The organism is Eubacterium sp. OM08-24 (genome assembly GCF_003438075.1).
Lineage (GTDB): Bacteria > Bacillota > Clostridia > Oscillospirales > Acutalibacteraceae > Ruminococcoides.
The window spans coordinates 115,343-229,953 of the sequence record NZ_QSTA01000003.1; the positions used below are offsets into that span (position 1 = coordinate 115,343).

Consider the following 114,611-nt stretch of genomic DNA (forward strand, 5'->3'; position numbering starts at 1 on the left):
TTTCAGCAGTTTCTTCCTGTTCCTTGTCTGTTATATTCTCTTGTACTTCTGCGTTTTCTGTTTTCTGTTCCACAGGAACTTGCTCTGTCTTGTTTTCTTCTACAACGGCTTCCTGCACAACTTCTGTGTTTTCCTGTGCCATGACAGGAGTAGGAAGCCCTGTAAGTGCAGTTGTTGTTCCAATCATCAATGCGGAACTTACTGCAAGGACTTGTTTTTTCTTCATAGTTTGTTCACTCCTTATTTTTCATAAATTCTTTGCATAGAAAAACGCACAAACTCCCCCTTATAACTGGATAATCTGTGCGTTCTGTTTATTATTGATAGAATTGAAAAAAGGGCAGAATTTACTTGTCTGTCTGTCTGTCTGTCTGTCTGTCTGTCTGTCTGTCTGTCGCAAGCGTAACAATGTGTGAACATGACTGTCAACCCTTTCTTTCAAAAAAATTCAATCCTTGCTTCTATACAAAAAACATTATACTGGAAACAAACACCTCTTTCAATCTTTTTATGCGTGCAAGATAAAAAAATTGAGACATCACACTTTTCCTTTTTTCCTCTTGAGTACCCACAACAGAAAAGAAAAAGCCCTGTCAAGAGCTTGCCACCATTGGTGGTGCTTTGCACTCTTGATCGGGCTTTTTGTTTGCTGTATCTTCTCGCAAGAGGAAAAAGATTACTCGTCCTCATCATCAAAATGGTTATTCCTTAATACTTCCCGTAACAGTTCCATATCCTCTTTTGAGTTCGGATTTATCATTTTCACGACTTGATAAGGTGTCCTATATTTATGTCCCTCTATGCTTTCCCCAAACATATCCATACTGTATAAATCATCATAGCGGTCTAGTAATTTTTGAAACTTCAAATGCTGGATAAATTCTTTGATTGGGTAAAGGTCGGACGCTTCAATGCTTTTCCCGTTGATATAGTCTGTAATGTATTCCCGTAACTTTTCCAACTCATATTCCAGCCATTCTTCCTCGCTGTCAAAGAAGTTATCATAGTGTCCGTGTTTCAGTTCTGCATTTAGACGTTCTTCTGTTCTTAAAAACTGACAGACTTCTTTTTCAGACTGATTGACATACTTCCATTCTCCCGATAATAATTCATTCGGCGTTACGTCCAGCACTTCCATTATCTTTTCCAGCGTTTCATAAGCAGGATAGTTCAACCCTCTTTCAATCTTGGAAAGGCTCTGCATATTGATACCGATTTTGTCCGCAAGTTCCTGTTGTTTCATTCCCCTAAATTTTCTTATGGTCTGTATATTATTTCCTAAATGGCTTATTTTCATTGCACAACCCTCCATATCTCGTTATATCTTCACTGTTATAAGTCTATCATGCTTAATATGATTTGTAAAGACAAAAAAAGATATTGACAAATAAGCATATAAGAATTACTATGCTATTGTGAGTGAATAAGCACAATAGCATGAAATACAAAAACATTCAAAAAGAAATACCCATCTGATTAAACCCGTAGATATGAATATTGGTTGAAATGGAACTTGTTAGAAAAGGCAAAACAGGACTTGCTGACAAAGTATTTCTGACACGGTGGCGGAAGCCTCTCAGGCTTACCGCCATGACACCTTGTGTCAAGGGGAAGAAATGCTTTGTCGGCTGGCGAGCCTGCGAGCCTTGACTGTGCCCCCGTTATCTAACAGGGGGGCACTATTTCACAAAAGACAAGTCAAAAACCATACAACCCCAAACCTGTGAGTAGTAATGAGAAGTTTTAAGAAGATAGTAATTTCACATTCTTTTGAATAGTGGTTTACAGGTATTTCAAGGCTGTTGTGGGATTGGAGGAATACAATGAACAATTTAGAATTTGCACTTGAAATGAAGAACAAACGTCTTGCAAGCGGTCTTTCACAAGGAGAACTTGCAAGTCTTACCCATGTATCAAGATATAGTATCAACCGCTTTGAGAACGGAAAAGCCAACGCAAGTAAAGAAACACAGAACATTATCCTGCGTTGTCTGAATTACTATGTCTGTGATAAGCCTTTTTATCTGCTCGTTGATTATCTGTCTGTCCGTTTTCCAACGACTGACGCATTAGAAGTTATCCGAAAGGTGCTTGGCATGAAAGCGGACTATTTTATCCATTATGACTATGGGTATTATGGCTATAAGGAGCATTATGCCTACGGGGAAATCAAGGTCATGGCTTCTGATGATGAACACATGGGTGTATTTTTAGAATTAAAAGGGGCAGGCTCACGCAACATGGAATATGTCTTACAGGCACAGAACAGGGATTGGTATTCATTTTTAAACCGCTGTCTTGACTGTGGCGGTGTTATCCGACGTTTTGACTTGGCAATCAATGATATGTGCGGTCTGCTGGATATTCTCGTTTTGTCTGAAAAATACAAAAATGGCGGTGCGGATTGTCGCTGTAAAAACTATGAAAATGTACAAGGTGGAAAACTAAGCGGAAAAAACCGTAATTTAGCAAGTACCCTTTATATCGGCTCAAAGGCAAGCACAAAATATTTCTGCCTGTATGAAAAACAAAAGGAACAGGCAACCAAAAAGAAACATACGGATATTATCAACCGTTTTGAAATTCGTCTGCGTGATAAAAAGGCAGTACAGGCAGTTGAGGAATTGTTATTGACATATAACCCTCATGGGTTGGTGTTTTACCTTATTACTGATTTTGTGCAATTTCCCGATTATCCGCTGTGGGAGATATTCATTTCCCATGACAGTTTACCTTTTGAAATGAACCCCGTACCTGTCAATATGGAACGCACTCTGCAATGGCTGGAAAGACAGGTCATGCCGTCAATCGTGATGATAGAGGAAATCGACAGGCTGACAGGCTCAAACTACATGAAAATGATTGATGAATGTACCAACCTTTCCGAAAAACAGGAAATGCTTGTAGAACAGATGTGTACGGATATAGCAGATGTAATCGAAAGTGAGGGGGTGTTTTATGAGTAATGCACAGGATATTCCCGTATGGGAAAAATATACCCTTACCATTGAAGAAGCGTCAAAGTATTTCCGTATCGGAGAAAACAAGTTAAGACGCTTAGCAGAGGAAAACAAGGACGCTGGCTGGCTCATTATGAATGGCAACCGCATACAGATTAAACGCCGACAGTTTGAACAGGTTATTGACAAATTGGACGCAATCTAATGCAAATGAGCCTTGTATGTGTTATGATGAACACAAGTCATATCAAGGCTCTTTCCAACAAGGAAAGGAGCAGACACCATGAAAGAAAAAAGACGGGATAGTAAAGGACGTATCCTGCATACTGGAGAGAGCCAACGAACAGACGGGAAATACTTATATAAATATGTAGACGCATTTGGAAACACAAAATATGTGTATGCTTGGAGATTGACACCCACAGACCCGACACCAAAGGAAAAACGGGAAAAACCCTCACTTCGTGAACTGGAACAGCAGATAAGACGGGATATTGAGGACGGTATCGACAGCACAGGCAAGAAAATGACGCTTTGCCAACTCTATGCCAAACAGAACTTACAGAGGGCGAATGTGAAGAAAAGCACACAAAAACAACGGGAACAACTCATGCGGTTATTGAAAGAGGACAAGTTGGGTGCTAGGAGCATTGATGCGATAAAACCCTCTGACGCTAAGGAATGGGCGTTACGCATGAAAGATAAAGGCTTTTCCTATAACACCATTAACAACCATAAACGCTCGTTAAAAGCGTCATTCTATATCGCCATACAAGACGATTGTGTAAGGAAGAACCCTTTTGATTTTAAGTTAAGTGAAGTCCTAGAAAATGATACCAAAGAGAAAGTCGCATTGACAGAGGAACAGGAACAAGCCTTACTCTCATTTATCAAGACAGACAATGTGTATCACAAGCATTATGATGATGTGCTGATACTGTTAAAGACTGGACTTCGTATCTCGGAACTGTGCGGACTGACAGTAGCTGATATTGATTTCAAGAATGAAGTTGTAATTATCGACCACCAGTTACTAAAGAGCAAGGAACAGGGCTATTATATTGAAACGCCTAAGACGAAAAGCGGAATAAGACAAGTGCCATTAAGTAGAGAAACAATACAGGCATTTCAACGGGTTATGAAGAAACGCCCAAAGGCAGAACCATTTGTGATAGACGGACAGAGCAATTTCTTATTTGTCAATCATAAAGGCAAGCCCAAAGTTGCGATTGATTACAACGCCTTATTTGTCCGTATGGTAAAGAAATATAACAAGCACCACAAGGACAATCCCTTGCCACATATCACACCGCATACGCTACGCCATACATTCTGCACAAGACTGGCAAGCAAGAACATGAACCCAAAAGATTTACAGTATATCATGGGACATTCAAACATTAGTATCACAATGAACTGGTACGCTCATGCGTCCATAGATACCGCAAAATCAGAGGTTCAGCGTCTAATCGCATAGAAGTATTTACCACGATTTTAACCACGCTTGATAGCGAAAATATAAGAAGATAGACCTAGATATGTGAGGTTTACCACAAAAGCAAAATGCCCGTAGAGCCTATAAAATAAGGCTTTGCGGACATTTAAGGAGATATAAAAAGATAGTCAAAAAGACATATATAATTTATCAATAAATCTGTAAGCCGTAATATGTTAGTGCTTGTTAATCTTTATTATTTTTTTGCTTTCTGCAACCGGTAGAAATAATTAATGCACCCGTAATTGTCAACAATGCAAACCAAATATTACAGTTACCGTTATAACCTGTATTAGGCACATCATTTTGCACTTTTTTAACTGTATCAATTGTAGCTTGAGAAGTATTTTTTTTAACTACTTTGGTTGGTTCAACAGTTTCACTACTGTTTATAACCGAACTTTCCACTGTTTCTCCTTTATAACCACACACTGAACACTCCTGATGCTTTAGTCCGACTACATCACTTGTCGGCTGTCTATCTGTTATCCAATTAAGACTGTGATCTTCGGGAGATACTATATCACCGTCCTCACATTCTTTCCAATGCTTTTCTTCGTCATATTTCCAACTATCAACAACCTCGTGATTATCAAGAGTAGGAGATTGATTAAGGTTTTCCTTTGCAGATACTACCATAACAAGTCTGTTTTGATCTTCATCAGGCAAATGTCTGAAAATGTTTGTTTCAACATCGGCATAATATGACATAACGGTATAAATATCATTTACAAGATTTTTTCCCTGGTCATGCTGTGCACCTTTGTTCCAAGTATAATGCTTACCGTTATTTCCTTCAAATAATGAGCAACAAACATAATAATACCAATCTTTTCCGCCGCCAAACCAATACCTTTTACTTGACAATGTTTTTGTCCAAACGCTACTTGACACAAACAGTGGATTGCTACTAATGCCAGAAGGAGGCGTAAGGTTTCCGTTTTCTTTGCCAAAGAAAATATCATACATAGATACCTCGTTTTTTGAACCCTTTGGATTATAATCGTCATATATCATTTGATATTCCTGAGCATTCAACCCCACCTTGCCTTTTAGCGAACCTGACTGAACAGTATACATCGGTACCCAAAATTTATTAACTTTATTTTCAGCCTCACTTTTATAATTGTAAATGTAAGCTGTTTTTATCAGATTTGAAATATCTTGCTTAACAGTAGATGTATACATATAAACATCATGCCCAGGCTTCTGATAATGACGAATATTACTGTCAAGTCGCTTAACTGCAGTTTCATCAGCTAATTGAACAATCTTCTCCAATTGCTTTTCAAGAAGTGTCATAACACCTTCAAGGAAATTAGCACGACTGTTTGGTAAATACTTTTTATATTCCTCCATTCGAGCTATCAGAGAAGTTTTCATGAGACTTGCAGATGTTATATATAAATTCATTAGAGAGTTCCAATAATTTTCTCTCATCTCATATCCCTGATGTTCCCATTTATTTACTTGTAAATCATACTTATTCATAAGATCCAGAGATCTACGATCGTCACCATCGAGAAGCGTATTAATATCAAGCAGGCGATTTCCAAAAGTCAAAACCAAAGTGTCATAAGCAGCGTGTGCCGTATTCAGTTGTGAAGGATCTCCTCCTGGATCATCTCCCATATTCCATATAAGTACATCCTTACGACCCTGTTCCTCATAACCCGGTTCGATCACCTTAAGAGCTTCCATATATTCGCATGTCAAAGTAAACAATGAACCTGATGAATTTTTCATCATATCTGATATTTCATTAATAGTTGACTGCTTCTTAAGCATCTCTTTAATATCATCTAAATCTTTTAATATCTCGTCCTGTTTTTCATTAACCTCATCTATTGCCTGAAGTATTTTTTGCGTATCACTTTCCTCTGTACCGAAAATCAGACTAAAAAACTGTTGTGAAGCCCAATCTCCGATTTTCGTACCTGTTTTATTGGCAAGGGTTTTTATTGCGGTTTGAAATAGAGAAGTAATAGCATCACTGGCAAGAGCACTATTGGCTGTACCATTGCTGTAAGATGTATCCATATCAACATCATTTTCTTCCTTTGCCATTACCTGTGTTGGCAAAACAGTTATAAACATACTAAGAATAAGTATAAAACTCAAAAACCGTTTTTTCATAGTGTTTCCTCGCTTTCAATTTAAATATTAAATAAAATAAATTTTGCCTTTTTGGGGGTGCGCTAAATAGTACTTGATAATGCTATTTATTATTCATTTTTCTAATTTCAGGGAGAGTAAAGTCATAGTGCATTGAAAGTTCAGCGAATAATTTTTGAATAACACTATCTGCAATTTTGCGAATATCCTGTTGCAAAATTGCGTTAATAATGTTGTCTCTTATACTCTCGGTCACGCAAAAAATTGTAAGACTCATGGATAAAAATCTCTTTATTTTCCGTTCAAGCGTAAAATACATATCGCACTTTTTTATCATGAAACTACGCATCATTCCTGATGTTCCTATTTCAATTTCATAAAAATCTGCTTCCGTATAACCGGGCATAGTATTTTTGAAAATAACAGATAATTTTTCAGCAGTTTTTCGGTTAATGAAAGCCAGCGACTTGCTATAAGTATATGCTTCAATATAAATCTGTCTTATATTCTCATTCAATTCTGAAATAGCAAGCTGAATAGCTGTCTCAAGCGCATAAACCATAAGCAGATCTGTATTTTCACCGAGAAATATCTCAGCTATATTAAATTGATTTGTAAACATAAACTGTGTAAGATCTAAAAGTACGCCGTCTTTAGTACGAAATATGTTATGAAAAGAGCCTGCCGAAACTCCGGCAGTTGTGAGTATATCTACCATTGTCGTATTATTGTAGCCTTTCTCAATAAAAAGTTTGACGCAAGCAGAGAGTATCGCATTTTTGGTTGCCGCAATATCATATTTATTTGCCGTAATATCACCTCCTATTAATTAATATATATTTGGGTTGTATCCTAATTTACATCATTGTATCACATCATATCAGAAAAATCAATAAAAATTTTAATTTTCTTGCAATTTTTTATAGTATTTTTTAACTTATGCTATATTTTAAAAAAATTCCTACACATTTTAACTTTTATATGCTATAATTAAATTAATACTAAATGAAATTAGGTGAATATTTTGGCTTTTGATACATTTGACGAGGGTATTGTCCCGGGCGGAATGAGGAGCAAATACGAAATCCGTATTCTGATATGCTATCTTTTAAATTCAATTAAAGAACCCGTCAGCAAAGAAATTATTGTTGACTCAATATGTGAGGAAAGCCTTGCAAATTACTTTGAAACAAGCTCGTGCTTTGACGATCTTATTGAAAAGGGAAATATAATTGAAAAAGGTACTGACGGAGATGTTAAAACCTACACTGTCAGTGAAAACGGCGTTATGATTGCAAATCAGCTCGACACCATACTTGCCTACACTGTAAAAGAAAAGGCGTATGACTGCGCAATAAACCTGCTTGCGCAAAAGAAAAAAGAGCGTGAAAACAGCGTAGAAATCGTTAAAACTGATATGGGTTACAATGTAAACTGCAAAATTTCAGGCGGAAATCTCGATTTGCTCAGCTTTTCGATTTTTGCACCCGATATGCCGCAGGCTCAGATTATAAAAAAGAATTTTTACGATAATCCAACCAATTTTTATAAGGTAATTCTCGCTATGCTTACTCAGAATAAGGAAAGCGTGTGTGAGGCACTCGAAAGTCTTTTATGATTATAAAAGCAATTGATAAGATTAATATTAAGAAACAAGATACCGACTTGCAATTTTAATGCGAGTCGGTATTTTTATATATAGAATATATTTGTTTTTACAATTGATTTTTGCTTAAATAGCCTCATTCTGCTATTACTTTGTAAACCTTGTAACTTTCATTTTTTAATTGTTTGAACATACCCTTTCCGATTGGAGAAATATATTTATCTTCAATTGTATAAGCTACATTTCCGGATAAATCTAAAATTTCCGTTTTTACCTTTTCATCATTATTTTTTAAATTATAAACAACCTCAAATAAACCGTTCTGATCTACCGAATAAAATCTGCTTATTTCATAATTATCGGCAGAGTTTGTGTAAAAATTTTTTCCTTTGTTATCAATTAAATTATAAACTCCGTTATTATCCTTTGTAATACAATATCCGTTTACAAAACCAGACGGAAAAAGCTCTCCTCTTAACGCTGCATCTGTTATTATATTACCGTCAGTATCCGTAACAATTTCTCTATTTTTAATATATGTTTTATCATTATATTGTGCAACTACTCGTCCATCGCCTAAATTGTACTCTGATATTTCTAAATTTACATCAAAAACTTTCCCGTTTTTATCAATCAAAACAACTTTGTCGTTCTCATCTAACGCAACTGTATACTTGTTTATATTTTTTTCAAAATCAATTTGTCCCCAATATTTAAAATAATCATCACTTGCGTAACCGGCAAAATTAATAATTTTTTTGTAATTAAAATCTGTAACAGTTTTATTGTTATAATCAATAAGTCCATATTTTTCGCCTTTTTTTGCTATAATTAATTTTGGTGACGCAAGATAAAGTTCATCATATTCAGCAGGTATAATTTCATTTAAATCTAAATCTAATGCGCCATATTTATATAAATTTTCTTCATTTTTACCGAAAATAATTACACCGTTATCTATTTTAGGTGAACTGTATTCTGAATCTATGTACTTTAATTCTTTTGTTTTCAAATTGTATAAGGCAAATTTCTCCTCACTACGAATCGGAGTATCGAATTTAATTATAATACAATCACCGTATATTCCACATATTTGTCCGCTTTTTCCATATCCCTCATTAAGTGAGATATTAGAAAGATTGGCAACCATATTACCTTCCAAATCAAATATAACATTGTATGCACAAAAATTTGAGGTGGAATTATAATTTGAATACATAACATTCACAACCAAATATTCTCCATTCTCATATATCTCAGATATTCTAAAATTACTGTCCGACATTGAATATCCGCTTGAGGTTGCCGCCTCATCTAGCAAAATTTCTTCAAATTTATACTTTTGATTTTTCTGCGGAATCGGTGCAACATAGTTTGTATTCTCATAATTTGGTTCTGTTGCAGGTTGTGTTGTAATCTGTGTTGCCATAGCCTCTGTTGTCACGGTTTGTTGTGACGAATTCGCACTATTCTCTGACTGTGAAGTGTCTGATTGATTTTCACCGTTATTACAGGCACACAAGACCGAAGTCAGCATAGCCGCAATCAAAATGCCTGAAATAAATTTTTTCATAAAATATTCCTCCTCATAAAGCTCAAACTGTTTTCTAAAAGTAAACTTTAAATATTAAAAATTTTCGTTTTGCTAACAATTGTATTATACAGTTTTCGATTACAAAACGCAAGTGTTTTAAAATATTTTTATCAAAAACTTTTTGAGGTGAATTATATGTTTGACTTTGGTTTAAGAATAAGACAATTACGAGAATCAAGAAATATGTCACAAGAAGAGTTGGGCAGACGAGTCGGAAGAAGCAAGCCTGTCATAAGCAATTACGAAAACAACATCAAATTTCCTCCGCTCGAAGTTTTAATCTCAATTTCAAATGTGTTCAATGTTTCTCTCGACTACTTGGTTGGCATAGAAAAGAAAGATGCACTCTACATTAACAACCTAAACGAAACGCAGTCAAATATAATGAAACTGCTCTATGAAGAATTTAGCGACTGCAACCTTAAAGGCAAAGAATTGTCAAACAGACAGCAAAAAATACTAAGTATGCTTTTAGTCGAATTTTTAAATTCATAAGTCACCGCAACAGTGGCTTATTTTTATATATTGCAGAAAAAGCCTTGCTAATTGATTTTGCAAGGCTTTTGAAAGATAATAAAATAAACAGAAATTAATTTAAAAAAACAAATTCAGTCCAAGCATAAGTGTTACTCCCGGCACTCCGCCAAAGGCTGAAACGCACACCGACACAAGGCTTATCGGCAGGTACACGCCTGTAACCGAGCCGCTCAGATTTACCGCAACAAGCGTTAAAATTCCTACTGCCATTGAAAGCAAACTTCTTTTAAACGGGTGCTTGCTTTTGCTTATGTAATGGGCGAGTGCAAACAGCAAAAATGCACCGAAAAACATTAATCCTATTCCCCACAAAGGCATAATTCACAGCTCCTTTAGCATTAACAATACCTTAAAACAAAAATAGACCGCAGGACTAACCTACGGTCTATAATTATGTTTGAAATTTTGAAAATATTACAAGCTTAATCAGAAACTGCTTCCGACAAAATAAGCAAGTACATTAAGTGCAATTACAATAATTACGAAAACTGCAGCAAAAAACTTTGTAAAACGAGCAAGTTTTGCGTCAATTGAGCGAGCCTTATTTTTTGAGAAATAAGAGTCAGCCGCACCTGAAACAACGCCGATACCCTGCTGGTTACCCTGCTGAAGAATAATTACGATGATAATTGCGATGGCTGCTACGATAAGCACTGAACCAAGAACAATACCCCAAACGCCCATATTATACCGTTCCTTTCTATAATATAAAATGTATAATAAGTTCTAAATACAAAAACTAACTAATTTATATTAACATAAAATTATAGCTTTTGCAAGATTTTTTTGAAAATTTCTCAACTTTTTTAGTTTATTTCTAAATATGAAAAATACTATCAAATCAGCGTCAGCTGTTCATCTGTTGAATCCTCGTTTGCCGGCATAGCGCCGAGTGTCGGCAAGGTCTTTGTTCTGTACCTCTGCGGCTTTGCAAAAGTACCCTCAACATACTCTGAAATCTCAAAAAGTCTATGACCTTTTTTAAGTTTCATAACTGCCACACCCTGAGTTGAACGGGTTGTTTTCAGATTAATTGCACCCGAATGAATAAGCAACATTCTGCCTGATGACGCTTTCAACAAAAATTCTTTATCCTCTGTAAAGAATACCATTCCCGCAAGCGGTGATTTATCGGAATAAGCGCCCGTAAGTTTTTTGCGGTTTGTCTTTGTTTGATAAGCCTCAAGCGGAACTTTAGCGAGCTTGCCGTTTTCAAAAGCAAACATCAGCATTCCCTTGTAATCCTTTGTGGCTACCATATACACTGCGTTTTCGCCCTCGTCCATACCCAACTTTGCCGGTACATACTCGCCGAGAGCGCTTGCCTTTGTATCGGTGAAATCCGCCGCCTTTGCCTTATAAACCTGACATTTGTCGGTAAAGAACAGCAATTCACCGTTGTTTGAGAACTCACAATTCTGGACAATTTCATCTCCGTCTTTGAGCTTATGATTACTGCTCATCCTAAGCGACTGCGGAGTAATCTTCTTGAAATATCCCTCTTTTGTAAAGAAAATATTAACAGGATAATCGGGCACATCATCCTTTTCTTCTGTATAGCTTACGGTATCCTCGTAGATAATGATACTCTTTCGTGGCTGACCGTACTTTTCGGCAATCTCTTTAAGCTCTTTAACAATTATAGTCTTAATTCTTGTCTTGCTCTTGAGAATTTCGTCAAGGTCGGCAATTTCTTTTTCGAGTGCCTCAATTTCTGCCGTTCTCTTTAAAATGTATTCCCTGTTAAGATGACGAAGTTTGATTTCGGCTACATATTCAGCCTGCACCTCGTCAATGCCAAAGCCGATCATAAGGTTTGGTACAACCTCGGATTCCTCATCGGTTTCTCTTACAATTTTAACAGCCTTGTCAATATCAAGCAAAATTGCCGAAAGACCTTTTAAAAGGTGGAGCTTTTCGGCTTTTTTATTTCTGTCAAAATATGTTCTGCGCCTTACGCACTCAATTCTAAATGCAATCCACTCTTCGAGCAATGCCTTTACGCCGAGCACTCTCGGCACACCGCCGATAAGCACATTAAAGTTGCACGAGAATGAATCTTCAAGCGTTGTAAAGCGGTACAGCTTAGCCATCAGCTTGTCGGGATCTGCTCCACGCTTGAGATCAATGGTAATCTTGAGTCCGTCAATACCCGTTTCATCTCGAACATCGGCAATATCCTTGATTTTACCTGTTTTTACAAGGTCAATAATCTTTTCGATAATAACCTCACAGGTTGTGGTGCTCGGAATTGAAAGCACATCAATACAGTTTGCCGATTTATCGTATTCATACCTTGCCCTGAGCTTTATACCGCCCTTGCCTGTTTCATAAACCTGGCGCAATGCACTTTCGTCATATATAATCTGACAGCCGCCGATAAAATCGGGCGCAGGCAATGTCTGCATAACATCATGGTCCGGGTCACGAATAAGCGCCGCCGTTGTTTCGCAAATTTCCTTCAAATTGAAAGAACAGATATTTGATGCCATACCTACCGCAATACCCGTATTTGTGTTTACAAGTACGGACGGAAAAGCAACAGGCAACAGCGACGGCTCTTTCATTGTATTATCGTAGTTATCAACAAAGTCTACGGTATCTTTATCTATATCACGAAAAAGCTCGTTACAGATTTTGTCAAGTTTTGCCTCTGTATATCTTGATGCCGCCCATGCCATATCACGGCTGTAGAATTTACCGAAGTTACCCTTTGAATCCACATAAGGATGTAAAAGCGCTTCGTAGCCTCTCGAAAGTCGCACCATAGTGTCATAAATCGCCGAATCGCCGTGCGGATTAAGTTTCATAGTTGCACCGACAATATTGGCTGATTTTGTTCTTGCACCATTTAAAAGTCCCATTTTATACATTGTATAAAGCAGCTTTCTGTGCGATGGTTTAAATCCGTCAATCTCCGGAATAGCACGGGAAAGAATAACGCTCATTGCGTAAGGCATATAGTTTTCTCTGATTGTAGAGTCAATGTTCTGTTCTACAACTTCACCCGCACCGTTGATAACACCGTGTGTTTTTCCAGTTGCGGCAGGCTGTGTTCTTCTTCTTTTTGCCATAAATTCGCACCTCCCGTCAGCTTACATCAAGATTGTCAATGTACTCGTTACCATGAGCCACAATGTAATCTTTTCTGCCCTGAAGATTGTCACCGAGCAGAATATCAAAAATTTCCGCTGTTTTTTCAGCGTCTGTCGGCATAACCTTTATAAGTCTGCGAGTAGCAGGATTCATAGTTGTAAGGTTCATCATATCAGGCTCGTTTTCACCAAGACCTTTTGAACGCTGAATTGTGAATTTCTCTTTGCCGATTTCCGCAATAAACTTATCTTTCTCCGCCTCGTCATACGCAAAGTACACATCATTTTTAGCTGTAATCTCATAAAGCGGTGATTCCGCAATAAAGACTTTTCCCTCGTTTATTAGCGTAGGAGTAAGTCTGTACAGCATTGTCAAAAGCAATGTTCTGATCTGAAATCCGTCAACATCGGCATCGGTACAGAGAATAACTTTATTCCAACGCAGTGCGTTAAGGTCAAATTCGCTCAAGTTTTTATTGGCCTTTGACTTTACCTCAACACCGCAGCCGAGCACTCTAAGCAAATCTGTAATGATTTCGCTCTTAAAAATTTTGTCATAGTCAGCCTTTAGGCAGTTAAGTATTTTACCTCTGATAGGCATAATCGCCTGAAAATCAGGGTTTCTTGCCTGCTTACAAGCACCGAGAGCAGAGTCACCCTCTACTATAAATAGCTCTCTGTCATCTGCATTTTTACTTCGGCAGTCAACAAATTTTGCTACTCTGTTTGTCATATCAAGACTGCCCGAAAGCTTTTTCTTTATGTTAAGACGGGTTTTCTCGGCGTTCTCTCTACTGCGCTTGTTTACAAGCACCTGCTGTGCAATTTTGTCCGCCTCAAGCGGATTTTCAATAAAATACACCTCAAGACTTTGCTTTAAAAACGCAGTCATTGCGTCCTGAATACCCTTATTTGTAACTGACTTTTTAGTCTGGTTTTCATACGAAGATACGCTCGAAAACGAAGAAATTACGCACACAAGGCAGTCCTCAATATCGTCAAATTTTATTTTGCTCTCGGATTTATTATATTTATTGTTGGTCTTTAAGTAATTATCTATTTGATAAAGGAAAGCGGTTCTTACCGCCTTGTCGGGCGCACCGCCATGCTCAAGCCAGCTTGAGTTGTGGTAATACTCGGTAAGTCTTGTCTGATTTGAAAAAGCAACCGCAACATCAATCTTACACTTATACTCAGGCTTATCGTCACGATCCCTTGTTTTTACCTCGGTTGTCCAATGCTGAACAGAGGTAAAGCCGTTCTCGCCGATAACCTCAGCCACATGGTCTTCAATGCCGTTTACATAGCAATAGGTTGTGGTATCAAAGCCCTTGCCGTTCTGATTTCTGAATATAAATTCAACGCCTGCGTTGACAATAGCCTGTCTTTTCATTATGTCAAGGAAATATTCAGGCTGAATGTCAATGTCGGTAAATACCTCAAGGTCAGGTTTCCAACGGATTTTTGTACCTGTATCCTTTTTATTGTACGGCTCTTTTTTAAGTCCGCCTACATTTTCGCCCTTTTCAAAATGCAGAGTATAGCGAGTGCCGCCACGGCGAATATCAACATCCATATACTCTGAGCTGTACTGAGTTGAGCAAAGTCCAAGACCGTTCATACCGAGCGAAAACTCATAGCTTTCGCCCTCGTTGTTATTATACTTGCCGCCCGCATACATTTCGCAGAAAACAAGTTTCCAGTTAAACTCATTTTCTTTTTCGTTAAAGTCAACGGGAATACCTCTGCCGTGGTCTTCTACCTCGATAGAACCGTCGGAAAATCTCGTTACGGTAATTTTTTTTCCGTAGCCCTCTCTCGCCTCGTCAATAGAGTTAGAAAGAATTTCAAAAACTGAATGTTGACAGCCGTCAATACCGTCAGAGCCAAAAATAACCGCCGGTCTTTTTCGCACTCTGTCTGCACCTTTAAGGGCAGAAATACTTGAATCACCGTATTCAACTGCTTTGGTTTTAGCCATTTAATCAATCCTCATTTATCGCCACGCAGCTTTTTGATTTTGTCACGCAGATATGCGGCGTGTTCAAATTCAAGCAGCTTTGCGGCAGCTTTCATTTCCTTAGTAAGGCTCTCGATAAGCTGTTGCTTTTGAGCCTTGTTCAGCTTTTTAGCCGATTTAAATTCATCATCTGTATGTGTAGAAATTTCAAGAATTTCACTGACTTTTTTAACAATAGTGGTCGGCGTAATGCCGTGTTCCTTGTTGTATGCCTGCTGAATTTTTCTTCTGCGTTCGGTTTCGGTAATCGCCTTGCGCATAGAATCGGTTACACTGTCGGCATACATTATTACAGTGCCCTCGCTGTTTCGCGCGGCACGGCCGCAAATCTGAATGAGCGAGCGCTCACTACGCAAAAATCCCTCTTTGTCGGCGTCAAGCACTGCCACAAGCGACACTTCGGGAATATCCAAACCCTCTCGCAAGAGGTTAATTCCCACAAGCACATCAAATTCGCCGAGGCGCAAATCTCTGACAATTTCCATACGCTCTACTGTGTCAATATCGTGGTGCATATACCTTACCTTTATGCCCATTGTTTCAAGGTATGCTGTCAAATCCTCAGCCATTTTCTTGGTAAGAGTTGTAATAAGCACCCTCTGCTTTTTGCTCACCCTTATATTAATTTCAGAAACAAGATCATCAAGCTGTCCCTCGGTAGGTCTTACCGAAATTTCCGGGTCAAGAAGTCCTGTCGGTCTGATAATCTGTTCTGCAACCGTTTGTGATTTTTCAAGCTCCAAATCGCCCGGAGTTGCGCTGACAAATACCACCTGATTTATCCTGTCATAAAATTCATCAAAATTAAGCGGTCTGTTGTCAAAAGCAGACGGCAGACGAAAGCCGTAATCAATAAGATTTTTCTTTCGTGCGTGGTCGCCAGCGTACATTCCTCTTACCTGCGGCAAAGTAACATGCGACTCATCAACAAAGAGCAGGAAATCCTCGGGAAAATAGTCAAGCAAAGTAAACGGCGAAGAACCGGGTTTTCTGCCCGACAAAATTCTCGAATAGTTCTCAATGCCCGTACAAAAGCCAATCTCCTGCAGCATCTCCATATCATAGCGTGTGCGCTGTTCAATTCTCTGTGCCTCAAGCAATTTTCCGTTCTCACGAAAATACGCAAGTCTTTCCTCAAGTTCACGGTCAATTTCTTTGAGTGCGGTTGCCATTTTATCCTTAGATACAATGTAGTGTGACGCGGGGTAAATTGCCGCATGGCGCAAAACAGCCTTTAGTTCGCCCGTAAGCGGATTTATCTCTGAGATACGGTCGATTTCATCACCGAAAAATTCTACTCTTATAATAGAATCGTTAGATGCGGCAGGAAAAATTTCGACCACATCTCCCCTTACTCTGAACTTATTTCTTATAAAATTAACATCGTTGCGCTCATATTGCAGTTCAACGAGTTTTTTCACAAGGTCATCTCGGCTTTTTTCCATACCGGGGCGCAGGGATATTACCATATTTCGGTAATCAATCGGGTCGCCCAAGCTGTAAATGCACGAAACCGAGGCTACTATAATTACATCTCGCCTTTCGGAAAGCGCAAGAGTAGCGCTGTGCCTGAGCTTATCTATTTCATCATTTACAGCGCTGTCCTTTTCTATATAAGTATCTGTATTTGCAATGTAAGCCTCAGGCTGATAGTAATCGTAATAAGACACAAAGTATTCCACCGCATTGTCGGGGAAAAACTCCTTAAACTCACTGCAAAGCTGAGCCGCAAGGGTTTTGTTGTGAGCGAGCACAAGGGTTGGTCTTTGCGTTCTTTCTATTATATTAGCCATAGTAAAGGTTTTACCCGAACCCGTTACACCGAGCAAAGTCTGCTCCCTGTTGCCCGATTCAATGCTGTTTACAAGCTCGTCAATCGCAGCAGGTTGGTCACCCGTAGGCTTATATTTGGATTTCAGTTTAAATTCCATAAAATCAAACCTTATTACAATAAAAAAATACTTCCCGACATTTCACTTTCACGCAGGGAAACATAGTCAAACTCCGTCACAATATAATGGTCAACAAGGTTTACTCCTATGCTGTCAAGAGTTCGTCTTATAATTTTTGTAGAAGTCAGATCGCTTTGCGAGGGCAATGCCGAGCCGCTCGGATGATTGTGTCCTAAAAAAGCGGTCTTTGCGTTGTGCCTTAGCGCAAGGTCAACGATTTTTCTAAGCGGAACATCCGACGAACTTAGCGAACCTTTGGCAATAATGTCAAAGAAAATCATTCTGCCCTTTGCATCTCCGAGCATAAGCGCAACTGCCTCGTTTGTTCTGCCTATAAACTTATTTATAAACATTTCTCCGAGATGTTCAAGCTCGATGACATTATGATTTTCCGTTTTTGATTCTTTATACACTCTCGAAAACTCGGGCAGCATTTTCAGAAAAACCGCACAAGACTGCGAAAGTGAAAATTCACGCATAAGCTCGTCAACAGGTGCGTCGCACACACCCGCAACGGTTAAATACCTGTCGAGCAAACGGTGTGCAAGCGCATTTGTATCTTTTCTGGGAATGGCATAGAAAAGGCACATTTCAAGCACCTCGTGCGGTTCAAAGCCGTCAAAGCCGTTTTCAAGAAACTTTTTGCGAACACGGTCACGGTGTCCTGTATGCTCATTTGCCACGCCATTCACCTCCGATTAAATTTCTGTTAAGTAATTATTCTTTTACACCGTACTGCTCATAGTACGCGTCAATTGCAGCCTTGAGCTTGTCGTCAATAATAACTTTGCCCTTGTATTCCTTATTGTAAAGGTGCTCAACAACCTCTGCCATGGTAACGATTGCGGTTGTTTTTAAGCCGTATTTCTCTTCAATTTCAGAAAGCGCACTCTTTGTGCCCTTGCCTCTCTCCATTCTGTCAACAGATACAACAAGACCGATAGGGTCAACATTGCCCTGTGCCTTGATAATCGGGAGAGTTTCCTCAATAGAAGTACCGGCTGTAGTAACATCTTCGATAATAACTACCTTGTCGCCGTCATTTATAGGACTGCCGAGCAAAATGCCCTTGTCGCCATGGTCCTTAACCTCTTTACGGTTTGAGCAGTAGCGAATATCTGTATCGTACTTTTCGCTGATAGCAATAGTAGCGGCAACAGAAAGCGGAATACCCTTGTAGGCAGGTCCGAAGAGAACATCAAAGTCAAGACCGAATTTCTCTTTGATAGCCTCTGCATAGTAGCCGCCGAGCTTTCTAAGCTGTGCGCCTGTTCTGTAAAAGCCTGTGTTTACGAAAAACGGTGTCTTTCTGCCGCTTTTTGTTACGAAATCGCCAAATTTAAGCACCTGGCAATCAACCATAAATTCAATAAATTCCTTTTTATAAGCGTCCATAGTAAAATCCTCCGATAAAAATACATAATTTAACATTTAACATCATACCACATATGTTCGGTTTTGTAAATGATAAAACGAAAATTTAACCGTTATTTAACCGTTAAAAAAATCCCTATATAAATAGTATAGAGAATTTTTACGAAAATCCGTGTTTAATATATAATTAAATTAAACTGTCTTTTAAGCAATATATCAACAAAATTATTAAAAAAGTTTTACAATCGGTACTGTTTTTTAATAAATCAAGGGTATTATTATTTTCAACAAATTAATAAAAAAAACGGCATAAAAACTATAAAAATGCACTTGCATTATTTTTACTTTCAGTGTACAATATTTGTTGTAATAATATTTTGCAAAATATTATATTTTGAATGAGGGAGAAAAATGAAAGAAAAAAGAACACCAAATTCACGCATAAGTGTGCGATTTAAATCGTTAGTTCCTGCAAAAAAAATCAAAAGCAAAAAAGGCTTTACATTGGTAGAACTCGTAGTGGTAATTGCCATAATAGCTATTCTCGCAGCTATAGCTATACCGATAGTTGCATCTACTACTACGTCATCTGTTGTAAGCAAAGCAAAAACCAACGCAAACACCATAGAATATGCCTTTAAAGAGGCCGATGCGGCTGTTGCGGGTGCAGATAACACAATATATATCCATGCAAGCACAAATACTATACAAATTTCTGAAGTTGTAGCCGCTAATAAACTTGAGCGGATTATTAAGCCCGAACATCTTTTTGGCACACCGTATTATCCTGTTATCTGTAAAAGCAAGGTGTATTTTGCAGCCGATTCAAATAATGACAGCAAATTTGATGCAAACGACACAACCATTGACGGTACAAAATTACCCGATGAGGCTATTGCTCTTTACGACCAAACAAAAGGGTGTATAAAAGACGGAAATATTACAACTCTAAATCTTTCAAACAGAAAAAATTAACGGCACATTTAACAATTTAACGCAGTAAAGTTTGTGCAATGTTATAAAAATGCGTTTTTTAACTTTTTTTGGTAAAAATATATTGCAAGACTTGCAAAAATGTTATATAATAAACTTGTTTAAAGGGAACGGTAACGCAAAATCATATCAGCAACCGTCGTTGCAGTTTCCACAAAACGGCTCACAAATTATTATTAAAAAGAGAGGTAAAAACAATGAACGAAATTCAGGCAGTAAAAACTGCAAAAATCGAAGAAGTTAAGAAGAACAGCAAAAAGGGTTTTACACTCGTAGAACTCGTAGTAGTTATTGCAATCCTTGCAGTACTCGCAGCTATCGCTATTCCTGTAGTAGCATCAACAATCAAGTCATCACAGATCAGCTCAGCTCAGTCAAACGCTCAGACAATTGAAACAGCTATCAAAGAAGCTAAGGCTGCTACAGCTGCCGGCGATGATTCAATCTTCGTAAATTCAACTAACGGTCATAAGGCTTCTAAGAATGACCTTACTGTTGCTGATGTACTTGGGGCTAAGAAGATTACTTCTGCTGCTGCTCAGAAGTACACAATTGATGGTACTGATTACAACTGCGTATACGATGCTACTGATGAGAAAGTTTATTTTGCTGCAGCTGATAAAAAGTCAACAATCGGTAAAGACTCTAACGATATCAGCAGTCACTCTGTTATCGCACTTACTACAACAGCTCAAGATGGTAAAATTTCGGTTGTTACAACTGACCTTAAGAACTTAAAAGTAACACAGCAGGCTGGTGACTAATTTTAATACATTGTAATATCTCGGTTTTGCTGATGACCGACAACATACAAGCAAAAGGCTCGCCGAGTGCGAGCCTTTTGAAATGTATATAGGTTTTTCGGTGTATTAAACTCAATTTTTGTGTATTGTTAATAACTTTTAGGGGATATGCCCTGATTCACCCTGTTTGATTATAAAATTATTTTAATTTATTCTTTAAAGTAATTTTATAATCAAATCGGTTTAAAATTTTTTAACGGTTTTGATAAGCTTAAACAAGCATAAATTTTCAGGTGGTGTATTAAATATGAATTATGTACTGGTGCAGATTGCCAAAAGATACCTTTGCATAACAGCCTGCGAAACTGTAGGCGAGGCAGCTGCTAACGGCACTGCAAATAAAGGTAACAGTAAAAAACAGGCTGACCCTAACGAAAAGAAAGCCTACTCTTTCTCCTCCCCTCTTATTATTCCTGTTGACAAGGCTGTATTAAAAGACAAAAGCTCCGTATGGGAAGACCCTGCTTTACTCGCCCGTCTTGTAAAAGACGGACTAAGCACAATGAACCACAGTGAGGTTCGTGATGTTATTCTTATGGTAGAAAGCTACGACCTTACCTGTCAGGAGTATCAGCATATCAGAGGTGCCAAAAAAATCATTGAGGGACTTGCAATTGACAGAATCAGAGATTTTGTCGGCGAGGCGGTTTCCGACTTCTCGGTAATCTACAAAGATTACTCCGCATACAAAACAAAAGAAGTCAGCGAAGAAATCACATCTAAGGCTTTTGCAATGCCGAAAGCACTTGCGGATGACCTTGTTGCAGGATTTAAGTCTTTCTCTCTGAATCTTATCAAGATTATCCCGTCAGAGACGGCAATGATTTATGCTGCTCAAAAGACAATCTACAGCTTTAACAAAACCGTAGCTCTCATCAGTATGGACTATTCGGCAGTCAGAGTTTTTATCGCCAAAAACGGTGTGCCTCTCTACTGTCACGAATTTACATCCCCTGTAGATGAAATTTTACAGGTAATTGAAGAAGACAGAGATTTGAGCACGGCTGCCGCTATTGATTACCTGCGTACCGCCGGATACGGATTTAAAAATGAATGCAGAAATGCGTCTTCAAAAAGAAAGATTGACGATATTGCAGAAAACCTTATAGATGATATCGTCCGCAATGTTCGCCTTGTTACAATGTCGCTCAACATCAGCATTGACCAGTTGTTCTTAAGTGACTTCTTGGCTTACATTCCTCACATCCGCAACTATTTTGTAGGTTTTGGACTTGCAGGCGAGGTTATGCTTGTATCTGATACATTCAATACAGGCTCGGTAATTCCGGAACCGTCGCTTAAGGCAAGAGATGACTTCTACAAAAACGGTTCATACTTCCTTATGAACGAACTTATGAACTGCGGTACAGTATTTGAGAACAACCTTATTTACGGACTAAAGGCTCAACAGGCTAAAACACTTGATGACAGTGCAAAAGCTGCAAAAGCAGGCTGTGTCGGTCTTGGCCTACTCTGTGTTGCGGGACTTGCTTTCTTTGGTTTCTATTTTGGCAGAAGCGTTGTAGATAATATGATTTATAACGATACAAAGTACGACTATGCAAAAACTCTTATTCAACAAAGAGATGACATTACCCAGTCTTTGGCAAATCAGACACAGGATGCCGAGCTTTTACCGAGAACACAGCTTTATTGTGAAGATGTAATTAATGAGCTTGATGACCAGGTTGTAGATAAAATGGATACTTTTACAAACTACAGTATAACTCACGCAAACGACGGCAACGAAACCTACAGCATTCCGGTAAACGGACTTATTAAAGACTTCCCTACCTTTATTGATTTACAGAACAACATTAAAGACAACGGTTTCTTCTCTATGAGCGAAAACTTCTCGGTTTCTACAAATACAGAAACCAGTCAGTACAGTCTTACAGCTCAGCTTACAACAGACATAACTCAGTCACAATCAAGTAAAACTGCAAGTGATACTGAAAACAACAGCGAAAACTAAGGGAGGAAACAAAAATGAAAAAGACTAAAATACCGGTACCGATTATTGTGTTTGTTGCACTTCTCATAGTATTTGTAATTATTTTGCTTGCACTTGTAATGCCGACATTCACTAACCTTTCTAAGTATAATGATGACCATGCTACTATCACAGCAAAAATTGCCGACTGCGACGATGTACTTGCAAATCAGACAAGTGTCGAAACCAAAATTGACGAAATGACAAAGCAGTATAATGAAAATCAGGAAAACCTCTATATTGACGCTAAGTCATCCGTTAAGGATTTGCAGGATATTTTTGCCGACCTCGGTATTGATATGTCATCACTTACCCGTGGTGAAGGCGTGCAGGACGCACAGGGCAGAACATCTATGGGCGGCATTCCGCTTTACTACACAAACCTTACATTCAGCTATAACGGCACAAAGGATAAAACTTTACAGCTTATCCATTATCTTGAGCAGGAATCAAAAGGCTGCTACTTTATTGATTCGCTTTCAATGTCAGAAATTGAAGACAGCAAAGAATATGCTACTTCATTTAATGTAACACTTTACTACTTTGACACAACAAAGCAAGCTGTAAATAATACAGATTCTACCGATTCAACAGAACCAACTACATAATTATAAGGACTTTACTATGGCTAATTTACTTCCAATCGACTTTTCACAAATTTCAACCTATATAACTCTCGCAGTAATTTTAATGCTGTCAGTTGTACTCTGTATGCTCGCATACAGGCTTATGAATGTCGTGCCTGCAAAATGGCTGTGCGACTATGATGAAGAGCCGGACGAAAGTCTTTTTGGCACAAGGTATATTTTCAAACAAAGCGGAATTTACACTTCCGCTTTGTTTGCTATATTTAACTTAGGCATCTTTGCGTTTTTCGGCTATTCTTATTACACGATTTTCTTTTTATTAATTTCGATTACAATGCTCCTCATAGCTATGAGTGACTTTAAATATACAATTATTCCCGACCAATTCACAATTGCACTTGCAGTGCTTTGTGTTGCGCTTGCAATAACCGACCTTTTCACGCAGCAAATCTTTATTAAAGAATGGTGGAGTATTCCGCTTGGTGCTGTATGCGGCGGCGGTTCGCTTATGCTTATAAATTTATTTTCTATTGTAATTCTCAAAAAGAACGGAATGGGCTTCGGCGATGTAAAACTTATGCTTGCACTTGGTGCTTGCCTTGGTTTTCCTATGGTATTTTCAGGACTTTTAATCGCCGTATTTATAGCTTTCCTTTATATAATATTTTTGCTTATCAAAAAAATATTTTCAAAAAACGAAGTTTCAAGCTATTTCCCCTTTGGCCCATTTCTCTGCATCGGTTCACTTTGCAGTTTGTTCTTAGTCAATGTAATTAACTACGGTTTAGACCTTTACTTCGGTCTTTTCAGCCTTAGCTATTAATCTTGTCAATTCCCGTGAAAGGATGATCATATATGAAGAACTCTGTTTTTAACTTGAGTGACGATCTCGTTAAAAGCGGTATAGTAAGTTTAAAAACATTAAAGCGTATTGAAATGCTTTATATGGAAGACAATACTCTTACTCTTGAACGTGCGTTGATAAAAGAAGGCGTTGTCACAGAGGAGCAGATTTATGACATTATGGCAAAGAAAATGCATTTGCCGCTTGTTGACCTTACTTCCTACTACGTATCAGACGATGTAGCCCAGCTCATTCCGGAGCAGATGATGGAAGACCTCGGCGTTATGCCGCTTACCATTGAAGGCAATTATCTCTTGATTGCCATGACAAATCCGCTTGATTATAAAGCAATTTATACTCTCAACAACTATACAAAAAGAAAAATAAAAACCGCTATATGTACTCCTACACAACTTAAAATCAAACTTGACGAAATTTTCAGTGTGTCGGACAAAGAAGCGGTAATAGACGAGGCTCAGGAATTTGTACAGAGCCAGATGAAAAAATCCGAGGACACGGTATCTACCGAAGATCAGGAAGATGTTGAAGATCAGCCTATCATTAAATTTGTAAACAATATGATAGCCGAGGCTGTAAGACAGCGTGTATCCGATATTCACCTTGAGCCTCAGGAAAAGAAATTGGTAATTCGTTTCCGTATTGACGGTAAACTTATTAAATATATGGACTCAAGCAAGGAGCTTGCTCCCTCTGTAACGAGCCGTATTAAATTTATCAGCGGTATGAACATTGCGGAAAAAAGAATTCCGCAGGACGGTAGAATTCACTATAATATCAATAATCAAAAAATTGATATGCGTGTATCTTCTCTTCCTTGTGTTTATGGCGAAAAAATCGTAATCAGAATTACAACCGCACTCGGTATGAAGCTTGATAAAAAGAACATCGGTTTTCTCCCCGAAAACCTTGAGAAATTCGACCAGCTTTTGACATCAAGCCGTGGTATCATTCTTCTTTCGGGTGCAACAGGTTCAGGTAAGTCAACCACACTTTACGCTGCTCTTTCATCTCTTAACACCGAAGACAAAAACATTGTAACAGTTGAAAACCCTGTCGAAATGGTTTTGCCGGGTGCTACACAGGTTAATATCAATGAAAAAGCAGGACTTACATTTGCAAGCGTTCTTCGTTCTATCCTCCGTCAGGACCCTGATATTATTATGATCGGTGAGATTCGTGACCAGGAAACCGCAGATATCGCAGCAAGAGCCGCTATCACAGGTCACCTTGTACTTTCAACAATCCATACATATAACGCAGCCAGCTCGGTTGTCCGACTTATTGATATGGGTGTTGAACCTTATATGGTATCTTCTTCTATGCTCGGCGTTATTGCCCAAAAGCTTGTAAGAAGACTTTGCCCGGAGTGTAAGCAAGCATATGATGCAACAGATGACGAGCTTAGACTTCTCGGACTCCCTATCACCAAGCAACTCACACTTTACAAACCGGGTCAGTGCCCTGCTTGTAACAACATAGGTTATAAGGGAAGAATTGCCGTTCACGAGGTTATGCCTGTTTCAAGAGCAATTAAAAATGCCATTCATCTCGGTAAAACCACAGATGAAATTGACACAATAGCAAGAGAAGAGGGTATGATTTCACTTCGTGATAACCTTAAAAAGCTGTTGTATGACGGTATTATATCATTTGATACATTCATTGACACTGTATCAGAAATCTATCAGGAAGATTAAGGAGTAAGTTTTATGGAATTTGATGAGATGGTCAGATTTGCCGTTGAAAACGGTGCGTCTGATATTCACCTTGCAAGCAATAACTTGCCTTCTTACCGTAAAAACGGTAAAATTATGAGCTACAAAGGCACAGAGATTCTTGACGAGGACACAGTTATGAAGTATATTGACGAGGTTCTTGAGCCTGCCGATTACCTTAAGTTCTGCAACACAGGCGATATCGACTCGGCTTATCAGTTTGGAAACCTCGCACGATTCAGAGTTAATGCATTCAAGCAGCGCCACGGTGCGACGCTTGTAATGCGTGTAATCAAATTGAATCCTCCAAAACTCGGCGATTTAAATTTGCCGCAGTCTATTGCAAAAATTCTTAACCTGCAGGAAGGTCTTGTACTTGTAACAGGTCCTACCGGTAGCGGTAAGTCAACAACACTTGCAGCTCTTATCAATGAAATTAACCATCGAGAAGAACTGCACATTATCACAATTGAAGACCCTGTTGAGTATATGCACTCCCCTGCAAAATGTATTATTAACCAGAGAGAAGTCGGCCAAGACAGTGAAACTTACTCGTCAGCACTTAAATCGGCACTTCGTGAAGACCCTGATATTATCCTCATGGGTGAGATTCGTGACCTTGAGTCAATGTCAATCGCTCTTCGTGCAGCAGAAACAGGCCACCTTGTTTTTTCAACACTTCATACAGAGAGTGCCGCAAAAACAATCGACCGTCTTATAGATATGTTCCCTGTTGAAAGGCAGAAACAGGCACTCAACCAGCTTTCAACCACACTTAAGGCAGTAATTTCACAGCGTTTGCTTCCAAGATCAGACCGTCCGGGCCGTATCGGCGCATTTGAAATTATGTTTGTTAATACTGCTATCGCTAACCTTATCCGCGAAGATAAGATTCCGCAGATTGAACAGATGATTTCTTTGAACCAGCAGACAGGTATGATTACAAGAAAGTTAAGTATCGAAAACCTTCTCAAAAGAGGACTTATTTCAAAAGAAACTGCCGACAAGTACAGTTACGATGTGGCTGATAACGCAGCACTTACAGGCGGCAACAATTCTCCGCAGCCGGGCGTACCGGGAATACCACAGCAAACACCGCAGCAGTTGACAGCTCCAATGCCACAGTATTCTAATCTCCCGCAAAACAGCACAAACGCTTATCTTAACAGGAGGTAAAAATAATGGAATTTTCTTATGTAGCGGTAAACGAAAAAAACCGTAAATATCGTAACCGTATGACAGCAAACACCAAGGAAGAGGTTAAGCGAAAGCTTGAACAGCGTGGTCTTATCGCTATTTCCATTGATGAAGTAAAAAAAGGTTCGCAGGAAGATATTCCGATCTGGCAGCGTGATCTTGGCGGTTCAAAAGATGTGCATACATTAAAAATCAGTAACAAGCGACTTCTTACATTTATGCACCAGATGGCATTGATGATTCGTTCGGGTATTTCGCTTTCGGTTGCAATGGCCGTAATGTGTGACACTGAAAAAGATAAGAATATGTTGAGAATTTTACAGGAAATAACCGCAAACCTCTACAACGGTATTACTCTTTCGCAGTCGCTAAGCTCATTTAAAACTTTCCCGACTGTTTATGTAAACATTATTCAAACAGGTGAGGCAAACGGTCGACTTGATGAAGCATTTGATAAGTGCGTTAGTCTTCTCAAAAAGGAAATCACTCTTAAAAGTAAGATTAAGGGTGCAATGATTTACCCTATCTTCCTCCTCATTCTTACAATCGGACTTATCATAGTAATGAGTGTAGTTGTACTTCCGTCATTTAAAGAATTGTTTGAAAGTTTTGACTCCGAACTTCCGATAATGACGCAGATTACAATGGGTATTTCAGATGTACTTCTTCATTACGGCTGGCTCGTTGTTCTTATTATCGTTGCAATTGTAGTTACACTCAGAATTCTTTACAAAAAGAACTATTCATTCTGTATGTGGTGGTCAACATTCCAGCTTAAAATCCCAATTATCGGCGAAGTTTTAAGACTTAACCAGCTTACAAGATTTGCAAATATGATGGCAACACTTACTTCTTCCGGTGTAAACATTCTTTACTCACTTGAACTTTCAAGAGATGTAGTAGGCAACAAATTTATGTCCGACTGTCTTAACCAGGTAATTGAAGATGTAAGAATCGGTACACCGATAAATATTTCTCTTTCAAGATATCCAAAAGCTTTCGATCCGCTCTTTGTATCAATGATAAGAGTCGGTGAGGAAAGCGGTATGCTCAGTGATTCCCTTAACAAAATGGCAGATATGTACGACGAACAGGCAACCGACGCTACACAGCGTATGACAGATGCAATGACACCTGCAATGACAATCATTATCGCCGGTATCGTAGGTTTCGTTGTAATTTCTATCGTACAGGCAATGTTCGGTATGTATTCAGTTATCACAGCCTAACAGTGATAATTTATAGCAGACGAAAGGAGATCTTTATGAAGAAACTTCATACAAAGAAAAGAAGGATAAACAGTAAAAAAGGTATTTCCATGGTTCTTGCAATAGCTTTGGCTGCAGTTTTGTTTTTATCGACAACTACTTTCTTATCTATTGCAATGCTCCAGCAAAAAGAAACCGGTACTACAATGAACTCCCGTCAGGCATATGTATCTGCAAAAAGTGCGCTTGATATGGCAGAAGAACTGTTAAACGACGGTAAACTTCAATTACCTGATTCAGGATCACTTTACTATGTTTTTTACTATGTTGAAGGAGATCCTAAGGTTCATGTAGAAAAATTCAACAGCTCTGAACTTGCATTAGAATGGATTAACAATCCGGCTCATGCAAGTTATACTATAATAGGTAATGCTTATATTAAAATTACTAAAAATACAGACGGTAGTTACACTATGACTGCCGTTGGCAAAGAAAATAAATATGACTATTCAGGTGATGGAAATACAGGTGATCTTTCAACCAAATTTGATGTAAAATATAATTTAGTTGAAAAAGAAGAAACAGCTAACCTCACTATGAAGCAAAAAACAATTACTTCACCGACCGGCAATAAATTTTTAATGCTTGGTGATCAAACTTCATTTTCACTTCTTCGTTCTGTAAGAAAAACTTTAAACGAAGGAGATACCACATTTCGTACCTTACAGAGCTATGATACTGACAATGACAAAAAATCAATAATTTATATTCCTAAAAACGAAGCTGGCAATACACCACTCACAACTTGCTTTCCTCTTGTATTTGATAAAACAGTAAAAAGTACAAGTAATAGTAATAAGAGACTTAAATTTACAGCATATGATAACGGCATTTACTTTTTAGGCAATTACAGCGGACCAAAAGTAACAAGTGACTATAATTCCGAAGCGGTTGATATAAGTTTTTACACAGAGTCAGACGCTTACGGTGTAGCCTTAGAATGTAAATATCTTGTAATTGGCGGAAATATGGTATGTCGTCCGGCCACTGGCGAATCCGGCATTACACTTAAATACTCCGGCAGCTCTTATAATACCGATAAAGGTGTTGTAATATACTTTACTAAAGATTGTAAGCTTATGACTTATAATAATAGCAATCAAATAACTAAAACAGTAGAGTATAAAAAAGGATATTATTATATTAACTTAGGTGACAACAATACAGCCGTTGATTTATTTTCAGAAAGCACCAAAGCGAGTGCTAAAGAAATTACTACAAACAGTGAAGAATACAAAAGAGTTAACAGTATTGATATGTATAGTTCTATGGTTGATACAAAAGGCAAACTAAAGGACATACATTCAGCTTACGAAGGTGAATATGAAAAGGGCAAAGAAAGAGTTGATATTTTGAATGAATCTGGAACTTTCACTGCAGTTCCAAATTCAAACAGCTACTCCAATACAGTTCGAACAACATTTACTAAAGGATGGCAAGACTACTACATTTATTGTGCACCATCCGAAATGCCAACAGCTAGTGGATATTATGATATGTATTCAGGCAAAGAATTTAATTATCTTTGGTACAATATAAACCCAATGGAATTTAATGGAAATGTGGATATGTCAATTCATAGTAGTAATATTACATTATCAATTGGTCCCGATGAAAACGAAACGGTTTATTATAACAATCAAATTAAGAACAGCAACGGTAATCCATACTTTCCTTATTCTTTCAATCAAACTATTCTTCCTACAGACAAGTTTGCTACTGACAGTAATACTCAAAAATTCACAGCAGAAGGTTCAAATAAAATCACACAAAAAAACAGTTCAGCATCATTTAGTGTAAAACCTTATTGGAATGAAAAATCGTTTACTCTTAAAGTAGTAAATGATTTTATTGTAGAAATGTCAGATGGTACAACATATACCATAAAAGCCGATGATTACACAGATATTCCGGAGACAGGACTTAACTTATTTACAGACGAAGCAAAAAAATACTTTGAAAGTCATTCTACTTCACGAGTTGATTCTAACTCATCAAGTATTGAATGGGTGAAAAATAACACTATTAATACTTCAGTAGACAGCAGTAACCTCGACCAAAGCAGTTCAGTTATAAATTTTAAAGCAACAGCCGGCGGAACACTTAAAGACGGTACATATAAGGGCAAAGCTATTTACTGTGATTTTGGTAATGGTTCTTCGGGTAAAGATGCTATTGTAACATATGGAAACAATGCAACCTTAAAAGCAGATGTTGTTTCAATCGGAGCGGATTTACTTGAAATAAAAGACGGAAAAGGACTTAAAATTAATACTTATAGTGCACATAAGGAATCGACATGTGTTGTAGACGGTAATCCTATTGACGGTTCCATGCTTCAGATTACTCGTAAAACTACTCTCAAATTTAATGATGATAATGCTAATTCTATAACTTTAAGTCCGGGTTACTATTTCTTCCCGGGTATTACAGGTGATTTTGATATTTTAAGCAAAGCTTTTTGGGAAAATTGGAGTTCTTCAAAACCATATTACAAAGCAGAAAAATTAAACGACGGTACTGAAGCTTATAAAAAGGTAACTGTTACAACTAAAATTGATCCTGTTGACTTTGAAGGGAAGTATTTCTAATGAAGAAGAAGAACCTTAAATTTAAAAAATATTTAAAAAGTAAAAAAGGCTTTTCTCTTCTTGAGTTGGTATGTGCAATTATGATCATGGCAATAGCCGTTTCGGCTACTGCCACCGGTCTTAATATCAGTAATCAGTCCATTACCAAAAACAGTCTTATGGACAAAGCTTCTGCAAAAGCACAAATGTATTGTGATGTAATTATGACATATGTTGAAAAAACACCGTCAAATGATCCATATGACGGTTGGGATTCATTGACTGAAGCACAAAAGAATGCTAATAAACTTTTTGCAGATACACCTAATCAAACATATACTTTTACAAGCGATATTCAAAGCAATATTGATACAGATGTAAAAGCTCTTGACAATACTTTTTCAGCAAAACAATATGCTTCTGCAGATATTGACAACAGAGATTTTAACAAAAATGAAGTTGCTTATACAATTCAAAAAGAAGGTTCTTACATTAATTCTGATGGTATAAGTATGGTATCGTACAAAGTCACTGTTTATATTGATTACGGTACAAATGGTACAACTTCATGTACCGGTATTATCACTAAATCCAAATATGTTCAATAAGGAGGATGCAAATGATTAAAATATTAAATAAATTAAAAAAACATCTCTCCAAGCGCTCCGTAAAAAATAAAATCGGTGCAACGCTTATTGAACTTATAGCTGTTGTATGCATTCTTTCTATTGCCTCTACTGTAAGCATAAGCGGATTATTTGCTATGGCCAATGTTGCAAAAAGAGGTCAGGATCTTTCCCTTTGCGAACGCACAAGCGATATGATTTCTAAACAACTTTCAATTTACGGTAATACCTCAAACTATGTTCAATCATATGATTCAAAACCTACTCTCAAAGCATATGACGAAAGTGCAACACCAAGTGGTTTTATGGATGTAGATAATGGTATCGGTAATAAAAGTGATTACTTTTTATATGCAGATCCAAATACAAAATACAGATTAATTCTTGCTAAGTTTGATACTTCATCGGGTGATCCTACAGGACATAAGCTTACACCAATAGTCAGTATTGACAATGTAAAATCAATTAAATTCGACCTTAAACAACTTAATACTGATGAAAAAAAATATATTCTTCAATATACAGTAACAACAGTAGGAAGCAATGTATGGGATAAGGATACTGATAAACGAGTTGAGTACACTATTTCAAGCGGTGTGGTTTTGAATAATACAAATAATTCTGCTACTATACCTCCGCTGCAATATTCAACCATAACAACAAAAACTTCTTCAACTGAAGCAAATTCAACCTATATCAGAATACAAACCTCAAGCAGAAGTAATCTTGATATTTACTAAAAGTTAAAACCCTTAAACAAAAAGCTGTACCTGCTCGGTACAGCTTTTTTCTTGCCTATAACAAATGCCCTGCAAAGTTGCAGGGCAAAAATTATTTTATTAACTTAGTTTGTTGTAATAAAAGGACGGATAGCTGCCGCTACTGTAGAAATTGGGTGTGACTGTAAGAACACTCTGCCCGGGCCTGTAATAACTGTATTAAACAAACCCTCTCCTCCGAGTAACATATTCTTAACACCCTTAATACGCTGGATGTCCATTTGACAAGATGCATCCATTGCAGCAAGGTTGCCTGTATCAACAACAATCTGCTGACCGGGTGCAAGGTTATACTGCTTGCAGTAGCCGTCAATCTCAACAAAAGCAGTTCCGTAACCCGATAACTTTTGAAGTATGAAGCCTTCGCCTCCAAAAAAGCCTGCACCGGCTTTTTTATTAAAATGTACAGAGAGTTCAACAGTTGCAGAACTTGCAAGGAAACCCGATTTCTGAACGATTATAGGCATATTAGGCTGAATCTCAAAAGGAATGATTGAACCCGGGAAAGATGAAGCAAGAGTAATGAAGCCCGGACCGCCCATAGCTGTGTAGCGGTTCTGCATAATAGACTCTCCCGACACCATTTTGCTGAACATCTTGCCTACTCCGCCGCCTGAAGTTTCCATATTAAGGTTTGGCGACATCCATACCATTCCGCCGCCCTGTGTAATAATAGTTTCGCCGTTTTCAAGAGATACCTCCACTATTGGAAGTGAGCCTCCCTCAATTTTGTATTGCATAGATAAACCTCCATAAATGTTTATTATCAGCATTATATCATATATCAAATGCAATGTAAATAAAATTTTACATATATACATCAAAAGACTTCCATTTGCAGAAGTCTTTTTTACTTGTGTTTATTCACCTGTCAAATGTACAACTGTTGCCGTATGCCCTACCGCTTTTAAAAACTTATCAAAAACATCTGTTGTCTTTATTTTAAGGCTTGAGGTATTCACGCACGGGTGACAGCCTACATATTCACCTTTTAGAACATCTTCATCTACAAGCAAAGTGACTGCGTTTTCTTTGTCGTTCATAAGTCCCATAACGCTTACAGATCCCGGCAAAATATCAAGGTACTCTTCCATAGCCTCGGCAGACGCAAAAGAAAGTCTTGCCGAATTAATTTGACTTGAAAGTTCCTTCGTTTTAAAAGGCTTGTCCCCCGGCATCATAAGCAAATAAAACTTTGTTTTCTGTCTGTTGCATAAAAACAGGTTTTTGCAAATAAGCACATCAAGCACCTTGTCAATCTCATTGCAAGCCTCCATTGTGTCTGCGTGTGCGTGGTCTGTTCGCAAATACTCAATGCCCAAACTGTCGAGCAAATCATATACTCTTACCTCTCTGTCGAGCCTGCCCTCTGTACTCTGCGGTCTGCCCTTGTATAATTCCACAGCCGTCATCTCCTATCAATTTACTACTAATATAATAATAGATTACAGCGCCTTTGTCAAAGGAAAAGAGCGACTGCTAAAATGCAGTCGCTCTGTAATTTAATTATCTCTCATAATAAGCGACATCGCTGTCATTGCCGCTGCAAAACTCCGAGTTTTTGTTGAGTGTGCAGTCAGAATTTAGTATGCCGTATTTTTTGAGAATTTCAATGGTATTTGTATATGACTTCGGCACATAGTAATACTCCGAATCTGTTGCATACGAGCTTAAAATGTAATTTGCTCCCGTTGTATTAGATTTGCGATAGCATAAATCCAGCTTGCAAACATAGTCCTGAGAATACTTTTGACGGATATATTTTAAAGACTCAAAGCTGTAAACCGAATCCTCGTCATTAGAAGAATCATAATAAATATTATCATTGTAAAGAAGTGCAAACGGGTCATACAAAACACCATTAAGATACTTATCATCAGCCTTAAGGTCTTTTTTGAACGCTGCGTTAATCTCATTCATCATACTGTTTCTTACTGCATCAGCCTTGGGGTCTTTTTTCTCTTCATCAAGTTCATAACCGCTGTAATTATCAATAGTTGCCGAATTTGTGCTGTCATCCGAGAAATTAAACATTCCATGAACAGTAACGCTTTTTACATTATAATCAGCGTTAAGGTCTGCATTTGCCACACCCGAATACTTCATTATATATTGCTTTGATGAGAAAATTGACATTGCCTTAGTGTAAATTCCCGAAAAATCAGTTTCGCTGTAACTGTAACCATAGCTTTCATCATAAATATCATCTGTATAGTCATACGGCTCATAATCAAAGTCATTAGCCAAAGCAAGTAAACTCTGAGAATAATATCTTGTTACGGTTCTTCCGTTGTTGAGCTTATATGCAACAGTAATCGCCTCATCATATCTATAATCACCGATTGCATTATAAAGCATACTTCCCCATACGCAGCAAAACTTTGATTTTGCCGAAAGGTCAGGCTTTCTGATACTGAGAATAGAATTGTGTGCATTTATAATGGTTTCGATATCCTTTTTATCTGTAAAGTCCTCGGCGCTTTTCTTGCTTAAATCTGCAACATCATCGGCAACAGTGCCGTATGTTGAGCTAAGCATACCTGCGCTCTTTACATCTTCTGCCTTTGGCACAAAGCTGTTGTAGCCGAATATATCAAAGTTAATGAGCGCCACGCCTGCAATTACAACAACTGCAAGACCGCCGTAAATGGGAAGTGTGCGTACAATCTGCTTTACTCCCTTGTAGAAAATCATATGAACAATAAGGAATGTAGGCGCACTTGCAAGGATAAATCCGAATACAAAGCCTGCCAAGCCGTTGCCAAATACATTGAGCGAGCCGAATAATGTGCCGAGGAACATACCGGCAAGGAATGATACTATTACCTTGATAATATGGCAAGGTATATAATAAGCGAATGAGGTCTGCGCTCTTTCGGATCTTCTCTTCATAATAAGCAATGTGCCAAAAGCAACGCAAGCTATGCTGAAGATTATCCAATAAATTAAATTGTTGCCAAAGTAAGCAGAAATCGGATTGAGTGCATTTGTAATAAAGCTGTCTGAGAAGTTGCCTGTATATGAGCCTGCAAAGAAAGCGTCAATATAACTTCTTACAAATATCATAGACAGCGGATAGCAAATGCAAACGGCAATAAACATAATAATTGTGTTGAATGTAGTGCCGCAGCAAGCCGAAAGAAATCCGTAAGCGCTAATGCAGGCAAGCGTACCGATTACAAAGTTCAGGTACATATGAGTAACCTCAGGCCTCATTAATGTGCCCGTACAAATAGAAATAATAGCAATTATGCCCATAAACACGAGCATAGGCACAATAGAGAACAAATAAGCCGCACAATATTTAGCAAGGAAAAGTCTTGCTCTGCTGATTGGAAGTGAACCGTAAAAATCCACCTTGCGCTTGTTGTGCATATATGAAAAAATCTGCACCGTATAAATAATGGAAAAGATTAATGTAAGCAAGCCGATTATCGCAGATGTAATGGCCTGAAAAACCTGGATTTTTGTGCTTATAGGTATTTTTTCGGAGCTTGCGGTTGAAAACAGCGTTGTAAATGTTGTTTGATCTGCCGTAAGCACAAAAACAAGCGTAAAGATTATTACAGTTGCCACCGAGGCAAGTATTCCGTACACCATCAACGAGCCTTTACAGCCTTTTAAATCCCATAATATAACCGAAATGATCTGCTTGAGTTTATCTTTAAAGGATACTGTGGATGTCATATCCTGCCGCCCCCATTTCACTAATAAATATTTCCTCCAAAGTAAGAGGTATTGCGGAAACAAACGCAGGATTGAGTGCCTTTAATTTCGGCATAAACTCCTCCTCTGTTCCCTTTATTGTAAGATTAAATATATTGCCGTTGCGGGTTATATTAATTGCATTAATACCCTCAAAAATATTCGGTTTATACGGCAATTCCGAAAAGGCAACCTGCACCTTGCGCAAACCATGACGCAAATCGTCAATGCCACGCTCAAGCAGCATATGTCCCCTATGCATAAGGCAAAGTCTGTCGCACAAATCCTCAAGCTCTCTGAGGTTGTGAGAGGCAATTACAACGGTAGTGTTGTTGTCAGACACCTTTTCTGCAATAAGACCTTTGAGCATATGCCTTACAACAGGGTCAAGACCATCAAAAATCTCGTCAAGGAACAAATACTTAGGGCAGGTTGAAAGTGCAAGAATAAGCGCCGCCTGTCTTTGCATACCCTTTGACATATTAATAATAGGAGCTTTTATGTTAATTGGAAATACAGAGCAAAGTTTTTGATACTCCTCCTCGCTCCAGTTGGGATACAATCTTCTGTAAAGGAAAGCCGTACTTTCAACAGTGCTAGAATTATAAAAATACGGAAAATCAGGAATAAAAAAGCACTGTCCCTTTGTTGCGGGATTATCAAAATGCTGTATTCCATCTATTTTTACCATACCGCCGTCAGGTGCATATACCCCTGCGAGCATACGCAAAAGTGTTGATTTACCGCTGCCGTTACTGCCCACAAGTCCGAGAACCGCACCGTCGGGTATATTTACAGTCATATTATCAACAGCATTAATCTTACCAAATCTCTTGGTAAGTCCGCATATTTCAATCATTAATGCCACCTCCGTCATAAACATTATTAATAATTTCTATAAGCTCAGATTTTTTTATGCTAAGTAAATTTGCTCTGTTCACGCTCTGCCGAAAATCATCAAGAGCAATTTCCTTTTCTGCGCAATCCCCTGTGAGCTTATCAGATACATAACTTCCTCTGCCGACATTAGATATAATGTATCCCTCGCTTTCAAGCTGCCTGTACGCTTTGGCAACAGTATTAGGATTTATACCAAGCTGTGCCGCAAGACTTCTTACAGGTAAAATCTTATCGCCCGGCTTTAATACACCTGCTGATGCAAGACGAATTATGTTAGTATAAATCTGTTCATAAATCGGTACTCGTGATGTTAAATCTATCTGAAGCATTTTAATACCTCCGTTCCTGTAAATTGTATTAATTGAATTTATTGTATTAACCTAATTAGTACACTAATAATATAAATTATATTTTTCTTTTTGTCAATACTTTTTATATATTTGCAAAGAATTATTAAATTGTCAATTTTTGTCTTGGACTTATTTTTTATTATCCTGTAATTTCATATATCAAGCATAACGCAAAATAAAACAAAAAAAGAAAAAAGCAAGACAAAGTCTTGCTTTTTTCTATGCTCACAAAAAATAAAAGAAGGAAATAACTATAAACTTTTTTCAATACAATAAATCGAAAATTTGTTATAATTTATTTTATGGCTTTATTATAGCACAAAATTCGTCAAAATCAAGCATATTTTTTTAAATCAGTCAAAATCAGTTGATTAGATATATTGTATAAATGCACAATGTATATTTTGTGCAATTTGTACATTAAAAGAAACCTAATTCTTTTAAAAAGTATATCCAGCAAAACAGTGTAAAGCACGATAGCATTGTGGTAAAGACTACCGTACCTGCCGAAAGCTCGTAGTCGCTGTCCATTTGCCTTGCCATAGTGTAAGAAGATACCGCACAAGGAGAGGCAAAAATACCGATGAGAGATACAAGGTCAATTCCTCTGAATCCAAGCAAAATAGCACCCGAAAGGCTCAGCAACGGCACAATAATAAGTCGGGCAATAATAACCGCAATAAGATTTTTTCTGTATTGCTTTATACTTGAAAACCTGAAAGATGCACCAAGCACAATCAAGGCAAGCGGAGTTGCGGCAGATGCCATATCCGAAATTACACTTTCGGCAATATCGGGCAATTTTAAACCAAACACTGCGGCTAAAATACCTGCCAAAGAGCCTATAATAAGCGGATTTGTAGCAATTCCCTTTAATATTTTGGCAATCTTAATAGTTTTTCCTCTAAACACCTCAAGCGTAATTACAGCAAGAATATTATACATTGGTACAATTACTGTAACGAGCATAGATGTCATACCAAGTCTGCCGCTGCCAAAAATATTTCCGACTATCGGCAACCCCATAAGAACAAAATTACTTCTGTAAATAGCCTGTATCAGCGCTCCCCTGCTCTTATTTGATTTTTCAAAAATTAAAGCAAAACCAACCGACAAACCGTAAATAACCGCTACGGCAACAACCGCATACAAAAGAAGTGATGCATTAAAATCTGCCGACAAATCAAATGCATATATATTGTTAAACATCAAGAACGGAAAGAAAACATTAAAAACGATTTTGTTAAGCACAGGCAGATGAGCCTCTTCAATCACTTTCATTTTTCGCACAGTAAAACCGATAGCAAGCATTATAAACATAGGCAGTACCGCATACAGAGCCACAAAAAAATTAGGCATTCTACCATCTCCTCAAAGAAAGCATAGCATATATTTTTTATAAATACAATATAATGTTAATTACCTTTACAAATTTGTTAGGCGTTATAAACATCTTTCCCATCCCATTCACTTAAATATCATTGAAAAAAGCGGTGTAATGTGTTAGAATAGTTTATAATATAAGTGAAAGGTTCTGAAAACTTGAAAAAATGTGATTATTGTGCAAAAGAAATATCCTATTTTGACCAATATTGCAGTGAAGAATGTCACAGCAATGCAAATAAATATTACGAAACTACCGAAAAGTACGGTAAATTGTTCAGCATTATAAATATGATATGCTTTTTTGGCATTACTATCGGAATTTTTCTTTTTGCGTTTTTGCGAACTGCGGGAATGATAATTACAGTCGCAAGCTGCGATATTCTCGGCATAATGCTTATTTTACTTCCGTTTCCCACCGAAAATATGATTTCAAAGTACAAGCTGAAAAAAGCAACGAAAATTACCCGTATTATCGGACTTGCCGTAATCGGGCTAGGCATACTGTTCTTGATTTTTATGCTGCTGTTCCCTGTTATTTTCTCCGAATAAATCTGAATATTTATTTTAAAAGCGTCAATAATATTTTTACAATTATAATTAAGGAGGATTATTATGATTGATAAAATTGCCCTGACGCTTTTAATTATTGGCGGTATTAATTGGGGATGTGTAGGTATTTTTCAGTTTGACCTTGTAGCATGGATATGCGGTGGTCAAACGGGTATTATCAGCCGTATTGTTTACATTCTCGTTGCGCTTGCCGCAATTTGGTGTATATCGCTTTTATTCAGAGATACCGACACCGATACTGCGGTTACAAATGATTCCGTGTAACGCAAAAGGTGGCTGTCCGCTATGAACAGCCACCTTATTATATGTGTATTTAAAAATTAAAGAGCCTCTACAATTTCCTTTGTATCTCTTGCTATAACAAGCTCTTCGTTGGTAGCAATAAGCTCAACTCTGATTTTTGAATTTGGAGTTGAAAGTGTGCCTGTAACGCCGCACTTTGCTTTCTTGTTAAATTCCTTGTCCATCTCTACACCAAGGCAAGAAATGTAATCGCAAACAGTTTCACGAAGCTGTGGCTGATTTTCGCCAATACCTGCGGTGAATACGATTGCGTCACAACCGCCGAGTGCAACATAATAAGAACCGATTGTCTTTGCAATCTGATAATAAAGCATTTCGTGAGCAAGGTGTGCTCTGTGGTTGCCATGCTCCTCAGCTGCGCAAACATCACGATCATCTGAGGATATGCCGGATACACCCAAAAGACCCGATTCCTTGTTAAGAATCTTAAGCATTTCTTCGGCAGAAATGTTTTCTTTCTCTGCAATGAAAGTAATTACAGACGGATCAAGAGAACCTGAACGAGTACCCATCATAAAGCCGCCGAGCGGAGTAAGACCCATTGAAGTATCAATTACCTTGCCGCCCTTGATAGCTGTGATTGATGAACCGTTACCGATGTGACAAGTAATGATTTTTGTATCTTCAATATTCTTGCCCATAAGTTCAGCCATTTTCTGTGATACATAACGGTGAGAAGTACCGTGGAAGCCGTAACGGCGGATACCGTACTTTTCATAGTATTTATATGGAATAGCAAACATATAAGCCTTTTCCGGCATTGTCTGATGGAAAGCGGTATCAAATACTACAACCTGAGGAACATCTTTGCCGAATACCTTTGTACAAGCATTGATACCCTGAATGTGAGCGGGGTTGTGGAGAGGAGCAAGAGGAGCAAGCTCTTCAATCTTCTTGATAACATCGTCTGTTACGAGAACCGACTTATTAAAATAGCTACCGCCTTGCACTACTCTGTGACCGATTGCGCTAACCTCTGACAAATCCTTGATTGCACCATACTGCGGATCAAGAAGTGCGTCCTTAACAGCCTCAAAAGCCTGTGTATGATTAACCATCTCTGTTTTGCGTTCAATTTTTGTGCCGTCAGGAGCTTTAAAACCGATAAATGCACCCTCCTGACCGATTCTTTCACAGTTTCCTTTTGCAAGTACCTTTTCGCTGTCCATATCAATAAGCTGATATTTAAGTGATGAGCTGCCTGCGTTAATAACGAGAACCTTCATTATTATTCATCCTTTCAACTATATTAGTTGTCCTAAAGCGATTTTTGATATATAATATATCTGAGGACAATTAAAAGTCACTCTGTGAGTGTTACATTATAATGATAAAACTTTTTATAATAGTTTTCAAGTGATTTTTTTAATATCTGACAATAATTTTTTGCTTTTTCGAGGTAATGCTATGGCAATCGGCATAATTTGCGAATTTAACCCTTTTCATAACGGACATAAATATTTAATACAAAAGGCAAAAAGCCTTGTAAACGAGCCTGTTGCGGTTGTAATGAGCACAAGCTTTACACAGCGTGGCGAAATCGCAATTACAGACAAATTCACAAGGGCAAAGTCTGCCCTGCTCGGCGGCGCTGACCTTGTAATAGAACTCCCCATTGCCTATGCGGTTTCAAACGCAGAGGTTTTTGCAAAAAGCGGAGTTAAAATTCTATCTTCCTTTTCCGATATGAATTACCTCGCATTCGGTTGTGAAAACAATAACATAAATTTACTAAAGCAAGCGGCTCAGGCACATAGAAATACCGCCGTACAGGCGCTTGTTGCCAAAGAAATGCAAAACGGCTCATATTACCCCAAGGCTATTGAAAACGCAGTGCGTGAGATTTACAGCAATGAAACAGCCGATATTCTCTCAACCCCCAACAATGTGCTTGCGGTTGAGTATCTCAAGGCGTTGCCCAATAATATATCACCTCTGCCGATTCAGCGTGAGGGTGCAGCGCATGACAGCAAAAATGCAGCCAATAATTTTGCCTCTGCCTCATATATAAGAGAAAAATTGAAAAGCGGAGAAAATATAGGCGAATTTGTCCCCTATTCGCCGTCTGAGCTTGCTTTTCCCGAAAATCTTGAAACTGCCTTGCTCTATAAACTCCGCTCAATGACGGCAAAAGAAATTGCAAATCTGCCCGATGTAACCGAGGGACTTGAAAACCGAATTTACTCGGCGATACACGAATATAACTGCGTTGATGAAATATTATTTGCCGTAAAATCAAAGCGTTACACACTTGCAAGGCTGAGAAGAATTTTGGTCTGCGCCCTTTTGAATATAACAAAAGAAATTCAGAATATAGAGCCAAGTTACGCAAGAGTGCTTGGATTTACAAATGAGGGTGCCAAAATCCTCAAGAACTGCAATTTACCTGTAATAACCTCGGTAAAAAAAGGTTTGTCGCTCGGCGGCAACATTGAAAAACTGCTTAAAACCGAAATTTTTGCAACGGACATTTTTTCGCTTGCCACAAATCCGCCCCAAAAATGCGGTGCTGACTTTACAACACCGATAATAAAAATTTAAACTTTCTGCCACAAAATAAAATTCAGTTAATGTATAGCAAATATTTTATTTTGTGGTAATATATAGACAAATAGTTAGTTGTAACTAACTATTTGTGAAAAGAGGTAATTCTATGACAAAGAAAAAATGGCTCTATACTAATATTGGAGTAAGTAAAGAGCCTACAAAATAAAATTAAGAAATTTTCAAAAAAGCAGAGCATATTTTTCTAAAATCCGTTAAAATGGAATTGTCGAGAAACCTGAGCGGAGGGATAAATATGCTCTACAAATATTTTACAGAAAAACTCACAGGATTGCAAAGATGTTGATAGACAAATTTGTTTGTGTGTGCTATCATAATTGTTAAACGAGCTATTGATAAATTAGATTTTTAAGGAGAAAGCGTAATATGATATTTTTTGAAAAGCCGATATATAAATATCAGAATATGCCTTTTATATTAGATGAATTTACTGACTGTACGCCCGATGATTAGAAATGCCTGATTGATATTGAAGCCTATGGAAATATAGATGGGCAAATGAAGTATTGTTATTCAAGTTTTTCACTAAAAAAGCCGGAAATGTATGAAAACGGGGACTTTGAAAGTATGCTGAATTTACTGCGTGCATCTGAAAACAAAACCGTATTAGTTAAACTGAAATACAAAAAGGGCATTCTTAAGGATTTTCGCTTAATGTCGGAAAGTCTGGCTAAAGCATATAATGATGAAAGATTTTTGCAGCTTGAATTAACAGGATGGGGATTAAATGAAAAAAGCTGTAAAACAATCTGAACATCATAATTTTCCGAACAAGACGAACGAAACAAAAATAGATTTTACTAAATGTTGGAGTAACATTAATAAATAATGATTTAGCGCATAAAGTTTAGTTCAATAAATTTAAAATTTATGTCGACCCTTTTTAAAGGGTTGCGTATGTGGCTGATTTGCCCTTGAAAAGCAGCAAATTAGTAGTTGCAGTAGTGTGGTTTTTCCTTTTGTTGCTATCGTAAATTTAGCGACTTTCGCATTTGCGTTCAAAACGCCAAACGGCAAGCCGTTTGGCTATTAAAATTTGCGATAATTTAAAGCATTTGTGGGCGTTGCCCACACCCACAACCTTTGAAAAGGTTGACCAAACTTTTAATATAGTGGCGGAGAGTTTTTCTTTTGCTTTACTCTGTCACCCGACCGATAATCTATTAAAACACAATTTACCTCAGCCTTTGGAATATACCATATTCCAAACGTCTCCATAAACCACTTTAAGCCAAAAGTAAAAGCACTTGTATAAAACAAGTGCTTTCGTTTTGGAGCGGATGACGGGGCTCGAACCCGCTACCTCCACCTTGGCAAGGTGGCGCTCTACCAGATGAGCTACATCCGCATTTTTGGTGCCTCCGGACGGAATCGAACCATCGACACGGGGATTTTCAGTCCCCTGCTCTACCGACTGAGCTACAGAGGCAAAAATTGGCGACCCGGAACGGGTTCGAACCGTCGACCTCTAGCGTGACAGGCTAGCGTTCTAACCAACTGAACTACCGGGCCAAATGTGGTGGGAACAATAGGGCTCGAACCTATGACCCTCTGCTTGTAAGGCAGATGCTCTCCCAGCTGAGCTATGCTCCCATTTGGTAATTGTTGCCTTTGTTTCGGTCTGTAAAGACTCAAAAATACTTATTAAGTTGTTCTCGCTCTGAGAATAAAAAAACACTTGATTACAAGTGTTTTATTGGAGCGGATGACGGGGCTCGAACCCGCTACCTCCACCTTGGCAAGGTGGCGCTCTACCAGATCAGCTACATCCGCATTTTTTGGTGCCCCCGGACGGAATCGAACCATCGACACGGGGATTTTCAGGCCCCTGCTCTACCGACTGAGCTACAGAGGCAAAATTTGGCGACCCGGAACGGGTTCGAACCGTCGACCTCTAGCGTGACAGGCTAGCGTTCTAACCAACTGAACTACCGGGCCAAATGGTGGGAACAATAGGGCTCGAACCTATGACCCTCTGCTTGTAAGGCAGATGCTCTCCCAGCTGAGCTATGCTCCCATTGCCTTTGTCGCTTTGCTTTCGTTTGCCGTGTATCTCAGCGACAGGTATTATAATACACCATAACCGCCTAAATGTCAACACTTTTTTGAAATTTTTTCAAAAAACTTTACAAAACCAAAGCAACACGATATTTTATGACAAATCCGTATTAAGATTTTTTCTTTTCAGTATTATTATCTTTTGAGTTTTTCTCTTTGATAATCTTTTCGAGATCTTCTTTATTAAAAATATACTTTTTATTGCAAAAATGGCAGTTAGCTACTACCCTGCCGTTTTCGTCCGGCATATCACGGATTTCTTCATCGCTCATTGTGCAAAAAAGTCTTTCGAGCTTTTCTCTTGAACAGGTACATACATATTTTACAGGATACTCGTCAAGCACTTCAACCTCAAATCCTGCAAGCGCAGTTTTACAAATATCGAGAATACTCATACCCTTTGCAAGCATAGTTGTAACAGGCTCTAAAGTTTCAAGATTTTTTTCGAGCTTTTCAATAGTATCTTCAAATGCACCCGGTAAAAGCTGAATAAGCAAACCGCCTGCAAGCATTACCTCGCCGTCCTCTTTATTAATAAGTACGCCAAGTGCACAAACTGTGGGAATCTGCTCACTTGTTGCAAAATAATTGGTAATATCCTCGGCAATCTCACCGCTTACAAGTTCTACCTGTCCGATATACGGGTCGCCTGAACCGTAATCACGCATTACATTAAGCACACCGTTTTTACCTACTGCTTTTGAAACATTGATTTTGCCGTTGTTATAATATTCGGTAGGGCAATTTGCGTTTCCTACATATCCACGAACATTACCATTACTGTCCGCAACTGCTATTACGGGGCCGAGTCCTCCGTCGCCCGATACTCTGAGGTTAATAGATGCGTCCTTTTGCTTGAGCATTGCACCCATCATAGAGGTTGCGCACAAAAGTCTGCCAAGTGCCGCAGTAGCACTTCTTGAAAGTCCATGAATTTTCTGCGCCTTAAATACAATATCTGACGCATCAATAGCCGATGCCATTACTGCGCCGTCCGATGTAATACATCTTATAATTTTATCCATATTATTCTCCCGTTAACATTCCTTATTGATTGGATTTTTCATTCTTGCCACAAATACAAGCCTTTGTTCGTCGGCTTTCGGTTCGTCAAAACTCATATCTCCATATACAGCCTCAAGTTCAAAACCCGCATTTACAAGCATTTCCGTCAGTTTTTCTCTTGAATATCCACGCTCTGAAAAGCTCTCGCTCGTGCGGTAATAAACTCCGTTTTCTTCCTCAAAAAAGTCAAGGTCAATATCTGTAACGCAATTTTCCTGCAAGGTATTCTGCCACACACAAAACACCTTATCGGTTTCATATACAAATGTATTATTCGCAAGCACCTGTTCATGCTTATAAACGGTATTGACATCAAACATAAATACACCGTCTTGGTTCATAAAGAAAGCGACACGCTCAAATGCCTTTGCAACATCCTTTTCATTAGTAATATGATTTATGCTGTCAAGTGTGCATATACAAGTGTCAATTGTGCCGTAAAGATTAAGGCTCTGCATTTTTTGCCTTAAATACAGAATATTAAGACCTTTTTCGCTCGATTTCTGCATAGCCTCGCTGAGCATTTCGGCACTTGCGTCAATTCCGTAAACGTCTATGCCCTTAAGTGCCAACTCCGTAGTAAGACTGCCCGTACCGCAGGCAAGGTCAAGTGTAATGCCAAAGTTATGGTTATGCCTTTTCATAAGCTCGCAAATGTAGCTGCTCCTCTCGGCATAGCCGACATTCTGCATCAGCGCATCGTAATAATCGGCAAAAACATTGTAACTCATTTATTTTCCTCTTCGGCTATTTTATCAAGCACAAGTGTGTAACCGTAGGTGTCATTATCAAACAAAGCACGCTTTACACGACTGATTGTAGCGGTAGATGCACCCGTTTCCTTTACGATTTCGGAATAAACCTTTTTTTCTGTAAGCATTTTAGCCACAACAAGTCTTTGCGACATTGCCTTAAGCTCTGGACTTGTGCATAAATCTTCGAAAAAGCGATAACACTCCTCTTCATTTTCAAGAGAAAGAATTGCTTTAAAAAGAAAATCAGTATCACTGTTTTTTAATTTTGAGTTCATAGTTTCGGTTCTCCTTTGCAAAGCATTGCAAATATTTTTATACACTAAAATTTTAACATACAAAAGTATAAAAGTAAATATCAACAGAAAAATTTTTATAAAAACAAAAAGCTGCCTCAAAAGAGACAGCTTAAAGTTTATACCTGATAAATTATAGGTTAAGATTAGCCTAATTCAGCAAAGTACTTAATTGTTCTAACCATCTGGCTTGTGTATGAGTTCTCGTTGTCATACCAAGAAACAACCTGTACCTCATAGAGATCGTCAGCAATCTTTGATACCATTGTCTGTGTAGCATCGAAGAGTGAACCGAATCTCATACCGATTACGTCTGAAGAAACGATTGGATCTTCGTTGTAACCGAATGACTCAGAAGCAGCAGCCTTCATAGCAGCGTTAATGCCCTCAACTGTTACATCCTTACCCTTAACAACAGCTGTAAGAATTGTTGTTGAACCTGTTGGAACAGGAACACGCTGTGCAGAACCGATGAGCTTACCGTTGAGCTCAGGAATAACAAGGCCGATAGCCTTAGCAGCGCCTGTTGAGTTAGGAACGATGTTAGCAGCACCTGCTCTTGCTCTTCTGAGGTCACCCTTTCTGTGAGGACCGTCGAGGATCATCTGATCGCCTGTGTAAGCGTGGATTGTTGACATGATACCGCTCTGGATCTCAGCATACTTGTTAAGTGTGTTAGCCATAGGAGCGAGGCAGTTTGTTGTACATGAAGCAGCAGAAATGATTGTATCATCAGCTGTAAGTGTACCCTCGTTTACGCTGTAAACGATTGTCTTAAGATCGTTGCCTGCAGGAGCAGAAATAACAACCTTCTTAGCGCCGGCATCAATGTGAGCCTGGCTCTTTGCCTTTGATGTGTAGAAACCTGTGCACTCAAGAACTACGTCTACGCCGATCTCGCCCCATGGGAGCTCAGCAGCGTTAGCCTTAGCATAGATTGTAAGAGTCTTGCCGTCAACTGTGATTGTGTTGTTCTCGTCATCAGCCTCTACTGTGTGAAGGTTCTCACCGATTTTACCGCAGTAACCGCCCTGTGCTGTATCGTACTTGAGAAGATCTGCGAGCATTGATGGTTTTGTAAGGTCGTTGATAGCAACTACCTCATAGCCCTCTGCACCAAACATCTGTCTGAATGCAAGACGACCGATACGGCCGAAACCGTTAATTGCAACTTTTACTGACATTTTAAATTCCTCCTAATTTATAAGGTAGTTTAATTATATTACATTTTTTGCCGTTATTCAAGTGTTTGATAAAATTTTAACAAATTTCTTATGAATTTTACATAAAAACGAAAATTTTACAAAATTTCTGCATCTTTTACTGCAATTTGACGAACGCTATTGTCAAATTGTCCTGTGAATATTTCACTTTTTAATTATTTATTTGCAAAATTGCCATTAATATTCTTGACATTTTTATTAAATTAGGATAAAATACTTATAATATCGCTTATGCGGTTAAATAGGATTAATGCAAATTTACCTATTTTTTATTAATCAGACTCGTTCAGAGCCGTTATTTATAGATATTTTTTATTTAGTTTTTATAACTTATTAATCGTTATAATATACCTTTGTTGCAAACCACAGCATATAAAAAATATTAAAATTAAATTATTTTTATAAAAATGAAAATTGAATATCTTTACTAACGGCACCGACAAGGCTGTTTGATTGAACTTAAACTTATTATCTAATTAAAAATCAAACAAGGAGGTGTCAGAATGTCGTTATTAGCAATAATATTAATTATTGTTGCGTTGCTTCTCGGTGCGGGCATAGGCATTTTTGCAGGTATAAGCTATCGTAAAAATGTTGCCGAAAAGGAAATCGGAAGTGCAGAAGAAGAGGCAAGAAAAATCGTGTCGGAAGCTATGAAAACAGCCGAAGCCAAAAAGAAAGAGGTTGTTTTAGAAGGCAAGGACGAAGTTCATCGTTTCAGAACCGAGAGCGAAAAAGAAATTGCCGACCGCCGCAAAGAAGTTCAACGCCAGGAAAGACGCATTCAGCAAAAGGAAGAAACCCTCGACAAAAAGCTTGACAACATGGAGCTTAAGGACGAAAAGCTTTCTCGTAAGTTAAAAGACGCTGATGCAAAGCTTGAGGAAATCGAAACACTCAAGAAAAGTCAGTTTGAAATGCTTGAGAAAATTTCCGGCTATACAGCCGAGCAGGCAAAGAGTTACCTGCTTTCACAGCTTGAGGACGAGCTTGCTCATGAGAAATCCGTTAAGATTATGGAATATACGGAGCAGCTTAAGGATGAGGCGGACGAAAAAGCAAGAAACATTATTTCTCTTGCAATTCAGCGACTTGCCGCAGAGCAGGTTGCTGAGGCTACAATTTCCGTAGTTCCTCTTCCGAATGACGAAATGAAGGGCAGAATTATCGGTCGTGAGGGCAGAAACATCAGAGCCATTGAAACGCTCACAGGTGTTGATCTTATCATTGACGATACACCTGAGGCAATCACTCTTTCAAGCTTTGAGCCTGTAAGAAGAGAAGTTGCAAGAATTGCTCTTGAAAAACTTATTTCAGACGGCAGAATTCATCCGGCAAGAATCGAAGAAATGGTTGAAAAAGCAAGACGAGAAGTTGACGCTACAATCAAGCACGACGGCGAAAGAGCAGTGCTTGAGGCAGGTGTACACAACATTCATCCGGAGCTTGTCAGGTTACTCGGCAGACTTCGTTATCGTACCAGCTACGGTCAGAATGTACTTAACCATTCACTTGAAGTTTCATACCTTGCAGGTATGATGGCAAGCGAGCTTGGTATGGATCCAACCATTGCAAAGCGTGCAGGACTTTTACACGATATCGGTAAATCCATTGACCACGAGGTTGAGGGTACTCATGTTCAAATCGGTGTAGATTTGGCGAGAAAATACAAAGAGCATGATGCTGTTATTCATGCAATTCAGGCACACCACGGTGATGTAGAGGCTAAGACAGTTGTAGCTTGTCTTGTACAGGCTGCCGACGCACTCTCTGCCGCAAGACCGGGTGCAAGAAGAGAAAATGTAGAAAACTACATCAAGCGTCTTGAAAAGCTTGAAGAAGTTGCATCTTCATTTGAGGGTGTTGAAAGCTCGTATGCTATTCAGGCAGGTCGTGAGGTTCGTATTATGGTTAAACCTGAAGTCATAAATGATGAGCGTATGCTTCCGCTTGCAAGAGAAATCTGCAAGAAGATTGAAGAAGAGCTTGAATATCCGGGACAGATTAAGGTTAATATCATAAGAGAAAGCCGAGCTGTCAACTACGCAAAATAATCAAATTCAGAGATACCTTTCGGGGTATCTCTTTTTTTGCTGATTTTTGGTCGGGAAACGGAGAAAAGCAAAAATCAAAGTTTTCGTCCCGAAGTTAAAACTTGTTATTATTCAACCTTTGTTACCCTACCGTTCAAAGGCCTGACCTGAATTTTTTATTTTTATTTTTCTAAGTTGAATTTCTCACTGTATTAATCTTCCCTATTATGGCAATACTTATTGTAAGAAATTGCTTGGGGGTAATTTTTTGCAGTATGGTAAAGTTGAAATTTGCGGAGTAAACACATCTAAGCTTAAAGTCCTAAGTGAAAAAGAAAAGAAAGCACTGCTCAACACAATAAAGAACGGCAGTGAAGAAGAGCGCAAAAAAGCAAGAGACGCAATGATAAACGGCAACCTGCGACTCGTGCTGTCGGTAATTCAGCGCTTTACAAACCGTGGTGAAAATCCCGATGATTTATTTCAAGTCGGTGTAATCGGACTTATCAAAGCAATTGATAATTTCGACCCGTCACTCGATGTGCGTTTCAGCACCTACGGAGTACCTATGATTATCGGCGAGGTACGAAGATACCTGCGAGATAATAACGCTATCAGAGTATCACGCTCAATGCGCGACACCGCCTATAAGGCTATGCAAATCAAAGAGCAACTAACCAATAAAGAAAACCGAGAGCCGACAGTTGAAGAAATTGCCAAAATAATGGGAGTGCCAAAACACGATGTTGTGCTTGCACTCGAGGCAATAATTGAACCTGTTTCATTGTACGAGCCTGTTTTTTCGGACGGCAGTGACACCATTTATGTTATGGACCAAATTGGTGACAAAAGCGATGACACAACATGGCTTGAAGAAATTGCGGTAAAAGAAGCAATCGCAAACCTTTCCGACCGTGAAAAAAGGATATTGACAATGCGGTTTTTCCGAGGCAAAACTCAAATGGAGGTTGCAAGTGAAATCGGAATATCGCAGGCGCAAGTCAGCCGAATTGAAAAAGGAGCACTTGACAGAATAAAGAAAAATATTTTTTAAGCCGTTCAACAAAGATACTCCGCCATCGTTGTAAAGTGGCGGAGTATTACTTAATTATTCTCTTTTTAACACGCAAATCACAAAAAAGTGACCTGAATTTTAATTATTCCAAGCTAAACCATAGCGTTTACATTTTCTTTATTACTAACTTTTTTTACAAAGTTAATAAACAAAACACCGAGTAATGTCAATGAAACCGCACTGATAACATAGAACGAATAAGATATAAAATTATACATAAAATTATTTACTGACATCATATTATCAAAAATTTCATAATTCTTCAAAGCAAGGCCTATCATATAATTCTCCGAAGCAAGGCCTTTCATAATAATATAATACACAAAGAAGATAATATTTGTAATCAGAAATATTACAGCAAAAAATATTGCATTTTTTCTCGCCTTGACATTGGTTTTAATCTCCTTTAATGATATGTTTGCACAATTTTTTAGTATTACCACAAACATAACAACCGCAAACGATGAATTTATTAAATACGAAAAATCAATGTAGGTTTCACTTAAACATGTCACTGATGCGTTAATCAAATAATATAAAATATCAAAACCTGTTCTTACGGCAAACAAAATACCGATATTTTTAAACACCTTTTTCGCCATAAATTGTGTATCGGTAACCAATATCACCACATAATTATATGCCAGCAGATACACAAACACAAAAGCCGCATTAAATATTAGCATTGGTATTGCAAATTTGAATCCTCCCATAGCAAGTATTCCTATGCACTTCATCCGCAAAAAGCTATGTTCCTCATTATAAAAAATCAGCGATATTAATTCGAGTGCAACCACAATTATAAAAGGTAAGCATTTTTTCAATTTACTGTTCATATTATTCTCCCTCATTCTTATATTTTTTCGTTCAAGCCTAAAGCAAGAAAAATTTTTAATCTCTGCTTTTCTGAATCACGAACGCTCGTCATAACCGGAAACTCGCCAAACATTATCTTTCAATACCCATTGTACCGTACAATTAGAACGATTAGCAATGTAGCGACTGTTATCGGTATTTACCACCCCTGACATAATAATCAGAGGTGGTTTTGTCAAAATAATAATTTTCTCCCAAAATACCGTTTACATCACATTCAACCCATGCAACTCTGTTGCTGTTATAATAATTAGCCAAATAACTGCCATCTCTGTGCCATGTATGTTTCATATCCCATTTTTCTGTCCAATACACAGGAAATCTCCAACTCGGTTTCATAAAATCTATATAAATTTTATCCGTACCGCAGTTTTCCATTTCATTTTTGTAATTATACGTATTTAAAAATTCATAAATTAATGCTTTGGTTTTCTCCTCATTATCGGGACAATTTTGTATTATAAATGCCCTAATCGATTCAGAATTATATTGAAGATCTTTTTCGGTACCGTACGGTGTTAATTTCCTGTCATAAGAATAATCCTCTATTTCAAATATTCTTTCCTTATTAGGATCATTTGTTCTGTGATAAAGCTCAACACGATATGCCAAAAATCCTATAATTGCCAAAACAGAAAAAACAGACAATACGATTATTTTTGTTTTAGATTTTTTTATTTTCATTGTAATTCACCTAAAAATTAAGTTTTCCTTTTATCACAAATCCCCGTCAAAATCAGACACTCGCCAAACATTATTATCATCCGATTTCCATTGCACCGTATAAGAAAGATCCTTAGCAATATAACTGTCATTCTCATTATTCAGTTGATATCTAACATAACAGCTATAGTTTACTTCCGCAGATTTTAAAGACAATATCTGCGGTTCAATACTCGTAAACTTTGACTCAACAATTTCTAAATTGTTTTTGTCTGTACAATTCACCACATACAGATAATTCATATTTTTATAAATTTGCTCCGATACTATATCCTGATATTTGCTTTTTGAGTAATCTCCGTAATTATCGCAAGACTCCTGTACTATGTCATAAGTTAGGTCGGTAAGATTATTTTCTATATTTTTCCGATGATTAATACAAACCCCAATTCCGACAAAAGCAAGAACAACTGCTGTTATTACCGCTGCAACCTTTATTTTTCCTTTTTTATCCAGTGCTTTTAATTTTCTGAAACTGTTTAATAAATCATCAAGAGGGGTACTGTTATATGGAACTATTTCTGAAAACGGACCAACCACTAAAACTTTCCAAAATAATTTGAAGCAAATATAAAACAGCAATAATAAGCTACACAATTGCGGTATATTAATAAACAAGAAAATATACCATATCAAAAAAAACAGATCAATCAACCTATTTACCCATATTATTTTGCCTTTAAGTTTTAAAGTTGCTTTGCAATTAGGGCATTCTTTTTCTTTCCAAAAATTGGTATAAAACCCTTTTTTATACCAACTGATACATTCTTCTCCGCAAACAGGACATTTAGTTTTTTTAGATAATAAATCTATAATTTTATCTTCCAACATATTCATCTCTTTTTTCATTTAATTTCAAGCATTTTTTGAGCAAAATTCGTCATATACTCAGTATTGATTTCACGATTTTCATTAATCTCATCTTCCGTAAAATTGCCATTTGCATATCTTTCTATGTATGGATTTATAAAATCCGAATCATACTTTTTAAGATAATCACAACCGTACTCAAAGTAATCCCAATATCCACAAGTAATCATATACTCTAAAAAATTTGTTATAATCTCATTCTCATTTTGATTTTTAATATCATCAAAAGCTATGACATAAGGGGTATCGTTTTTTGCATAAGCTATATATTGATTTGAAAAAAATACCACTTCTTGATCTTGTATTTTAATTGATGCGCCTGAATTTGAATTATTTATGTTATTCTGCTCTTTATTTATGTATTCATAATCGAAAAAATTATTTAGCTTAAAATCGAGTAATTCTTCGTCATGATATTTTATTTTAACATCTGTATTTTCGTATGATAATATCTGCGATGAGTTATCTTTTACCCTATATATTTGTTTATAGACAAAGCTATTAGAAATTAAATTCGGTAATCCAATGTAGCAATCAGATGATCTTTCCGGTGTTTTTGCAACAGTACCCACATTTGAGATACAGATTTTAATAAACAATAATACAAATATTGCTATAAAAGCTACTATTGTTCGTGCAATAATTTTTAAAAATATTTTTGACCAATATAAATCTGCGTCAAAATTATTTGCATATAGATTATTAAGTGTTATTACAAGAAGTATTTGTAAAATGATTGCTGTAAACATTCTTAACAACTGTGAATTAAAGTTATAATTCATACTTTTAAAAAGATAAAATGATGAATCAATTGTATATTTTTCTGCATACATTTGCAAATTTATAAATATATAGACTAAATAAGAAACAACTATAGCCACAACTAAAACATAAAATAATAATATAACTACTATAGATTTATCTTTGCCCTTAATTTTACCATATATATCTTTTAATAAATTTCTGCCGGTATAAGCAAATGTAATAATTTGGAATATAATCACAAAAAATATGCAATCCGTTAATAAGCTATATATAGATTTAATCTCTGTACTTTTGAAAATATAACAGCCAATATCAAGTATAACTCTTATGAATAAAAGAGCAAAAAAAGATATTACTATTTGCTTTTTATACAGTAAAAAAGTTTTCTTAGCAAAGCCAAATATAACAAATGCACTGAATGAAAAAAAGAATACAGTAAATAAAACAATTGACCATATTAAATTATTTAAAGGATAAACCGGCAAAATTGATTTTGAGTAGGGTGTCGATAAGAATACAACTAATTCAAGCAGAGTAATTAATATCCCCATAAAGCAAATATTTTTATTTATTATTTTTCGCATAACTATACACACCATTTCAAATTATTATCAGTCATAAAATCATCAAAAAAAGTACGATATTCATTAGAAACTTTGCAAGTAGTACTGAATTGTTATCTGTACCGATAATTAAAACACCTGAACACTTTACACTCTTTGTTTTTCTGTTAATTACCACCCCTGACATAGCAGTCAGAGGTGGTAGTTCTATACACCTAATCAATATTCCATAGGATTTTGTTCGTAATATTCTTCGGCGGCTTTGAATACATCAATTATTGCATTTCCTATTTCTTCCGCCGTAGCATTGGCTGGCAAGTTTATTGACTTTATGCAGCCATAATATCCACCTTTTTTCTCTCTGAATTTTTTAGTTGAATAAATTTCATAACTTCCGTCTTCAAACAATTTTACATATGCTAAAAAATTATGTTTCCAAAAGGTTATATAACCCTTATACTTAGAGCCATTTTTCCAGAATTGTTTAGGTTTTCCTACATACAACGGACTATTTTCAACGGCTTTTATTCTTGAAAGAACTTTGTTGCCTAATTTATCTACTAAATCATCTTCTGTTTCACTTACTATTGTTACTCCATCAGCATGCGTTTTATAGCCACCAATATGTTCAACCAATGTCGTTATTAAAAACCTTCCTTCACCTTTAAATACTGATGCCGTCCATGGATATGATTGTACACTCATCTTTCTTCCTCCTCTGTTTTTCCATTGATTATCAAATGGTACCTTACCACCCCTGACATAATAATCAGAGGTGGTTTTTTCTAAATAATAATTTTATCACGGAGGAAAATCAAAATCTGATACTCGCCAAACATTATCGTCATCTAATTTCCAATATACTGTCGGTGAAAATTTGCCCCCCGTCTCATGATCTTCGTTTTCTTTTATATAATAGCCTTCTGCTGTATATAATGATTTTGCTGTAATTCCTGATAAAATTAATGTAATAGGTGTTGTATGATAAGCTTTAACTATACGAATATTATTTCTTTCGTTTTTGTCAATTCCAAGTAAATAATTCATACTGCTATAAATGTTTTCCGGTACTATATCCTGATATTTACTTTTCGAGTAATCACCGCAATTATCGTAAGACTCCTGTACTATATCATAAGTTAGGTCACTAAGATAATTTGAAATTTTTATCTGATTATATATATACTCCGATTATAATAATTGCAATTATACCTACAATTGTACCTATAATTTTTATATTTTTTTTATTTATCATTCTTCATATCCTCATCCTAATTTTATTGTGTGTGCAATTGTGCTAAAACAAATTTGTATCACCTCACCGCTATTTATTCAATTAGCAATAAGCAAAATTGTTTATTATTGTTGTTTTACTGTCTATTATTGTATTAATATACTATAAAAAATAATATTTGTAAATACCTTTTTCAATATATTTACCTCAGAAAATCTATGCACATTTTCATCATTATGTATAACACGAGAGGCTGATAAAATTGATACCGTTTTTACATTTTAATAAAATTTACTTGAATTATTTATAAAAAAACTATTTTTATGTAAAATTATGTTCCATATGGGAATTTTGAAAGGTTATTTATAAAATTTACACGAAAATATTGTGTAAAAATTTTCAAATTTGCTTGAAAACAACATATTTATTTGGTATTATATATTATAGGAATATAGAAGTAGTTTTAAAAGGTATTCTTTTACAGGAGTTTTAATAATTAACAGTGATAATCACGCAATCCGCACCTGCGGAATTGTTGACTGCAATCAGGGTAATAGGCAGTCATAACAAGGAGTTGAATATATGAAGTATGTCTTTAATGATGAGCGTTCTCCGCTGCGACTGTTTTCTGACGGTGACGCTGTTCGTGCTTACGATTTTCTCGGCGCTCATTTTATGAATTTAGACGGCAGAAACGGCGTAATGTTCAGAGTATGGGCGCCAAACGCAATTACAGTTTCTGTTGTGGGCGATTTTAACAACTGGAATCAACAAGCTAATTATATGTATAAAATCGGCGGCGGTGTATGGGAGCTGTTCATTGAAAATCTCAATGAATTTGCCGTATATAAATTCTGTATAGAAACCGTTGACCACACAAACATTTTAAAATCGGATCCGTTTGCTTTTCATTGTCAGACAAGACCCGAAAATGCCTCTATGGTATTTAATACAAATCAATATGTATGGCATGACAGCTATTGGATGGAAAATCGTCAGAATACATCTTCACCCGACAAGCCGATGAATATATATGAAATTCACGCAGGCTCGTGGAAAAAATATCCTGACGGCAATTACTTTAACTATCAAAAAATGGCAGATGAGCTTATTCCTTATTTAAAGGAAATGAACTACACTCATGTTCAGCTTATGCCGCTTATGGAATATCCGTATGACCCGAGCTGGGGCTATCAGACAACAGGTTACTTTGCCGCAACATCTCGTTATGGCACTCCTTGCGACCTTATGGCTCTTATTGACCGCTGTCATATGGAGGGTATCGGCGTTATTATGGAAATTGTACCGTCAAACTTTCCTAAAGACGATTACGGACTTTATAAATTTGACGGCACCTGCCTTTATGAGGACAACAATCCTAAAAAAGGTCAGCGTGACAGCTGGGGCACTTGCCTTTTCAATTTTCAGCGCTATGAAGTAATCAGCTTTTTGATTTCAGCTGTAATGTTTTGGTTCGACAAATACCATGTTGACGGAATGAGAATCGGCGCAGTATCATCTATGCTTTACCTCGACTACGGCAAAAAAGACGGCGAATGGGTGCCAAACCGCTTTGGCGGCAAAGAAAACCTTGAGGCAGTCGACTTTATTAAGCGCCTTAACAAGGTAGTACATATGTATCACCCGTCTGCACTCACCTTTGCCGAAGAAAACACCTCGTGGCCAAAGCTCACCCTCCCTATTGAAGAGGGCGGACTCGGATTTGACTACAAGTGGAATATGGGATGGATGAATGATACTCTACACTATATGTCGCTTGACCCGTTATGGAGGCCGTTCAACCACGATAACCTTACTTTCAGCTTTTTCTATGCTTTTTCGGAAAAATTCATTCTGCCTATTTCTCACGATGAGGTTGCACATGGTAAAGGCTCACTTATCAGCAAAATGCCCGGCGACTATGACAGCAAGTTTGCGGGAGTGCGAGCATTTATTACATATATGTATGCACACCCAGGCAAAAAGCTCGTGTTTATGGGCAGTGAAATAGGTCAGTTTGACGAGTGGGATTCCGACTCTGGTATTCAGTGGGATCTGCTTAATTTTGAAAAGCATAATGCTTTGTTTACATTCTTTAAAGAAATAAATAAATTTTATATTGAACATAAGCCGCTTTATGAGCTTGACAATACTCCGAAAGGCTTTGAATGGATACACCGTAACGACTACACTCAAAGCGTTATTGCTTTCAGAAGAACCGACTCGGACGGCAACGAAATCATTGCAGTCTGCAATTTTCAGCCGACCGTTCACGAAAACTATATGATAGGTGTTCCCCACTTTGGCGAATATGAGGAAATATTTAATTCCGACTTAACCGAATTTGGCGGAACAGGTGTATCAAATACAGGCACTCTTACCACTGTACCGATGAAAATTCACGGCTACAAGCAGGGACTTTCGCTTACCCTGCCGCCGCTCGGTGTAATTTATCTTAAATGTACAAAGGAACTTGAAAATCCCGAAGGCAACACCGAAAAGCCGAGAAAAACCGTTGTTCTCAATTCCGAAACCGTAAAGGCAGAGGAATTAAAATAAATATACTTATAATTGCAGGGCAGTATGCTCACTTATTCCCTGCTCTTAAATAATCTCTGGAGGTAGAAAAATGTTCCCTAAGAAGGAAGTAGTTGCAATGCTGCTTGCAGGCGGACAAGGCTCTCGTCTTGGCGTTCTTACAAGAAAGATTGCAAAACCTGCCGTTCCATTCGGCGGAAAATATCGAATTATTGACTTTCCACTCTCAAACTGCGTAAATTCAGGCATCGAGGCTGTTGGTATTCTCACACAATATCAGCCACTTGTTCTTAATGAATACATAGGAAACGGTCAGCCATGGGATCTTGACGGTATGCACTCAGGTGTAAACTGCTTAAGCCCTTATCAGGCTGTTGACGGCGCAGACTGGTACTCAGGTACTGCAAATGCAATTTTCCAGAATATCAACTACATTGACCGCTACGACCCTGAGTATGTTGTCGTTTTGTCGGGTGACCACATTTACAAAATGGATTACAACAAAATGCTTGAATACCACAAAGAAAAGAATGCGGCTTGTACTATCGCTGTTATTGATGTTCCGCTTGAGGAGGCATCAAGATTCGGTATTCTCAACACACACGCGGACGGCGAAATTTACGAATTTGATGAAAAGCCCGAAAAGCCAAAAAGCACACACGCATCAATGGGTATCTACATTTTCAGCTACAAAGAGTTAAGAAAATACCTCATTGAAGATGACGAAAACAAAAACTCAAGCCATGACTTCGGTAAAGATGTTCTTCCCGCAATGCTCAACGCAGGCGAGCGTATGTTTGCATATCCGTTTGAGGGTTATTGGAAAGATGTCGGAACAATCGACAGTCTTTGGGAAGCTAATATGGATCTTCTCGACCCTAATGTTACACTTGACTTAAAGGATATTTATTCAAGAAATCCAATGATGCCGCCACACTTTGTATCTAATGATGCAGTTATTCAGAATTCACTTGTTGCAGACGGCTGTAATGTTTACGGCAATCTTGAATTTTCTATTCTTTTCTCGGGCGTTACTATCGGCAAGGGCGCAACAATCAACTCTTCAATAATTATGCCGGGTGCGGTAATTGAAGAGGGTGCAACAGTTCAGTTTGCAATTATTGCAGAAAATACAGTTGTACGCAAAAACGCTGTTGTAGGCGCAAAACCTGAAGATTGCGAAAACAGAGATGACTGGGGTATTGCCGTAGTTGGCGAGAACTCTGTTATTGACGAAGGCGCAGTTGTAAAGCCAAAGGAAATGATTGACAGATGTACGGAGGTAAAAGCAAATGAGATGTAATAATGTTTTGGGACTTATTTTTGCAGGCACTCTTGACGAAAAAATGCCTGACCTCACCTCTTCACGCACAATGGCAAGCGTTCCTATCGGGGGCAAATACAGAATAATTGACTTTGTTCTTTCAAATATGTCAAATTCAGGTATCAACAATGTAGGCGTAGTTGCCACAAAGAACTATCTTTCTCTTGCCGACCACCTCGGCTCGGGTTCTGCTTATGACCTTTCAAAGAGAAGAAGTCAGCTTACACTTCTCACACCTTACAACGGCAGCTCTTTCTCAAGCTATCCTGAAACCATTTACAATATGCATGGATACATTGAGAACAGCCGAGAGGAATATGTATTGCTCTCACCGGGCAATGTTGTTTCTAACTTTGACTGCACAGACCTTTTTGACTTCCACACCAAGAAGAATGCCGACATTACCGTAATTTACAACAAGATGGTTGTACCGTCAGGCTACGACCGTCCTATGACAATCAGCGTTGACGATAACGGCAGAGTTAACAGACTTTTTCTCAATCCGCAAAAGACAAATACTGTTGAAAATGTAGTATTCGGTGCAATACTCCTGAAAAAAGATCTCCTTATGCAGGAAATAAATCAGGCTCTCGCCGTAAATCAGAAAGACATTAAAAATATTATTCAGGCTGCCGTCGGCAAATACAATGTTTACGGCTTTGAAGATAAAGGTTATACAGCGGCAATTACTTCCAATCAGGATTACTTCAATTTCAATATGGACTTAATGAAGAAAGAAGTAAGAGATGCGCTCTTTAATCCGCAGCGTCCTATCTACACAAAGGTAAGAGATGACGCTCCGTCACGCTACGGTCTTACAAGCAGCGTTAAAAATTCAATTATTGCTCAAGGCTGTGTAATCAACGGCGAAGTTGAAAATTGTGTTATTTCTAAGGGTGTATATATTGGCGAGGGTGCTAAAGTAAGCAACTCAATAATTATGCAAGATACAAAAATCGGTTGCAATACCAACCTGAATTATGTTATCATAGATAAGGATGTTAAAATTCAGGATGGTCGTTCACTTATGGGATATGACTCCTATCCTGTATATATAGCAAAAAAATCTGTTGTTTAATGGAGGTATAATCAAATGAGAATTTTATATTGTGCATCTGAGGCAAATCCGTTTTGCGGTAGCGGCGGACTTGCAGATGTTGCAGGAAGTCTGCCACACACACTTTGCAGAAAGGGACAGGACTGCCGAATTGTAGTTCCGCTTTATGGCACAATTCCGCAGGAGCTTAGAAATTCACTAAATTTCATTACAAACTTTACCGTACCTGTTGCATGGCGTCATCAGTATTGCGGACTTTTCTGGGCAAGATGGCACGACTGTACATATTATTTCATTGATAATGAATACTATTTCAAGCGTGGTACACTTTACGGTCATTATGATGACGCTGAGAGATTTGCATTCTTCTCAAGAGCAATTCTGGAAATGCTCCCATACATTGACTTCCATCCTGATATGATTCACTGTAATGACTGGCAGACAGCACTTGTACCTGTTTACTACTATCTGTTCTATTCACACAGACCATGGTATCACAACATCAAGAGCTTGTTTACAATTCACAATATTCAGTATCAGGGTGAATACGGCTGGGAAGTTAATACAGAATGTGTAGGTATTCCTGCCAATGAAACAAAAATTCTTGAGATGAACGGCAAACTCAATATGATGAAGGGCGCTATTGAAACAGCAACAAGAGTTTCAACAGTATCTCCAAGCTATGCGGCTGAAATTAAAGACCCATGGTTCAGCTGGGGACTTCACGACGAACTTAACCTCCGTCACTATAAACTTTGCGGTATCAAGAACGGTATCGACACTGAAAGCTATAATCCTGAAACAGACTATCAGATCTATCGTAACTACTCTAAGGACGATATGAGCGGCAAGGGTGAGTGTAAGAGAGCACTTCAGGAGCGTCTTTGCCTTGAACAGCGCTGGGATGTACCAATGGTTGGTATGGTAACAAGACTTGTAGGTCATAAGGGACTTGACCTTGTAAGAATGGGACTTGAAGAGCTTATGAATACCGAGAATATGCAGTTTGTAATTCTCGGCTCGGGTGATAAGGAATACGAGGACTACTTTAACTATATGCAGGCAAAATATCCGGGCAGACTTTGCTTCTGTCACGGTTTTGTACCTGAACTTGCAAGAAAGATTTATTCAGGTGCTGATATATTCCTTATGCCGTCTGCTCAGGAGCCATGCGGCCTTGCACAGATGATTGCTCTCCGCTACGGTACAATTCCTGTTGTTCGTGAGGTTGGCGGACTTAAAGACTCTGTATTTGACAGTGCAGACAACTACGGCAACGGCTTTACATTCAAGAACTACGATACAGCAGATATGGTAAATGCTGTAAGAAGAGCTTTGTGGGGTATTCACGATGACGCAGGCTGGCATCAGCTTATGTGGCGTGCAATGATGAGCGACAACAGCTGGGATCGTTCGGCTAACGACTACATCAATGTTTACAACGATACTCTTAACTGGGCATAATTTTAAGATTTAACCCTATTCCCTCTCTGTTATTCGGAGAGGGAATTTTTATCAGGTTATTTTCAAAAGTTGGGGTGAATAATGGTTTAACTTCGTTGCCCGACCAAAAACATTATTTATTAAGATTTCCCCAAACATTTAGAATAGAACTCAAAAGGCTTGACCTGAATTTTTTATTCGAGATTAAAGTTTTATATTTGCAAGCAAAAATTTCCCGACCGGTTTATTCGGCATATTTTACAAGCCAAAATCATACTAATATTTGTAACCAAATGTGCGTACTGAAAGAGGATTATACTCTGCCTTTTTACAAATAATGTCAGTATGCGCAATAAAATTAACGGAGGCTACAAAATGTCAGAATATTTACCCGAAGGAAAACTTATTTTAACACAGGACAATATCAACACACTTCATAGCTTTTCTTTGCTCAGCGACGCAAAAAAAGAAGGGAAAATCCTTGAGGCACGAGCTTGCGTGTGCGATGCCGAACATAACCTCATTGTTGACCTAGGCATAATGAAAGGCGTTATTCCCAGAGAAGAGGGTGCTATCGGAATCCGAGAGGGCACAGTGCGTGACATTGCGGTAATTTCAAGGGTGAATCGTCCCGTTTGCTTTGTCATAACCGATTTTGCCGTTGACGAGAAAGGCGAGCGCTTTGCGGTGCTTTCAAGAGAAAAGGCGCAACAGCGCTGTATGAAAGACTACATTTCTCACCTCGTTTGCGGAGATGTTATCGACGCCCGTATCACCCACCTTGAGAATTTCGGTGCATTTGCCGATATAGGCTGCGGAATTGTGGCGCTTATGCCGATAGATACAATCTCCGTATCGAGAATTGAGCACCCTCGTGAGCGGTTCACTGTCGGAATGGATATAAAGGCGGTTATAAAATCCATTGAAAACGGCAGAATAAGCCTGAGCCATAAGGAGCTTTTAGGCACATGGGAAGAAAATGCAAACAGCTTTTGCGCTGGCGAAACCGTTGCCGGTATAGTTCGCAGTGTGGAAAATTACGGTGCTTTTGTAGAGCTTACCCCTAACCTTGCAGGGCTTGCAGAGAGCAAAGACGGCATAGAGGTTGGACAGCAGGCAAGCGTTTACATAAAAAGCATTATTCCCGAAAAGATGAAGATTAAAATTATAATCATAGACACCTTTGATTACAAATACAATCCGCAAAAACCGAAATACTACTTTAACGGCAACCATATCGACCGATTTTTATATTCGCCAATAGGTTGCAGTAAACTTGTGGAAACTGTATTTGAATAATTTATAAACAAAGCAGACTGTCAAACGGCAGTCTGCTTTTTCGTGCTTTTTGAGTGCTTTATCAAAAGTTTTGCTTTTGCTTTACTTTGCTGCCCGACCGAAAGTGCGCAAACCATTATTCATAAATGCTACCCCAACATTCAAAACAAAACTGCTTTTGTAACATTTGTTTGACTTTTGACAAGTAAAATAGTAAAATATTTATATAAACAGTAAAGGAAGTACCTAAATTGGAAATTATACTAAATATTGTAACAATCGTTTTGCTGTTAATTACGGTTGCAATGCTTGGCATTGTAATAGCCAATCAGTTAAAGAAAAAATCCGAAAACGGCAACAGCGAAGAAATAAAAAGGCTTGAACAGTCACTCCACACAGAACAATCCACACTCAGGCAGGAGCTTACCTCGGCAACGCAAATCTCTGTAAAAAATCTCGGTGATATGATTTACGCAAATCAGAATGCGTATGCAATAAATCAGAGCAAAAGCCTTAATCAGCTTGAAGAAAGACTTAAAACCTTTTCGCTCGAAAATGAGCAAAAGCTCGAAAATATCAGGCGCTCGGTTGAGAGCAGACTTAATTATATTCAAGAGGATAACAACCGTAAACTTGAGGAAATGCGTAAAACTGTTGACGAACGATTACAGCAGTCTATTGAAGAAAAAATGAACCGCTCGTTTTCACTTGTCAGCAAGCGTCTTGAGCAGGTCTACAAGGGACTCGGCGAAATGCAAAATCTTGCAAACGGCGTTGGCGACCTCAAAAAGGTACTTACAAATGTTAAGACAAGAGGTACGCTTGGCGAATATCAGCTCTCGGCAATACTCAGCGAAATTTTATCTCCCGAGCAATACGAGGAAAATGTAGCAACAAAAAAAGGCTCACGAAATGTGGTTGAATTTGCGGTCAAGCTCCCGTCTGACGATGATAAGTTTATTTATTTGCCGATTGACTCGAAATTCCCCGGTGATACATACTCAGCGCTTAGGGATGCGATAGACGAGGGCGACAAAGTGAAGATAGACCTTGCGGCAAAGGCATTAATCGCCACCATTAAAAGCGAGGCAAAGGACATTCACGATAAGTACATAGATCCTCCCTACACCACAGAATTTGCAATTATGTTTTTGCCTTTCGAGGGATTATACAGCGAGGTTGTCAATCGTGGACTTGTTGAAATTTTACAGCGTGACTACAAGGTAAATATTGCAGGGCCAAGCACAATGGCGGCACTTCTTAATTCACTGCAAATGGGCTTTAAAACGCTTGCCGTACAAAAGCGCAGTGCGGAGGTATGGGAAATTCTCGGCGCAGTCAAGCAGGAATTTGACAAATTCGGAGATGTGCTTGAGGCAACTCAACAAAGACTTGATCAGGCAAACAAAGAACTCGACAAGCTTGTCGGAGTTCGCACAAGGCAAATTCAAAGAAAACTCAAAGATGTGCAAACACCAACAAGGGAATTATCCGATAAAATATTCAGCGATTAAGTTTTGGCGCATATCTTATGGTGTGCGCTATTTTTGCATAATTTAGCATTTACCTTGAAAACGATTTCAAAATATAGTAATATATAATTATAATAATTGGAATGGTAATTGTAATGAATATTAATGAAATTTATATACAAATAGCAGAAACTGAAAACGACAGCAGCCTTGTTGAGCTTGCAAAAAGCGAGGTTATGGTTATACCTGTTTTAATAAACCTAATGATTGACAATGCCGATTGCAGAGCCGAAAATGTGCTTATTGAGCTTAGCGAGCAAACTCCGCTGTTGCTGTATCCGTACTTTAATTATATTGCTAAAGCGCTTGACAGGTACAACAATTTTATATCTTGGAATATATGGCAAATAGTCACAAATCTCCTTGTAGCCGACTACCTTGAGATGTGGGAAGACATTAAAGAAAAGTATTTTAATGCGTTCAAGAGCGAAAACATTGCAGAAATTCTCATATTGATTTCAACAACCAAGACCGTTATAAAATACAAGCCGGACTGTAAAGAAAAATTGCTGATACTTTTAGAAGAATGTAAAAATAATAATTACAAAATCTGTAACGAGCCTGCCCCGCATTTAAAAACCGTTGTTTCAAATGCCATTAAAGAGGCAATCACTGATTTGTAACATCCAGACGGCTTGCTGTTTGGCGGTTTGAACATAACGGCGATAGTCAAAAATGCGACAGCAACAAAGGAAAAGCCACGCTACTAAACTACTAATTTGCCGCTTTTCAAGGGCAAATCAGGCACACACGCAAACTTTTGTGTCCTTTAGAATATCTTTTTCTTTACTGACATTCAAGTATAACTTTCTTCCTCTCTGCCACTCATTAGTCTGAACTTTTGTTTTCTACTAAAGTCTTGAGTAATTTAAAATTTAGTTATTCTATAATATAATTGCAACTGCTTGTTTTTATTGAAAATCAGTGCAATTTTATTATTTTATGTGCTCTGCCCAAACCCGCAACTCTTTAAAAACGGTTGAACTAAATTTTGAATTTATTAAGCTAAACTTTGTGTGCTAAACCATAATTTACCCAAACCTTTGGCAAAAAAATAAATTCACACAAGCAAAAAGCTGTACCTGAATAATTCAAGTACAGCTTATTTTTATGCAAAATTTATTAAGTTAAAATTACTTAATAAGGCTAACGCCGTCCATTTCAGCAGGCTGCTCTAAGCCCATAATCTGGAGCATTGTCGGAGCAATATCTGCAAGTCTGCCACCCTCACGGAGCTGGCAATCATAGCCTACTACGCAGAATGGAACAGGGTTTGTTGTGTGAGCTGTAAATGGTGAGCCGTCAGCGTCTACCATCTTATCTGCATTACCGTGGTCGGCTGTAATAAGAGCAACGCCGCCCATCTTCTTGATAGCCTCAACAACTCTGCCAACGCAAGTGTCAACAGCCTCAACAGCCTTTACAGCTGCCTCAAACACGCCTGTATGACCTACCATATCGCAGTTAGCGTAGTTTAAGATAATCATATCATACTTGCCGCTCTCAATAGCAGGTACGAGCTTGTCTGTAACCTCATAAGCGCTCATCTCAGGCTGTAAGTCATATGTTGCAACAGCAGGTGACTTAACAAGGATTCTGTCCTCGCCCTCATACTGCTTTTCAACACCGCCGTTGAAGAAGAATGTTACATGAGCGTACTTCTCTGTTTCGGCAATTCTAAGCTGTGTCATACCCTTGTTTGAAACATACTCGCCAAGTGTATTCTTAAGTGTCTGCGGCTTAAATGCAACATCAACATTTGGCATTGTAGCGTCATACTGTGTCATACATACAAAGTTTACAGGAAAAAATCCGTTCTTTCTCTCAAAGCCCTTGAAATCAGGATCTACAAATGTTCTTGTGATCTCTCTTGCTCTGTCAGGACGGAAGTTAAAGAAGATAATGCTGTCGTTTGGCTTAACCTGAGCGCCGCCCTCAACTACAACAGGAACTACAAACTCGTCTGTAACGCCTTTATCGTAAGAATTTTTAACTGCACATACAGGACACTCTGCCTTTTCGCCCTCGCCGTAAACCATAGCTGCATATGTCTTTTCAACTCTATCCCAGTTATTGTCACGGTCCATAGCGTAGTATCTGCCTGAAACTGTTGCTACCTTACCAACGCCGATTTCCTTTGTCTTAGCAAGGAGCTCGTCCATAAACTCAGCAGCGCTTGATGGCGGAACATCTCTGCCGTCAAGGAATGTGTGAATATATACATTCTCAAGGCCCTTTTTCTTTGCAAGCTCAAGAATACCGTAAAGGTGAGTAATGTGGCTATGAACACCGCCGCTTGAAAGAAGTCCCATAAGGTGGAGTGCTGTGCCGTTCTCAAGAGCCTTGTCCATTGCGTTTACAATAGCCTCGTTCTCCTTGAGCTTATCCTCATTAATAGTTTTTGTAATTCTTGTAAGCTCCTGATATACGATTCTGCCTGCACCCATATTTGTATGGCCAACCTCAGAGTTACCCATCTGACCGTCAGGAAGACCTACATCCATACCTGATGCGCCGATCTGAGTAACAGGGTTCTCAGCGAAAAGTTTATCAATATTTGGCTTATTTGCTGCTTTAATAGCATTACCTTTCTCCGGGGCAATACCAAAACCGTCGAGGATCATAAGAATTAATGGTTTTTTCATAACATAAATCCTTTCTAAACATTACGGACGACACAGGGAACACTGACTGCAAATTTATTACAGTTATTTCCTTTTGCCGTCCGTACCCTAAAATTTAATTACTTGCTTGCTGCCTTTACGATAGCTGCAAATTTCTCAGCAACGAGTGATGCACCGCCGATAAGACCACCGTCAACATTTGTCTTTGAAAGGAGCTCGTCAGCATTGCCGTCATTCATAGAACCGCCGTACTGAATTGTAACAGCGTCTGCGTCTGCCTGTGAATAAAGCTTAGCGATTGTTGCACGAATAAATGCGCAAACTTCCTCAGCCTGATCAGCAGTAGCAGTCTTACCTGTACCGATAGCCCATACAGGCTCGTAAGCGATAACAATGTTCTTAAGCTCCTCAGCTGTAACATTGAAGAGGTCAAGCTTAATCTGTCTTGCGATAACTTCCTCAGTAATGTCGCACTCACGCTCCCAAAGGAGTTCGCCAACGCAAACGATTGGCTTTAAGCCTGCTGCAAGAGCAGCCTTTGTTCTCTTGTTTACAGTTTCATCTGTTTCGCCGAAGTACTGTCTTCTCTCGCTGTGACCGAGAACTACATACTCAACACCCATTTCCTTGAGCATAGGAGCAGAAATTTCGCCTGTGAAAGCGCCGCTCTCTGCCCAGTGGCAGTTTTCAGCACCAATTTTAACATTTGAGCCCTTTGTTGTTTCAAGAGCTACGCTTAAATCTACGAAAGGAACGCAAGCGATTACTTCGCAGTCAGCATCCTTTACAGCAGGAACAACAGCCTCAAGAAGTGTCTTAGCCTCTGAAGGAGTTTTATTCATTTTCCAGTTACCGGCAATAATTGCCTTTCTCTTTGTCTTGTCCATTGTAATATTCCTTTCCAAAAATTAATGTATAAGAAATTTTAAATTGTTGTCTGTTATTATATTAAACCATTAAGGGCGGAAAACTCCGCCCCTATTGATTTTATTCTAAAAATTAGTTCTTGTCAGCGATTACTGCAATACCGGGAAGAACCTTGCCCTCGAGGTACTCAAGAGATGCGCCGCCGCCTGTTGAGATGTGGCTCATCTTGTCAGCAAAACCAAGCTGAATAACAGCTGCAGCAGAGTCGCCGCCGCCGATGATTGTTGTAGCGTCTGTTTCTGCAAGAGCCTTAGCAACAGCAATTGTGCCCTTTGCAAGTGTTGGGTTCTCAAATACGCCCATAGGTCCGTTCCAAACAACTGTCTTAGCTGTCTTAACTGCATCTGCAAAGAGAGCCTGTGTCTTTGTACCGATATCAAGACCTTCCATATCAGCAGGGATAGCAGAAGAATCTACAACCTCAACCTCGATTGGAGCGTCGATTGGATCAGGGAATGTCTTAGAAACTGTTGTATCTACAGGGAGAAGGAGCTTTTTGCCGAGCTTTTCAGCCTTAGCCATCATTTCCTTACAGTAGTCAATCTTTGTATCGTCAACGAGTGAAAGACCAACTTCCTTACCCTGAGCCTTTAAGAATGTGTAAGCCATACCGCCGCCGATGATAAGTGTATCGCACTTATCAAGGAGATTAGAAATAACATTAAGCTTGTCAGCAACCTTTGCGCCGCCGAGAATAGCAACGAAAGGACGAACAGGAGTTTCAACTGCATTACCGAGGTAGTTTATTTCCTTCTGCATAAGGTAACCTACAGCTGTATCCTTGATGTGGTCTGTAACACCTGCTGTTGAGCAGTGTGCACGGTGAGCTGAACCGAAAGCGTCCATTACGAATACATCTGCAAGAGATGCAAGCTCTGATGAGAATGGCTCAAGGTTCTTGGTTTCTTCTTTTCTGAATCTTGTATTCTGAAGAAGAACAACATCGCCGTCCTTCATTTCTGCAACTGCCTTTTTAGCGTTCTCGCCTACAACCTCGTCGTCGTCAGCAAAGATAACTTCCTTGCCGAGGAGCTCGGAAAGTCTTACTGCAACAGGAGCAAGTGAGAATTTAGCCTCTGGGCCGTTCTTCGGCTTGCCGAGGTGTGAACAAAGAATAACCTTACCGCCGTCTGCGATAAGCTTTTTAATTGTAGGAAGAGCTGCTGTAATTCTGTTATCATTTGTAATAACGCCGTCTTTGAGCGGAACATTAAAGTCAACTCGAACGAGAACTCTTTTACCTTTTACATTGATGTCATCAACTGTAACCTTATTAAGATTCATTATTGAACAATCCTTTCTAATAGAAGAATAATGTAAAAATATAGCATTTTTACAGTCAATTATATTATATATCAAAACATTGGTTTTATCAATATAAATCTAAAAAATTTCGAGCAATTCCCAAAAAAATTTTCGTATAATAATTGAATTTACGGATTTTTTATGCACAAAATATTTATGAGATTTACTTCAAAACATCGCTCCATTTGTGGTTATGCAGTTCGCCAATACTCTGCAGTTGCGGATAATTCCACTGTCTTAGCACTTCATATGTTGCAATGGCAACTGAATTTGAAAGATTCAGACTTCTTGCCTCGTCAATCATAGGTATTCTGACCGTGCTTTCGGGATACTGCATCAAAAGTTCTTCGGGCAGTCCCTTGGTTTCCTTTCCAAAAATAATATAGCAGTTATCGGGATACTCGGCATCTGAATGAATATGAGTACCCTTTGTTGAAAAGAGAAAATACCTGCCTCCCTTTGTTTTTTCGAGAAAATCGTTTAAATCATCGTAATATGTAATATCAAGTAAGTGCCAATAATCAAGACCCGCTCTCTTTAGTTTTTTGTCATCAATATAAAAACCGAGAGGACGGACAAGGTGCAGACTTGCTCCCGTTGCGGCGCAGGTTCTTGCAATATTGCCTGTATTCTGCGGAATTTCAGGCTCTACCAGCACAATATTAAGCTTTGCCAAATCTTATCACTCCAAAAATTCAAAATTCTGTTTTATTCTATTTTAAATCGTAAACAATAATATTGCAAGAACAATCTTGCTCAAATAATAAATACAATTTTTACAGGAGGAAAGACTTATGTTTCATTCACCGATTACAGACATTATGAAAGGTGTTGCCTTAGGTATGATGGCAGGCATAGCTGTTGGCTGCTGCGGAAGAAAAATGTATGACGAAAATCCAAAGCTAAAGAAAAAAGCAGGCAAGGCAATCCGCACAATGGAATCAATGCTTGACACCGCACACTATATGTTCAGATAAAAAATCGGCAGTATCATTTTTAAGTGATGCTGCCGATTTTCAGTGTTGAATAAATTATGGTTCAGTAAACTTTCTTTATTTTTTGGCGGATAATTTAGCGTTAACTAAAATTTCAATGTCCGTTCAAAACCTAAACTAAATCATAATTTAGTACCGCATAACAAGCATAAAACCGCTTATTATGCGGTGCTTTTATAAGTATTTTAAAATTACACTCCATTCCCGTAAAAGTTTGTCGAGTGTAAATGCCGCATTTGCAGGACTTGTTGACGGAAGTTTTATCGCCTCCATTTGTGTAAACGGATAAATATGCTTTTTATACAGTCTATCGGCGGTCGAACCGTTTGTAAAAATTTGCGATATATTTGCCGTCTGCAAAATCGGGTCAATATCATTTGGCACAACATTTTTTATCGAACTGTCGCTTGAGCCTGTTATTGTACAGGATTTTATCACATCCCACAATGCTATGCCGTTAGTGAGCAAAAGTTGCTTTTTCTCGTCTGTGTTTTCCGAAATTCGCTCATTTAAGAGTGTGGCAAGCACTTTCCAAAAGCGGTTTTGCTTATGCCCGTAGAAAAATTCCGCCTCCCGTGATTTTACGGACGGAAAACTGCCGAGAATTAATATTTTTGAATTTTGGTTAAACACAGGCGGTATGGTGTGCAGCAGCCGTAATTCTTCTTGTATGTTTGTTTTTGCCATAGCTGTTTTAATCTCCGATTAAATATTCTTTACTTGTGATTCATTCATTTTTACAATTATTACGGCTATTGCAAATACAATAAATTCAGTCAGAGGAAAAGACCACCAAATTCCCATAATATTAAAGTTATTGTTCAACAGCCACATAAGAGGAAACAATAAAATTCCTTGACGAAGTACCTGAATAACCATACTCGGTACAATTTTACCCATTGCCTGAACATAAGTGGCAATCACGGTAGATACTCCGCCAAAGCAATAGCTAAGCGCCATTATTCTTATTGCAGGTATTCCGACAGAACACATTTTTTCCGATGCGGAAAACAACAAAAGTATTTGTCGCGGAAACAATACCAGTAAAAGCGTACCTACAGCCATTATAATCACCGCTATCGCAGTTCCGCTGTGATATGTCCGATTAACCCGTTCGTATTTTTTTGCGCCGTAATTATAACGCATAATCGGCAAACAACCTTGAATTAAACCGTTTACCGACATAAATATTAACTGCTGTACCTTAAAATACGCTCCGAAAAAAGCCACTGCCGTATCAGAATATGTGACTAAAAACAGATTGACAAAAGTTATCATTAATGAACTTAAAACATTCATTGCAAACGAAGGCAATCCATATCCAAATATATTTTTAAACATATGAAAATCAAAAACAAAACTCTTGATTTTCAGTTTTACCTTTTGCTTAGTAAACATAATTACATATAATGAAATCAGCATTGACAAAACATAGCCTAAAACGGTTGCCAAAGCAGCTCCTTTTATTCCCATTTCAGGAAAAGGGCCTATTCCAAAAATAAGCAATGGGTCAAACACAAGATTAAACACCACTCCCGCAATCTGAAACCACATAGGAGAAATCATATTGCCTGTAGCCTGCAGCATTTTTTGAATTGCAATATGTACCATATTCGGCACTTGCATAAATGCACAAATCTGCATATATATACAGCCGTATTCAAAAATTCGGCTGTCCTCCGTAAAAGCCGAATAGTACGGTGTCATAGTCAAAAGTACAATTATATTAACAATTATACCAACCGATAACGACAAAATCAATCCCATTGTAACAACAGAATTTGCCTTGTCCTGCCTTTTTTGCCCCAAATAACCGGCAATCAAAACATTTATTCCGACTCCAATCCACACCGAAAGTGAGTTCATTAAATTTGTAATCGGAAAAGACAAAGATACTGCCGCAAGAGCTTGCTCATTAATGCAGGCAACAAACATACTGTCTATCATATTATATGAATATTGCAAAAACATAGAAATCATAGGCGGCAAGCACATCTTAATTATTAATCTGTTTATAGGTTGATATTCCATTTTGTTACAGGTTTCCATAAAATTTCCTCCAAAACAAAAAAGTCACACCCCGCAAAAGGTGTGACGAAAAAACTTTGTTGAAAAATTCACACAAATTTTCTACTTACATTATAGCACGGTACAAGTATTTGTCAAATAAAAGTTATACAGAGAACAATTAAAATATTCTCTATTGACTTTACTGATTAAGAATTTCTCTTGCAACAAACACACCGCTTGCGCTTGCGTGTGACAAGGAATGAGTTACACCACTGCCGTCGCCGATAATATAAAGTCCTTTATGAAGCGACTCAAGGTGTTCGTCAACTTCAACTTCCATATTGTAGAATTTAACCTCAACGCCATAGAGCAATGTATCATCATTCGCTGTACCCGGCGCAATATTATCAAGGGCATAAATCATTTCAATAATGCCGTCAAGTATTCTCTTCGGCAATACAAGACTAAGGTCACCCGGTGTAGCCGACAGTGTAGGAACAACCAGACCTTCCTCAATTCTTTTCGGGTTACTTCTGCGGCCACGGATTAAATCGCCAAAACGCTGAACAATTACTCCTCCGCCGAGCATATTACTAAGTCTTGCAATGCTTTCGCCGTAACCGTTACTGTCTTTAAAGGGTTCTGAAAAATGCTTGCTTACGAGCAGCGCAAAGTTTGTATTCTCCGTTTGTTTTTCCTTGTCCTCATAACTGTGACCGTTTACTGTAATAATGCCGTTTGTGTTTTCTGTAACTACACTACCCTTAGGATTCATACAGAATGTACGCACATTATCCTCGAACTGCTCTGTACGATATACGATTTTACTTTCATAAAGTTCGTCTGTAAGATTTGCAAAAATTACAGCAGGCAGCTCAACACGAACACCAATGTCAACTCGGTTAGATTTTGTCGGAATTTTAAGGTCATTGCAAACTTTTTCCATCCATTTACTTCCACTTCGACCAACTGAAACAATACATTTTTCACACTCGTAACTTTCTTTTTCGGTGTTAATGATATATCCTTTATCATCACCCAAAATTTCAATATTGCTGACAGGAGTGTCAAAGTAAAAATCGACCTTATCCTTAAGAAAATTATATATGTTATTCAACACAATGTAGTTTTTATCAGTACCGAGATGACGAACAGATGCGTCCAATAAATTAAGTTTGTTCTGCAAGCAAAGTTTTTTAAAGCCTGAACCTGCCGTTGAATACAATTTAGTACCACTGCCGCCGTACTGCATATTTATATCATCAACATAGTGCATTAATTCAATAGCCTTTTTCTTGCCGATATATTCATATAAAGTACCGCCGAAATCATTGGTAATGTTATATTTACCGTCAGAAAAAGCACCTGCGCCGCCAAATCCGCTCATTATTGAACAAGTTTTGCAAGAAATACATTTTTTTACCTTGTCGCCGTCAATAGGGCATTTTCTTTTTTCAAGCAAATGGCCCTCTTCAAAAACAGCAACCTTGAGGTCTGAATTGTTAGTAATTAATTCATAGGCAGAAAAAATACCGCCCGGGCCTGCACCGACAATAATTACATCATATTTTTTCATCATTTTTCATTTTTCTCCTTTATGTTAAAAAGTAAAGCGTAAAGGCAAATAAAAAAACCACCAAAAACAACTATAATATGCCCCTACTCGGGGATTATAGTTAAACAGTTTAAGGCAGTTTGTAGATACACCCGTCCGTATTACGAGTTTATATAATCTTTGAACCTGCAATATTATAGCAAATTATATTACAACCGTCAATAGCTATTGTTATTTTTATGTAAATTAGAGGGATATTCCTTAATTGCATAATGAACAGCTTTTCTTGTTGCTATCGCAATTTTAAAGGCTTTTGCTGTTTCGTTCAAGCCGCCAAACAGCAAGCTGTTTGGCTATCAAAACTTTGCGTTAGCTAAAAGTATTTGTGGGCTTTGCCCACACCCACAACCTTTAAAAAGGTTGACCAAATTTTTATAATTGTTTGACAAAACTCTCTGCTAAACAATAACTTATCCTAATTTTGATAAAAGATCTAATCAAAAAGGGACAGTCATCAGACTGTCCCAAAAATATTAGGTTATTATTCGCAACCGAGAATTTTCTTTGCGTTAAGAACTCTCTCGGGTGTTGGCGGATCAATGCCCTCGAGTTTGTAATCAATGCCAAGCTCTTTCCATTTATATACACCAAGTGTATGGTATGGCAGAACTTCAACTCGCTGAACATTTTTAAGAGTTTTTATAAAATCAGCAAGACGATACAGATACTCGTCATAGTCGCTCCTCTGCGGAACAAGCACATGGCGAATCCATACAGGCTTGCCCATATCTGAAAGCTCTCTTGCCATTTGCAGAATATTTACATTTGTTTGCCCGGTGAGAATTTTGTGCTGTTCGTCATCAATATGCTTAATGTCGAGCAACAGCAAATCCGTATACTTCATAAGCTCTTTCCATTTTGAATAGTAAGGCTCTTCTTTGGTAAACGGATTTCCGCTTGTGTCAAGCGTTGTATTTATACCGAGCTCTTTTGCCTTTTTAAAAAAGTCAATAAGAAAATCAATCTGTAAAAGCGGCTCTCCTCCACTAACTGTAATACCGCCCTCACTTTTCCAGTAAGGGCGATATGCGATAGCTTTTTTAAGCAGTTGTTCTGCTGTGTAAGGTGTACCCTTACTCATTTGCCAGGTGTCGGGATTGTGGCAAAACTGACAGCGCATTGCGCAGCCGCTCAGAAATACTACATATCTTACACCCGGGCCGTCAACAGAACCAAAGCTTTCGAGTGAGTGGACATAGCCGACTAACTCTTTATTTTCCATTATTAAATTACATTGACTTGTGGCAAGTTCTTGCGATTACATCGAGCTGCTGCTCTCTTGTAAGGTCAATGAACTTAACAGCGTAGCCTGATACACGAATTGTGAAGTTAGCATACTCTTCCTTCTCAGGATGCTCCATAGCGTCAATGAGCTTTTCTGTACCGAATACATTTACATTGAGGTGGTGTGCACCCTGATCAAAGTAACCGTCAAGTACATTTACGAGGTTGTTTACACGCTCGTCATCATTGTGGCCAAGTGCGTCCGGGCTAATTGTCTGTGTATTTGAAATACCATCGAGTGCATACTCGTATGGAAGTTTAGCAACAGAGTTAAGTGAAGCAAGAAGACCGCTCTGCTCTGCACCGTAAGATGGGTTAGCACCAGGTGAAAGTGGCTCGCCTGCTTTTCTGCCGTCAGGAAGTGAACCTGTTGCCTTACCATATACAACATTTGATGTAATTGTAAGGATAGATGTTGTAGGCTCAGAATCTCTGTATGTGTGGCAGTATCTGATCTTGCTCATAAACTTACGGAGGAGGTTTACAGCGATTTCGTCTGCTCTCTCATCGTTGTTACCATATCTTGGGAACTCACCGTCAATTTCAAAGTCAGTAGCAATACCGTCTTCGTCACGAATAACCTTAACCTTTGCATACTTAATAGCGCTGAGTGAGTCAACAACGTGTGAGAAACCAGCGATACCTGTTGCAAATGTACGACGGCAGTTAGTATCAATAAGTGCCATTTCGGCAGCCTCATAGTAATACTTATCGTGCATATAGTGAATCATATTAAGTGTGCCTACATAGAGGTGAGCAAGCCAATCCATCATAGCGTCATACTTCTTGATAACCTCATCATAGTCGAGGTACTCTGAAGTAATTGGTCTGTACTCAGGACCTACCTGTACCTTTGTCTTTTCATCAACACCGCCGTTGATAGCGTAAAGAAGACACTTAGCAAGGTTAGCACGAGCGCCGAAGAACTGGATTTCCTTACCTGTTTCTGTTGCAGATACGCAACAGCAGATTGAGTAGTCATCGCCCCAAACCGGACGCATAACATCATCGTTCTCGTACTGAATTGAGCTTGTCTGAACTGAGATCCTAGAAGCGTACTTCTTAAAGCCCTCAGGAAGTCTTGAAGAATAGAGAACTGTGAGGTTTGGCTCAGGCGAAGGTCCCATATTCTCAAGTGTGTGGAGGAAACGGAAGTCGTTCTTAGTTACCTGTGAACGGCCGTCCATACCAATACCTGCAACCTCAAGTGTAGCCCATACCGGGTCGCCTGAGAAGAGCTGGTTGTAGCTTTCGATTCTTGCGAACTTAACCATACGGCACTTCATTACAAAGTGGTCGATAAGTTCCTGAGCCTGAGCCTCTGTGAGTGTACCGTTCTCAAGGTCACGCTCAATATAAATGTCGAGGAATGTAGAAACTCTGCCGACACTCATTGCAGCGCCGTTCTGAGTCTTAATAGCTGCGAGGTAGCCGAAGTAGAGCCACTGAACAGCCTCTTTTGCGTTCTTAGCAGGCTGAGAAATATCAAAGCCGTAGATTGCAGCCATTTCCTTCATGCCGTTAAGAGCCTTGATCTGATCTGCAATTTCCTCACGAAGCTGGAAGTCGCCTCTTCTCATACCCTGACGGTTTGTTTCAGCGAAGTCTTCCTTCTTGCACTCGATAAGGTAATCAATACCATAAAGAGCAATTCTTCTGTAATCGCCAACGATTCTGCCTCTGCCGTATGTATCAGGAAGACCTGTAAGAATCTTGTTGTGACGAGCAACCTTCATTTCAGGTGTGTAGATATCAAATACACCCTGGTTGTGTGTCTTGTGATATTTTGTAAAGATTTCGTGAAGCTTTGGGCTTGGCTCATAGCCGTACATCTGGCATGACTGCTCAGCCATCTTGATGCCGCCATAAGGCATAAATGCACGCTTTAAAGGCTTGTCTGTCTGAAGACCGACTACCTGCTCAAGATCCTTGAGATCTTCGTCAATGTATGCTGCGCCGTAAGCTGTGAGAGAGGTAACAACCTCAGTCTCCATATCGAGCACGCCGCCCTTACTTCTTTCTTCTTTCTGAAGTTCTTTAAGTTTGCCCCAAAGCTTATCAGTAGCCTCAGTAGGACCTACGAGGAATGACTCATCGCCGTCATATGGCTTATAGTTTTTCTGGATAAAGTCTCTGACATTGATTTCAGATTCCCAAAGTCCGCCAACAAAATTACTCCATTCGGAACGCATAGAATAACCCCCTGTATTTCAAAAATAAAACCGACAAGGCTCAAACCGTATTGATTTGAACCGTCGGCACTTCAAGCATTTTCAATAGACGAGATTAACTCTCATTGAATTGATTTTATTGCTTTTTTGCCGAAACGGCAATGTAAGCCTTGCGTTGCTGATTTATTGTTTCCGTCACAAAATCAGCATATATAAAATACCACATTTTTTTGCTAAAGTCAAGGATTTTCAAAAAATACCAATGCTTTTTATTTTTGCCTAAAAAAGCCGAATTTTCCCTATATTTTTTGCTTATAGCGCCGCCGATTTTCGGTATATTTTTTAATATGTGAAAAATTTAACAATTACTTGTTTTTTATTATTTGTTTTTACATAAATTTTGTTGATTTTTGTTCTGTCCTTTACAAGCGGCAAAAGCATTTCAGTACTTTAAAACGCAAAATCGGTAAAATGAATTCATTAAAATCACAAAGAAATTATTTTTTGATTTTTCTTAATTTTCTTATATAAGCAAAAGTTTCTTCTTCTCCCTTTTCACTCAGCATTGTAAGTAATTCTTCAAGCAGTTTCTCTGTGTTTTCGTGCATACGGTGTTTGCCCTTTACCCTGCCGAAGTAATCCAAAGAATCTCTGTCTTTGTAATTTGAACCGTTATATATTTTACTTGCGGCGACCCTGTCACAAAACATTTCGATTACATAATTAAGCGGCATTTCCACATTTTCTATCTGCTTTGTCTTAGGATTGTAGTCATTCCAATACTCGTAGTGATGACGGTTTCTGCCCTTATGATGCATCCATGCCTTTGAGTAGCCGTAAAGCTCCCTTTCTTTTTCGTTAGGACTTCTGTTACCCTGGTAATACTTTGCACCAGGAATAAACTCCGTCGGTGAATATTTTGAAAGGTCGTGCCTTAACCCCTGCCAAAGTATTCCTGCCTTTGCACAGTGAGCAATAACCTTATGCCTGTGTCTTGTAATCGTTCTGAAGTGTTTTATAAAATGTAACATATCCAATCACCAAACATATTCTAACATATTTCACGGGGATTTTGTTGAATATTTAAATATTTCTTGAACTTTTTAAAAAAAACATATATAATAATGTAATAAAATAAACTAAAAGACACAAACGAAAGGAATAATTTGATGAATTTTAAATCCATTAATCGTAAATCCTTTATTCTTACGCTTGCGGCAGTGCTTGGCGTATCGGTAATAGTAACCGCTGTGGCAGGTAGAACTTCCGATAATTCAGTACCTGCCGACAATAAAAACATTAATACAACTCAACCTTCGTTGGCAAACAGCAAACAGCCGACCGTTATTGTAACGGGCGAAACCGCCGATATAAGCATTGAATGTAATGAAATAAAAATTATCACTCCGTCGGAGGCAACCGCCGAAGAACTTGTAAAATCAAAGTGGTCAAGCAGTGACAACAATATCGTTACCGTTGATGACGGCGGAAGAATTGACGGCTTAAGCGAGGGTACGGCTACAATTACCGCACAGATAGGCAACACTCGCCATACCTACAATGTAACGGTTACGGCAGAAACACCGAGCCTCTATGACGGATATTCAACCTGTTACATTGCAAATACCGATGTGCTGAACGAAAACCTCAATAATGTTTACGAAAAAAATCCGTATTTTATTAAAGTAAACAGAGATCAAAACTGCGTTACGGTTTACACCTATGACAAAAACGGCGAATACACCGTACCTATTCGTGCAATGATTTGCTCAACGGGCATAGATAAAGCGACTGTACTCGGAGATGATTTTTCTATTTATTACAAGCAGGAATGGAATCCGCTTTTCAATGATGTTTACGGTCACTATGTATCGGGATTTTACGGTGACTACCTGTTCCACTCAGTTCCGTATACAGACGCAAGCGCCGACACTCTTGAAACCGAGGAGTTCAACAAACTCGGAGATGAGGGTTCACTCGGCTGTGTAAGAATGGAAACCGCAGATGTAAAGTGGATATATGATAATTGCCCCGAAAACACTCCTGTTACCGTTTATGACGACTCAAACCCAGGCCCTCTCGGCAAGCCTGATGCAATCAAAATCACAGATCTGAGTTGCGGTTGGGACCCGACAGATGACGATCCGCAAAACCCATACGCTGCAAAGACTCCCGAAATTTACGGTACAAGCGACATTACAATCAACAAAGGCAATCACGCCGATTTACTTGAGGGCGTGACCGCAGTTGACACCTGTTCAAATGATATTTCAAAGAAAATTACAGTAACAGGTAATGTACTGACAAACAAAGTAGGTACATACAAGCTGACATATAGTGTTGAGGACACAATGCACCGCACAAAGAGACTTGATGTTACCGTAAAGGTAGTTTAAAATTATGGTTTAACGGAGTGTCGGTCGGGCATTGAAATTTAGCTAACGCTAAATTATCCTCCCACAAACAAAAAAGTTTACTCAATTTTTCAAAAATTGCGGGTATGGACAGCACCCATAATATCTTCCGATACAACAATTTATCAGGCGCAAACAGCAAGCTGTTCGGCTATCGTTAGATTGCATAAACGGAAAGTATTTGTGGGCTTTGCCCACACCCACAACCTTTAAAAAGGTTGACCAAACTTTTATAGTTGATTGGCAAATCAATTTGCTAAACCATAATTCACCCCAACTTTTAATAAAAAGATCTGATAACAAGATAAAAATTACGGCTGTTGCTTAAATCGCAACAGCCGTTTAATTTATCCAAAAATTTTTAAAATCTCATCCTTATGAGCCATAATTGCATCATACCCCTCTTGAATAGTATCGTCAACGCTGTCGATAGAAAAAAGGGCGGTATTTTCATTCTTTATCTGCACGGCGAGGTCGGCAAGTTTCATTGACTCTCTTGTGCTGTCAATGGAATACACATCAAGCGCACGCCATATAACCTTAATAAGTCCGTCAAGACCTGCGTCCGGTTTATACTGCAAAATATCAAATCCGATTGCAAGCACCTTGCCTACGCCCATATCCTTTAAAACTCTTACAGGCAGGTTATCCTTTGAACCGCCGTCAACAAAGTCATATTCTTTATACGGGCAGGTGGTGTAAATAGCAGGAAACGACATACTCGCTCTTACCGCAACATCAAGCGGAACATCTGTAAGATAGTGTATATGCTCCCTTTCAAGATGCTCGTCATAGGTTGTAAAAATACATTCGTCTGTTGTCATTGTGTCAACGGTACAGACAGAAAGATTAATCGGCAAAGACTTAAAATCATTTTCAAGTCCCTTTGAGGCAAGCACTTCTTTTACAACATCAGAAATTATTTCGCCGTTTTTAATGCCGTTTTTCTGAATTTTTTTATAAACAATAAACTGTGCAAGTGCCTTAAATATAAGTCCGTTGTCGATTTCGGCAAGGATTTTCCAATACTTTTTGGCAACCTCATGCATTTCCTTTGGCTCAAGTCCCATGGCAACAAGCATTGCCATAATAGAACCTGAGCTTGTGCCCGACACATATTCGGGTCTAATGCCAAGCTCATACAAAGCGGTTACCGCACCGATGTGCGCAATTCCCTGCAAGCCGCCGCCCGAAAAAACAAATCCAGTCGAATCTTTTCTGTCTTTCATAATTTTGCTGTCCTTATCTTTAATTAATAAAATTTGTAAACATTACAGTAAGACTCGGTTTCTACAAAGTAATCGTACCAGTTGTAGAACTCATCAAAGCTGTAATCCTCGGAAATCAACTCATAATTTTTAAATTTTGTGTTGTCCGTAATATACTTAATTACCTTGTCTTTGTCGGCAAGTCTTGAAATATAAACGGTAATTTCCTTTTCATTTGCAAGCTTTTCATCTGTTTTAAGCGCCTGCATACTGTCGGTTTTTTCCTTTTCACTGCCGTTGTTCATATAGCCGTCCATAAACTCGGTAATCTTGCCGTTCGTAATTACTCCCCTCTTCTCTGCAAAGTCCTCAAGCTCATTTGCAAGGGTAGGCGAAAAGTCGGGTGTCTGAACAATCATAGTTTCGTCATAATTTGCGAGTTTGTCTATACTCTTGTTCCACTCAAGCATAGCAGTGCCGACAAATACGCATTTATCGGTTTGCGGAGTGTAAAGCTCGGTTTTTACGCCATACATATAGTAAGGCTTTACAGTGATATAGCCGATTGCGCAGGTAATTGCAAGGCAAATCGGTACGGCTGTTGTAAGCCACTTTTTGCCTGTAATTCTTGTAAACTTAATGAGCGCAAGCACAAACATAGCAACAAGCATTGGCAAAGATGCCATAATATAGCGGTCGCTGTTGAACGGTGAAACAAGTGAAATAGCCACAAAATATACAAGCGACGGCACAAAAGCCATATACGCTGTGCGAGAAAGCTTTTCCTTTCTGACAAAGCGGAGGTAAATCCAAAAGCCGATAAGAGCAACACTGCAGAGAACAAGCAGCCATATTTGATTTAAGAACACATCTTTTGCCAGCACCTGAATATATGTGCAAATCTTATAAACAAAGTAAGTAACAATAGTAATCGGATCAATATTAATGCTCAGCGAGCCAAATCCACGATTGCCGCCGAGTACATTTGTAATAATGTACGGATAAATGCAAAGTGCCGCCGCACTGCCGAGAATTGCTGTAACTATGTATTTTACCAAATCCTTTATGTTCTTTTCTTTAATTTGGAACACAAGCATAATAAGACCTGTAAGTCCCTCAAAGAGAATAAAGTAATACTGAGTGAGCGTGCCGAGCAGGGTTATAAGTCCCAAAATCAAGAAATCCGTCAGCTTTGCCTTGTTTTTGCTCTCAAAAATTTTGAGATTCATATAAATCATTGCAAGCACAAAGAATGTAAGTGTAGCGTACATTCTCAGATAAATAGTCATTGTTGTGCAGGCAATGCTGAACGCAAAAGCGCCTGTCGCTATGAGAGCATAAAGATTATTTTTTGTAATTCTCTTTACAATTTTAAAGAGCATAATCAAAATGCCTGCCATTGCAAGAACATTTACAGAAAAAGCAAAATATCTTGAAAACTGATTAGGAAACAATGAGCATACGGTATGCACAAGTCCGTAGTAAAAAGGCGGATGCGATGCGTCTGTTATCTGATTTTCATACACCTGAGCATAGTTAAAACGGTCGCCGTCCGATACCGAAAGATAGTCCGTAAAGTCAGCACCGCTGTTCCATTCGCCGTTGGTTTTAAGCGTATTTGCCGAGTTTGCGAGATTATAAGTCAAAAGCTCGTCCTCGTGGTAGCCCTGCTTGTTCATCATAAAAACAGTGCTGAGTGCAAGGCTTAAAACTATGACAACCGCAAGAAAAATTCTTGATTTTTTGTCTGAAATATTCATATTTTACCTCATCTTTTTATCCGTTCTGAATTTTAAAAAATATTATACCAAAATTTTACCATATAGTAAACATACAAAACATTGGTTTTTATATGTAATTTTTTAAATATTTACTGTGCTTTAGCTAAACAAGAGCAAAAACAATGTACCATTATTTATTTTAACGAACGAATGTGACTTTTGTGTTACAAAGAAAAAAATTATTTTGTATAAAAATCAAGTCAACACAGATGTTTTTATTTTAACGGTTAAATCCCGTTTTTCAAAAAACACTTAATAAATTCTCTTATATGAAAAACTCTTTCATTGCCGCAATCATCTTATCCATTTCCTCATCTGTGCCAACGGTAATTCTAAGGTGATTATCAATGCGTGGAATATTAAAATATCTGATAAAGATTTTCTTTGTCTTTAAATATTCAAATATTTCTTTTGCGGAATATTCTTTATGAGTGGCAAAAAGGAAGTTTGTCGCACTCTTTTTCACATCAAAGCCAAGTGCGATAAGTTCTTCCCTTACCCTCTCTCTTGTGGCAATAACCTTACCCACGCACTCTCTGAAATACTCTTCATCATTCATAGACGCAGTGCCGACCTCAAGTGCAAGGCTGTCCATTACATATGAATTGTAGGAATTTTTCACTGTTTCGAGTGTCGCAATCAATTCCTCACTGCCTATGGCAAAGCCTATACGCATACCGGCAAGCGAGCGTGACTTTGAAAAGGTTTGAGTAACAAGCAGATTATCATACTTCTTTGTAAGTTCCACCGCCGACTCGCCGCCAAAATCAACATACGCCTCGTCAATAATAACAACGCTGTCTTGGTTGTGCTCCACAATGTCAATCACAAAGTCAAGCGGTTTGCAAATGCTGGTCGGCGCATTAGGATTAGGAATAATAATTCCGCCGTTTTCCCCGTAATAATCCTCTGCGTGAATTTCAAAATTATTGTCAACAGGAATGGTTTTATACGGAATTTTTATAAGTGAACACCATACAGGATAAAAAGAATAGGTAATATCGGGATATAAAATCGGCTTATTCGAATTAAAGAAAGCCATAAACGACAAAGCTATTACATCATCAGAGCCGTTGCCAACAAACACATTGTTTCTGCCGACATTGTACCTTTTTGCGATTGCATCTTTTAAAATAATCGAATCCGAATTAGGATATTTCTTTAGTCCCTCGCTGTTTTCGGCATACTTTTCAAAAACCTTTTTTACCTGCGGTGACGGCGGATAGGGATTTTCGTTTGCGTTGAGCTTAATCATATCCTTATCGTTTGACTGTTCGCCTGCTACATACGGCTTTATTTTTATAAGATTTTCTCTCCAACTTCCCTGCATTTTGATTTCTCCTTTATATAAAAGTCCGGTCAGCATAAGAAACTTGACCTGAATTTTTATTATCTCTTTTTGGTATAGAGCATTGATAATGACCTGTTTTTCTTAAATTCCAAAACAGGTCACGAAAAACTCGTGACCTGTAATTAACTGTTGCGTTGTAAACAGTGAAAAAGCGTTAAGCCTTTGCCTTAGCGTCACTCTTAAAAAGTGCTGTAAGAGTTTTAGTATCGGCAGTGCCCGACTGAGTAAGACCGCTTGCTTTCTGGAACTCCTTTACAGCCTTCTGAGTAACCTCGCCGTAGTAACCTGTTACATTTCCCTTATCGGTAATGTAACCAAGGTCAAACAAACGCTGCTGCATAGCTTTTACATTATTATTTTCATCGTCAAGTTTAAGTGTAAGACCACTTACCTTTATATTGTACTGACCTTCAACCGAACCGTTTGACGCAGCGGCACCTGTTGTGGTTTGTGCACTTGACTCTGCCTTTGTGGCGGTAGTAGCGCCCTCAACTGCTGACGGTACAACCGACTCAGAGGTATCCTCTGAACTTTTCTTTACTCTGTCAGGATACATAAAGTTCATAATCTTGTTAAGAGTAAGCAAAGAGGTTGTACCCATTCTGCTCATTTCTTCCTTTGTAACCATAAGAGTTTGTTTATTTTTCAAAGCCTTTAAGCCTTTAAGATCCGAATCATTCTGAATAAACTGCAAAGTTTCCTCGTCTGCATACAGAATATAATCAGGATTTGCAACCTTTAAAATCTTTGTGTCAATCTCGCTTTCAGACACATTTACAGCCGCATTTACCGCACCTGTATATCCTAAAAGCATATCGCCGTATGTTCCGCTGTGCAAGGTGTTGAGCTTGTCGCCGTTAAGATACAGGTAGCAAATTGTTTTGGTTACATTGCTGTTTGTTTCTGCCTTGCAGGTTTTCATAGCATCAATGAGCTTTTTGTAAGAATCCTCACCTGTTCGTGCGCCGTCAACTGTGCCGCCGAGAACCTTGCCCAGTGTGAGATACGCTGTTTCAAGCTCTGTTGTAGTTTCGGGCGATGCAATGGTAAGAACCATAATGCCTGCGTCTGTAAGCTGTTCCTTGCAGTTTTCATCAAGAGTATCATCTGCAAAAACAATATCGGCAGCATATGATTTAATTTTCTCAACATCAGGAGTTTTTGCCGAACCTACGCTCGGAGCAACCGACAAGAAATTCTGAGTAACCTCGTCACTTCTGCCCACCATTTTTGTAGCATATCCTAAATAAGAAATAATGTCTGCGGTTTCATCCGAAAGCACAACAATGTCCTTTGGCTCTGTTTCAATAGTAATATCGGCAACAGAAACAGGATAATTTTTATTGTCACCATCACAACCTGCAAGTGTTGCACAAGCCGATGCGGCAAGTGCCGTTGCAAGAAAAACTGAAACGATTTTTTTCATATTTACCTCCGTTTATCAGCAAAATAGAGATTCAATGTAGTGCTTTGCACATCTTGGCGAACGACCGCCTCTTGAAAGTGCAAAACGCTCAGCACCTGCCTCAAGCTCTTCTTGTGAAAGTTTAACTCCGTTTTCCTTGGCAAGTGCAAATACAATATCAAGAAATTCTTTCTTTGACGGAGCAGAGTAGCAAACCGACAAACCGAAACGGTCTGAAAGCGAAAGTGTTTCCTGCATATTGTCACGAGTATTTATATCGTCATCTGTACGATCCGCAAAGCTCTCTTTTACAAGATGACGGCGGTTTGAAGTTGCATAGATAAGTGCATTGTCAGGACGAGCAGCAATGCCGCCCTCAAGCACTGCCTTAAGGGTAGTGTAGCTCTGGTCTTGTTTTTGGAAAGAAAGGTCATCAATAAATATGATAAACTTCATCGGCAATGTTGCAATTTTGTCAACAAGAATCGGGAAGTCAATAAGTCTTTCCTTAGGAATTTCAACAATTCTCAAGCCGTCCTTGCGGAATTCATTTGCAATAGCCTTAACGGTAGAGCTTTTTCCTGTACCCATATCACCGTAAAGCAGGCAGTTGTTGCAAGCCTTACCCTCAATAAATGATTTTGTATTGCCGACAACAATATCACGCTGTCTTTCATAGCCTGTAAATGAATCCATATCAATTTTGTCAGGGTGCAAAACAGGCTGAATGTCACCGTCACGCCAAATAAACGCTTTGTAACGGGCAAAAATACCACAGCCGTTTTCTTTATAATATTTAGCCACTTTTTCAAGTGAGCCGTCAAACATCTTAAAGCTCTCGGCGCACTCGCCGCACTCCCATTTTGGAAGATGCTCGGCAACACAACCCATATCGGCAACCGTAGCAAGATCATTTGACGCACAATAGCTCTGAATAAGCTCCTGCGAGGTGAGTGACGCAGCATTTAAAATCGCCTGACAATCACGCTTTACCGCCTTTAATAAATTGTCGGGAAGTGTGTTGTACTTGCCTGCTGCCGCAGCTCTTGTAAAGCAGTTCTCATCAAAGAGAGCAGCCTCGGTAAACGCATAAGCAAGGCGGTTGCTGCAGCCTCTTTCGCTTATAAGCGAGAAAAACTCGCCGTATGCGCTCAAAAACTCCTCAGGCTTTTTATCCATAGAACTTAATAATTTGTAATATGCTTTTGGTACGCTTCTGTTTAAAATTCCTCTGAAAATTGAGAGGGACGAAAGCGAAAATAAAATTTCTTTTGCTTTATTCATAATTCATCAGTCCATTCGTATTAATTGTACGACTTTTTTGGTTTTAAGTCAATATTTCCGCAAAAAATATGGCGTTATATTTCTCTTAAAAAACTAAAATTAAACAAAAATCCCGTAAAACTCGGATTTTTAAAAAGTTTTTAAGAAAAAATTAAAAAATTTCAAAAAAAGTGTTGACAAAGCTATCTTTATGCTGTATAATATCAACTGTTCTCTTGAGAGAGCGCAAACAAAATAGTTGGTGTTGATGACGCTGAGGGTCCACCTGTTCCCATACCGAACACAGAAGTTAAGCTCAGTGGTGCCGAAAATACTTGGCTGGTGACGGCCCGGAAAAATAGGGAGATGCCAACATCTAATGTCCATCCGAATGGGTGGACATTTTTATTTTGCTTTTTAATATTGTGGGTCGGCAACACCCACAATACTTTTATGCTGTCGCAGATATACGATAGCCAAACGGCTTGCCTTTTGTTGAGTTGGAACATAAAGGTGTAAAACTTTTAATTGCGACAACAACAATAAAAACATTTACATAGAACTTAAGCCGTCATTGTTTGCAATGGCGTCTATTTGTTCTGATCATTTCTTTATTAAAAGGCTCTCACCTTTTTCAAACTTCGTCTTAGCTCGCAAACCGCAAAGCTGTTTGCGCCTCTCACCTACATTACAAATAAAATCTTGCTTTGTAGTATTTTATTTTTTAAGTATATTGTAATTTAACTTCAAGTATAATTTCATAACAGAATTATAGTATTATTTTTGCATAATCGAAAATAATATTTTTTTCTCATCTCTCCCCTGTCTAAATAAAAACTTGCATTATTACTATGCAATTCATAAATTCAGTAGTTTATTGCATTATTTTCCTATCAACAATATATATTTAAAATAGCAATATTTTGAGTTTGATTGTGATATTATAACTTTTTAAAAAATTTGTAAAAATGTGTTGACAAAGTGACGGCATAGTGATATAATCAATACTGTTCTCAAGAGAGAACCCAATTAAATAGTTGGTGTTGATGACGCTGAGGGTCCACCTGTTCCCATACCGAACACAGAAGTTAAGCTCAGTGGTGCCGAAAATACTTGGCTGGTGACGGCCTGGAAAAATAGGGAGATGCCAACATCGAAGTGTCCATCCAATAGGGTGGGCATTTTTTTGCTTTCTGGTTCTTTGTCAATAGTTGGGGTTAAAAACAGAGTTATCAAGGCTTCCACTTGAGGTGAAGCCTTTTTAGCTTGATAAAATTTTTACGATAACATCATTACCCCAACATTTAGAATAGAACCCATTTACTTTCATTATTACGGTTAAAAATAACGGTTTATCGGATTATCGGTCGGGCAACAAGTTAATAGCCACGCTACTCAAACCACTAATTTGCCACTTTTCAAGGGCAAATTAGCCACACCCTCAAGCTTTGCATTATTCAACCAAAAGGCAGTCAAACCTAAAGCAATAGGTCTGACTGCCTTTGTGTATCAGCTGTTAAAAATATTAAAAAGAATTGCATACACATATGATGAGCTTGTTTTTGCCAATTTTGCAAAGCTCGGATCTTTTAATTTTTCAACAGCAATTTCTATTTCTGCTTTTGTAATACGCCAATTTGCCTTTGATATATAAATACAGCCTCCCGAAACAATATATGTGAATTTATTTTTATTATACATCTCTATTTCTTTTCCGCTGTATCTTACAATTTCATCCCATATTTCATTAAGGCTCATTATTATCATTCCGCAACTTCGGCGAGTTTCTTTGTTACTCTTGAAGTAACATCAATGTAATAATCCAAATCTGCCTTTGAAAGTGAGTCCTCATCAATATTATCTATTTTATCAACCATATCAGCATATTTAGACATATACTCAGTGTAATCTTTCATAAGTGAAGCAGGATTACTGCTGTTATTATACTTCTTCATAAAATCAACATATGAATTCATAAAGTCCTCGTATGCGTCCATAGTTTCTTTAAAATCAGGATCGACTGTATCGGAATCCTTTTCCTCTTCTTTGGAACTTTCTTCTTCCTTAGAGCTTTCCTCTTCCTTGGAACTCTCCTCTTCTTTAGAGCTTTCCTCCGCCTTGGAGCTCTCCTCTTCCTTGGAGCTTTCATCTGAACTCTGCGAAATCGTTATATCGGGAATGCTGATATCGCTTGTATCTTTTTTCGCTCCGCAGCCTGTAAAAACCATAGTTGCCGATGCAGCAACCACCACTGCAATAAATGTGCATAAAACTTTTTTAACGGTATTCTTCATAGTTATTTCCTCCTTTTGGTAAATCCGTTGACCTTATTATATAAAAACAGCATTAAAAAAGTGTATGCTGACAGCATACACTAATAAAAAAATTTTATGATAAAATAAATGTATAATAAAGGACATTATACAACAAAATTGTTGTATACGGGCATACTAAAGAAAATACTTACTATCGCAAATATTCTGAAAAAGGTCCGCCTCGTCGGCTTTTTAAACCTGCCGATTATAGGCACACACCGTTGAAACCCGAAAATATCGGAAAAGAATGCAATAGGAATAAAAAACATAAGCATAACCATAAGCGTTACGGGAAAAATTTTCAGTAAATCATAATGGCAATTATCACGATACAGCATTGCTATAAAAGAAAACATAAGGAAATACAACACACCTGCAACAATATGAACAGCCATATTATCGGTGCGAAATCCGGGAATATTTTTCCAAAATTTATCAACAAAGGTCAAGCCTTTTACCCTTTTTCTTTTTAAAGACGAGCTAAGCTCCTCTATGCTGTCAAACCTCAGTTCGGGATTGAAATTTGTGCATTTCAAAATAATATCGGCAACATCGCTGTTGTGATACAGTTTTTCGCTTGGAATACACCCCGTAAGCATATAATTCAACAGCACTCCAAGTGCGTAAATATCGGTCTTGCTGTCACTCTGTCTAAATCCGAATTGTTCGGGTGCGGCATACCCCTCGGTACCCAGCACCTGAGTATCATGTTGTGCGTTATTTCTATGAAATCTTGAAATCCCAAAGTCAATTATCTTGACAACACCGACATTACCTATGATAATATTAGATGGAGTAATGTCACGATGAGTGATTTCGTGCTTGTGAAGTTCGCTCAGGCCGTCACATATTTGACGAGCAATATTTACGGCATAATTTTCTGTAAATGTTCCTCTTGCAACCAGCTGTTCGACCGTACCGCCCTGCACATATTCCTCAAGAATAACGCAGGCATTGTTGTCTATGATGGCATCATAAACCTTAGCTATGTGATTGTTATTTATTTTACTTACGGCATTGTGCAGGTCAAATTCGTCAGCGGGCATAACCTTTTTTACCATTAACTGCCCTGTATTGCGGTTGCGTACAAGCTGGGTTGTACTGTTAAAATTTGTAACCACATTGCACTGCCAAAGAGAAAATTTGTATTCAAAATCGTCCATTACCTCACCCACTTTGTTTAATACTAACATAATTTTACATAAAAAGGAAGATACAATTTGAAAAAATCTACTGATGAACTGCTCAATATTTTAAAGTCAAAGAATAATCTTGATGACTACTTCAAAGAAAATTTAGACCAACTGCAATATACAACTCTGCCACAAATGCTTGAAAGCATATTACAGAGCAAAAATATGAGCAAGTCAGAGGCACTCAATAATTCAATGATAGAAAAGCACTACGGCTATCAGATTTTTAAAGGGGTAAAAACACCGTCAAGAGATAAGCTGATAATGCTATGTATCGGCATTGGAGCTGACCTTACGCAAACTGGAAGGCTGCTAAACAGCATAAAAGCCGCACCGCTTTACGCAAAAGACGGCAGAGATGCTGTAATAATGTTCGGCCTGCTGCATAAGCTCAGCATAATTGACATTAACCTTATGCTCTACGACAGAGGCTTTGATGTGCTCGAATAACCTTTGATTTTATTTATTATATTTTCCTGTAACCCAGCTATCGGATTTCACCTTTTCATAAAGTGTGCCTGCATAATTGCGGCACACTTTTGTTTTTGGGAAAACTCCAACAAATTGCGATTTAAGTTAGTTTCAGTCGAGCATCGAATTGAGGCTACAATAAGATTTTCTGCCTTTAAAACTAAAAAGTTTGGTCAACCTTTTCAAAGGTTGTGGGTGTGGGCAACGCCCACAAAAAGCTGTAAATCACCGCAAATTTTAATAGCAAAACAGTTTGCTGTTTTGCGGCTTGAACATAAAGGCATAAATAAGCCAAATGCGACAGCAACAAAGGAAAAGGCTCGCTACTAAACTACTAATTTGCCACTTTTTAAGGGCAAATTAGCCACACACGCAAACTTTTTCGTTCTTTATAATATCTTTTCTCTAAGACTGCTAAAGTGCAACTTTCTTGCTCTCTGCCACTCATTAGTCTTAACTTTTTCTTTACTTTAAAGTATTGATTAATCTAAAGTTTAGTTATGCTATTGCGCAATTTCAACTGCCTGCTTTTTATTAAAAATAAGTTCGTTTTTATTATTTTTTGGGCTCTGCCCAAACCCGCAATCCTTTAAAAAGGGTTGACCTAAATTTTAAATTTATTAAGCAAAACTTTGTGCGTTAAATCACTTCCTCCACAATAAAAAACACTTAACGTAAAATGCCCGACCTCAGAAATTCTGAAGTCGGGCAAATTTAATAAATTTTGCAAGCGAGCTTTTTATTTTACAGGATTACTTCTGTGGTTTCTGCTGCTCTGAAAACTTTGCTCTGGTTCTCTTTACCACCTCAAGCTGAGAAGTAAGAGTTTCCTCTGTGGTCTTTAAAATGCTGTCTGAATAAACATTTGTGGCTGTACGGATTTCCTTTGCCTTTGCCTTTGCATCGTCAACAATTTCCTTAGCCTTTACCTTAGCCTCACGAACAAGCTCGTTCTGGTTAAGAATTGTCTTTTTGCGCTCCTCGGCATTGCGAATGATATTTTCAGCCTCTTTCTTAGCCTCTGTAAGAATTGCCTTTCTGTCGGCAACTACATTTTTAGCCTGGCTGATTTCAGACGGCATTGCGTCCTGAATCTGCTCGATGATATTATACATCTGGTCGCTGTCAACCATTACCTTACCGCCCGAAAACGGTACTGACTTAGCTGAACCGAGAATGTCCTGAAGCTCTAAAATCAAATCATCAATTTTCATATTTATTATCTCCTTTAACTTAAGGTTTTTTACTTTTATTGTCTTTGTAAAGTCTTTCGACAATTCTGTCATGTATCATTGGCGGAACAAAATTGCTTATGTCGCCGCCGAGAGATGCCACTGTGCGCACCATACTTGAACTTAAATACATTGAGTCCGACTCGGCTGTAAGGAATATGGTTTCAAGCTGCGGATTAAGCCTTTTGTTTGTAAGCGCCTGCTGAAATTCATACTCAAAGTCAGACACCGCCCTTAATCCCTTTACGATTGCGTCAACCTTGCGCTCCTTGCAATACTGCGCAAGAAGTCCGCTGTAACACACAATTTCAACATTTTCTATGTCTGCGGTTGATTCCTTTAAAAACTGTATTCTCTCCTCTGCCGAAAAGCTCGGGGTCTTTTTTTCATTGGTAAACACACCGACTATAACCTTGTCAAACATATTTGCCGCACGCCTGATAATGTCGATATGTCCCAGCGTAACCGGGTCAAAGCTGCCCGGACAAATAACCGTTTTTTTCATTATATAAAATCCTTATGTCTGAATGTGCTTATTTTTATTTTACCATAGCGATATTCCCTGTCAAGTACAAAATCGCCGTAATTTGCCGAAATTTGTTCGTCAAGGGGATTTTCTGCAATAATAACTCCCGTATCCCGCATATTCTCTGCCACAAGCGGAAGTGCGTCCTGCAAAATACCTTTTTTATACGGCGGATCTAAAAAAGCTATGTCAAATTCGACAGTATTCATTGAGAGAAAGCTGCGGTAATCCATTGCAAAAACCTTTGCCTCTTTGTCAAACTTAACCGAGCTGATATTCTTTTTTACAACATCAAGCGATTTTTTAGATGCGTCAACAAAGTAAGCCGAGCTTGCGCCCCTGCTTATTGCCTCTATGCCCATTTGTCCCGAACCTGCAAAAAGGTCAAGGAATGTATGCCCCATAATTTCAAACTGAATTATTGAAAATACAGCCTCTTTTATTCTTTCAGTGGTAGGTCTTACATCTTCACCCTCAAGGGTTTCAAGCCGCCTGCCCTTTGCTGTTCCTGTTATTACCCTCATATTATCTTCCTTTTTTCGTATAAAGCATAATAATGCCATTACGGTTGTATATTCTTTAATATTACATAATTATAACATATTATTACAAAAATTACAACATTTTTATTAATTCAATTTTCTGTCGATTTTTCGGCTGAATGAAAGTATCTGTAAACCGCTACCGCCGCATTTTTTGTCATTTGCGGACATCCCTCAAGCTCTTCCAAATCAGCCTTTGAAATATTGTCAATGGTTCTGAAATACTTGAGCATTGCCCTTGCTCGCTTTTCGCCGATTCCCTCAATTTCGGTAAGCGAGCTTTTAAAGGTATTTTTACTTCGCCTTTCATGGTGATAGCCAATGGCAAAGCGGTGCACCTCGTCCTGCATTTTACTTAAAAAGGTAAACAACGCCCTGCGTGAATTAACAGAGATTTCTCCGCCGTCACCCGTAACCGCTCTGGTGCGGTGCTTATCGTCTTTAACAAGTCCGAAAAGCGGAACATCAATATTCATCTCCCTAAGCACCTGTTTTGCTACGGCAACCTGTCCTTTACCGCCGTCAAGCAAAATAAGATCGGGCAGCTTTCCAAAGCCGTCATCTGCCTTTTCCGCCTTGAGATATTCGTTAAATCGCCTGCCGATAACCTCTGCCATAGATGCGTAATCGTCCTGTCCGTCAAAACCCTTTATCTTAAATTTTTTGTAGGCACATTTATACGGCTTGCCGTCTTTGTAAACAATCATACCTGCTACATTTTCCGTACCTGCAAGGTTAGAAATATCATAGCTTTCGATGTATGACGGTATTTTTTCAAGGCCCAAAAGCTCCTTTAATTCCTCGAGCACGCTGTATTCCTTTACGGTTGCGCCCTTGCGCTGAGCAAGCTCCTCGGCAGCATTTGAACGGCACATCGCCATAAGCTGAGCCTGCTCTCCCCTTTGCGGAACTGTAACATACACCTTACTGCCTCGCTTTTCGCTTAGCCAATCCTGCATAGCGGTCAAGCCGTCAAACTCCTTATCAATGGCAATATTTTTCGGCACATCACCACGAATTGTATAGTAACGCAAGATAAATTCTTCGGTTTCGCCCTCACTGTCGCCCGAATCAAAAACAAAGCTCTCTCTGTCAAAAAGTCTGCCGCCCTCAAAGCGGAACACCTGAAAACAGGTTTTGTGTCCGTCAGAAAAGCTTGCAATAACATCTTCGTCAAGTACCTTGTTGGCAACAACCTTTTGCTTGTCGCCCATCTTTTTAATGGCGCTGATTTTATCACGGATTCTTGCGGCTCGCTCAAATTCAAGATTTTCTGCCGCCTCCTCCATTTTCTTCGTGAGGTCTTTAACCGAATTTGACGAACCGCCCCTAAGAAACGAAAGCGCCTGTTCCACGCTTTCGTTGTAATCGGCAAACTTCACCTTGCCCGTACAGGGAGCTGTGCATAGCTTGATATGGTAGTTAAGGCAAGGTCTGCCCTTACCGAAATCCTGCGGAAATTTACGGTTACAGGTCGGGAGCATAAAGATTTTGTTAGCCTCCTCAACGGCGCTTTTCACATAGTAACTGCTCTTGTACGGGCCGATATACTCTGCACCGTCATCATTCTTTTGGAGAACATAAGAAATTTTGCGCCACTTGTCGCCGCTCACCTTAATGTAGCTGTATCCCTTGTCATCCTTAAGCAGAATATTATACTTTGGTGTGTGCTGTTTAATAAGACTGCACTCAAGAATGAGCGCCTCAAACTCGCTGTCGGTTATGATATATTCAAAATGGTCAACATTGTCAACCATACGGCGCACCTTTTCTGCGTGGTTATTCTGCGAGCCAAAATATTGGCTTACACGATTGCGCAAAGCCTTTGCCTTGCCGATATAAATAATTTCTCCGTCAGCCGAGTGCATAATATAAACACCGGGCAACAGCGGTAAAGCCATTGCCTTTTTGCGGAGTATTGACATTTTAGGATTCATATTGCTCTCCTTTGTTTGTTGCAAAATCAGAAATTATAGGGTTAATAATGAGTGGCGGAGAAGGGTACGGTGGAATACATAACAATAGTATTAGTATTAGTATTAATATTAGCTATTATAGTAGCCATAAAAAATAATCGCCCTGCTGTCTGGAAAACTCGGGCGATTACTTTTAATTAAACGATTTTTAGGCTAACCGCTTTAATACGGTTTCCTTGTAACTATATTATATATTATTCATATTTCAAAGTCAATATAAAGTCAATATTATAATTATTAGCCTGACGAATTTTCTGTCAGGCTTTTTTTGATAAAACAAAAAGGGCGGATAATCCGCCCTAAAATTTCAAAAAGTATGAATTACTCAGCAAAACCTGACTCAACAAGTGCTACAAGGCCGTCAACAGCCTCAGTTTCGTCTGAACCGTCAGCAATAACCTTGATTGTTGTACCGCCAATAATTCCAAGTGACAATACACCGAGAAGGCTCTTTGCGTTTACTCGTCTTTCTTCCTTTTCTACCCATACAGTTGACTTGTACTCGTTAGCCTTCTGAATGAAAAATGTAGCCGGGCGAGCGTGTAAGCCTGCTTTGTTCTGTACTAATACTTCCTTAACATACATTTTAAAATCCCTCTCTTGCCATATAATTTAACCCGTTTTGTAATCCGACTGCTTTCTGCAATCTTTTAATAAATATTATAGTATTTTTTCAAAAAAAGGTCAATAAGTTAAATAATTTTTGGTTCATTACTCACATACAAACAAAATTTCAAGTCGGTAGTTGTGCAATATTACTACAAGATAAATTGAATTATATTAAGTATTGCTATATATTATTTTATATATGCAAATTATTGCTGATTTTTAATCCTGATTTTCAAGCCTTTTGAGCAGCTCGGGGCGCTTTGCTCGTGTTACCTCTATGCTTTTTTCCTTTTTCCACTTCTCAATGTTTGCGTGATGACCGCTCAAAAGCACTTCGGGCACTTCTTTACCTCTCCAAACCGACGGCTTTGTGTACTGCGGATGCTCAAGCAAGCCGTTAAAATGGCTCTCCTCGGTAAAACATTCGTTGTTTGAAAGTACACCCGGCACCATTCTTGAAAGTGCGTCCGTAAATACCATTGCAGGCAATTCACCGCCTGTCAGCACATAGTCGCCTATTGAGATTTCCTCGTCAATAAATTCGTCAAGCAAGCGCTGGTCAACACCCTCGTAATGTCCGCATAAAATACACACATTCTCTACCTCGGCTATCTCCTTGAGCCTTTGCTGAGTAAGAGTTTTTCCTTGCGGCGACATATAGACAAAATACGGTCTTTTGCCGATTTTCTCACATATATCCTCAAAACAAAGTGCAATCGGCTCGGCTTTCATCAGCATACCGTTTCCGCCGCCGTACGGTGTATCGTCAACTCGTCTGTGCTTGTCAAAGGCATAATCTCTGAGTTGGTGGCAGTGAATTTCAAGCGCACCGCTTTTCTGCGCCCTGCCGATTATGCTGTCGCCAAGTACAGGTGTGAACATTTCGGGGAATAAGGTTATTATATCAATCCTCATCGTCAAATATTCCTTTCATAGGACGAATAAGCACATATCCGCCGTCAACATTTGTTTCGGTAATAACCTCGTCAATAACAGGCGCAAGGTACTTTTTGCCGTCTGCATCGGTAATCTCGTAAACATCGTTTGCACCCGTACGCAAAACATCTGTGATTTTGCCGTAAACTGTTTCGCTGTCGGCGTCCTTTACCTCAAGACCTATCAAGTCCTGCACAAAGTTTACACCCTCGTCAAGCGAAATGTCCTCTCGGTCAATGTAAACTATCTTGCCTCTCATTTTGTCGGCCTGCTCGATTGTGTCGATGCCGTCAACCTTGCAAAGCACAATGTTCTTGTGCGGGCGTGACTTTACCTTAATGCTCTCTCTGCCCTGCTCGTCAAGGTACAGCTTTTTAAAACAGCACAAAAACTCCGGACTGTCGCACCAAGGGTCAATTCTGAGCTCGCCTTTAATGCCATGAGTACCTACAATTTTTCCGCTGTCAAGAAATCTTTTTTTCATATATACACCATCCGTAATTTTCTTTTATCCGATTACATATTCTAACATATTTTTCGGCTGTGGGCAACTATTATATATGACTGTGCATACTAATAAAAATCTCGCTTATAAGGTCGGCAATGTATTCCTCGCTTTCAGCCATTCCGCCTCGCACCCACTTTTTAAGAATACTCGATACTCCGCTCTCCGTAAATGTATACATATAGTCGAGCTTAGTCTGCTCAATATCCTTTTTGCCAAATGCCGTACAATACTCCTTTTTCAGCTCCGCATACATTTCGTCAAGCAGCTTTGTAGGAATATTATTTGTAAAAACTATCTTGTAAAAATCGGAATACTTGCGCACAAACCTCACAATGTATAGGAAATTCACCTTGCCGTTTTGAGTGAATTTAGTATTGTAATCCCTCAGCTCCTCAACATAGCTTAACTCTATTTGCGAAATCATATCGTAAACATCGGTGAAATGGTGATAAAAAGTAACCCTGTTCACTCCTGCCTGCTTGCATAGCGAGGTTACGGTAATTTTGCTCAAAGGCATTTGCTCAAGCATATCAAAAAGTGTCTGCTTGAGTGCCTTAGTGGTATTTTTAACTCTTTTATCCATAAAATTTCACCTTAGATTTTTTGTAAAAATAAACAAATTTTAACCATTTGTAAAATAATTTACATAAAAATTAAAATTAAGTCTTGTATATTTGTGTAGAATATATTATACTATAATCAGATAATTAAATCAAGGGAAACACTTTAAAAGCATATTGTATAAATTACAGATTAATCATGGCAAAAAGCAAGCAATATGCGCCCTTTTTCCCAAATTTCTTAAAGAAAAGAGGATAAATAAATGGCTTTTAGTTTAAATGACGAAAGAACTCCGCTTGAACAGTTTTTGCAGGGCGAATCTGTTACAGCTTATGAATTTATGGGCTCTCATTTTGTAAACTGGGGCGACAGGGACGGTGTTGTGTTCAGAGTATGGGCACCAAACGCACTTTCCGTATCCGTTGTAGGTGATTTCAACGATTGGAACCCCGATGCAAACTATATGTATAAAATCGACAATTCAGGCGTATGGGAATTGTTTATTGAGGGTGTATGGGAATATGCTTGCTACAAGTATTGCGTAGAAACTCCGTCAATGCAAAAGGTTATGAAAACCGACCCGTATGCTTTCCATTGCCAGACAAGACCTGACAATGCATCTCGTGTATATGAAATTCACGGCTATGAATGGAACGACAGCGAGTGGCTTGAGCATAAGAAAACTCACCCACACAAGAACGCTCCTATCAATGTATATGAAATGCACGCAGGCTCATGGAGAAAATATGAGGACGGCAATGTATTCAGCTATAAAAAGCTCGCCGAGGAGCTTATTCCTTATGTAAAGGAAATGGGCTATACTCACATTGAGTTTATGCCTCTTACAGAATATCCGTTTGACGGCAGCTGGGGTTATCAGGTAACAGGTTACTTTGCGGCAACTTCCCGTTACGGTACTCCTAAAGACCTTATGTATTTTGTTGACAAATGTCATCAGGAAGGTATCGGCGTTATTCTTGACTGGGTACCTGCTCACTTCCCTAAGGACGAGCACGGTCTTGGCAGATTTGACGGTACAGGCTGTTATGAATATGAGGACTGGAGAATCGGCGAACATAAGGAATGGGGTACATATATCTTCAACTATGCCCGTTACGAGGTAACAAGTTTCTTGCTTTCATCTGCTATGTTCTGGCTTGACCAATACCACATTGACGGCATTAGAGTTGACGCCGTTGCGTCTATGCTCTACCTCGACTACAACCGTAAAGACGGCGAGTGGCTTGCAAATATTTACGGTGGCAGAGAAAACCTCGTTGCTGTTGACTTCTTGCAGAAACTCAACACTGTTGTGCATATGTTCCACCCTGAGGCAATGATGATTGCCGAGGAGAGTACAGCATGGCCGAATGTTACAGGTTTCCCACCAAAGGATATGGGACTTGGATTTGACTACAAGTGGAATATGGGTTGGATGAACGATATGCTTTCATACATCAGCCTTGACCCGCTTTACAGGAACTACCACCACGATACGCTCACATTCAGTATGGTTTACGCATTCAGCGAGAGCTTTATGCTCCCTATCTCGCACGATGAGGTAGTTTACGGCAAAGGCTCGCTTATCAATAAAATGCCGGGACTGTATGATAATAAATTTGCAGGCGTAAGAGGATTTCTTGCGTATATGCTCGCTCATCCGGGCAAAAAGCTTATGTTTATGGGCAGTGAACTCGGACAGTTTGACGAGTGGAACTCTACCGAACAGCTCCAGTGGAACTTGCTCGGATACGAAAAGCACCGTCAGCTTAATCACTTCTTTGCAACAGCAAATAAATTCTATTGTGACACACCTGCAATGCACGAAAACGATTACGATTGGAACGGTTTTCAGTGGATTGCGCTTGATGATTACAAGCATAGCATTATTTCTTTCAGAAGAATTGCTTATGACGGAAGTGAAGTTATTGTTGTATGTAACTTCCAGCCAATGCTGCGTGAAAATTACAAAATCGGCGTGCCAAAGTACGGCGTATATAAAGAAGTTCTCAACTCAGAGGCAGAGGAATTTGGCGGCTGCGGCATAGTAAACGAGGGCGAAATTAAGGCTCAGGATGTGGCAGACCACGAGTTGCCGTATTCAATCAACATTACTCTTGCTCCGCTTTCTGTAATCTACATTGAGCTTGACAAGGAACTGCCTGCACCTGAAAAGCCAAAGAAGAAAAAGACAACAAACCGCAAGGCAGCCGCACTCAAGAAAGCAAAAGCAGAAAAGGCTGCAAAGGCTGAATCAAAGGAAGATACTAAAACAGAAGTTAAGACCGAAGAAGTAAAGGCTGAAGAAGTTAAAGCTGAAACTGTTGAAGAATAATATTTGATTTGGCAAAATCAGTATATCAAGGTCATTTTTGTCCGACCTCTTTATAAAAGGAAATGCAGATAGGGTTCACCTTATCTGCATTTCCTTTTTGGCTTGTGCGTTTAACACACAAAGTTTAGTTTAATAAATCCAAAATTTAGGTCAACCCTTTTTAAAGGGTTGCGGGGTTGGGCAGAGCCCATAAAATAATAAAATTGCACGGATTTTCAAAAAAACAAATAGTTGCAATTATATTATAAAATAACTAAACCTTAGAGTAATCAAAGCTTTAAAAAAAGCAAAAGTCAAGACTAATGAGCGGCAGAAAGGTAGAAAGTTACACTTTACCCTCAGTAGAGAAAAGATATTCTAAAGGATACAAAAGTTTGTAGGTGTTGCTAATTTGCCCTTGAAAAGTGGCAAATTAGTAGTTTAGTAGCGTAGCTTTTCCTGTGTTGCTGTTGTAATTTTTAGGCTCTCGCCGATGTGTTCAAGACACCAAACAGCAAGCCGTTTGGCTACTAAAATTTGCGATAGCATAAAACATTTGTGGGCGTTGCCCACACCCACAACCTTTAAAAAGGTTGACCAAACTTTTAACTTCGAGCAGAAAGTTTAACTTTTGCCGTACTTTGTTGCCCGACCAAAAATGCACTAAACCATATTACCCGAACTTTTGATAAAGAACCAATTAAACCTAATTAACCAAAAAATTCCCGATTACAGCAAAAGCCATAATCGGGAATTCAAATATTTTATCTAATAAAATCAGCTGATTTTTGAGCCTGTTTCCATATCGTCCACAAAGATAACCTTAACATCTTCACCGCAGGTAGCAGCAAGAATCATTCCGCAGCTTTCAACGCCGCAGAGCTTTGCAGGCTTGAGGTTTGATACAAGAATAATCTTTCTTCCGATAAGCTCGTCAGGTTTATAGAATTTTGCAATGCCCGAGGCAACTGTTCTTTCCTTTACACCGTCAAAAATTGTGAGTTTTAAGAGCTTTTTAGCTTTCTTAATCGGCTCGCAAGCCTTAATCTCGGCAACTCTGAGGTCAACCTTGCAGAAATCGTCAATGCCAATCTGAGCCACGCCCTCGATTTCTTCTTTAAGCTTTGCTGTTTTTTCGTCAACCTGTTCGTTGTTTTTGATGATAGAGTTAAGCTCCTCAATTTCCTTTTCAACATCAATTCTCGGGAACAAAGCCTCGCCCTTCTTGACTGTTACATAAAGCGGAAGAACACCGAATTTATCGGCATTTTCATAAGTAGCACACTTTTCACAAGCGCCAATCTGCTCAAGTGCCTTTGGCATTGTGGTTGGCATAAATGCAGAGAGAAGTGTAGACGTAATTCTGATTGTTTCAAGTAAATTGTAAAGTACGGTTGCAAGTCTTGCTTTCTTTGTTTCGTCCTTTGCAATTACCCAAGGTGCGGTTTCATCAATGTATTTGTTTGCACGAGAAACTACCTTGAAAATCTCAGCAAGCGCATTGTTAAGCTGAGTTTTGTCCATAAAATCATCAACGCTTGACTTGAGTGCAGTAGCTGTTGCAATGAGGTCATCGTCAAACTCGCCGCTTTCACGCTCTGTCGGCAATGTACCGCCAAAGTATTTTTCAACCATTGCAACTGTTCTTGATACAAGATTGCCAAAGCCGTTTGCAAGGTCAGAGTTGATGCGGTTAATCATTATCTCGTTAGAGAATGAGCTGTCTGCACCAAGTGCCATCTCACGAAGAATGTGATAGCGGATAGCGTCTGCGCCGTATCTTTCGCCAAGTACAAACGGATCTACAACATTGCCGAGCGACTTGCTCATCTTCTGTCCGTTAAATGTAATCCAGCCGTGAACAGCAAGGTGCTTTGGAAGCGGCAAATCGAGAGCCATAAGCATTGCAGGCCAAATAATAGCGTGGAAACGCATAATATCCTTTGCAACCATATGCACATCGGCAGGCCAAAACTTGTCAAAATCATTGTAAGCGTCATTGTAAAAACCAAGCGCCGAGATATAGTTAGAAAGTGCGTCAATCCACACATATACAATATGCTTATCGTCAAAAGTTACAGGAATACCCCACTTAAAAGTAGTTCTCGACACACAAAGGTCCTCAAGACCCGGCTTGATAAAGTTGTTTACAAGCTCTGTTGCTCGGGTTTTTGGCTGTAAATAATCTGTTTCTGTAAGTAACTTTTCAATTCTGTCGGCAAATGGCGACATTTTAAAGAAATATGCCTCTTCCTTTGCCTCGGTAACCTCTCTGCCGCACTCCGGACATTTGCCGTCAACAAGCTGGCTTTCAGTCCAAAAGCTCTCACAAGGAGTGCAGTATTTACCCGAATACTCGCCCTTATAGATGTATCCCTTATCGTAAAGTTCTTTAAAAATCTTCTGAACAGTCTTGATGTGGTAATCATCGGTGGTTCTTATATATCTGTCATAGTCAACATTCATAAAGCTCCAAAGGCTCTTGAAGTGCTCAACAATTTCGTCAACATATTCCTTGGGAGTTACACCCTTTTCGGCAGCCTTCTGCTCAATTTTAAGACCATGCTCATCAGTGCCCGTAAGAAACATTACATCATAGCCCTGCATTCGTCTGTAACGAGCGATAGAGTCGCAAGCAACAGTTGTATAGCAGTGTCCGATATGCGGATTGCCTGACGGATAGTAAATTGGTGTCGTGATGTAATACGGTTTTTTCTGACACATAAAAAATTCCTCCCTTTTCAGCAAATGAGCTGTATATATTATTATACCAATATTATACAAAAAATGCAATAATCAAAGTAAAACTAAACGGCAAAAAGTGTAAAACCTCTTTTTAAATCCGACAGTATAACTTGATTAATAATTTTTGCTTTTCCCATTTTACATAAATGAAAAAGCCCGATTTACACCGAACTTTTTATTTTTATTATGTATTTTTCAATAAATATTTTTAATTACATAAATTCAACTTTGTATTCATTAAAGCAGCCAAGAAAATTAGTAATAACATTTTTGGCGTTATCTTCTACTGTATCATACAGTCCCTCTGTTTTTGCTTTTTCAAGTCCATCTTCTTTTATTTCCTCAATCAATGACTGATACTGTTCAAAATCTATCGGATTCAATATATTGTTTTGCTCATTGCAAACCATACTATCATCCCAATATATTTGATTACTGTTTATTTGTATATCAGGCAATGATACATATATTTTTTTACTGTCATTGTCAACCCTGATATTTATATCGTCCACATTGTATCCTGCCTTAACACTACCGGTACAAGTAAGCTCCACATGGTTTGTTGTACCAAAAACAGGAATATCGTCAAACATATGTCGGGTATAATCCTTTCCCTTTGTTACCTCATACTTTCCCTCGCAAAAGGTCAGCTCTCCGATTTTATGTATAGTAGCCTTAACATCATCAACAGTTACCCTTGCCTTTTCGGTTTCTCCGGGAAGTTTTAAATCAAACGCACTATCGTTAGTAGCCGGTACGGTTTTTGCTCCGCCCAGCGGATATTTGCCTAAGTAGTAACCTCCAAAAAAGGCAGCTATAATTAAAATCAACGGAATTACTTTTATAAAGATATTTTTTAATTTTTCCATCATTATATGATCCCCACTTAAATCCATGCAGTAATCAGCGTAAACAGATAAAATGCTGCAACTAAGCCAATAATTATTAAAGCGATTAAAGCGATATTTCTGATTATTTTCACTTTTATTATCCCCCTTAAATTGTTATCTTTAAAATTCAGCGTATTCCCTTTCTAACGCTAAATTCACAAATCAGCCAAAATAACTAAATTAATTTCATTTTACCACACAACTCGCAAAACTTCAACAATATACAACAATAGCTTTTTGTATTCAATATATTTTATAAAAGAATATCATATTTATTAAGCATAGCTTTAATTTTTGTGTTGCAATCAATTCTCAAAAAGCATTGATATGAGCAGTAATTTTTGATATTGTAAAGTACAGATAAAAATTTATAAGAAATTTTTAAAAAAGGCTTGACAACGGGATATAAAAGGTGTATTATAATAGAGCTGTAAAGATAAAGCAATAAGCAATATCTAAATATCGCGGGATAGAGCAGCTCGGTAGCTCGTCGGGCTCATAACCCGAAGGTCGTCGGTTCAAATCCGGCTCCCGCAACCACTAAAAAGTCGCTTAAACACTAAGTTTTAGCGACTTTTTCTTTTTTGTAAATATCTTTTTTAGTGCACTCCCTTAGTGCACTTTTGGAGTATGGTGTAGCTACATCCCCCTATCGCCTATACCTAATATATATGAGGTGTTTTTGGATGCAATTGAGCATATGATTCAAGGTAATGCTCGAGAAATATATATAGCAACACTGTATTTTGATACCTGTATATTTAAGGAAGAAAGTCAAGATGCTGCTTTTTTTATAGATAAACAGAAAATTGCGATAACAAATCATAGAAAAGAATTAAATTTTCCTATTACATTTGACAATGGGATGATTAAAAAAGAACCACTGAAGAATATTGAGAATTTCAACAAATATTATATTAAAAAATATAACTTTAGTATTATATAGTTGTTAAACGATATTAAGAATGATAAAAGAAATAATGTTAGTATTAAAATATATTAGCTTTTGTGACAAAACGAGGAAAAAATGAATTTAAAATACGGAATTATAGAAATTAACGGTGAGATTTTTTGTCCCGGATATACATTTGATGATTTTCAAAAGTCTGTCTTTTTTGAAGGTCAAGATGGAGTCAGAGTTATAAAAATAAAAGACATAGTTTCAATTAACGAAAAATTAATGGTAAGACAACGGCTGTCACATATGTATCTTCAAAGCATCATGATTTAACACTTCAAACAATGTATTCGGGCAAAAATAAAGGAAGCCTTGCCACTACGCCAAGTGGAAAAATTTCCTACTCGCAAACGTCCGAAACGCTTAGTGGTACAGCTTCTACTATAAGTTTATTACAAGAGAACAATAATGTCAACAAAAAAATTACCCAAAGCAAGCAGTTTGTAAGGTGGTTTGGTGATTGGCAGAATAAGCCGAAAACTGCAAGTAAGGTTGTGGACGGCAACGGTGAGCCTCTTGTAGTGTATCACCAGACGGGATTTAATAAAAGAAGCAATAGCTTTAGAGAATAATAATCAAGTTGGTTTTTATTATTTAGACAAAAAAAGAACTCAAAGTATAATTAAGAAGACAGGGTACCAATTACCCTGGAGACTTAATAACTTGAGTTCCAATATCATTATACGCAAAATTGATAGCAATGTCAACAAAAAAATTACCCAAAGTAAGCAGTTTGTAAGGTGGTTTGGTGATTGGCAGAATAAGCCGAAAACTGCAAGCAAGGTTGTAGACGGCAACGGTGAGCCTCTTGTAGTGTATCACCAGACGGGATTTAATAAAAGAAGCAATAGCTTTAGAGAATAATAATCAGGTTGGTTTTTATTATTTAGACAAAAAAAGAACTCGAAGTATAATTAAGCATGAAGGGTACCAATTACCCAGTATACTTAATAACTCGAGTTCCAATATTATTGTACGCAAAATTGATAGCAATGTCAACAAAAAAATTAAAAAAATTACCCAAAGTAAGCAGTTTGTAAGGTGGTTTGGTGATTGGCAGAATAAGCCGAAAACTGCAAGCAAGGTTGTGGACGGCAACGGTGAGCCTCTTGTAGTGTATCACCAGACGGGAAATGATTTTACAGTATTTGATACTAAGCATACCGGTGCGGGTGAGTTTGACAGCGAAATGCCGACAGGAATATTTATGAAGCCGACAAGTGATAATATTGGGCTTAGAGGAAACAAGCAAATGGCTTTGTATGCAAATATTCGCAATCCGCTGACTGTAAATAACAGGGCGGAGCTTGTGAGGTTTTACGAAAAGAATATTGACGGATACAAAGAAGCAAGAGAGAATATAAACGATATTGACAGTGAGTATGAGGCAAGCAAAAAGGCAAAGTCGCTTATTGATGACTATTTCAGAAGCAGTAATTATGACGGCGTGATTGTAAACAATGATGTCGGCAGCTTTGGCAGGAGCACAAAAACATATATTGCATTTGAGAACACTCAGGTTAAATCTGCAACGGATAACATTGGAACTTTTGACGGAAAAAATCCTGATATAAGGTATTCGATTGATGATACGATTCAGAGTGAAAAGTATGATAACCTTGAAACTCTTGATGATAAAGAAATCAAGGTGTATAATAAGCGTGGATGGGCATATGGATTGTTTAACAGGGAAGACATGAAGCTGCTCAACGAAAAATTCAGTGAATTAGACAGACACTTAAACAGCAGGACAGATAATATGCTTGCTGACGGTACAAGAATTGTTGAGGTAAACAACAAAATTGTGTCGATTGGAGGAACATATAATGATCCTGAAATTTACAGTGTGCTTCTTATTAATGCTGAAAATGAAACATATGCAGAATATATAAAAGGAGATGTGTTTGATGAAATCAAATGCAGAAAATGTAACAATGTTGGAATGCTTGAAGAAATCTTCAGAACTGTTGAATTTGTGCAAGGAAAAGAAGATGCCAGATTCTATAATTCGTTTGATTATAGATATAAAAAGGGGCGAAGGGATTCAGGGGAGAGAGCAACGCTACCAGGCGATTTTAGCCGTTACGGATATAATAAAGAAAGCAACATCAGAGGAACAAGTGATGCAAATGCTAAAGGAGAAGTATCCGCAGTACAGTTAGATGAAGATACCTCCGACATAAAGTACGCAACAGACGATACCCTGAATGATTGGCTTGATGATGAAAGCACACCGCAGGGAATTGACTACGAAAAAGTAGTTGAAAAAAATCCTGTAATAGCAGTAGCGAAAATATATAAAAGTGCGGCACAAACTGCAAAGAGCGGACTTGCACAGGGAAAGAATGTAAAACTTGATGAGAAAGAATACCTAAGAATTGCCGGAAGTATAATGCAGACATACGGTATAAAAGGCAAGTATAACCCTAATTACAAGAAAGAGCTTGCAAGTCAACTTAAGAATTTTGTTGACAGCATAGGAAAGAAAGATGCGAATTTTACAGATTTATTTGAGGAACTGGTAAATGACTGCAAGGGCGGTATTTGAAAATGGTTGGCTTAATTAGATTTTTAATTTTCCGCTTGCCTTATGCAAAGCAAACAGAAACGCTACACATACACAAAAGCCTGAGTGCATACCACAATCGGTGCACTCAGGCTTTGCTATTCCTATTTATATAATAAAACCGCCGTTTACTCCGAGAATTTGACCTGTAATGAATTTGGCTTTATCGGAGCATAAAAACAGCGCCGCATCTGCAATATCCTGTGGCTGACCGAGGGTATTAAGCGGAGTTTCCTCTTTCAGCTCGTTTACGGTCTGCTCATCAAAGCATTTCATCATATCGGTCATAACAACACCGGGAGCAATGCAGTTTACACGAATCTGCGACAAGCCTACTTCCTTTGCAAGCGCCTTTGTAAGACCGATAACTCCTGCCTTTGCCGCACTGTAATGCACCTCGCAAGACGCACCCACCTGCCCCCACATTGAGCTGATATTAAGAATTACACCGCTATGATTTTTAATCATAAAGCGCTTTAAAACCTCTCGGCAACAGTAAAAAACGCCGTCAAGATTTGTGCCAATCATTTTATGCCAATCGTCATCTGTAATATCGGTGAATAATTTTTGCTGAGCAATTCCGGCATTATTAATAAGCACATCAACATTACCAAGCTTAGCCGCTATAAAATCAAACATCTTCTCCACTTCTTGCGATGAGGAAACATCGGCTTTAACCGCCAAGGCTGTCACATTAAATTTCTCTTGAATTTTATTAGCAAGCGAAATTGCCTTTTTACTGTTGTGATTATACTGCAAAACCACATTGTAGTTATTGCTTGCAAAGGCAAGAGCGATAGCTGAGCCTATACCGCCCGATGCACCTGTAATTACGGCTGTTTTCATAATTATATCTCCAAACTTTAGATTTATTACAGATAATTATATCATCAGAAAAGATAATTTACAATAAAACTTTGTGTGCGTTGCCCACAGCTACAACTTTTAACTTCTTGTTTAGCAAAATTAAAAATCTCCGTCGCAACTCTGCAACGGAGATAAAATATATTTATATTCCTTTAACATACTGTCTGAGTGTCGGCAAAAAGCCGATTTTATCGGGTGCCTGCAAGGGCATTTGCGGAAATGCGTCGTGTCCCGGCATATTGTTTGCCTCGATAAACAAAGGCCCATCCTCTGCAATGGCAACATCCCAGCCGATATAACCCAGCTGCGGAAGTTTCAGCGCTGCCTCTCGACACATTTGCATTGACTCCTCCCAATACGGGATTTGATAGCCTTTTATTACACAGCCGGAACGGGGGTGCTTTTCGTATACATTTCTCTGCTTGTCGCAAGCCGGAAATGCAATTTTGCCCGTTTCCATATCTATCGGCGAATACATACCGCCGGCATTAATATTATCAACAGGTCGGTCGCTGTTACCCATACGAATACATGCATAAACGGTGTTTGCCCTGCCCTCCGACAAAATCGTGTAAACTCGAATTGTGTTTACCGATTCGGGATTAATTCTGCTCATATCGGGGTGTTGCTTAACAACCTCTTCAACAATGCTGATCTGCCTTTTTTTCAGCTCGTCATACATATCGTCAAGTGTGTTGAAGTCGGCTTTTTTCAGCTTATCCACACCCTCGCCGCAGCACAAATCGTCAGGCTTGCAAATAATTTCGTCAAACTCCTGCATAAAATCAATAAACTCGCTTTTACTGCATTTAGCAAAATTCAGCCACTTACGGTGGAGATACTCGCCGAACATAGTGTAAAATTCCGTTTTATTATCAAGAATATGATAATAGCTTGAGTTGTTAAGGAGTTTTACAAGAGAATTATTTATACCTCTTGTAACAAAGGTTGCCCTTTGCTCGCTGTTGAGATTATAAAACTCGCAAAGCAGATAATCCTTGTAGCCTGCGCCGTATTTAAATCCGCAAGACACAATATCTGCCAAAATAGCAGCTCTCGGCTTGCCCGAAAGCTTATGCACCTGCTTTACAGTATCAAAAAGTGCACTGTAATCCATATGTGCAATACATCTTATTATATAACCAAGCTTTCCCATCAGAAAACTCCTTCTCCATTTTCAAATTGTTAAAAACTTGTATCTAAATAATTACCGTTTAGTAACCATTTTAAAGGTTATATTACAAAATGTCAATAGAGATTTTGTGTTTTGTTTATGAAAGTTTTGAAAACAATTCATCAAAAAAGTATTAATATAAAAAGAAAAACGGCGGATTCATCATAAATCCGCCGTTTCTTACAGCTTAAAAAATATACAAACTATATTGGTTTTAAAACAATGCCTTTTAAAATCGCTATAATAAATATAAGTCTGTCTGTTATTACTTTCTCTTTGCAAAACAATCGCTGCAATAGTAAGCCTTGCCTTCCATTGGCTTGAAAGGAATCTTTGCAACGCCGCCGCACTCTGCGCAAGTTGTTTCAAAAAGCTCACGGGCCGGTTTAGCTGCATTTTTGCGAGCCTGTCTGCAAGCCTTGCAACGCTGTGGCTCATTTACAAAACCTTTTTCAGCATAAAACTCCTGCTCGCCAGCTGTGAAAACAAATTCATTTCCACATTCTTTACATACTAATGTCTTATCTTCGTACATTGTTTTTTACCTCACTTTTGTACTGTATAGTTTTTGCCCTTTTGCGGAGTTGCACCGCTCAATCTTTTAAGGACAGATATGTAAGGAAATTTTCTTTTTTGCTCTTTGCAGTGCATTGTCGGCTGACTTTGCGGTTATACATAGCTTTTCTGCGATTTCAGCATAGCTTAAACCGCCGCAATACATCATAAGCACCCTGTACTCCCTATCCGAAAGCAGCTCCCTCAGCTTACCGAACAGCAACGAGAAATGCTCCTTTGCAATCATAAGCTCTTCGGGGTTTGTATGCTCGCCCTCAAGCTCCTCGGTACTTTCTTCAAGTGAAACTATGCTTGCGCTCGGCACTGCCTTTTGCGCCTTTGCCTTGCGCACAATAGAAATAAATCTGCGCTCCACCACAATGTCAACATAGCTTTTAAAAGAAGTCTTCTGGGCAATGTCAAAGGTGCGGCAAGCACTTAAAAGACCCATAAGCCCTTCCTGCACAAAATCATTTCGCTCGTAGCCGTCAGCAGAATATTTATTAGCCAAAAAGCCAATATTTCGCAAATATCTCAAGGTGAGCACATCAAAAGCGCTGTCGTTTCCGCTTTTTACAAGCACCGCAAGCTCTGCGTCTGAAAGCTCAGTAAGATTTTTTAACGACTCAGACACACACTCACCTCAAAAGACTATTCCTTATATTAAATAATAACCGATTTGCTTTTATTTGTCAATAACAAAATAAATATTTTCCGTAATTTTTTTTAATCATGCCGACAATAATTGTGCAGATTTTACATATTTTACTGTATTTTGACTTGTAAGCAATCTTATAAAATGGTATAATATTATTTAAACTTTACAGAAGAGGTGCTTAAAATGGTTGTGAAAATTAACAGTTTTGGTCTTATGGGAATGGACAGCTACCCCGTTGAGGTTGAGGGCGCAATCAACAAGGGGTTTCCTGCCTTTGATATGGTAGGTCTGCCCGATGCGGCGGTAAAAGAAAGTCGTGACCGAGTTAAAAGTGCCATGAAAAACTGCGGTTTTCCGTTTCCGACCGCCCACATAACAATTAACCTTGCACCTGCCGATATAAAAAAAGAAGGACCTATATACGATCTGCCGATTCTCATAGCCGTTCTCAAGATGACGGGCGCTGTGGTTGCCGAGCTATCCGACTCGGCTTTCTTGGGCGAACTATCCCTCGGCGGCGATGTGCGCCCGATTAACGGCGTACTTCCTATGGTGATAAAGGCTCGTGAGCTTGGCTATAAAAAAATCTATGTTCCCGTTGCAAACAGCGCTGAGGGTGCGGTGGTTGACGGAATAGAAGTATATCCTGTTGAAAATATTTTACAGCTGCTATCCCATTTAAGCGGTGACAAGCCAATCTCCCCTGCCGTTGCAGAAATTGAGGACAAAAGCAAAGCTGCGCAGTTTATTCCTGATTTTTCGCAGGTAAAAGGTCAGGCAGAGGTAAAACGAGCATTGGAAATTGCAGCCGCAGGCGGACACAATATTTTGCTTATCGGTCCTCCCGGCTCAGGCAAAAGTATGCTTGCAAAGCGTATTCCTTCTATTCTGCCAGATATGACATTTGACGAAATGATAGAAACCACAAAAATACATTCTATTGCTGGTCTGCTCGACAAAAACGGACTTGTACGCACCCGTCCTTTCCGTTCGCCGCACCATACCGTAACAGCGGTAGCACTCGGCGGTGGCGGTACGGGAACAGTTCGACCGGGTGAAGTATCGCTTGCCCATAACGGTGTGCTTTTTCTTGACGAGCTGCCTGAATTTTCGAGAATGTCGCTTGAGGTGCTCCGCCAGCCGATTGAGGACGGAAAAATCACAATTTCCCGTTCGCACGGAAGTTATACTTACCCCTGCACCGTTATGCTTGTTGCGGCAATGAACCCTTGCCCATGCGGATATTTTAATGATCCGTCGGGCAAATGCACCTGCACACCGCAAAAGATACATAATTATCTTAACAAAATCAGTGGCCCTTTGCTCGACCGATTTGATATTCACTGCGAGGTATCGGCGGTGAAATTTGACGAGCTGAGGGATAAGGAACAAACCGAACCGTCTGCCGAAATTAAAAAGCGAGTTGATAAGGCAAGGCAGATTCAATCCGAACGCTACAAAGGCACAAGCACAAGCTGCAACGCAAACATCAATGCCGACCAATTTGAAAAAGTGTGCGTTATTGATGACGAGGCAGAGCAAATGCTGAGAGGAGCGTTTGAAAGTATGGGAATGACCGCAAGAGCCTACGACCGAGTGCTAAAGGTTGCAAGGACGATTGCCGATCTCGACAACAGCGAAGTCATTAAATCAGACCATATCCTTGAGGCTGTGCAGTACCGCAGTTTGGACAGAAAGTATTGGGGAAAATGATTTTCGGTTATAAAATTCAGATTGGATAATAAAAATTGTCTGACTGAATCGCAGATCAGATGCAGACAGCCATAGCGGAGAACAGCCGGATGGCACTTGAACAGAATGGATATGAGAGAAGATATGCTGACCTTACCGAAAGGTACAATACCATCAAAGCAGATTATGACAAGATTTCAGGACAGATTGAAAGCAAAAAGGCTCAGAGGGAATTATTCAAGGGCTTCATCCGGGCATTGGAAAAGCAGGGGGCTTTAGTAGAAGAATTTGATGAGGGACTTTGGAGCAGCCTTGTTCAGGAAGTGGTGGTAAAGTCAAAGGATGATATACTATTCATCTTTAAGAACGGATTTAAGATAAAAACGAGATAAATTAAATCCTGATTTGACACATATTATAATAGAAGAAAAAATTCAGAAATTTGATAATAAAAGGTCGTATTCGTCAGTAACCATCGGGCTTGACGGGTTTAACCTTTTATATTGCAGAAATATAACATAAAATGGATATGCGAATCTGCCGATATAAGGTATAATAAGTGTGTTGAGTTTTACAAATCGGAATTGACAGAGCTCTTTGAGCGAGGGATGATTCTTGTCCGATGGGCAAGAAGATGGGAGCAAGATACAGAAAAATTGGGATTTGTTTATGAGGTGACTTATGGATATAAAGATTGAAAACGGCAAAATCATTTTTAGCGAGAATAATATTAAATATTCTTTTGATGCTCACGGAGAGTATCCTCGTCCGTCAATAATGCCTGCAATCAGCGTTGGTGGAAAGCATTTGTCAAACAGAAGCGAGGATATAAAAATCGAAAAGCATACAGCCGTTCAGGACATTGCTATCGGAAATAATATGGCTGCATGGTATACTCAGGAATTTCTGCCCGACGGAGCCGATTACAAGTTAAGCAAAAAAGCAAGCATATATATTGGAGATTTCTCTACGGGAAAAGAAAAGCTGATATATAAAGGTGAATGTTACGGTGATCTTTGCTTTTACGAAAACGATTTGTTTTTCAATATAGGCAACAAAGTTGCTGTATATCACTTAAACAGCGGAGAATCCGAAGTATTGTTCAAGCATTCAGGCATCAAGAAAAGCGGCATAGACTTGCATATTACGCCAAAGCGTATCTTTTTTCAGCACTGGACACATAGTAATAACAATACAATGTGGTATGACCGTGAAACACAAAAACTTATCAATCCGCATTTTGATGGATCTGTTATGTTTTTCCTTGATGATGAAACAATTATCTACAAAGGTCTTAATCATACCTGGATTTATGATACTAATTCTATGAAAAAGAAATGTTTTTTCAGTAATAAAGACCGTAATAAGATAATTGAAATGGTAGGAATGTTTTTTGATATCCCTAAAGAACATATTAATAAATATACTTCTTCTTGGACAAAAATAGAGCTCAACGGTTTTGAGAATGGCAGATTATATTTTAAATGTTTCCTTGACTATTTTGAAGAAAGCTCTTCTTTTGAAGATGACCAAAGAAATTGTCATTCATTGGGGCTTCCATCAATAGCTCAAACGCAGATATCCTGCGATCTTTCCGGAAAAAACATTATAATAGAAGCAGACAAATCTGACATCGTAATTGAAGAAAAGCCATATAACACACTCCACATGGAGAAATTCGATTTCACAATGGTTACAAAAAAGGCTTTTCGCGACAAACAAGAAATTAACGAATAATCTATTGGTTGTTTATCATAGTGATAAATTCAAGTTTGTCGGGCTGACGAGATACAGAAAACTAGATAACAATAATCAACAGGCAGGTGGTCTTGTAACGAGACCGTCTGCCTTCTTTTATGCCTGCAAGTGCCATTTCTCAAGGGGTGTTCAAATGAACCCCCTTTGAACACCCCTAGGGGAAATAAGGTTAAATTGTATCAAGTTCAGTGTTCCAACGAATCCGTGTCCGTGCGGATATTTTAATGACCCGTCAGGAAAATGCACCTGTACTCCGCAAAAGATACATAATTACCTTAATAAAATCAGCGGCCCGCTGCTTGACCGTTTTGACATACATATAGAGGTATCGGCGGTGAAATTTGACGAGCTGAGGGATAAGGAGCAAACCGAACCGTCTGCCGAAATTAAAAAGCGAGTTGATAAGGCAAGGCAGATTCAATCCGAACGCTACAAAGGCACAAGCACAAGCTGCAACGCAAACATCAATGCCGACCAATTTGAAAAAGTGTGCGTTATTAATGACGAGGCAGAGCAAATGCTGAGAGGAGCGTTTGAAAGTATGGGAATGACCGCAAGAGCCTACGACCGAGTGCTAAAGGTTG

Annotated in this window: 103 protein-coding genes, 9 tRNA genes, 2 rRNA genes, 2 pseudogenes and 1 riboswitch (1 of these 117 cut by a window edge); of the genes and pseudogenes, 46 read left to right on the forward strand and 70 right to left on the reverse strand. The window is 38.6% G+C overall.

Annotated elements, in window-relative coordinates:
- From DXC23_RS07185 to DXC23_RS07195, 3 genes are all read right to left on the reverse strand, one after another.
- A protein-coding gene (locus DXC23_RS07185) for an immunoglobulin-like domain-containing protein (RefSeq protein ID WP_021361842.1) crosses the window boundary here: on the reverse strand, window positions 1-226 show its start. Its footprint begins 1,937 nt before the window's first position; 226 of the gene's 2,163 nt are visible here — the first part of the coding sequence; it begins with the start codon at window positions 224-226; its stop codon lies off the left edge, out of view.
- Window positions 227-286: 60 nt separating this feature from the next.
- Window positions 287-442, reverse strand: coding sequence for a hypothetical protein (locus tag DXC23_RS07190; RefSeq protein ID WP_158552490.1), 156 nt, complete (start codon window positions 440-442; stop codon window positions 287-289).
- 234 nt (window positions 443-676) lie between these two features.
- Window positions 677-1,297, reverse strand: coding sequence for a helix-turn-helix transcriptional regulator (locus DXC23_RS07195; protein WP_009242236.1), 621 nt, complete (start codon window positions 1,295-1,297; stop codon window positions 677-679).
- Between the two features lie 526 nt (window positions 1,298-1,823).
- Here DXC23_RS07195 and DXC23_RS07200 point away from each other — a divergent pair.
- From DXC23_RS07200 to DXC23_RS07210, 3 genes are all read left to right on the forward strand, one after another.
- A complete protein-coding gene (locus tag DXC23_RS07200) occupies window positions 1,824-2,966 on the forward strand; it encodes an XRE family transcriptional regulator (RefSeq protein ID WP_117705453.1) in 1,143 nt (380 codons plus the stop codon).
- Complete coding sequence (locus DXC23_RS07205) at window positions 2,959-3,165, forward strand: excisionase (protein WP_002341493.1); 207 nt, start codon at window positions 2,959-2,961, stop codon at window positions 3,163-3,165. Before DXC23_RS07200 ends, DXC23_RS07205 begins: the two co-directional genes overlap by 8 nt.
- A gap of 78 nt (window positions 3,166-3,243) precedes the next feature.
- Window positions 3,244-4,437 carry a site-specific integrase gene (locus tag DXC23_RS07210; RefSeq protein ID WP_021361840.1) on the forward strand — a complete coding sequence of 398 codons (1,194 nt, stop codon included), beginning with the start codon at window positions 3,244-3,246 and terminating at the stop codon, window positions 4,435-4,437.
- 204 nt (window positions 4,438-4,641) lie between these two features.
- On the opposite strand, the gene DXC23_RS07220 is transcribed toward DXC23_RS07210, so the two are convergent.
- On the reverse strand, window positions 4,642-6,591 hold the full coding sequence (locus DXC23_RS07220) for a hypothetical protein (RefSeq protein ID WP_117705454.1): 1,950 nt from the start codon (window positions 6,589-6,591) through the stop codon (window positions 4,642-4,644).
- Between the two features lie 82 nt (window positions 6,592-6,673).
- Entirely contained in the window at window positions 6,674-7,396 is a 723-nt protein-coding gene (locus DXC23_RS07225) for a helix-turn-helix domain-containing protein (protein ID WP_347474787.1), read from the reverse strand.
- A gap of 198 nt (window positions 7,397-7,594) precedes the next feature.
- Between DXC23_RS07225 and DXC23_RS07230 the strand changes: the two genes are divergently transcribed.
- A complete protein-coding gene (locus DXC23_RS07230; protein WP_117705456.1) occupies window positions 7,595-8,188 on the forward strand; it encodes a DUF4364 family protein in 594 nt (197 codons plus the stop codon).
- A gap of 124 nt (window positions 8,189-8,312) precedes the next feature.
- On the opposite strand, the gene DXC23_RS07235 is transcribed toward DXC23_RS07230, so the two are convergent.
- Window positions 8,313-9,749: a hypothetical protein gene (locus DXC23_RS07235; RefSeq protein WP_117705457.1), complete on the reverse strand. Its 1,437-nt coding sequence runs from the start codon at window positions 9,747-9,749 to the stop codon at window positions 8,313-8,315.
- A 156-nt stretch (window positions 9,750-9,905) separates the two neighbouring features.
- Here DXC23_RS07235 and DXC23_RS07240 point away from each other — a divergent pair, with 156 nt between their 5' ends.
- Window positions 9,906-10,265, forward strand: coding sequence for a helix-turn-helix transcriptional regulator (locus tag DXC23_RS07240; RefSeq protein ID WP_117705458.1), 360 nt, complete (start codon window positions 9,906-9,908; stop codon window positions 10,263-10,265).
- Window positions 10,266-10,364: 99 nt separating this feature from the next.
- Here DXC23_RS07240 and DXC23_RS07245 read toward each other — a convergent pair whose 3' ends face one another.
- The 7 genes from DXC23_RS07245 to pyrE form a co-directional block, all read right to left on the reverse strand.
- The gene (locus DXC23_RS07245; RefSeq protein WP_117705459.1) at window positions 10,365-10,625 is read right to left on the reverse strand and encodes a pro-sigmaK processing inhibitor BofA family protein; all 261 of its coding nucleotides are present in this window, start codon (window positions 10,623-10,625) and stop codon (window positions 10,365-10,367) included.
- Window positions 10,626-10,733: 108 nt separating this feature from the next.
- The gene (gene secG / locus DXC23_RS07250) at window positions 10,734-10,991 is read right to left on the reverse strand and encodes a preprotein translocase subunit SecG (RefSeq protein WP_117705460.1); all 258 of its coding nucleotides are present in this window, start codon (window positions 10,989-10,991) and stop codon (window positions 10,734-10,736) included.
- Window positions 10,992-11,143: 152 nt separating this feature from the next.
- On the reverse strand, window positions 11,144-13,381 hold the full coding sequence (locus DXC23_RS07255) for a DNA topoisomerase (ATP-hydrolyzing) subunit A (RefSeq protein WP_117705461.1): 2,238 nt from the start codon (window positions 13,379-13,381) through the stop codon (window positions 11,144-11,146).
- 16 nt (window positions 13,382-13,397) lie between these two features.
- Window positions 13,398-15,383 carry a toprim domain-containing protein gene (locus tag DXC23_RS07260; RefSeq protein ID WP_117705462.1) on the reverse strand — a complete coding sequence of 662 codons (1,986 nt, stop codon included), beginning with the start codon at window positions 15,381-15,383 and terminating at the stop codon, window positions 13,398-13,400.
- An 11-nt stretch (window positions 15,384-15,394) separates the two neighbouring features.
- A complete protein-coding gene (gene uvrB, locus DXC23_RS07265) occupies window positions 15,395-17,353 on the reverse strand; it encodes an excinuclease ABC subunit UvrB (protein WP_117705463.1) in 1,959 nt (652 codons plus the stop codon).
- 14 nt (window positions 17,354-17,367) lie between these two features.
- The gene (locus DXC23_RS07270; RefSeq protein ID WP_117705464.1) at window positions 17,368-18,057 is read right to left on the reverse strand and encodes a JAB domain-containing protein; all 690 of its coding nucleotides are present in this window, start codon (window positions 18,055-18,057) and stop codon (window positions 17,368-17,370) included.
- A gap of 34 nt (window positions 18,058-18,091) precedes the next feature.
- Entirely contained in the window at window positions 18,092-18,769 is a 678-nt protein-coding gene (gene pyrE, locus DXC23_RS07275) for an orotate phosphoribosyltransferase (protein WP_117705465.1), read from the reverse strand.
- 390 nt (window positions 18,770-19,159) lie between these two features.
- Between pyrE and DXC23_RS12775 the strand changes: the two genes are divergently transcribed.
- The 11 genes from DXC23_RS12775 to DXC23_RS07330 all read left to right on the forward strand — a co-directional run bounded on the left by DXC23_RS12775 (window position 19,160) and on the right by DXC23_RS07330 (window position 32,105).
- Complete coding sequence (locus DXC23_RS12775) at window positions 19,160-19,723, forward strand: prepilin-type N-terminal cleavage/methylation domain-containing protein (protein ID WP_117705466.1); 564 nt, start codon at window positions 19,160-19,162, stop codon at window positions 19,721-19,723.
- 215 nt (window positions 19,724-19,938) lie between these two features.
- Window positions 19,939-20,505: a prepilin-type N-terminal cleavage/methylation domain-containing protein gene (locus DXC23_RS07285; RefSeq protein WP_117705467.1), complete on the forward strand. Its 567-nt coding sequence runs from the start codon at window positions 19,939-19,941 to the stop codon at window positions 20,503-20,505.
- Between the two features lie 286 nt (window positions 20,506-20,791).
- Entirely contained in the window at window positions 20,792-22,519 is a 1,728-nt protein-coding gene (locus DXC23_RS07290; protein ID WP_117705468.1) for a hypothetical protein, read from the forward strand.
- A gap of 14 nt (window positions 22,520-22,533) precedes the next feature.
- Window positions 22,534-23,145, forward strand: a complete 612-nt coding sequence (locus tag DXC23_RS07295; RefSeq protein WP_117705469.1) for a hypothetical protein — start codon at window positions 22,534-22,536, stop codon at window positions 23,143-23,145.
- A 16-nt stretch (window positions 23,146-23,161) separates the two neighbouring features.
- Window positions 23,162-23,947 carry an A24 family peptidase gene (locus DXC23_RS07300; RefSeq protein ID WP_117705470.1) on the forward strand — a complete coding sequence of 262 codons (786 nt, stop codon included), beginning with the start codon at window positions 23,162-23,164 and terminating at the stop codon, window positions 23,945-23,947.
- Between the two features lie 32 nt (window positions 23,948-23,979).
- A complete protein-coding gene (locus DXC23_RS07305) occupies window positions 23,980-25,686 on the forward strand; it encodes a GspE/PulE family protein (protein WP_117705471.1) in 1,707 nt (568 codons plus the stop codon).
- A 12-nt stretch (window positions 25,687-25,698) separates the two neighbouring features.
- Window positions 25,699-26,880, forward strand: a complete 1,182-nt coding sequence (locus tag DXC23_RS07310) for a PilT/PilU family type 4a pilus ATPase (RefSeq protein ID WP_117705472.1) — start codon at window positions 25,699-25,701, stop codon at window positions 26,878-26,880.
- 5 nt (window positions 26,881-26,885) lie between these two features.
- Window positions 26,886-28,130 (forward strand): type II secretion system F family protein, encoded by a 1,245-nt coding sequence (locus DXC23_RS07315; protein ID WP_117705473.1) that lies wholly within the window; start codon window positions 26,886-26,888, stop codon window positions 28,128-28,130.
- A 35-nt stretch (window positions 28,131-28,165) separates the two neighbouring features.
- Complete coding sequence (locus DXC23_RS07320) at window positions 28,166-30,760, forward strand: hypothetical protein (RefSeq protein WP_117705474.1); 2,595 nt, start codon at window positions 28,166-28,168, stop codon at window positions 30,758-30,760.
- A complete protein-coding gene (locus tag DXC23_RS07325; RefSeq protein ID WP_117705475.1) occupies window positions 30,760-31,347 on the forward strand; it encodes a type II secretion system protein in 588 nt (195 codons plus the stop codon). The genes DXC23_RS07320 and DXC23_RS07325 overlap by 1 nt, the downstream gene beginning before the upstream one ends.
- An 11-nt stretch (window positions 31,348-31,358) precedes the next feature.
- Window positions 31,359-32,105, forward strand: a complete 747-nt coding sequence (locus DXC23_RS07330) for a hypothetical protein (protein WP_117705476.1) — start codon at window positions 31,359-31,361, stop codon at window positions 32,103-32,105.
- A 104-nt stretch (window positions 32,106-32,209) separates the two neighbouring features.
- On the opposite strand, the gene DXC23_RS07335 is transcribed toward DXC23_RS07330, so the two are convergent.
- The 6 genes from DXC23_RS07335 to DXC23_RS07360 all read right to left on the reverse strand — a co-directional run bounded on the left by DXC23_RS07335 (window position 32,210) and on the right by DXC23_RS07360 (window position 38,458).
- On the reverse strand, window positions 32,210-32,884 hold the full coding sequence (locus tag DXC23_RS07335) for a TIGR00266 family protein (protein WP_117705477.1): 675 nt from the start codon (window positions 32,882-32,884) through the stop codon (window positions 32,210-32,212).
- A gap of 120 nt (window positions 32,885-33,004) precedes the next feature.
- Window positions 33,005-33,556, reverse strand: a complete 552-nt coding sequence (locus tag DXC23_RS07340; RefSeq protein ID WP_347474786.1) for a prolyl-tRNA synthetase associated domain-containing protein — start codon at window positions 33,554-33,556, stop codon at window positions 33,005-33,007.
- A 94-nt stretch (window positions 33,557-33,650) separates the two neighbouring features.
- Window positions 33,651-35,831, reverse strand: a complete 2,181-nt coding sequence (locus DXC23_RS07345; RefSeq protein ID WP_117705479.1) for an ABC transporter permease — start codon at window positions 35,829-35,831, stop codon at window positions 33,651-33,653.
- Window positions 35,809-36,708 carry an ABC transporter ATP-binding protein gene (locus tag DXC23_RS07350; protein WP_117705480.1) on the reverse strand — a complete coding sequence of 300 codons (900 nt, stop codon included), beginning with the start codon at window positions 36,706-36,708 and terminating at the stop codon, window positions 35,809-35,811. The genes DXC23_RS07345 and DXC23_RS07350 overlap by 23 nt, the downstream gene beginning before the upstream one ends.
- Complete coding sequence (locus DXC23_RS07355; protein ID WP_117705481.1) at window positions 36,701-37,078, reverse strand: GntR family transcriptional regulator; 378 nt, start codon at window positions 37,076-37,078, stop codon at window positions 36,701-36,703. Before DXC23_RS07355 ends, DXC23_RS07350 begins: the two co-directional genes overlap by 8 nt.
- A gap of 441 nt (window positions 37,079-37,519) precedes the next feature.
- Window positions 37,520-38,458, reverse strand: coding sequence for an AEC family transporter (locus DXC23_RS07360; RefSeq protein ID WP_117705482.1), 939 nt, complete (start codon window positions 38,456-38,458; stop codon window positions 37,520-37,522).
- Between the two features lie 183 nt (window positions 38,459-38,641).
- Here DXC23_RS07360 and DXC23_RS07365 point away from each other — a divergent pair, with 183 nt between their 5' ends.
- Both DXC23_RS07365 and DXC23_RS07370 read left to right on the forward strand, forming a co-directional pair.
- On the forward strand, window positions 38,642-39,034 hold the full coding sequence (locus tag DXC23_RS07365) for a hypothetical protein (protein ID WP_147329130.1): 393 nt from the start codon (window positions 38,642-38,644) through the stop codon (window positions 39,032-39,034).
- Between the two features lie 63 nt (window positions 39,035-39,097).
- Window positions 39,098-39,319 (forward strand): DUF378 domain-containing protein, encoded by a 222-nt coding sequence (locus DXC23_RS07370; RefSeq protein ID WP_117705484.1) that lies wholly within the window; start codon window positions 39,098-39,100, stop codon window positions 39,317-39,319.
- A gap of 56 nt (window positions 39,320-39,375) precedes the next feature.
- Here the strand turns inward: DXC23_RS07370 and DXC23_RS07375 are convergent, their stop codons facing one another.
- On the reverse strand, window positions 39,376-40,584 hold the full coding sequence (locus DXC23_RS07375; protein WP_117705485.1) for an acetate kinase: 1,209 nt from the start codon (window positions 40,582-40,584) through the stop codon (window positions 39,376-39,378).
- Between the two features lie 181 nt (window positions 40,585-40,765).
- Here DXC23_RS07375 and DXC23_RS07380 point away from each other — a divergent pair, with 181 nt between their 5' ends.
- Both DXC23_RS07380 and DXC23_RS07385 read left to right on the forward strand, forming a co-directional pair.
- Window positions 40,766-41,899: a nucleotidyltransferase family protein gene (locus DXC23_RS07380; RefSeq protein ID WP_117705486.1), complete on the forward strand. Its 1,134-nt coding sequence runs from the start codon at window positions 40,766-40,768 to the stop codon at window positions 41,897-41,899.
- 522 nt (window positions 41,900-42,421) lie between these two features.
- On the forward strand, window positions 42,422-42,676 hold the full coding sequence (locus tag DXC23_RS07385; protein WP_117705487.1) for a hypothetical protein: 255 nt from the start codon (window positions 42,422-42,424) through the stop codon (window positions 42,674-42,676).
- Between the two features lie 519 nt (window positions 42,677-43,195).
- Here the strand turns inward: DXC23_RS07385 and DXC23_RS07390 are convergent.
- The 12 genes from DXC23_RS07390 to gap all read right to left on the reverse strand — a co-directional run bounded on the left by DXC23_RS07390 (window position 43,196) and on the right by gap (window position 47,278).
- Window positions 43,196-43,271: transfer RNA gene (locus tag DXC23_RS07390), tRNA-Gly, on the reverse strand.
- 5 nt (window positions 43,272-43,276) lie between these two features.
- Window positions 43,277-43,352: transfer RNA gene (locus DXC23_RS07395), tRNA-Phe, on the reverse strand.
- Window positions 43,353-43,358: 6 nt separating this feature from the next.
- A tRNA-Asp gene (locus tag DXC23_RS07400) sits at window positions 43,359-43,435 on the reverse strand.
- A gap of 5 nt (window positions 43,436-43,440) precedes the next feature.
- Window positions 43,441-43,516, reverse strand: a tRNA-Val gene (locus DXC23_RS07405).
- A 104-nt stretch (window positions 43,517-43,620) separates the two neighbouring features.
- Window positions 43,621-43,696 (reverse strand) — tRNA-Gly (locus tag DXC23_RS07410).
- A 6-nt stretch (window positions 43,697-43,702) separates the two neighbouring features.
- Window positions 43,703-43,778 (reverse strand) — tRNA-Phe (locus DXC23_RS07415).
- Between the two features lie 6 nt (window positions 43,779-43,784).
- Window positions 43,785-43,861, reverse strand: a tRNA-Asp gene (locus DXC23_RS07420).
- Window positions 43,862-43,864: 3 nt separating this feature from the next.
- Window positions 43,865-43,940, reverse strand: a tRNA-Val gene (locus DXC23_RS07425).
- 151 nt (window positions 43,941-44,091) lie between these two features.
- Window positions 44,092-45,006, reverse strand: coding sequence for an Hsp33 family molecular chaperone HslO (hslO, locus tag DXC23_RS07430; RefSeq protein ID WP_117705488.1), 915 nt, complete (start codon window positions 45,004-45,006; stop codon window positions 44,092-44,094).
- A gap of 12 nt (window positions 45,007-45,018) precedes the next feature.
- Window positions 45,019-45,777: a class I SAM-dependent methyltransferase gene (locus DXC23_RS07435; protein ID WP_117705489.1), complete on the reverse strand. Its 759-nt coding sequence runs from the start codon at window positions 45,775-45,777 to the stop codon at window positions 45,019-45,021.
- On the reverse strand, window positions 45,774-46,076 hold the full coding sequence (locus DXC23_RS07440) for a YerC/YecD family TrpR-related protein (protein ID WP_117705490.1): 303 nt from the start codon (window positions 46,074-46,076) through the stop codon (window positions 45,774-45,776). The genes DXC23_RS07435 and DXC23_RS07440 overlap by 4 nt, the downstream gene beginning before the upstream one ends.
- 164 nt (window positions 46,077-46,240) lie before the next feature.
- Entirely contained in the window at window positions 46,241-47,278 is a 1,038-nt protein-coding gene (gene gap, locus DXC23_RS07445; protein WP_022233849.1) for a type I glyceraldehyde-3-phosphate dehydrogenase, read from the reverse strand.
- A 542-nt stretch (window positions 47,279-47,820) separates the two neighbouring features.
- Between gap and rny the strand changes: the two genes are divergently transcribed.
- Both rny and sigG read left to right on the forward strand, forming a co-directional pair.
- Window positions 47,821-49,371 carry a ribonuclease Y gene (gene rny / locus DXC23_RS07450; protein ID WP_117705491.1) on the forward strand — a complete coding sequence of 517 codons (1,551 nt, stop codon included), beginning with the start codon at window positions 47,821-47,823 and terminating at the stop codon, window positions 49,369-49,371.
- Between the two features lie 247 nt (window positions 49,372-49,618).
- A complete protein-coding gene (gene sigG / locus DXC23_RS07455) occupies window positions 49,619-50,404 on the forward strand; it encodes an RNA polymerase sporulation sigma factor SigG (protein WP_117705492.1) in 786 nt (261 codons plus the stop codon).
- 113 nt (window positions 50,405-50,517) lie between these two features.
- Here the strand turns inward: sigG and DXC23_RS07460 are convergent, their stop codons facing one another.
- From DXC23_RS07460 to DXC23_RS07485, 6 genes are all read right to left on the reverse strand, one after another.
- On the reverse strand, window positions 50,518-51,261 hold the full coding sequence (locus DXC23_RS07460) for a hypothetical protein (protein ID WP_117705493.1): 744 nt from the start codon (window positions 51,259-51,261) through the stop codon (window positions 50,518-50,520).
- A gap of 169 nt (window positions 51,262-51,430) precedes the next feature.
- Window positions 51,431-51,985 (reverse strand): hypothetical protein, encoded by a 555-nt coding sequence (locus DXC23_RS07465; RefSeq protein WP_117705494.1) that lies wholly within the window; start codon window positions 51,983-51,985, stop codon window positions 51,431-51,433.
- A gap of 33 nt (window positions 51,986-52,018) precedes the next feature.
- Window positions 52,019-52,855 (reverse strand): hypothetical protein, encoded by an 837-nt coding sequence (locus DXC23_RS07470; RefSeq protein ID WP_117705495.1) that lies wholly within the window; start codon window positions 52,853-52,855, stop codon window positions 52,019-52,021.
- Window positions 52,856-52,869: 14 nt separating this feature from the next.
- Entirely contained in the window at window positions 52,870-54,243 is a 1,374-nt protein-coding gene (locus tag DXC23_RS07475) for a hypothetical protein (protein WP_117705496.1), read from the reverse strand.
- 198 nt (window positions 54,244-54,441) lie between these two features.
- Complete coding sequence (locus DXC23_RS07480; RefSeq protein WP_117705497.1) at window positions 54,442-54,927, reverse strand: hypothetical protein; 486 nt, start codon at window positions 54,925-54,927, stop codon at window positions 54,442-54,444.
- 96 nt (window positions 54,928-55,023) lie between these two features.
- Window positions 55,024-55,269, reverse strand: coding sequence for a hypothetical protein (locus DXC23_RS07485; protein ID WP_117705498.1), 246 nt, complete (start codon window positions 55,267-55,269; stop codon window positions 55,024-55,026).
- A 769-nt stretch (window positions 55,270-56,038) separates the two neighbouring features.
- Here DXC23_RS07485 and glgB (DXC23_RS07490) point away from each other — a divergent pair.
- From glgB (DXC23_RS07490) to DXC23_RS07520, 7 genes are all read left to right on the forward strand, one after another.
- Window positions 56,039-58,015 carry a 1,4-alpha-glucan branching protein GlgB gene (gene glgB / locus DXC23_RS07490; protein WP_117705499.1) on the forward strand — a complete coding sequence of 659 codons (1,977 nt, stop codon included), beginning with the start codon at window positions 56,039-56,041 and terminating at the stop codon, window positions 58,013-58,015.
- Between the two features lie 70 nt (window positions 58,016-58,085).
- Window positions 58,086-59,297, forward strand: coding sequence for a glucose-1-phosphate adenylyltransferase (locus DXC23_RS07495; RefSeq protein WP_117705500.1), 1,212 nt, complete (start codon window positions 58,086-58,088; stop codon window positions 59,295-59,297).
- Complete coding sequence (gene glgD / locus DXC23_RS07500; protein WP_117705501.1) at window positions 59,287-60,396, forward strand: glucose-1-phosphate adenylyltransferase subunit GlgD; 1,110 nt, start codon at window positions 59,287-59,289, stop codon at window positions 60,394-60,396. Before DXC23_RS07495 ends, glgD begins: the two co-directional genes overlap by 11 nt.
- Window positions 60,397-60,411: 15 nt before the next feature.
- Complete coding sequence (glgA, locus tag DXC23_RS07505) at window positions 60,412-61,839, forward strand: glycogen synthase GlgA (RefSeq protein WP_117705502.1); 1,428 nt, start codon at window positions 60,412-60,414, stop codon at window positions 61,837-61,839.
- 354 nt (window positions 61,840-62,193) lie between these two features.
- Window positions 62,194-63,117 carry a S1 RNA-binding domain-containing protein gene (locus DXC23_RS07510; RefSeq protein ID WP_117705503.1) on the forward strand — a complete coding sequence of 308 codons (924 nt, stop codon included), beginning with the start codon at window positions 62,194-62,196 and terminating at the stop codon, window positions 63,115-63,117.
- 230 nt (window positions 63,118-63,347) lie between these two features.
- Entirely contained in the window at window positions 63,348-64,610 is a 1,263-nt protein-coding gene (gene rmuC / locus DXC23_RS07515; RefSeq protein ID WP_242997445.1) for a DNA recombination protein RmuC, read from the forward strand.
- A 113-nt stretch (window positions 64,611-64,723) separates the two neighbouring features.
- Window positions 64,724-65,251 (forward strand): hypothetical protein, encoded by a 528-nt coding sequence (locus DXC23_RS07520; protein WP_117705504.1) that lies wholly within the window; start codon window positions 64,724-64,726, stop codon window positions 65,249-65,251.
- 510 nt (window positions 65,252-65,761) lie between these two features.
- Here DXC23_RS07520 and gpmI read toward each other — a convergent pair.
- The 4 genes from gpmI to trmL all read right to left on the reverse strand — a co-directional run bounded on the left by gpmI (window position 65,762) and on the right by trmL (window position 70,160).
- The gene (gpmI, locus tag DXC23_RS07525; RefSeq protein ID WP_117705505.1) at window positions 65,762-67,273 is read right to left on the reverse strand and encodes a 2,3-bisphosphoglycerate-independent phosphoglycerate mutase; all 1,512 of its coding nucleotides are present in this window, start codon (window positions 67,271-67,273) and stop codon (window positions 65,762-65,764) included.
- Window positions 67,274-67,371: 98 nt separating this feature from the next.
- Window positions 67,372-68,139 carry a triose-phosphate isomerase gene (gene tpiA, locus DXC23_RS07530; protein WP_117705506.1) on the reverse strand — a complete coding sequence of 256 codons (768 nt, stop codon included), beginning with the start codon at window positions 68,137-68,139 and terminating at the stop codon, window positions 67,372-67,374.
- Window positions 68,140-68,251: 112 nt separating this feature from the next.
- Complete coding sequence (locus tag DXC23_RS07535) at window positions 68,252-69,463, reverse strand: phosphoglycerate kinase (protein ID WP_117705507.1); 1,212 nt, start codon at window positions 69,461-69,463, stop codon at window positions 68,252-68,254.
- A 184-nt stretch (window positions 69,464-69,647) separates the two neighbouring features.
- Entirely contained in the window at window positions 69,648-70,160 is a 513-nt protein-coding gene (trmL, locus tag DXC23_RS07540; protein ID WP_022235308.1) for a tRNA (uridine(34)/cytosine(34)/5-carboxymethylaminomethyluridine(34)-2'-O)-methyltransferase TrmL, read from the reverse strand.
- Window positions 70,161-70,278: 118 nt separating this feature from the next.
- On the opposite strand from trmL, the gene DXC23_RS07545 reads away from it, so the two are divergent.
- Window positions 70,279-70,461, forward strand: a complete 183-nt coding sequence (locus tag DXC23_RS07545; protein ID WP_117705508.1) for a hypothetical protein — start codon at window positions 70,279-70,281, stop codon at window positions 70,459-70,461.
- A gap of 192 nt (window positions 70,462-70,653) precedes the next feature.
- Here DXC23_RS07545 and DXC23_RS07550 read toward each other — a convergent pair whose 3' ends face one another.
- The 6 genes from DXC23_RS07550 to DXC23_RS07575 all read right to left on the reverse strand — a co-directional run bounded on the left by DXC23_RS07550 (window position 70,654) and on the right by DXC23_RS07575 (window position 78,590).
- Window positions 70,654-71,166: a DNA-deoxyinosine glycosylase gene (locus DXC23_RS07550; RefSeq protein ID WP_117705509.1), complete on the reverse strand. Its 513-nt coding sequence runs from the start codon at window positions 71,164-71,166 to the stop codon at window positions 70,654-70,656.
- Between the two features lie 18 nt (window positions 71,167-71,184).
- Window positions 71,185-72,528, reverse strand: a complete 1,344-nt coding sequence (locus DXC23_RS07555; RefSeq protein WP_117705510.1) for an MATE family efflux transporter — start codon at window positions 72,526-72,528, stop codon at window positions 71,185-71,187.
- Between the two features lie 160 nt (window positions 72,529-72,688).
- Window positions 72,689-74,065 (reverse strand): NAD(P)/FAD-dependent oxidoreductase, encoded by a 1,377-nt coding sequence (locus DXC23_RS07560; RefSeq protein WP_117705567.1) that lies wholly within the window; start codon window positions 74,063-74,065, stop codon window positions 72,689-72,691.
- A 77-nt stretch (window positions 74,066-74,142) separates the two neighbouring features.
- Window positions 74,143-74,241: riboswitch (purine riboswitch) on the reverse strand.
- 344 nt (window positions 74,242-74,585) lie between these two features.
- The gene (gene pflA / locus DXC23_RS07565) at window positions 74,586-75,326 is read right to left on the reverse strand and encodes a pyruvate formate-lyase-activating protein (protein WP_117705511.1); all 741 of its coding nucleotides are present in this window, start codon (window positions 75,324-75,326) and stop codon (window positions 74,586-74,588) included.
- A 7-nt stretch (window positions 75,327-75,333) separates the two neighbouring features.
- Window positions 75,334-77,580: a formate C-acetyltransferase gene (gene pflB / locus DXC23_RS07570; protein WP_117705512.1), complete on the reverse strand. Its 2,247-nt coding sequence runs from the start codon at window positions 77,578-77,580 to the stop codon at window positions 75,334-75,336.
- 476 nt (window positions 77,581-78,056) lie between these two features.
- Window positions 78,057-78,590 (reverse strand): DUF5662 family protein, encoded by a 534-nt coding sequence (locus tag DXC23_RS07575; protein WP_022235315.1) that lies wholly within the window; start codon window positions 78,588-78,590, stop codon window positions 78,057-78,059.
- Between the two features lie 138 nt (window positions 78,591-78,728).
- Between DXC23_RS07575 and DXC23_RS07580 the strand changes: the two genes are divergently transcribed.
- Window positions 78,729-79,955: a L,D-transpeptidase family protein gene (locus DXC23_RS07580; protein ID WP_117705513.1), complete on the forward strand. Its 1,227-nt coding sequence runs from the start codon at window positions 78,729-78,731 to the stop codon at window positions 79,953-79,955.
- A 365-nt stretch (window positions 79,956-80,320) separates the two neighbouring features.
- Here DXC23_RS07580 and DXC23_RS07585 read toward each other — a convergent pair whose 3' ends face one another.
- From DXC23_RS07585 to DXC23_RS07605, 5 genes are all read right to left on the reverse strand, one after another.
- Complete coding sequence (locus tag DXC23_RS07585) at window positions 80,321-81,202, reverse strand: patatin-like phospholipase family protein (protein WP_117705514.1); 882 nt, start codon at window positions 81,200-81,202, stop codon at window positions 80,321-80,323.
- 23 nt (window positions 81,203-81,225) lie between these two features.
- Entirely contained in the window at window positions 81,226-82,941 is a 1,716-nt protein-coding gene (locus DXC23_RS07590; RefSeq protein ID WP_117705515.1) for a glycosyltransferase family 39 protein, read from the reverse strand.
- A 286-nt stretch (window positions 82,942-83,227) separates the two neighbouring features.
- Window positions 83,228-84,292, reverse strand: a complete 1,065-nt coding sequence (gene hisC, locus DXC23_RS07595) for a histidinol-phosphate transaminase (protein ID WP_117705516.1) — start codon at window positions 84,290-84,292, stop codon at window positions 83,228-83,230.
- A 175-nt stretch (window positions 84,293-84,467) separates the two neighbouring features.
- Complete coding sequence (locus DXC23_RS07600) at window positions 84,468-85,739, reverse strand: ABC transporter substrate-binding protein (RefSeq protein ID WP_117705517.1); 1,272 nt, start codon at window positions 85,737-85,739, stop codon at window positions 84,468-84,470.
- 15 nt (window positions 85,740-85,754) lie between these two features.
- The gene (locus DXC23_RS07605) at window positions 85,755-87,002 is read right to left on the reverse strand and encodes an ATP-binding protein (protein WP_117705518.1); all 1,248 of its coding nucleotides are present in this window, start codon (window positions 87,000-87,002) and stop codon (window positions 85,755-85,757) included.
- 237 nt (window positions 87,003-87,239) lie between these two features.
- Here DXC23_RS07605 and rrf (DXC23_RS07610) point away from each other — a divergent pair.
- A 5S ribosomal RNA gene (gene rrf / locus DXC23_RS07610) occupies window positions 87,240-87,356 on the forward strand.
- Window positions 87,357-88,017: 661 nt separating this feature from the next.
- Window positions 88,018-88,134, forward strand: a 5S ribosomal RNA gene (rrf, locus tag DXC23_RS07615).
- 356 nt (window positions 88,135-88,490) lie between these two features.
- On the opposite strand, the gene DXC23_RS07620 is transcribed toward rrf (DXC23_RS07615), so the two are convergent.
- From DXC23_RS07620 to DXC23_RS07630, 3 genes are all read right to left on the reverse strand, one after another.
- Window positions 88,491-88,739 (reverse strand): hypothetical protein, encoded by a 249-nt coding sequence (locus DXC23_RS07620; protein ID WP_117705519.1) that lies wholly within the window; start codon window positions 88,737-88,739, stop codon window positions 88,491-88,493.
- 5 nt (window positions 88,740-88,744) lie between these two features.
- Window positions 88,745-89,275, reverse strand: a complete 531-nt coding sequence (locus tag DXC23_RS07625; RefSeq protein WP_117705520.1) for a DUF6591 domain-containing protein — start codon at window positions 89,273-89,275, stop codon at window positions 88,745-88,747.
- A 125-nt stretch (window positions 89,276-89,400) separates the two neighbouring features.
- Window positions 89,401-90,459, reverse strand: a complete 1,059-nt coding sequence (locus DXC23_RS07630; RefSeq protein WP_158552493.1) for a serine/threonine-protein kinase — start codon at window positions 90,457-90,459, stop codon at window positions 89,401-89,403.
- 57 nt (window positions 90,460-90,516) lie between these two features.
- Here DXC23_RS07630 and DXC23_RS07635 point away from each other — a divergent pair, with 57 nt between their 5' ends.
- Complete coding sequence (locus DXC23_RS07635) at window positions 90,517-90,939, forward strand: hypothetical protein (RefSeq protein ID WP_117705522.1); 423 nt, start codon at window positions 90,517-90,519, stop codon at window positions 90,937-90,939.
- Between the two features lie 773 nt (window positions 90,940-91,712).
- Here DXC23_RS07635 and DXC23_RS07645 read toward each other — a convergent pair.
- From DXC23_RS07645 to DXC23_RS07680, 8 genes are all read right to left on the reverse strand, one after another.
- Window positions 91,713-92,174 carry an ATPase gene (locus DXC23_RS07645; RefSeq protein WP_117705524.1) on the reverse strand — a complete coding sequence of 154 codons (462 nt, stop codon included), beginning with the start codon at window positions 92,172-92,174 and terminating at the stop codon, window positions 91,713-91,715.
- 19 nt (window positions 92,175-92,193) lie between these two features.
- Window positions 92,194-92,697, reverse strand: a complete 504-nt coding sequence (gene coaD, locus DXC23_RS07650; protein WP_117705525.1) for a pantetheine-phosphate adenylyltransferase — start codon at window positions 92,695-92,697, stop codon at window positions 92,194-92,196.
- Complete coding sequence (gene rsmD / locus DXC23_RS07655) at window positions 92,697-93,281, reverse strand: 16S rRNA (guanine(966)-N(2))-methyltransferase RsmD (protein ID WP_278286547.1); 585 nt, start codon at window positions 93,279-93,281, stop codon at window positions 92,697-92,699. Before rsmD ends, coaD begins: the two co-directional genes overlap by 1 nt.
- A 71-nt stretch (window positions 93,282-93,352) precedes the next feature.
- A complete protein-coding gene (uvrC, locus tag DXC23_RS07660) occupies window positions 93,353-95,197 on the reverse strand; it encodes an excinuclease ABC subunit UvrC (protein WP_117705527.1) in 1,845 nt (614 codons plus the stop codon).
- Between the two features lie 360 nt (window positions 95,198-95,557).
- The gene (locus DXC23_RS07665; RefSeq protein WP_022234867.1) at window positions 95,558-95,821 is read right to left on the reverse strand and encodes an HPr family phosphocarrier protein; all 264 of its coding nucleotides are present in this window, start codon (window positions 95,819-95,821) and stop codon (window positions 95,558-95,560) included.
- 243 nt (window positions 95,822-96,064) lie between these two features.
- Window positions 96,065-96,760 (reverse strand): tRNA (guanosine(37)-N1)-methyltransferase TrmD, encoded by a 696-nt coding sequence (gene trmD / locus DXC23_RS07670; protein WP_117705528.1) that lies wholly within the window; start codon window positions 96,758-96,760, stop codon window positions 96,065-96,067.
- A complete protein-coding gene (rimM, locus tag DXC23_RS07675) occupies window positions 96,750-97,265 on the reverse strand; it encodes a ribosome maturation factor RimM (protein WP_117705529.1) in 516 nt (171 codons plus the stop codon). Before rimM ends, trmD begins: the two co-directional genes overlap by 11 nt.
- A gap of 70 nt (window positions 97,266-97,335) precedes the next feature.
- Complete coding sequence (locus DXC23_RS07680; protein ID WP_117705530.1) at window positions 97,336-97,872, reverse strand: TetR/AcrR family transcriptional regulator; 537 nt, start codon at window positions 97,870-97,872, stop codon at window positions 97,336-97,338.
- A 240-nt stretch (window positions 97,873-98,112) separates the two neighbouring features.
- Here DXC23_RS07680 and glgB (DXC23_RS07685) point away from each other — a divergent pair, with 240 nt between their 5' ends.
- On the forward strand, window positions 98,113-100,185 hold the full coding sequence (gene glgB, locus DXC23_RS07685) for a 1,4-alpha-glucan branching protein GlgB (RefSeq protein WP_117705531.1): 2,073 nt from the start codon (window positions 98,113-98,115) through the stop codon (window positions 100,183-100,185).
- Window positions 100,186-100,941: 756 nt separating this feature from the next.
- On the opposite strand, the gene metG is transcribed toward glgB (DXC23_RS07685), so the two are convergent.
- Entirely contained in the window at window positions 100,942-102,888 is a 1,947-nt protein-coding gene (metG, locus tag DXC23_RS07690) for a methionine--tRNA ligase (protein ID WP_117705532.1), read from the reverse strand.
- 233 nt (window positions 102,889-103,121) lie between these two features.
- Window positions 103,122-103,781 carry a DUF4230 domain-containing protein gene (locus DXC23_RS07695; protein WP_158552495.1) on the reverse strand — a complete coding sequence of 220 codons (660 nt, stop codon included), beginning with the start codon at window positions 103,779-103,781 and terminating at the stop codon, window positions 103,122-103,124.
- A 481-nt stretch (window positions 103,782-104,262) separates the two neighbouring features.
- Between DXC23_RS07695 and DXC23_RS07700 the strand changes: the two genes are divergently transcribed.
- The 6 genes from DXC23_RS07700 to DXC23_RS07725 all read left to right on the forward strand — a co-directional run bounded on the left by DXC23_RS07700 (window position 104,263) and on the right by DXC23_RS07725 (window position 107,305).
- Window positions 104,263-104,339 (forward strand) — tRNA-Met (locus DXC23_RS07700).
- Between the two features lie 142 nt (window positions 104,340-104,481).
- Window positions 104,482-104,745: a hypothetical protein gene (locus tag DXC23_RS07705; protein WP_117705534.1), complete on the forward strand. Its 264-nt coding sequence runs from the start codon at window positions 104,482-104,484 to the stop codon at window positions 104,743-104,745.
- Window positions 104,746-104,826: 81 nt separating this feature from the next.
- Window positions 104,827-105,030, forward strand: coding sequence for a hypothetical protein (locus tag DXC23_RS07710; protein WP_117705535.1), 204 nt, complete (start codon window positions 104,827-104,829; stop codon window positions 105,028-105,030).
- A gap of 11 nt (window positions 105,031-105,041) precedes the next feature.
- Window positions 105,042-105,329, forward strand: coding sequence for a hypothetical protein (locus DXC23_RS07715; protein WP_117705536.1), 288 nt, complete (start codon window positions 105,042-105,044; stop codon window positions 105,327-105,329).
- Between the two features lie 91 nt (window positions 105,330-105,420).
- Window positions 105,421-105,621 (forward strand): hypothetical protein, encoded by a 201-nt coding sequence (locus tag DXC23_RS07720; RefSeq protein WP_117705537.1) that lies wholly within the window; start codon window positions 105,421-105,423, stop codon window positions 105,619-105,621.
- A 223-nt stretch (window positions 105,622-105,844) separates the two neighbouring features.
- Window positions 105,845-107,305: a hypothetical protein gene (locus DXC23_RS07725; protein ID WP_117705538.1), complete on the forward strand. Its 1,461-nt coding sequence runs from the start codon at window positions 105,845-105,847 to the stop codon at window positions 107,303-107,305.
- Between the two features lie 126 nt (window positions 107,306-107,431).
- Here DXC23_RS07725 and DXC23_RS07730 read toward each other — a convergent pair whose 3' ends face one another.
- The 4 genes from DXC23_RS07730 to DXC23_RS07745 all read right to left on the reverse strand — a co-directional run bounded on the left by DXC23_RS07730 (window position 107,432) and on the right by DXC23_RS07745 (window position 110,553).
- Window positions 107,432-108,169, reverse strand: a complete 738-nt coding sequence (locus DXC23_RS07730; protein ID WP_117705539.1) for an SDR family oxidoreductase — start codon at window positions 108,167-108,169, stop codon at window positions 107,432-107,434.
- 163 nt (window positions 108,170-108,332) lie between these two features.
- The gene (locus DXC23_RS07735) at window positions 108,333-109,346 is read right to left on the reverse strand and encodes a sugar-transfer associated ATP-grasp domain-containing protein (protein WP_117705540.1); all 1,014 of its coding nucleotides are present in this window, start codon (window positions 109,344-109,346) and stop codon (window positions 108,333-108,335) included.
- Between the two features lie 283 nt (window positions 109,347-109,629).
- A complete protein-coding gene (locus DXC23_RS07740; protein WP_117705541.1) occupies window positions 109,630-109,899 on the reverse strand; it encodes a zinc-ribbon domain containing protein in 270 nt (89 codons plus the stop codon).
- A gap of 66 nt (window positions 109,900-109,965) precedes the next feature.
- Window positions 109,966-110,553: a sigma-70 family RNA polymerase sigma factor gene (locus DXC23_RS07745; protein ID WP_117705542.1), complete on the reverse strand. Its 588-nt coding sequence runs from the start codon at window positions 110,551-110,553 to the stop codon at window positions 109,966-109,968.
- A gap of 207 nt (window positions 110,554-110,760) precedes the next feature.
- Between DXC23_RS07745 and DXC23_RS07750 the strand changes: the two genes are divergently transcribed.
- From DXC23_RS07750 to DXC23_RS12680, 5 genes and pseudogenes are all read left to right on the forward strand, one after another.
- Window positions 110,761-112,290: a YifB family Mg chelatase-like AAA ATPase gene (locus tag DXC23_RS07750; RefSeq protein ID WP_117705543.1), complete on the forward strand. Its 1,530-nt coding sequence runs from the start codon at window positions 110,761-110,763 to the stop codon at window positions 112,288-112,290.
- Window positions 112,291-112,379: 89 nt separating this feature from the next.
- Window positions 112,380-112,661 (forward strand): hypothetical protein, encoded by a 282-nt coding sequence (locus DXC23_RS07755; protein WP_117705544.1) that lies wholly within the window; start codon window positions 112,380-112,382, stop codon window positions 112,659-112,661.
- Window positions 112,662-112,950: 289 nt separating this feature from the next.
- Window positions 112,951-114,006 carry a hypothetical protein gene (locus DXC23_RS07760; protein WP_022234474.1) on the forward strand — a complete coding sequence of 352 codons (1,056 nt, stop codon included), beginning with the start codon at window positions 112,951-112,953 and terminating at the stop codon, window positions 114,004-114,006.
- A gap of 199 nt (window positions 114,007-114,205) precedes the next feature.
- Window positions 114,206-114,316, forward strand: a pseudogene (locus tag DXC23_RS12675) (ATP-binding protein); the annotation flags it as partial.
- 45 nt (window positions 114,317-114,361) lie between these two features.
- Window positions 114,362-114,611, forward strand: a pseudogene (locus DXC23_RS12680) (ATP-binding protein); the annotation flags it as partial.

Coding starts and splice junctions, on each gene's coding strand:
- DXC23_RS07195 (WP_009242236.1), bottom strand. CDS start 1,297: ATGAAAATAAGCCATTTAGGAAATAATATACAGACCATAAGAAAATTT.
- DXC23_RS07200 (WP_117705453.1), top strand. CDS start 1,824: ATGAACAATTTAGAATTTGCACTTGAAATGAAGAACAAACGTCTTGCA.
- DXC23_RS07205 (WP_002341493.1), top strand. CDS start 2,959: ATGAGTAATGCACAGGATATTCCCGTATGGGAAAAATATACCCTTACC.
- DXC23_RS07210 (WP_021361840.1), top strand. CDS start 3,244: ATGAAAGAAAAAAGACGGGATAGTAAAGGACGTATCCTGCATACTGGA.
- DXC23_RS07220 (WP_117705454.1), bottom strand. CDS start 6,591: ATGAAAAAACGGTTTTTGAGTTTTATACTTATTCTTAGTATGTTTATA.
- DXC23_RS07235 (WP_117705457.1), bottom strand. CDS start 9,749: ATGAAAAAATTTATTTCAGGCATTTTGATTGCGGCTATGCTGACTTCG.
- DXC23_RS07240 (WP_117705458.1), top strand. CDS start 9,906: ATGTTTGACTTTGGTTTAAGAATAAGACAATTACGAGAATCAAGAAAT.
- DXC23_RS07245 (WP_117705459.1), bottom strand. CDS start 10,625: ATGCCTTTGTGGGGAATAGGATTAATGTTTTTCGGTGCATTTTTGCTG.
- secG (WP_117705460.1), bottom strand. CDS start 10,991: ATGGGCGTTTGGGGTATTGTTCTTGGTTCAGTGCTTATCGTAGCAGCC.
- DXC23_RS07255 (WP_117705461.1), bottom strand. CDS start 13,381: ATGGCAAAAAGAAGAAGAACACAGCCTGCCGCAACTGGAAAAACACAC.
- DXC23_RS07260 (WP_117705462.1), bottom strand. CDS start 15,383: ATGGCTAAAACCAAAGCAGTTGAATACGGTGATTCAAGTATTTCTGCC.
- uvrB (WP_117705463.1), bottom strand. CDS start 17,353: ATGGAATTTAAACTGAAATCCAAATATAAGCCTACGGGTGACCAACCT.
- pyrE (WP_117705465.1), bottom strand. CDS start 18,769: ATGGACGCTTATAAAAAGGAATTTATTGAATTTATGGTTGATTGCCAG.
- DXC23_RS12775 (WP_117705466.1), top strand. CDS start 19,160: ATGAAAGAAAAAAGAACACCAAATTCACGCATAAGTGTGCGATTTAAA.
- DXC23_RS07285 (WP_117705467.1), top strand. CDS start 19,939: ATGAACGAAATTCAGGCAGTAAAAACTGCAAAAATCGAAGAAGTTAAG.
- DXC23_RS07290 (WP_117705468.1), top strand. CDS start 20,792: ATGAATTATGTACTGGTGCAGATTGCCAAAAGATACCTTTGCATAACA.
- DXC23_RS07295 (WP_117705469.1), top strand. CDS start 22,534: ATGAAAAAGACTAAAATACCGGTACCGATTATTGTGTTTGTTGCACTT.
- DXC23_RS07300 (WP_117705470.1), top strand. CDS start 23,162: ATGGCTAATTTACTTCCAATCGACTTTTCACAAATTTCAACCTATATA.
- DXC23_RS07305 (WP_117705471.1), top strand. CDS start 23,980: ATGAAGAACTCTGTTTTTAACTTGAGTGACGATCTCGTTAAAAGCGGT.
- DXC23_RS07310 (WP_117705472.1), top strand. CDS start 25,699: ATGGAATTTGATGAGATGGTCAGATTTGCCGTTGAAAACGGTGCGTCT.
- DXC23_RS07315 (WP_117705473.1), top strand. CDS start 26,886: ATGGAATTTTCTTATGTAGCGGTAAACGAAAAAAACCGTAAATATCGT.
- DXC23_RS07320 (WP_117705474.1), top strand. CDS start 28,166: ATGAAGAAACTTCATACAAAGAAAAGAAGGATAAACAGTAAAAAAGGT.
- DXC23_RS07325 (WP_117705475.1), top strand. CDS start 30,760: ATGAAGAAGAAGAACCTTAAATTTAAAAAATATTTAAAAAGTAAAAAA.
- DXC23_RS07330 (WP_117705476.1), top strand. CDS start 31,359: ATGATTAAAATATTAAATAAATTAAAAAAACATCTCTCCAAGCGCTCC.
- DXC23_RS07335 (WP_117705477.1), bottom strand. CDS start 32,884: ATGCAATACAAAATTGAGGGAGGCTCACTTCCAATAGTGGAGGTATCT.
- DXC23_RS07340 (WP_347474786.1), bottom strand. CDS start 33,556: ATGACGGCTGTGGAATTATACAAGGGCAGACCGCAGAGTACAGAGGGC.
- DXC23_RS07345 (WP_117705479.1), bottom strand. CDS start 35,831: ATGACATCCACAGTATCCTTTAAAGATAAACTCAAGCAGATCATTTCG.
- DXC23_RS07350 (WP_117705480.1), bottom strand. CDS start 36,708: ATGATTGAAATATGCGGACTTACCAAGAGATTTGGTAAGATTAATGCT.
- DXC23_RS07355 (WP_117705481.1), bottom strand. CDS start 37,078: ATGCTTCAGATAGATTTAACATCACGAGTACCGATTTATGAACAGATT.
- DXC23_RS07360 (WP_117705482.1), bottom strand. CDS start 38,458: ATGCCTAATTTTTTTGTGGCTCTGTATGCGGTACTGCCTATGTTTATA.
- DXC23_RS07370 (WP_117705484.1), top strand. CDS start 39,098: ATGATTGATAAAATTGCCCTGACGCTTTTAATTATTGGCGGTATTAAT.
- DXC23_RS07375 (WP_117705485.1), bottom strand. CDS start 40,584: ATGAAGGTTCTCGTTATTAACGCAGGCAGCTCATCACTTAAATATCAG.
- DXC23_RS07380 (WP_117705486.1), top strand. CDS start 40,766: ATGGCAATCGGCATAATTTGCGAATTTAACCCTTTTCATAACGGACAT.
- DXC23_RS07385 (WP_117705487.1), top strand. CDS start 42,422: ATGAAGTATTGTTATTCAAGTTTTTCACTAAAAAAGCCGGAAATGTAT.
- hslO (WP_117705488.1), bottom strand. CDS start 45,006: ATGGATAAAATTATAAGATGTATTACATCGGACGGCGCAGTAATGGCA.
- DXC23_RS07435 (WP_117705489.1), bottom strand. CDS start 45,777: ATGAGTTACAATGTTTTTGCCGATTATTACGATGCGCTGATGCAGAAT.
- DXC23_RS07440 (WP_117705490.1), bottom strand. CDS start 46,076: ATGAACTCAAAATTAAAAAACAGTGATACTGATTTTCTTTTTAAAGCA.
- gap (WP_022233849.1), bottom strand. CDS start 47,278: ATGTCAGTAAAAGTTGCAATTAACGGTTTCGGCCGTATCGGTCGTCTT.
- rny (WP_117705491.1), top strand. CDS start 47,821: ATGTCGTTATTAGCAATAATATTAATTATTGTTGCGTTGCTTCTCGGT.
- DXC23_RS07460 (WP_117705493.1), bottom strand. CDS start 51,261: ATGAACAGTAAATTGAAAAAATGCTTACCTTTTATAATTGTGGTTGCA.
- DXC23_RS07465 (WP_117705494.1), bottom strand. CDS start 51,985: ATGAAAATAAAAAAATCTAAAACAAAAATAATCGTATTGTCTGTTTTT.
- DXC23_RS07470 (WP_117705495.1), bottom strand. CDS start 52,855: ATGTTGGAAGATAAAATTATAGATTTATTATCTAAAAAAACTAAATGT.
- DXC23_RS07475 (WP_117705496.1), bottom strand. CDS start 54,243: ATGCGAAAAATAATAAATAAAAATATTTGCTTTATGGGGATATTAATT.
- DXC23_RS07480 (WP_117705497.1), bottom strand. CDS start 54,927: ATGAGTGTACAATCATATCCATGGACGGCATCAGTATTTAAAGGTGAA.
- DXC23_RS07485 (WP_117705498.1), bottom strand. CDS start 55,269: ATGAATTATTTACTTGGAATTGACAAAAACGAAAGAAATAATATTCGT.
- glgB (WP_117705499.1), top strand. CDS start 56,039: ATGAAGTATGTCTTTAATGATGAGCGTTCTCCGCTGCGACTGTTTTCT.
- DXC23_RS07495 (WP_117705500.1), top strand. CDS start 58,086: ATGTTCCCTAAGAAGGAAGTAGTTGCAATGCTGCTTGCAGGCGGACAA.
- glgD (WP_117705501.1), top strand. CDS start 59,287: ATGAGATGTAATAATGTTTTGGGACTTATTTTTGCAGGCACTCTTGAC.
- glgA (WP_117705502.1), top strand. CDS start 60,412: ATGAGAATTTTATATTGTGCATCTGAGGCAAATCCGTTTTGCGGTAGC.
- DXC23_RS07510 (WP_117705503.1), top strand. CDS start 62,194: ATGTCAGAATATTTACCCGAAGGAAAACTTATTTTAACACAGGACAAT.
- DXC23_RS07520 (WP_117705504.1), top strand. CDS start 64,724: ATGAATATTAATGAAATTTATATACAAATAGCAGAAACTGAAAACGAC.
- gpmI (WP_117705505.1), bottom strand. CDS start 67,273: ATGAAAAAACCATTAATTCTTATGATCCTCGACGGTTTTGGTATTGCC.
- tpiA (WP_117705506.1), bottom strand. CDS start 68,139: ATGGACAAGACAAAGAGAAAGGCAATTATTGCCGGTAACTGGAAAATG.
- DXC23_RS07535 (WP_117705507.1), bottom strand. CDS start 69,463: ATGAATCTTAATAAGGTTACAGTTGATGACATCAATGTAAAAGGTAAA.
- DXC23_RS07545 (WP_117705508.1), top strand. CDS start 70,279: ATGTTTCATTCACCGATTACAGACATTATGAAAGGTGTTGCCTTAGGT.
- DXC23_RS07550 (WP_117705509.1), bottom strand. CDS start 71,166: ATGGCAAAAACAAACATACAAGAAGAATTACGGCTGCTGCACACCATA.
- DXC23_RS07555 (WP_117705510.1), bottom strand. CDS start 72,528: ATGGAAACCTGTAACAAAATGGAATATCAACCTATAAACAGATTAATA.
- DXC23_RS07560 (WP_117705567.1), bottom strand. CDS start 74,065: ATGAAAAAATATGATGTAATTATTGTCGGTGCAGGCCCGGGCGGTATT.
- pflA (WP_117705511.1), bottom strand. CDS start 75,326: ATGGAAAATAAAGAGTTAGTCGGCTATGTCCACTCACTCGAAAGCTTT.
- pflB (WP_117705512.1), bottom strand. CDS start 77,580: ATGCGTTCCGAATGGAGTAATTTTGTTGGCGGACTTTGGGAATCTGAA.
- DXC23_RS07575 (WP_022235315.1), bottom strand. CDS start 78,590: ATGTTACATTTTATAAAACACTTCAGAACGATTACAAGACACAGGCAT.
- DXC23_RS07580 (WP_117705513.1), top strand. CDS start 78,729: ATGAATTTTAAATCCATTAATCGTAAATCCTTTATTCTTACGCTTGCG.
- DXC23_RS07585 (WP_117705514.1), bottom strand. CDS start 81,202: ATGAAAGACAGAAAAGATTCGACTGGATTTGTTTTTTCGGGCGGCGGC.
- DXC23_RS07590 (WP_117705515.1), bottom strand. CDS start 82,941: ATGAATATTTCAGACAAAAAATCAAGAATTTTTCTTGCGGTTGTCATA.
- hisC (WP_117705516.1), bottom strand. CDS start 84,292: ATGCAGGGAAGTTGGAGAGAAAATCTTATAAAAATAAAGCCGTATGTA.
- DXC23_RS07600 (WP_117705517.1), bottom strand. CDS start 85,739: ATGAAAAAAATCGTTTCAGTTTTTCTTGCAACGGCACTTGCCGCATCG.
- DXC23_RS07605 (WP_117705518.1), bottom strand. CDS start 87,002: ATGAATAAAGCAAAAGAAATTTTATTTTCGCTTTCGTCCCTCTCAATT.
- DXC23_RS07620 (WP_117705519.1), bottom strand. CDS start 88,739: ATGAGCCTTAATGAAATATGGGATGAAATTGTAAGATACAGCGGAAAA.
- DXC23_RS07625 (WP_117705520.1), bottom strand. CDS start 89,275: ATGAAGAATACCGTTAAAAAAGTTTTATGCACATTTATTGCAGTGGTG.
- DXC23_RS07630 (WP_158552493.1), bottom strand. CDS start 90,459: ATGGACGATTTTGAATACAAATTTTCTCTTTGGCAGTGCAATGTGGTT.
- DXC23_RS07645 (WP_117705524.1), bottom strand. CDS start 92,174: ATGAAAATTGATGATTTGATTTTAGAGCTTCAGGACATTCTCGGTTCA.
- coaD (WP_117705525.1), bottom strand. CDS start 92,697: ATGAAAAAAACGGTTATTTGTCCGGGCAGCTTTGACCCGGTTACGCTG.
- rsmD (WP_278286547.1), bottom strand. CDS start 93,281: ATGGCATTATTATGCTTTATACGAAAAAAGGAAGATAATATGAGGGTA.
- uvrC (WP_117705527.1), bottom strand. CDS start 95,197: ATGAATCCTAAAATGTCAATACTCCGCAAAAAGGCAATGGCTTTACCG.
- DXC23_RS07665 (WP_022234867.1), bottom strand. CDS start 95,821: ATGTATGTTAAGGAAGTATTAGTACAGAACAAAGCAGGCTTACACGCT.
- trmD (WP_117705528.1), bottom strand. CDS start 96,760: ATGAGGATTGATATAATAACCTTATTCCCCGAAATGTTCACACCTGTA.
- rimM (WP_117705529.1), bottom strand. CDS start 97,265: ATGAAAAAAAGATTTCTTGACAGCGGAAAAATTGTAGGTACTCATGGC.
- DXC23_RS07680 (WP_117705530.1), bottom strand. CDS start 97,872: ATGGATAAAAGAGTTAAAAATACCACTAAGGCACTCAAGCAGACACTT.
- glgB (WP_117705531.1), top strand. CDS start 98,113: ATGGCTTTTAGTTTAAATGACGAAAGAACTCCGCTTGAACAGTTTTTG.
- metG (WP_117705532.1), bottom strand. CDS start 102,888: ATGTGTCAGAAAAAACCGTATTACATCACGACACCAATTTACTATCCG.
- DXC23_RS07695 (WP_158552495.1), bottom strand. CDS start 103,781: ATGATGGAAAAATTAAAAAATATCTTTATAAAAGTAATTCCGTTGATT.
- DXC23_RS07710 (WP_117705535.1), top strand. CDS start 104,827: ATGAATTTAAAATACGGAATTATAGAAATTAACGGTGAGATTTTTTGT.
- DXC23_RS07715 (WP_117705536.1), top strand. CDS start 105,042: ATGTATTCGGGCAAAAATAAAGGAAGCCTTGCCACTACGCCAAGTGGA.
- DXC23_RS07730 (WP_117705539.1), bottom strand. CDS start 108,169: ATGAAAACAGCCGTAATTACAGGTGCATCGGGCGGTATAGGCTCAGCT.
- DXC23_RS07735 (WP_117705540.1), bottom strand. CDS start 109,346: ATGGGAAAGCTTGGTTATATAATAAGATGTATTGCACATATGGATTAC.
- DXC23_RS07740 (WP_117705541.1), bottom strand. CDS start 109,899: ATGTACGAAGATAAGACATTAGTATGTAAAGAATGTGGAAATGAATTT.
- DXC23_RS07750 (WP_117705543.1), top strand. CDS start 110,761: ATGGTTGTGAAAATTAACAGTTTTGGTCTTATGGGAATGGACAGCTAC.
- DXC23_RS07755 (WP_117705544.1), top strand. CDS start 112,380: ATGGCACTTGAACAGAATGGATATGAGAGAAGATATGCTGACCTTACC.
- DXC23_RS07760 (WP_022234474.1), top strand. CDS start 112,951: ATGGATATAAAGATTGAAAACGGCAAAATCATTTTTAGCGAGAATAAT.